The organism is Streptomyces sp. NPDC005752 (assembly GCF_040630715.1).
Lineage (GTDB): Bacteria > Actinomycetota > Actinomycetes > Streptomycetales > Streptomycetaceae > Streptomyces.
In genome coordinates this window covers 113,553-225,361 of the sequence record NZ_JBEXYB010000007.1, presented here as the reverse complement: position 1 = coordinate 225,361, position 111,809 = coordinate 113,553, and the positions used below count along the sequence as shown (strand labels likewise).

Below are 111,809 nucleotides of genomic sequence, written 5' to 3'. Positions count from 1 at the left end.
GCACCACGGAATCCAACAAATCAGTATCCGGAAAAGCCGCTGAGCCTTTACTGGTACGGGCGCTCTAGCGGAATTCCTCTTTTGGAGTATCTTGCCTACTATCAGGTTCTGGAATATTTCTTCCCTAGCTTTAGTCACCGGGATACGCTGGAGAAGCTGCGTAACGAACTCCTGGACCCCCGCTTTCGACCCGACGACGACAGTAACCTAGTGAGGATAATTGGATTGGCTTCGGGTGCAGGGAAAGGGTACGGGAGTGAGCGAGAGCAGCTACGTTCCACGATATCGGGATGCGTGACTGAAGAGCACGTCCGAGACTTCATAGAAAGCAGCGACATTCTTCAAGAGCACTTCTCTGGAAAACAAAAGATTAAAGATGTTGCTCATCTTAATCTAGGTGACACGAAGAATGATTTTCTTACCGCGGTCGCGAATCGCGTCTACGACATTCGGTGCCGTATTGTACACACAAAGGAGGATGGGGGTAAGTCGGCAACTAATCTCTTGCTGCCATTCTCCAAAGAAGCTGAGCAGCTCGGTCCCGATATTGAGTTGGTGAAGTACCTGGCTCAAAAAGTGCTGATAACCGGCGCCTCTCGCTTGCATCTCTAGTAGGTGCCACTTTGATCTATCAATCAGCGGAACGTTTGAGGGGTATGTCGTCAACTGTTTCGGCGGTAATGCAAACTAGCGTTCTTATCCCACGCTCGTTACACATAAATAGTTCCTGATGGGTCGGGCGGCGATAGCCTCTGCCACGACTCACCCGGCTCCCATCCCGTCCGCCTTCGGCCCACACGTCGTGGAGCGGGCGTGGTTCAGGGCGTCAAGGTGGAGCGCGCCACTGTACGAACGACCTTGACGCCCTGGGCCGCGGCTGCTCGGCTTTGCCTGGGTCGAAGGTGGTCGGGATGGGAGCCCACAACGCTCACCACGCTCCGGCCGGCACTCGCGAACGGCGCCCCATCCATCCCGGAGTCTGAGCGCCCCCGCCGGAGGCATGTCTTGAAGCTGCGGGTGAACTTCTCGCTTCCGCCCGCTGCACGTAGCGCGCCGCCTGGCGCGGCCAGCCGGGGCGAAGACAGAGGCAGGCCGCGCCGCTGAGGCGGCGCGCGCCCGCGCCGTGCGCGGGCCTTGATGAAGTAGAGAAACTCTTACCGCACTGCGTGAGTCAGTGTGTGTCCGGTCCCGGGAAGTAGCGAGCGGGGACACGTAGGCTGCGGACAGTGACCTACGACATCATGTTCCTGCGGGTGCTCCCGGGACGCACTTTCGGCGAGACCCTGGAGGAGATCAACTCCGCCTACGACCCGGATGCCGACCTCAAGCCCATGAACCTTACTGGTGAGGATCGTGCCGGTTGGGACAGGCTCATGCAGCGGATATTGCGGGAGGTCGGCCCGGTCGCCACCGAGGAGTTTCCGTACAGCCTGACTCTGTGGCGTGACGGGCCTGCTGGTCATCTGCAACTGGACTACGACGGAGACTCGGCCAACATCGAGATCCCCTACCGCTACCCAGGAAGCGAAGCGTTGCCGATCACGGCCGAGGCGTATCGAATCGGACGGATGGTTGAGGAGGAGTGCGGTCTCGAAGGCTACGACTACGAAGTCGAGCAGCCTGTCCGAACCGGCGATATCGAGGTGGCGGCAGCCAGGCTCGGTGGCATTGCCCGCTGGGCGCAGGAGACTCTCACCTGACCCGCACTTAAGCATGACGTCACTGCGTCTGGTTCAGCCGGCGGCCGTCGTGGCTCCGCACGTGGGGACCGGCTCCGTCCAGGGCGTCAAGCAGGCGGATCGCGTAGACCTCGGACATCCGCTCGGTGATCTGCTCCGGTGTGAGCCAGTCAACCGCGGTGGACTCGGATGACGTGCGCTCGGTGCCCCCGGAGGGCTTGCACCGGAAAACCATGGCGACGATGCCTCTGGTGGTGTTCTTGTAGACCCCGGTGAGCTCGTCGACCTCGACGTGAATGCCGGTCTCTTCCCAGACCTCGCGGCTGACCCCCTGCTCCGGGGACTCTTCCAGCTCCAGTACTCCGCCGGGCAGCTCCCATGTCCCGTTGTCCGCGCGGCGGATCGCCAGGAGCCGGCCGTCCTCGCGCACGACTGCCCCCGCCACGGACACACTGTGCTTCGGCGTTGACGTGGCTTCCTGGGCGCTGTTACTCATGTACAGGAGCATAGGAGAGTGAGTAGGTCGATGGGAACAGCAGTAGGAGGTGGCAGGGCCGTACCCCGGTACGTTCAGATCGCCGACGAGATCGTTCAGCAGATTAGGGCAGGTGTCCTGAAGCCTGGCGACATGGTGCCGAGTGAGTCGGAGTTGGTCGACCGCTACGGCGTATCCGGCGGCACTATCCGCAAGGCCATGGTGGAGGTACGCGCGAGCGGCTTGGTGGAGACCCGGCAGGGCAAGGGCTCCTTGGTGAAGGCCCGGCCTCCAGTGCGTCATCGGTCTTCGGACCGCTTCCGGCGTTCGCATCGCAAGGGTGGCAAGGCCGCGTACCTTGCGGAGTCGGAGCAGGCCGGTGCGACTGCCAAGGTGAGCGTGCTGTTCATCGGCCCGGCCGACGCACCCGACGACATCGCGGATCGCCTCGACGTCGAACCCGGAACCAAGGTGCTGGCCCGCCGCCGCCTCTACTTCCGCAACGGCACACCGGTCGAGACTGCTACGTCATACCTGCCGTGGGACGTTGTGAAGGACATCCCGGAGCTGTTCTCCGAGAACCCCGGCCCCGGTGGGATCTATGCCCGACTCGAAGACGACGGCCATGTCTTCGCGGAGTTCGTCGAGACTCTCCAGGCGCGGCCGGCCTCGAAGGCGGAATCCTCTGAACTCGCGCTGAGTCCCGGCTCCCCAGTCGTTCACCTCATCCGTGATGCCGTGACCGAAGAGGGTCGTGTGGTCGAGGTCTGCGACACCCTCATGGCCGCTGACCAGTTCGTCTTTAGCTACCGGATCCCCGCTACCGACTGACGCCCACTCAACTCGCCACAGCCCGCTGCGATTTCTTCTTCGCGGCGGGTTGACTCATGTACAGGAGTGATGCACTCTTCTTCATGTCACTCATGTACATGAGTGATGGAGTTGAGCACCTACAGAGGAGTGATCTGCTGTGCGTCAGATTCCCGTCGACACCACGAACGCGACCGTGATGGTCGCCAAGGCCCCGCAGCCGAAGGTCAAGGACCGCCGTACCGGTGAGATCGCCCTCGACAAGGACGGCGTGACGCTGATGACGGTGGAGGTCATGTTCTCCACGCCGGAGGAGGTGGAGATCCTCAAGCTCACCGTTCCCCAGCCGGGTGTCTCCGAGGACCTGGCCATGGGCACCCCGGTCGCGCTGACGGGGCTGGTTGCCTCGGCGTGGGAGAACGAGTTCAACGGGCAGAAGCGGCACGGGATCGCGTTCCGGGCGGTCGCTGTCACCTCGCTCGCCGCCGCTGCGTCGCAGCCCAAGGCGGCCTGACCATGACCGGCTTCACGGTCCCCCTGGTGCTGGTTGTCGCTGCCGCAGTGGTCCTGCGGTGGCGGCGCCCGGCCTGGTACTGGCTGGTCTTTGGTGCGGCCCTCGCCGCTGTGCGGGTTCTGGTCCGCTACGTCTCCGTGATGGACGCGTGCGGGCTGACCGTCCCGCCCTCCCGCTGGCGCCTGGCGTTAGCCCGGATGACCAACCGGCCTGTGCCGGAGTCCCGCGCCCCGCGCATCCTGCGCGTCCACCCCACACGCACCGGCCTGGTGCTCCGCCTCAAGCTCCGCCCCGGACAGGACGCTTTCGACGTCTCCGCCGCCACAGACAGGCTTCGGCACTCCTTCGGTATGTACGGGGTGACCTCCCGTGAACTGCGATCCGGCGTCGTCGAGGTGCGGATGACCGGCTACGACGTTCTCAAGCGGGTGCAGATGCCTGCGAAGACCGACCTGGCACCGATGCGGGTCCCGGTCGCTCTGCGGGAGGACGGTGCAGTTCACTACCGCGACTACCGTGCTGTTCCGCACGGGCTCACCCTCGGTGCCACCGAGTCAGGGAAGTCCGTCTACCAGCGCAACCTGGTGGCCGGCCTCGCCCCCATGAACGTGGCGCTGGTCGGTATCGACTGTAAGCAGGGCGTCGAACTCTTCCCGCTGGCACGCCGGTTCTCCGCACTCGCCGACAACCCAGACACCGCCCTGGAGCTCCTCGATGCGCTCGTCACGCACATGGAGGACGTCTACCAAGTGATCCGGGCCGAGCAGCGGATCACGGTGAACGTGGCGGACGCGGAGATAGCCGCTGACATCTGGGACCTGCCCGACCACCTGCGGCCGGTCCCGGTCGTGGTCCTGGTGGACGAGGTCGCCGAACTTGCCCTCTTCGCCTCGAAGGACGAGGAGAAGCGCCGGGACCGGATCATCACCGCTCTGGTCCGCCTCGCCCAACTCGGCCGTGCTGCCGGGATCTACCTGGAGATCTGCGGACAGCGCTTCGGCTCCGAACTCGGCAAGGGCATCACCATGCTCCGCGCCCAGCTCACCGGCCGCACGGCCCACCGCGTCAACGACGAAGCCTCCGCCAACATGGCCTTCGGCGACATCGCCCCCGACGCCGTCCTGGCCGCGATCCAGATCCCCACCGAGACTCCCGGCATCGCCGTCACCGGAGATGCCTCCGGCGGATGGGCCCGCATCCGTGCCCCGCACACCTCGCTGCGCCAGGCCGTGAACGTCTGCAACCGGCACGCCGACCGAACCCCGGACCTGCCTGGCCTCGCAGCCTTCCGGCCCGTCGTCGGCTCCCTGGCCCCGGCCTCCGAGCCGCTCGCCAAGCCTGCCTCCGTCACCGCCTGATCCCTCCCGTACCCCCGGGTGGCGCGACCGCATCGCGCCGGGTCCCTACCCGCTCCATGCCTGAAGGAAGGGAGACCGACTCCCATGTGTGAGCGCATCGAAGACTTCCACCGCACCGTCCTGATGCTCGGCGCCCTGGCCCTGTACGCCAACACCCCTGGTGCCGACGACGCGTTCATCGACACCATCGGCCCGTCCCTGGCCGCGTCGCTTCCGGAGCCTCCGCCGGGCATGTTCCCGCCCGGCTACGACCCCGCCGACGGTCCCGACTACCCCGGCGGCTCGTGATGGCCCGCCCCGCGTTCCGCGTGGACGCCGTCCTGGTCCAGGCCGTCATCGCCGGTGCCCTGTCCTTCGCCCACCTCCACGACCTCGCCGCCGCCGCCGGGCAGGACGGCTGGAAAGCATGGGCCTACCCCATCTCGGTGGACCTGCTCCTGGTCGCCGCCTGGCGACGCCTGCGCAGTGAAGGCCCCTCCCGGCTGGCCTGGTGCTGGTTCCTGATCGCCCTGGTGGCCTCGCTGGGTGCCAACGTCGCCACAGCCGGATTCCTCGACCTCGCCCACCCGCCGGCCTGGCTGCGCTTCGGCATCGCGGGCTGGCCCGCACTCGCCTTCCTCGGCGGCACCCTCCTCGCCCACTCGCACTCCACCGAGGATCCGCAGCCAGTCCCGCCGGCACCCGCTACCCCGGACCCCATGACAGAAGTCGAGCGGGAACCAGTCCCCCATCCGCGACCGGAGCACGCGCCCATCGCCGCGGCTGCCGAGGACACCCCGGCACTCGCCCCCGCCGCTCCCGTCGTTTCGGTCGGTCCGCCGGTCCCGGCCGCGCTGGTCGACCACGCCCGCAAGCTCGCCGACGACCACCACGCCCGCACCGGCACCCGGATCGACACCGACACCCTGCGCGCCCGACTCGGTGTCCCCCCGCAGCTCGCCGAGACCATCGCCGCCCAACTTGCCTGACCAGAAGGGAGAACCACCGCCATGCCCGCTCGTGACCACTTCCACTCCGTGATGCGGATCGGCCCGGTGCAGATCGGCACCCACCGCGACCGCCACGGCCACACCAAGCACGCCGCCGTCTGCAGCTCGGACCGCTGCGGCTGGTCCGCCGACTACTCCAGCCAGAGCGCCGCCCAGCTTGCCGCCCGCACCCACCGCTGCACCGCCCGATAGGAGACCGGCCCCGTGGATGTCCCGCTCTGGTTCGCCCTGATCATCGTCGGCTGGCTCGGTATCAAGCTCATCCGCCCGCCGCTCTGGCTCGTCGTGGTCCTCCTGCTCGGCGGCTACCTCCTCGCCGACAGCCTCCTTTCCCCCGCCATCGACACCGCCATCAAGTAGCAGCTCGCGAAGGGAGATCCACCATGTTCAAGCCCAAGGTTCCGACCATGCCCCAGCCCACCGGCCTCATCACTCCGCCAGCCGTCGTCGAGCCGACCGCCGTGGTCCAGCAGAGCCCTACCCCGCTGGTTGCTCCGACCGCTGCGGCCAGGCCGACCGTCCAGCTCACGCCTGGTGCCGTCGTCGCACTCGTGGGCGGTGGGACGGCCGTCGTCCTGGTCGTCGGCGCGGTCCTGGTCTCGATGCTCCTCGCGGTCGCCATCACCGGCTCATCCGTCGCCATCTGCGCCCTGGTCATCCGCTCGCTCATCGCCTCCGCAGACCAGCACCGCTGACCGGCCTCCGGGCGGTGCCACAAGCCGCCAAGCATCGCCACCGCCCGGACGGCCCACGCAACCCCTTCCAACCGCATCGAAGGAGAACCGTGGACACCCAAGCGCTCGCCCTCGCCTTACCGCTCATCGGCTGGGCCTCACACACCGCCCTGCTCACCCACCGGCTCGCCACCGCCCGCCGGGACCCGCTCACCGGCCTTCGCACCCGAGCCGGATGGACCGCCCTCGCCGAACGCGTCATCCGCCGGCACTCGGATGCCGTGGTCCTGCTGCTCGACCTCGACGACTTCAAGAACCTCAACGACTCTCACGGCCATGCCGCCGGGGACTTCGCCCTGGCCGTCACCGCCGAACGCCTCGCTAACTGGTGCGGCCGTCATCACGGAATCGCCGGGCGCTTGGGCGGAGATGAGTTCGTCGCCATCGCCCGCCAGGCCCCGGACTTGGAGAGCCTTCAGCGCGCCCTGAACCAGCCCGTGGCCCACGCCGGGCGTCGGCTCCCGGTCTCCGTATCCGTCGGCTCCTGCCACGTGAAGGACCTGCCGGTCCGCAACCTCTCCGACGCACTCGCCACCGCCGACTGCGCGATGTACGCGGCCAAGGGAACGGCCGGCCGACGCGGCACCCGCACGCTCCACCGCTGACCGGCCTCCGGACGGCGCACAAGCCGCCAAGCATCGCCGCCGCCCGGACGGTCCGGCCCCTTCCAACCGCAATCGAAAGGACCACCATCATGGCCCAGCACAGCCCCGCCCCAACGCGTATCTGCCCGTCCTGCGACGGCTTCCCCGCCGTCGCCATCGACACCGGGACCCTCCTCGACGACGGCACCCGCGCCACCCTCCTGATCACCTGCCGCCCCTGCCAGGGCACCGGCTCGACCCGCACCACCGCGGCTTCGGCTCCGGTCGTCCAGCGGGAGCACGCGTGACGGACACGATCCTCACGGGTCTGGACCCGGCCACCCTCGGCGACATGCTGCGGGTGGCCGGGTCCACCGGCTTCGACCGCTGGCAGGACCAGATCCGCCGCACCGGCGGCTGCTCCAACCCCATCCACCTCTCCGGCTGGACCCTCACCAAAGACAGGACCACCGGCCAGACCCTGCACCGCTACTCCACCGACACCGAGCCCGGCGGACGGCTCCGCGTCGCCTGCGGCAATCGCCGCGCCTCCCGCTGCCCGGCCTGCGCCTGGACCTACTCCGCCGACACCTACCACCTGATCCGCGCCGGACTCGCGGGCGACCAGGACAAGGACCTCCCCGCCACCGTCCGCGACCATCCCCGCGTCTTCGCCACGCTCACCGCCCCGTCCTTCGGCCCTGTCCACAACCGCCCCGACACCGGCCGCTGCCGCTGCGGAGTCCAGCACGCACCCGACGACGCCGCCCTCGGCACGCCGCTCGACCCCGACACGTACGACTACGCGGGTGCGGTCCTCTTCAACAACCACGCAGGGGATCTGTGGCAGCGCTTCACCAACCGGCTCCGCCGCGAGATCGCTGCCCGCGCCGGCCTCACCCAACGCGAACTCAAGGAAACAGCACGGGTCTCGTACGGCAAGGTCGCCGAGTTCCAAAAGCGCGGAGCCGTCCACTTCCACGCGGTCATCCGCCTCGACGGTCCGGACGGACCTGACAGCCCTCCGCCCTCGTGGGCCTCCGTGCAGCTGCTCGACGACTCCATCCGTGCGGCCGCCGCGCACGCGTACACGACCATCACCGTCCCGGCCGCCGCCGGCCACCCCGCCCGTCCGTTGTGCTGGGGCACCCAGCTCGACATCCGCCCCATCCGCGCCTTCGACGCCGGGACCGACATCACCGAACAGGCCGTCGCCTCCTACGTCGCCAAGTACGCCACCAAAGCCGCCGAGACGACCGGCACCATCGACCGCCGCGTCGGCAACCGCGAAGCCCTGGTCCTCCTCGACGTACCCGACCACCCGCGCCGACTCATCGAAGCCTGCTTCGACCTCGACCCGCTCTACCCGGACCGGCGCCTACGCGCCTGGGCCCACATGCTCGGCTTCCGCGGCCACTTCTCCTCCAAGTCCCGCCGCTACTCCACGACCCTCGGCGAACTCCGCAAGGTCCGCGCCGACTACCGCGCCGCCCAGCAGCGCGAAGAACTAGGCCTGCCCGACCCGGATCAGGACCCGACCGTCCTCGTCCTCACCGACTGGCAGTACGCCGGACAGGGCCACAGCCCCGGCGAATCCGTCCTCGCCGCCTCAATCGCCAGGAACCTGCAACACAACCGCGAAACCGCCCGCGACGCCCTCGCCGACCTGGAAGGAGAACGGTCGTGACTGACCCCCTGCTCACCGTCGACCAAGCCGCCGAACGCCTCGGAACCACCGCACGCTTCCCGCGCCGCCTCATCGCCGAACGCCGCATCGCATTCGTCAAGGTCGGCAGCCACGTCCGCATCAAGGGGAGCGTCCTGGAGGCGTACATCGAGGGCAACACCGTGCAGCCCATACGCCGTCGTCGGTCCCGCTACGGGAGGGCGGCCTGATGGGGAACGCGAAGGGAAGCCGCCGGCGCTTCGGTGCCGTGCGTCAGTACCGGTCCGGCCGCTGGACCGCGAGCTACCTGGGGCCGGACGGGCAGGAGTTCCGTGCGCCCGAGACCTTCGACACCAGGAGGGCTGCCGAGGTCTGGCTCTCCCAGGTCGAGGCCGATCTCACGCGCGGGGACTGGCAGGACCCGGACGTCGGAGCGGTGAACTTCAAGGAGTACGCGCTTCAGTGGGTGGACGAGCGTGGTCTCTCCGCCACCACTGAAGAGCTGTACCGGCGGCTCCTGCGGCTCCATCTGCTGCCGACCTTCGAGGGCCTGGACCTCGACGAGATCACCGCACCCCGCGTCCGTACCTGGCGGACCGAACGGCTGACGTCCACCGGGGCCGCCACGACCGTCGCCAAGGCTTACCGGCTCCTCAAGGCCGTCATGGAAACCGCGGTTGATGACGAGCTGATCCGCCGCAATCCCTGCCGCATCAGGGGCGCCGGAAAGGAGTCGTCCGCCGAACGCCAGATCGCCACGGTCGGCCAGGTCGACGCGCTCGCAGACGCCCTCGGGCCTCGCTGGCGGCTGATGGTCTACCTCGGTGCCTACGGTCCGATGCGGCCGGAGGAACAAGCGGAGCTGCGGCGCAAGGACGTCGACCTGGACGAGATGAACATCCGCGTGCGTATGGCCGCGCCCGAGCTGACTACCGGTCGGCGTGCTCCCGGCGACACCAAGTCGGAAGCAGGGAAGCGGGTCGTGGTCCTGCCGGCCTTTCTCCGGACCGATCTCCGGCGTCATCTCGACTGGTACGCGGAGGAAGGGGCGGACGGACTTCTGTTCGTGGGGGAGAAGGGCAAGCCGTTCCGGCGTTCCACCTTCGGGCGGAAATGGCGCAGGGCTCGCGCGCTCGTCGGTATGCCGGAGGGCTTTCGCTTCTACGACCTTCGTCACACGGGGCACACCCTGGCCACCCGGTCCGGGGCCACTCTCAAGGACACGATGGTCCGCGCCGGCCAGTCGTCGGAGAAAGCCGCGCTGATCTACCAGCACTCGGATCTTGAGCGACAGCAGGAAGTCGCGAGCGGTCTGGATGACCTCGTGCGGTCCGCCCGCAAGAAGGCCGAGGAGAACCCTTCTGGTGCGGATCTGGTGCGAGGTCCTTGAACTGGTCCAGACAACAAAGAAGCCCCCGGCCGCTGGCCTGGGGCTTTTTCATGGAGCGGGTGACGAGAATCGAACTCGCGCTCTGAGCTTGGGAAGCTCATGTTCTACCATTAAACTACACCCGCGAAGCGCACCGATGATCAGCAGCGCATCGCCCACACTGTACCCCATCGCAGCCCCCCGGCGTGTCCGTCGTGGGGTCCGTGTGCCGTTCCGGAGTGTGGATGCGGCTGCGGGTGAGGGGAGTTGAGGGCGTAGCGTGAGCGGGCGGAGTGCCGCCTGGAGTGGCGTCCTGTTCATCCCCTAATGTGGCGGTCTCGTCCATGGTTTGTTGGGGAAGGGACTTGATGGAGTCGATGGAGCGCACCGTCGTCCGCTGTGCCGAAGGGCACGTTTTCGCTACCTCGTCGTTCCCGATGCAGCAGCTCGGGTCCGAGCGGATCGGCCCCGGGCGGCTCATCCGCTGTCCGCGTTGTGCGCGGTTGCGGCAGGCCGTGCCCGTGGCGTTCGAGGAGCGCTAGAGGGGTGCCAGGGGTGTGAGGCAGGCGCGCGGGGTGGTCCGGTTGGGGTCGGCTCGCGCGTTCTGCGTATCCTCGGTGCGTGCTTCTCTCAGATAAGGACCTCCGGGCCGAGATCGACGCCGGGCGGGTTCGCATTGACCCGTTCGACGCTTCGATGGTGCAGCCCTCGAGCATCGATGTGCGGCTCGACCGCTACTTCCGGGTGTTCGAGAACCACCGCTATCCACATATCGATCCCGCCGTCGAACAGGTGGACCTGACCCGTCAGGTCGAGCCGGACGGTGACGAGGCGTTCATCCTCCACCCCGGGGAGTTCGTCCTGGCCTCGACGTACGAGGTCATCTCGCTCCCCGACGACCTGGCGTCGCGGCTGGAGGGGAAGAGCTCGCTCGGGCGGCTCGGACTGGTGACGCATTCCACCGCAGGCTTCATCGACCCCGGTTTCTCGGGGCACGTCACTCTGGAGCTGTCCAATCTGGCGACGTTGCCGATAAAGCTCTGGCCGGGGATGAAGATCGGGCAGCTGTGCATGTTCCGGCTGACCTCGTCCTCCGAATTCCCCTACGGATCCGATCGCTACGGATCGCGTTATCAGGGCCAGCGAGGGCCTACCGCCTCGCGTTCCTACATGAATTTCCATCGGACTCAGGTGTGATACGGCATGGCTGGTGAAGCGCGGGAGAACCTGACGTACGAGGCCTTCGGGCATGCCGTGCGTGAGCTGGCACAGGCGGTGGCCGACGACGGCTTCGAGCCGGATGTCGTGCTGAGCATCGCGCGCGGCGGGGTGTTCGTCGCGGGCGGTCTGGCCTACGCCCTGGACTGCAAGAACATTCATCTGGTGAACGTCGAGTTCTACACCGGAGTCGGCACCACGCTGGAAATGCCGGTCATGCTGGCGCCCGTCCCGAATGCCATCGACTTCACGCAGAAGAAGGTCCTGATCGCCGATGACGTCGCCGACACCGGCAAGACGCTGAAGCTGGTCCGCGACTTCTGCATCGATACCGTGGCCGAGGTGCGCAGCGCGGTCATCTACGAGAAGCCGCAGTCGCTCGTGAAGTGCGAGTACGTGTGGAAGAAGACCGATCGGTGGATCAACTTCCCGTGGAGCGTGGAGAAGCCGGTCGTGCGCCGGGACGGACAGGTTCTCGACTCGTGAGTATGTGCGGGAGGGCCTAGCACCCGCGCGAGAAAGGGCTCCCGGTGCCTGGCACCGGGAGCCCTTTCTCATTTCGTACGGTCGTCAGATCGTGCCGAGCTTGATGATCGAGAGCAGTGCGATCAGCTGGATCGCCGAGGCGCCCAGGGCCTTGGGCCACGGCAGGTCGTGCGACTTGCTCACCATCGCGGTGAACAGCGCGCCGGCGGCCAGCCAGGTGATCCAGCCGAGGATCTGCACCAGGGAGTTCTCGCCGCCGAGGAACAGGGCGAAGACCAGGCGGGGCGCGTCCGTGATCGACATGATGAGCATCGACAGGCCCACGGTCGGCTGCCAGGAACCCGTACCGCCCAGCTGGCGGGCCAGGGTGTGGGTGACCGCGCCGAGGACCAGTCCGCCGATGACGAAGCCGACGCCGGTGAAGATGACGTACGGGGCGGCCGTGGAGACCTCCGCGTGGATCGCCTCGTCGCGCGCCTGGTCGAAGCCGAAGAGCGCGAGCAGACCGTAGACGAACGTCACGACGAGAGCGGGGCCCCAGACGGGGTAGTCGCGCATCTGCCAGAACGTCGGCCCCGGCCGCATCACGATGCCGCCCAGCAGCTGTTTCCAGTCCAGTCTGGGGCCCGCGGGCTGCGCGGGGGCCTGCCCGCCCCGGTAGGTGTTGCCGTCGCCGTAGGGGTCCTCGTTGATGCTGAACGCCTGGGTGTGCCCTGGGGCGTTGGCATACGGGTCCTGCTGCGACGGCTGGTGGTGCGGTTCGCCGAAGTACTCCGGTTCGCCGTGTCCGCCTGCCTGCCCGTTCCCACCCCCGTGTCCGTTGCCGCCGTGCCCGCCGCCGTACGGGGCGCCCTGGGGGCCTGCGTACGGTGCGCCGCCGCCTCCCGTGGGGGGCCACGACTGCCGGCCGTAGGGCGGCGATGGTGCCTGCGCGCCGTACGGCTGTTGCTGCTGCGGGTGTTGTTGCGGTGTGCGGTTGTCCCGGCCGCGTCCGATCCTGAATCCAGCCACACGTCGAACGTACCTGGTCCGTGCTGGTGCGGGGTGTGGGCCGGGGGAACAGGGGCGCCTTTGCGGCCTAGCTGTGACATCCCCTAGGGGGACCCTGGGGGGCCTGCGGTACCCCGGGGTCCTCCCCACAGCCACCCCGTACACGCACGGAAGCGGCCGGTCCTGCCCCCGAGGCAGGTCCGGCCGCTTCCGTGGTGGGAGACAGCTACTGGACGGGTTCCGGTTCCGGCTGGTCGGCCGACTCCTCGTCGCCCGCCGGGTCGGCAGGTGTCTTCACCGACTCCAGGAGCAGCTGGGAGACGTCGACGACCTGGACCGACTCCTTCGCCTTGCCGTCGTTCTTCTTGCCGTTGACCGAGTCGGTCAGCATGACGAGGCAGAAGGGGCACGCGGTGGAGACGATGTCCGGGTTGAGCGAGAGGGCTTCGTCGACGCGCTCGTTGTTGATGCGCTTGCCGATCCGCTCCTCCATCCACATCCGGGCACCGCCGGCACCGCAGCAGAAGCCGCGCTCCTTGTGGCGGTGCATCTCCTCGTTCCGCAGACCCGGGACCTTGGCGATGATCTCGCGCGGGGGTGTGTAGATCTTGTTGTGCCGGCCCAGGTAGCAGGGGTCGTGGTACGTGATCAGACCCTCGACCGGGGTCACCGGGACGAGCTTGCCCTCGTCCACCAGGTGCTGGAGCAGCTGCGTGTGGTGGATGACCTCGTACTCGCCGCCGAGCTGCGGGTACTCGTTCGCGATGGTGTTGAAGCAGTGCGGGCAGGTGGCGACGATCTTCTTCGTCGCCTTCGCCTTCTTGGTCGAGTCGTCCTCGTCGTCCTCACCGAACGCCATGTTCAGCATGGCGACGTTCTCCTGGCCGAGCTGCTGGAACAGCGGCTCGTTGCCGAGGCGGCGGGCGGAGTCACCGGTGCACTTCTCGTCGCCGCCCATGATCGCGAACTTGACGCCCGCGATGTGGAGGAGCTCCGCGAAGGCCTTGGTGGTCTTCTTGGCGCGGTCCTCGAGGGCTCCCGCGCAGCCCACCCAGTACAGGTAGTCGATCTCGCTGAGGTCCTCGACGTCCTTGCCGACGATCGGGACCTCGAAGTCGACCTCCTTGGTCCACTCGACGCGCTGCTTCTTGGCGAGCCCCCAGGGGTTGCCCTTCTTCTCCAGGTTCTTGAGCATCGTGCCCGCCTCCGACGGGAACGCGGACTCGATCATCACCTGGTAGCGGCGCATGTCGACGATGTGGTCGATGTGCTCGATGTCGACCGGGCACTGCTCGACGCACGCCCCGCAGGTGGTGCAGGACCACAGCACGTCGGGGTCGATGACCCCGTTCTCCTCGAGGGTGCCGATCAGGGGGCGCTCGGCCTCCGCGAGGGCGGCCGCCGGGACGTCCTTCAGCTGCTCCTCGGTGGCCTTCTCGTTGCCCTCCATGTCCTTGCCGCCGCCGGCCAGCAGGTACGGGGCCTTGGCGTGCGCGTGGTCGCGCAGGGACATGATCAGGAGCTTCGGGGAGAGCGGCTTGCCGGTGTTCCAGGCGGGGCACTGCGACTGGCAGCGACCGCACTCGGTGCACGTGGAGAAGTCGAGGATGCCCTTCCAGGAGAACTGCTCGACCTGGGAGACACCGAAGGTGTCGTCCTCGCCCGGGTCCTCCCAGTCGATCTCCTTGCCGCCCGTGGTCATCGGCTGGAGCGCGCCGAGTGCGACCGCACCGTCGGCGTTGCGCTTGAACCAGATGTTCGGGAAGCCGAGGAACCGGTGCCAGGCGACACCCATGTTCGTGTTGAGCGAGACCGTGATCATCCAGATCAGCGAGACGCCGATCTTGACCATCGCGGTGAAGTAGATGAGGTTCTGGAGCGTGCCGAGCGCGATGCCCTTGAAAGCGAGCACCAGCGGATACGAGACGAAGTACGCGGCCTCGTAACCCTCGACGTGGTGGATCGCGCCCTCGAGTCCGCGCAGGGTCAGGATCGCGAGGCCGATGACGAGGATGACGTACTCGACGAAGTACGCCTGCCATGCCTTGGAGCCGGCGAAGCGGGACTTGCGGCCCGCGCGGGAGGGCAGGTTCAGCAGCCGGATCGCCATCAGCGTGACGATGCCGAGCACGGTCATGATGCCGATGAACTCGATGTACATCTCGAACGGCAGCCATCCGCCGACGATCGGCAGGACCCAGTCGGCCTGGAAGAGCTGTCCGTACGCCTGGAGCAGCGTCGGCGGCAGGGTCAGGAAGCCGATGGCGACGAACCAGTGCGCGAAGCCCACGATCCCCCACCGGTTCATCCGGGTGTGGCCGAGGAACTCCTTGACCAGGGTGATCGTGCGCTGCTTGGGGTCGTCGGTGCGGCTGCCTGCCGGCACCGGTTGTCCGAGACGGACGAACCGGTAGATCTGCGCGACGGCTCGGGCGATGAGCGCAACGCCGACGACGGTCAGCACCAGCGACACGATGATCGCGGCGAGTTGCATGTGGGGGCTCCTCGGGCCTGCGAGGGTGGGATCCAGCGCGTACAAGCAATTACTAAGCAGTAACTTAATCAGTCTGTGCTGACACTATCCACTTAATCCGCCACGCTGTAGCCGGGCAGGCGGTGATCTGTGTCGCTCAGGTGAGCCTTTCCCGGGTACCGCGGTCCGTGCGCCGCCGCACGGAGGTGGATGCGTGCGGACTGCGCCAGGATCACCAGGTCCAGCCCCGTCCCATGATGCTCTGCGTAGTACGCGTCCAGGAGGGCGGGTTCGTCCCAGGGCATTCCTGAGCGGGCGCGGACCTGGGCCAGGCCGGTCAGGCCCGGTCGGACGCTCTGCCGCCAGTGCCCGGCGGTGCGTCCCAGGAGGGCGGCCTCGTCCGGGGTGAGAGGTGCCGGGCCGACCAGTGAGAGCTCTCCCCGTACGACGTGGGGCAGCCGGGACAGCAGGTCGAGCCGGAACCGCCGGGTGCGCAGCGAACGCAACTCGAAGCGGCGGCCGCCGAGGCCGATCCGGGTCTCCCGGCGCAAAACGCGTGCCGGCCCGCGAGGCGGGTGCAGGGTGAGGGCCAAGGCGGCGAGGGCGAGGGCGGGGGCCGTCAGGGCCAGGAGCACCGAGCCCAGCACCAGGTCCAGGGTCCGCTTGGCGGTCGTGGCTGCCAGGGCTCCTGTGATGCGCTCGGCCGTCGCGGTCGCCAGAGCCGTGGCGCTCCGGGGCCGCCAGCTCTGCGGCCTCCAGTTGCGGGATCTCCAGCTCCGGGGAGTCCCGGCCCGTGGCGCACCGGTGGCGCGGCCGGCCGGCCCCGGCGTACGGGAGGGTCGTTTCCTTCGTGCCGCCGTCTGCTTCGCGTTCCGCATTGCACCTGCCCGGAGTCGATAACGGGACGGTATGACCGTCTCGATGCAGTTTGTGACAGAACGATCCCACGGTGCCATGGTGGGTGGGGTGTGTGTGGCGCCCAGGGCAGGGCAGGTGTCGCGGGCCGAGGGCGGTCCGGCGGGTTTCGTCAGTCGTCCGAACGTGGAAACGCCCTGCTCAGGGATCGTGTGAGCACATAAATTGAGCGTAAGTGGCTCAGGTCCTTTGACTCCGGGGTGGGTGTCATGCATCCTTGAGTCAGATCCACTCAAGTAGTCAGTTGGAGGAATTGAAATGGCACGTGCGGTCGGCATCGACCTGGGCACGACTAACTCCGTCGTCAGCGTTCTCGAAGGCGGCGAGCCCACCGTCATCACCAACGCCGAAGGCGCCAGGACCACGCCGTCCGTCGTCGCCTTCGCCAAGAACGGCGAGGTGCTCGTCGGCGAGGTCGCCAAGCGCCAGGCGGTCACCAACGTCGACAGGACGATCCGTTCGGTCAAGCGCCACATGGGCACTGACTGGAAGATCGAGATCGACGGCAAGAACTTCAACCCGCAGCAGATGAGCGCCTTCATCCTGCAGAAGCTGAAGCGCGACGCCGAGTCCTACCTGGGCGAGAAGGTCGCCGACGCGGTGATCACCGTCCCCGCGTACTTCAACGACTCCGAGCGTCAGGCGACGAAGGAGGCCGGTGAGATCGCGGGCCTGAACGTCCTGCGCATCGTCAACGAGCCGACCGCCGCCGCCCTGGCGTACGGCCTCGACAAGGACGACCAGACGATCCTCGTCTTCGACCTCGGTGGCGGCACCTTCGACGTGTCCCTCCTGGAGATCGGCGACGGCGTCGTCGAGGTGAAGGCCACCAACGGTGACAACCACCTCGGTGGTGACGACTGGGACCAGCGGGTCGTCGACTACCTGGTGAAGCAGTTCGCCAACGGGCACGGCGTGGACCTGTCCAAGGACAAGATGGCTCTCCAGCGTCTCCGCGAGGCCGCGGAGAAGGCGAAGATCGAGCTCTCGTCCTCGACCGAGACCACGATCAACCTCCCCTACATCACGGCGTCCGCCGAGGGCCCGCTGCACCTGGACGAGAAGCTCACGCGCTCGCAGTTCCAGCAGCTGACCGCGGACCTCCTGGACCGCTGCAAGAACCCGTTCCACAACGTCATCAAGGACGCGGGCATCCAGCTCTCCGAGATCGACCACGTCGTTCTCGTCGGTGGTTCGACCCGCATGCCGGCCGTCGCCGAGCTCGTCAAGGAGCTCACGGGCGGCCAGGACGCGAACAAGGGTGTGAACCCGGACGAGGTCGTCGCCATCGGCGCCTCGCTCCAGGCCGGTGTCCTCAAGGGCGAGGTCAAGGACGTTCTGCTCCTCGACGTGACCCCGCTGTCCCTCGGCATCGAGACCAAGGGAGGGATCATGACCAAGCTCATCGAGCGCAACACCACGATCCCGACCAAGCGTTCCGAGATCTTCACGACGGCCGAGGACAACCAGCCGTCCGTGCAGATCCAGGTCTACCAGGGCGAGCGCGAGATCGCGGCGTACAACAAGAAGCTCGGGATGTTCGAGCTCACCGGTCTGCCGCCGGCCCCGCGCGGTGTGCCGCAGATCGAGGTCGCCTTCGACATCGACGCCAACGGCATCATGCACGTCGCTGCCAAGGACCTCGGCACCGGCAAGGAGCAGAAGATGACCGTCACCGGTGGCTCCTCGCTGCCGAAGGACGAGGTCAACCGGATGCGCGAAGAGGCCGAGCAGTACGCCGACGAGGACCACCGTCGTCGCGAGGCCGCCGAATCGCGCAACCAGGGCGAGCAGCTCGTCTACCAGACGGAGAAGTTCCTCAAGGACAACGAGGACAAGGTCCCCGGCGACGTGAAGACGGAGGTGGAGACCGCGCTCACCGAGCTGAAGGAGAAGCTCAAGGGCGAGGACACCGCCGAGATCCGCACCGCCACCGAGAAGGTCGCGGCCGTCTCCCAGAAGCTGGGCCAGGCGATGTACGCCAACACCCAGGCCGAGGGTGCGGCCCCGGGTGCCGAGGCGCCGGGCGACGCCCAGGGCAAGGCCGACGACGACGTCGTCGACGCCGAGATCGTCGACGACGAGAAGGACACGAAGGGCGGTGCGGCGTGACCGAGGAGACTCCGGGCTTCGACGAGAAGCCTGACGTCCCCTCCGGTGCCAACACCGACGACGCCGAGCCGGAGGCCGCCACCCCTTCCGAGGAGGAGGTGGCGTCCCCGGCCGGGGACGTACAGCAGACAGCGGCACTGACTGCTCAGCTGGACCAGGTCCGTACCGCGCTCAACGAGCGCACGGCCGACCTCCAGCGGCTCCAGGCCGAGTACCAGAACTACCGTCGCCGCGTCGAGCGTGACCGGGTGCAGGTCAAGGAGGTCGCGGCAGCGAACCTCCTGAGCGAGCTCCTGCCCGTGCTCGACGACATCGGCCGGGCGCGGGAGCACGGCGAGCTCGTCGGCGGCTTCAAGGCGGTGGCCGAATCGGTGGAGACGGTCGTCGCGAAGCTGGGCCTCCAGCAGTTCGGCAAGGAGGGCGAGCCCTTCGACCCGACGATCCACGAGGCCCTGATGCACTCGTACGCGCCGGACGTCACCGAGACGACCTGCGTGGCGATCCTGCAGCCCGGGTACCGCATCGGGGAGCGCACCATCCGCCCCGCGCGGGTGGCCGTGGCCGAGCCGCAGCCGGGCGCCACGCCCGCGGCGGCGAAGGAAGAGAAGGCAGACGACGAGGAGAGCGGTGGCACCGAAGAGGTCTGACATTCCGTCCGACCACTGCGGTGAACACCGACGGGGCGTGCGGCCGGCCACGGGGCCGGCCGCACGGCCGATCGTCCGGAAGGAGGGACGTCGATGAGCACGAAGGACTTCGTCGAGAAGGACTACTACAAGGTTCTCGGCGTCCCCAAGGACGCCACCGACGCCGAGGTCAAGAAGGCGTACCGGAAGCTCGCCCGCGAGTACCACCCGGACGCCAACAAGGGTGACGCCAAGGCGGAGGAGCGCTTCAAGGAGATCTCCGAGGCGAACGACGTCCTCGGCGACCCCAAGAAGCGCAAGGAGTACGACGAGGCGCGCGCCCTCTTCGGCAACGGAGGCTTCCGGGCGGGTCCCGGCGGTGCGGGCGGAAACTTCAACTTCGACCTGGGCGACCTCTTCGGAGGCGCCCCGGGCGGCGGCCAGGGCGCCGGCGCCGGCGGGTTCGGCGGTGGCGGCGGTGGCGGCGGTGGCGGTCTGGGCGACGTCTTCGGCGGGCTGTTCAACCGCGGCGGTGCGGGCACCCGCGTCCAGCCGCGCCGTGGCCAGGACATCGAGTCCGAGGTGACGCTCAGCTTCACCGAGGCGGTCGACGGAGCCACGGTCCCGCTGCGGATGTCCAGCCAGGCTCCCTGCAAGGCGTGCTCGGGCACCGGCGACAAGAACGGCACTCCGAGGGTCTGCCCGACGTGCGTCGGCACCGGTCAGGTCTCGCGCGGTACCGGCGGCGGGTTCTCGCTGACCGATCCCTGCGTGGACTGCAAGGGCCGGGGCCTCATCGCCCAGGACCCCTGCGACGTCTGCAAGGGCAGCGGCCGGGCGAAGTCCGCCCGCACGATGCAGGTCAGGATCCCCGCGGGGGTCTCGGACGGCCAGCGGATCCGGCTGCGCGGCAAGGGCAGCCCGGGTGAGCGGGGCGGCCCGGCCGGCGACCTGTACGTCGTCGTCCACGTCGACGCCCACCCGGTCTTCGGCCGCAAGGGCGACAACCTCACGGTCACCGTGCCCGTCACCTTCCCGGAGGCGGCGCTCGGAGGCGAGGTGAAGGTGCCCACGCTCGGCGGGCCTCCGGTCACCCTGAAACTCCCGGCGGGCACGCCCAACGGACGTACGATGCGGGCCCGGGGCAAGGGAGCCGTACGCAAGGACGGCACTCGCGGCGACCTCCTGGTCACCGTCGAGGTCGCGGTGCCCACGGACCTCGGTACGGAGGCGCAGGAAGCGCTGGAGGCGTACCGGAAGGCGACCGCGGGGGAGGACCCGCGGGCGGAGCTGTTCCAGGCTGCGAAGGGAGCTTGAGATGGACGGCCGTCGACGTAATCCGTACCAGCTGACCGACGAATCACCGGTGTACGTGATCTCGATCGCGGCCCAGCTCTCGGGCCTGCACCCGCAGACGCTGCGCCAGTACGACCGCCTCGGCCTGGTCTCGCCCGACCGCACGGCCGGGCGTGGCCGGCGCTACTCGGCCCGTGACATCGAACTGCTGCGCACGGTGCAGCAGTTGTCGCAGGACGAGGGCATCAACCTCGCGGGCATCAAGCGCATCATCGAGCTGGAGAACCAGGTCGCCGCGCTCCAGCAGCGCGTCGCCGAGCTCTCCGCGGCGGTGGACGGCGCGGCCGTGGCCATGCAGCAGCGCGAGGCCCAGGTGCATGCCTCCTACCGGCGTGACCTGGTGCCGTACCAGGACGTGCAGCAGGCCGGCGCGCTGGTGGTCTGGCGGCCGAAGAGGCAGAGGGACTGAGCCGGCAGGGAGAAGGGCCCGTTCCCGAGTCTCATGACTCGGGGGCGGGCCCTTTCCGCGTGGACGTGCCGTCCACGATGCCGGACTGCGCGATGAGGACTCCGAGGTGGGTGCGGCTGGTGGCGCCCAGGGCCTGCATGAGCTTGGCGATGTGGGAGCGGCAGGTGCGGACGCTGATTCCCAGCTTGCGCGCCACCACGTCGTCCACGTGACCCTCGCCGAGCAGCCGGGCGATGCTCTGCTGGACGGCCGTGAACCGGGCGCCGGGCGTGGCCGTGGGCAGTGGCTGCGCGAAGGGCGTGGCTTGGGCCCAGAGCACCTCGTAGACCTGGATCAGATAGGCCACGAGGGCGGGGTGCCGTATGCGCAGAGCCATCCGCCGGTCGGGTGTCGCGGGGATGAACGCGACGGTGCGGTCGAAGATGATCAGCCGCTCCACGGTCTGCTCGGTGGTGCGGACCTGGAGGTCCTCGGGGGAGATCTGGTCCAGGTAGTCCCGGATCGTCGTGCTGTAGCGCGCCGGGTGCTGGTAGATGTGCCGTAGCCGGGCTCCTCGTCCGATCGCCGTCATGGCGTTGTCGACTCCCCGCGCCATCCCGTTCTGGGGGCGGTCGCTGCCCGGCTGGGCTGTCAGGACCTGATGGCTGACGACGGCCGACTCCTCGAGCAGGGCCGCCTCGATCGCCGACTTCCCCTCCAGCACCGTGATCGCCAGATCGGGGTCGGCGCTGGCGACCGAGGCCAGGGGGGTGAGTGAGCGGCTGAGCGCGGCCGCGAGCCGTATGCGTTCGTCCAGTTCGCGGGTGAGCGGCTGCAGCAGGTGCGCCAGTGCGGCGGACGGGTGGACGGGGCGCATCCAGTCGGCGTCGCCCGGTTCGGGTCGGACGAGGCCCATGTCGATCAGGCAGGGGGCGTCCGCGAGGACCGCGCGGGGGACCCGCCCCACGACCACTGCCTCCTCGTAGAGTCGCAGGCCGGTGGCGCAGAGCTCTCTCGGGCCGTGCGAATGCACCTGCTTTGCGTCTTCGATGGCGATTTGACGACCCCTCATTTCATGCAGTGCAACAAGATGACCGTGGCGCACACCTGGCCGCGGGGGGAGTGTGGAGTTGTCGGGAGGGCGGCGTGCCCACCCGGTGCTTCCCGGGCGTGACCGCACCCTCTCCAAGGCCATGCGGTCGCGCCCGGTGCCCCGAGTTGGGACGTTCGGGGTCTCGCGCGGTCAGGAGTCCTGGTCCAGGATTCCCGACCGCGCGATCAGGAAGCCGAGCTGTGCGCGGCTCGTGCTGCCGAGGGTGGCGGACAGCTTCGCGACGTGCGCCCGGCAGGTGCGGACGTTCATGCCGAGGCGGCGGGCGATCGAGTCGTCCACATGACCTTCGACGAGGAGTTGGGCGATGGAGCGCTGAACACCGCTGATGCCCTTGGTCGGTGGGTCGTAGCCGACCTCCCCGAGCAGGGGGGAAGCGCGGCTCCACAGCTGCTCGAAGACCTTCACCAGGTAGTTGACGAGACCGGGGTGGCGGAGTTCGAGTGCGACCTGGTCGTCCTTCTGGGCGGGTATGAAGGCGACGGTCCGGTCGAAGACGATGAGGCGCTCGATGAGCTCCTCCAGGGTGCGGATCTCGACCTTGTCGTTGGCCAGGCGCGCCGCGTACGCGAGAGTCCCCTGGCTGTGGCGGACGGTGTGCTGGTACAGCGTGCGCATGCTGACGCCCCGGCCGACGACCGACAGGGCGCGTTCCAGCCCTTCGCTGAGGCGGTCCTCGCCGCGGTCTCCGCCCGGCTGGACGGTGAGCACCTCCGTGCGGCACTCGGCGGTGGCGAGGTCGAGCGCCGCGTTGATCCTGTTGCCGCCCTCCAGCACCGTGATGGCGTGGGTGGTCGGCGGGTCCTGGGCGCTGATGTCCATGAACGGCTCGAAGGACTCCGCCAGCTCGACGGAGCGCCGCCGGCGTTCCTTGATCTCCCGCTCCAGGGGGTGCAGGCGCTGGGCCAGCGCGGCGGACGGAGGGACGGGCCTGAGCCACGTCGTGTCGTCCGGGTCGGGGTGCAGGAGGGCGAAGTCCATCAGGCAGGGTGCGGGGCCGACCTCCGTGCGGGAAATCCGGCCGGAACGCAGGGCGCTGGCGTAGAGGCGTTTTCCCTCCTCGCACAGGTCGGTGACCCCGTGAGCATGTGTCCCCATTGTGCTACTTGTAGGCATATCTCCACCCCCCATGTTCCTGAACATGCAGGAACATGATGCATCGTCCCAGTGGCGTTGTGGGGCCTCGGTGAGACATCGTCGTGGATGCGGGGGAGAGGAATCCACAAGTGAGGACGAAGCCGACTATGGATATGCGAAAGCTTCGCTTGGTGCTTGCTAGCGCTTTCGCCGCGGCCCTGGCCTTTGGCGTGGCGGGCGGCGTGGCCGGCAGCGCATCCGGGCCCGGTGAGATCAGCTGGTCGGAGCAGGCGGCGGGGGCGGGTGAGATCAGCTGGTCCGTGCGAGCGGCGGTTTCGCCCGGTGAGATCAGCTGGGGCATGCCTGCGGCGGCCTCGGACGAGATCAGCTGGAGTGCGCCGACGGGCGCGGCAGGCGCATGACCACCCCACCGGACGACCGCACCTTCCGGCGGGAGATGGCCACGGCCTACCGCTCAGGGTGGCATTTCATCGATCTGCTCACGGCGCTCACCCGCCAGGGCGATTCGTTGATGGTCACCCTGTTCGGAGAGCCGATCGTCGTCGTCATGGAGACGGATGACGACATCCGGGCCTATCGCTGTCTTCGCCGGCCCCGCGGGGCGCCGCAGCCGGTCCGCTGTGCCGTGAGGTACGGCATGATTTTCGTGAATCTCGATCAGCGTGACCACGAGCTGTTCGAACAAGAAGCCATTTCCGCCACCCCCCGCAGTGCCTGAACGATTCCCCCGTCGTTCCATGTCGTTCGGGCACTTCCCCCACACAACGGCGCCATCGTGACCTGAACACGATGGCGCCGTTGTGCTGTCCGGGAATCGCTCGAATTCCCGGGCTGTAATTCACGGCTGAAATCCCCGGCAGGAATATCCAGCGCAATTCTGCGCTCGACCTGCCCCCGGCCAAATCGATCAGGCATTCCCGAGAGTCCGGTCGACGGCGATCTCGATGACGACGCGCTCCGGATTCTCCCTCGGGGTGCGCTCGTAGCGCTCCGCGTAGCGGCGCACCGCGTCCTGGACCTCGCCGGGCTCCGTACGGATCACCGCCCGGCCCTCCAGGGTCGCCCACCGGCGCCCCTGCATCTGGCAGACCGCGACCCGTGCCCCCTCCGGGCCCGCCGCCAGGACGTTGGCGACCTTCCTCGTCCCCCCGCCGGTGATGACGCGGGCGAGCCGCGTCTCCGGGTCGTACGTCACGCCGACGGGCACCACGTGCGGTGTGCCGTCCGGGCGGAGCGTGGTCAGGGTGCACACGTGGCGCTCCCGCCAGAAGGCGAGGTACTCGGGGCCGGGGCTGCGTACGTCAGGCATGGGGTCAGCCTAGAGACAGAGGGAATCCTGGGCGCGTGGGGGCGCCACGACGGCCTTGAGTGGAATAGACTCAACTTTGTACCCGTTGTTCGAGTCATATTCCGTGAAGTGCCAGCACGAGGAGGAGACAGCGCCCGTGGACGCCGAGCTGACCAACAAGAGCCGGGACGCCCTCAACGCGGCCACCAGCAGGGCCGTCAAGGACGGACATCCGGACCTGACCCCCGGGCATCTGCTGCTTGCGCTGCTCGCGGGCGAGGACAACGCGAACATCATCGACCTGCTGGCCGTCACGGAGGCCGACCAGGTGGCCGTGCGCGAGGAGGCCGAACGGCTCCTCGGCTCACTGCCCAGCGTCACCGGGTCGACCGTCGCACCACCGCAGCCGAGCCGCGACCTGCTCGCTGTCCTCGCCGACGCCGACCGGCGCGCCAAGGAACTGGGCGACGACTACCTCTCCACGGAGCACCTGCTGATCGCCGTCGCCGCGAAGGGCGGCCGTGCCGGTGAGATCCTCGACGGGCAGGGAGCCGGCGCGAAGAAGCTGCTGGACGCATTCGAGAAGAGCAGGGGAGGGCGCCGGGTGACCACTCCCGACCCCGAGGGCCAGTACAAGGCGCTGGAGAAGTTCGGCACCGACTTCACGGCCGCGGCCCGCGAGGGCAAGCTGGACCCGGTCATCGGCCGTGACCAGGAGATCCGCCGCGTCGTGCAGGTGCTGTCGCGCCGCACGAAGAACAACCCCGTGCTCATCGGCGAGCCCGGCGTCGGCAAGACGGCCGTCGTCGAGGGGCTCGCCCAGCGCATCGTCAAGGGCGACGTGCCCGAGTCCCTGCGCAACAAGAGGCTCGTCTCGCTGGACCTCGGCGCGATGGTCGCGGGTGCCAAGTACCGCGGTGAGTTCGAGGAACGTCTCAAGACCGTCCTCTCCGAGATCAAGGAGAGCGACGGGCAGATCATCACCTTCATCGACGAGCTGCACACCGTCGTCGGCGCCGGCGCCGGCGGCGACTCGGCGATGGACGCGGGCAACATGCTCAAGCCGATGCTCGCCCGCGGTGAGCTCCGCATGGTCGGAGCCACCACACTGGACGAGTACCGCGAGCGCATCGAGAAGGACCCCGCCCTGGAGCGCCGTTTCCAGCAGGTCCTGGTCGCCGAGCCGTCCGTCGAGGACACCATCGCGATCCTGCGTGGCCTCAAGGGGCGTTACGAGGCGCACCACAAGGTGCAGATCGCCGACTCCTCGCTGGTGGCCGCGGCGACGCTCTCGGACCGCTACATCACGTCCCGCTTCCTGCCGGACAAGGCCATCGACCTCGTCGACGAGGCGGCCTCGCGGCTCCGTATGGAGATCGACTCCTCACCCCTGGAGATCGACGAGCTCCAGCGTTCCGTGGACCGGCTGCACATGGAGGAGCTGGCGCTCAAGAACGAGACCGACGCGGGCTCCAAGCAGCGACTGGAGAAGATCCGCCGCGACCTCGCCGACAAGGAGGAGGAGCTGCGCGGTCTCACCGCCCGCTGGGAGAAGGAGAAGCAGGGCCTGAACCGCGTCGGTGAGCTCAAGGAGCGCCTCGACGAGCTGCGCGGTCAGGCCGAGCGCGCCCAGCGTGACGGCGACTTCGACACTGCGTCCAAGCTGCTGTACGGGGAGATCCCGGGCCTGGAGCGCGAGTTGGCGGAAGCCGACGAGGCCGAGCAGGAGGCCGCCGTCGACACCATGGTCAAGGAGGAGGTCGGCCCGGACGACATCGCCGACGTCGTCGGTGCCTGGACCGGCATCCCGGCCGGGCGCCTCCTGGAGGGCGAGACCCAGAAGCTGCTGCGGATGGAGTCCGAGCTGGGCAAGCGGCTGATCGGCCAGACCGAGGCCGTGCGGGCCGTGTCGGACGCGGTGCGCCGCACCCGAGCCGGGATCGCCGACCCCGACCGGCCCACCGGGTCCTTCCTGTTCCTCGGCCCGACCGGTGTCGGCAAGACCGAGCTGGCCAAGGCGCTCGCGGACTTCCTGTTCGACGACGAGCGGGCCATGATCCGCATCGACATGAGCGAGTACGGCGAGAAGCACAGCGTGGCGCGGCTCGTCGGCGCCCCGCCCGGCTACGTCGGCTACGAGGAGGGCGGCCAGCTCACGGAGGCGGTCCGCCGCCGCCCGTACAGCGTGGTGCTGCTCGACGAGGTCGAGAAGGCCCACCCCGAGGTCTTCGACGTCCTGCTCCAGGTACTCGACGACGGACGGCTCACCGACGGGCAGGGGCGGACGGTGGACTTCCGCAACACCATCCTGGTCCTGACGTCGAACCTCGGCAGCCAGTTCCTGGTGGACCCCCTGACCGATCCCGAGGTGAAGAAGGAGCGGGTGCTGGGCGCCGTACGGGCCGCGTTCAAGCCGGAGTTCCTGAACCGGCTCGACGATCTGGTCGTCTTCTCCGCCCTGTCCGGCGACGAGCTCGCCCATATCGCGGGGCTCCAGGTGGCCCGTCTCGCCGGCCGGCTGGCCGACCGCCGGATCCACCTCGACGTCACCCCTGACGCGCTGGCCTGGCTGGCGGAGGAGGGCAACGACCCGGCGTACGGCGCCCGGCCGCTGCGCCGTCTCATCCAGACCGCGATCGGGGACCGGCTCGCGAAGGAGATCCTCGCGGGCGAGGTCAAGGACGGTGACACGGTCCGGGTGGACCGGTCCGGTGACGGGCTCACCGTGGCGGCCGCGACGGTGACGAAGACCCTCTGAGGACTGTCCCGTGTCCCCGGCCGGCCCCAGGGTCCGGCCGGGGACACGTGTGTGCGGGGCCCCCGCCCCATTGATGGGTGCATCCAGCACGCACTGCCGGAAGGGCGGCCTGTGAAATCGAGCCGAAAATTCACATTCCGTGGCCGGATGGCGAATGGGGCAAGGTCCGGACCTTGTTTTTGTGCCGGAGCGATACATATCGGCACCCTCGGTGTGAGCCGGAATGGTGCCTGTGCGGGGTAAGCGTTTTCCGCGCAATATCAGGACACTCCGGACCCATTTCTGTGACGGCGGGGGAGGCTGTCGCGCATTCCGAAACCGGTAAGGTGCGCGCATGACGGAGCGGATACCCGGCGAGGCGAATGCGGAGCCGAAGGATTACAGAAGTGACAGTCTCATTCGTCTGAGCGAATTCCGTACGCTTTGGACGGCTTTTGCCCAGTCGGTGCTGGGTGACCAGCTGGCCCGGGTGGCGCTGTCCCTGCTGGTGTACGAACGCACCGAGTCGGCGGGCTGGACCGCCGCGACCTACGCCCTGACGACTCTGCCCGCCCTGCTGTCCGGGGTGCTCCTCTCCGGTCTAGCCGACCGTTTCCCCCGGCGCACCGTCATGATCGGATGCGACCTGGTACGCGCCGTCCTCGTCGGACTGATGGCCCTGCCCGGTACCCCCTTGCCGCTGCTGGCCGGGCTCCTGGTTCTGGCACAGCTCGCCGAAGCGCCGTTCGGGGCGTCGCAGGGCGCTCTGATGCCGGCCGTCCTGGGGGAGCGCCTGTACGAGCGGGGGCAGCGGGTCATGCTGATCACGCACCAGGCGGGACAGCTGATCGGATTCGCGGCGGGCGGGGTGCTCGTCGTGTGGCTCGGCAGCCACGTCTCCCTGGGACTGAACGCGTTGACGTTCCTGATCTCCGCGGCACTGATCAGGCTGGGTGTGAAGGCGCGGCCGGTGGACCCGAGCGCCGACGCGCGGCCGAAGCGGATGCACACCCAGGTGGGCAGGGCGTCCGCACTGATCTGGTCGGACCCCAGGCTGCGGTCGCTCGTCGCGCTCGGCTGGCTGGCGGGGTTCATCATGCTGCCGGAGGGTCTGGCGGCCCCCTTCGCCCAGGAGGCCGGCCAAAGCGCCGCGTCCGTGGGGCTCCTGCTCGCCGCGCATCCCGCCGGAATGGTCCTGGGCGCGGCTCTCCTGGGGCGTGCGGGCGTCGGCGCCGAGCGCCGACGCCGGCTGCTCGGACCGCTTGCGGTCGGCGCGAACCTTCCACTGGTCGTCTACTGGGCCGGCCCCGGCGTCGGGCCGGCACTGCTGGTGCTGCTGGTGTCGGGCCTCTGCTCCGCCTACCAGATCACCGCCGGGGCGACCTTCGTCCTGCTCACCCCGGCCGACCAGCGCGGTCAGGCGCTGGGACTCGCCAGGTCGGGGCTGACCGCCGTGCAGGGGATCGGTGTCGCCGCGGGCGGCCTGGCGGCCGAGCTGTCGGGGTCCTCCGCCCGGACGATCGGGGGCGCGGGACTCATCGGCACGCTCTGCGCCGTCCTCGTAGCGGTTTCCTGGTCGCGGGCCAGGGGAACGAGCGCGGGGACGATTCCCCTGAGCGCGTAGGACTACCGGCGGCGATCGCGGCTAGGGTCGAAGCCAGGCAACCACGTGCGATCCACAGGAGTACCCAGCGATGTCTATCGACCCGTCCTCGATCCCCAACTTCGGGGGCCAGCCCGAACCGCAGGCGACAGGACCCGAGGGCCCCGTTGTCCCCGACCAGGACCTCGTCAAGCAGCTTCTCGAGCAGATGGAGCTGAAGTTCGTCGTCGACGACGAGGGCGACCTCGCCGCGCCGTGGGAAGACTTCCGGACGTACTTCATGTTCCGCGGCGAGGAGGAGCAGCAGGTCTTCTCGGTCCGGACCTTCTACGACCGCCCCCACGCCCTGGACCAGCGCGCCGTTCTGCTCGACGCGATCGACGACTGGAACCGCCGCACCCTGTGGCCCAAGGTCTACACGCACGCCCACGAGGGCGAGGAGGGCACCTCGGCCTCCGTACGGCTGGTCGGTGAGGCGCAGATGCTCATCGGCACCGGCGTCAGCCTGGAGCACTTCGTCTCCTCGACGGTCAGCTGGGTGCGGGCCTCCATCGAGTTCGACAAGTGGCTCGTCGACCGCCTGGGTCTGGAGCCCGCCGAGAAGAAGGACGAGGGCGGCGAGCCCACGGACGCCTGATCCGCGGGACGTACGACAGGGGCCCGCTTCGGGCGCGGCCGGTCAGGCCGGCGTCCCGAAGCGGGCCCCTGTCGTGCCCGTCAGGCCGCCCGCAGGCTCTTCAGCCGGGTGACCGCCTCGGTGAGCACCTCCGTGCGCTTGCAGAACGCGAAGCGCACGAAGGGCGCGCCCTGCTCGTGGTGGTCGTAGAAGACCGCGTTCGGGACGGCGACGACCCCGCAGCGTTCGGGGAGCGCCCGGCAGAACGCGAGACCGTCCTTCTCGTCGCCGAGCGGGCGGATGTCGGTGGTGACGAAGTACGTCCCCGCGGGCTCGTAGACCTCGAAACCGGCCTCGGCGAGGCCCGCGCCGAGCAGGTCGCGCTTCGCGCGCAGGTCGGTGCGGAGCGCGTCGAAGAAGCTGTCGGGCAGCCGTAGGGCCTCGGCGACGGCGTACTGCAAGGGGCCGCCCGAGACGTACGTGAGGAACTGCTTCGCGGAGCGGACGGCGGTGACCAGTTCCGGGCTCGCGGTGATCCAGCCGACCTTCCATCCCGTGAACGAGAAGGTCTTGCCCGCACTGCTGATGGTGACCGTGCGCTCCCGCATCCCGGGGAACGACGCCAGGGGGATGTGCTCGCCCTCGAAGACGAGGTGCTCGTAGACCTCGTCGGTGACGACCAGGAGGTCCCGCTCGCACGCGAGCGCGGCCACGGCCGCCAGCTCGTCGCGGGTCAGGACGGTACCGGTCGGGTTGTGCGGGGTGTTGAGCAGGATCAGCCGGGTGCGGGGCGTGACGGCGGCGCGCAGCTCGTCGAGGTCGAGCCGGTAGGCACCCTCGTGCGGCCGGAGCGTGACGGGGACGCGGGTACCGCCCGCCATGGCGATGCAGGCGGCGTACGAGTCGTAGTACGGCTCCAGGGCGACCACCTCGTCGCCGGGCTCCAGGAGGGCCAGCAGGGAGGCGGCGATCGCCTCGGTGGCGCCCGTGGTCACCAGGACCTCGGCGTCGGGATCGTACTCCAGTCCGTAGCGGCGCCGCTGGTGCTCCGCGACCGCGGAGCGCAGCTCGGGGACGCCGGGGCCGGGTGGGTACTGGTTGCCGTGGCCGGCGCGCAGCGCGCGGACCGCGGCCTCGCGGATCTCCTCGGGGCCGTCGGTGTCGGGGAATCCCTGACCGAGGTTGATCGATCCGGTCCGTACGGCCAGCGCGGACATCTCCGCGAAGATCGTCGTGCCGAACTCGGTGAGGCGGCGGTTGAGCAGCGGTCGTCCCTGTGTCATGGGCGCCATCCTGTGCCCAAGCTCTGGAGTTGCTCAAGTCTGCTTTCGCCCGGGCGGGGCGCGGGAATCCAACGGTCAGTCGAGAAGCGGGGACCTCGCTTCGGGGGACAGAGGGATGTGAGGTCGATGGAGTTGTTCGTCTACATCGTTTTCATGGTGCTCGTGGTGGTGGGGATCGCCGCCCTCCGCTCGGGATCGGGCGGTCGCAAGAAGCCGGTCGCGGGGCGCCGCGCGCGTCGCGGTTCAGGCAGCGACGGGGGAGGCGGTGGCGGCAGTTGGTGGGCCGGCGACTCCGGCGGTGGCGCCTCCGGCGGACACTCCTGCGGGGGCGGCGGGAACTCCTGCGGAAGCAGCGGTCACTCCTGCGGGGGTGGCGGCGGCTGCGGGGGTGGCGGTGGCGGTAGCTGACACGGGTCGGCCCGTCCGCAGCGGGTGCGCCTGTGGTGTCCGGTGGGGATCAACTCCCACCGGACACCTTTTTGTTGGGTGCGCCGGGAACAGGTGAACCGTCCTGCCCCCTGAGGGATGGAAACCACGGCAAGTTGGGTAAAAACGCTGTGAGCGCGACGTGGTTCGTGCTTGCATCCGTTGTAGAGAACATTCAGCCCCCGGGCACCAGTTGGGCCGGATCGGGCTCCCTCCCCCCACGTGCGTCGCACGGGGGTACCCCCTGTCCCGGTGTCCCTGTGCGTTTAGCGGAGCCGATCCATGCTCACGACCCTCCAGACCGCCTATTCCGACACACGAGCCGCCGACCTGGCCTGGACGCTGGGCCGGGAGCCGCTGCCCGCCCTCGCCGTACTCGACCTCGAACTAGCAGGCGCGAAGGTGCAGCTGCGGCTGCTAGGCGCCTCCCATCAGGTCCTGCTGGAGGAGGAGCGCCGTGCGTGCTCCGAGACCGTCGCCTGCCTGCCGGGCAGCAGCACGCCGCTGCCGCTCGGTGTCGCCGAGAGCATCGGCGACTGGGACTACGAATTCGCGGCGCGCGTCGAGACGCTCTCCGAGGGCTCCTTCGCGGGGCGCGCGCAGGAGTTGCTCGCTCTGGTGTCCGACCATCCGCACGGGCTGGCGGGAACGTTCCCCGGCAGTCCCTACGCCTTCACCGCGATGCTCGCGCACCGGACGGAGGGCCAGGTGGGCTGGCGCACCTGGCACGCCTACCCCCAGGAGGGGCAGCTGGTGGTGACCCGGACGCGGGTGGGGGTGCGAGTCCCGGCCGCGGTGTCGTGAGGATGCGGAGCGGGCGCGTCCGGGGTGGTGCGCGGCCGGCCGGGCGCGCGTCGGGCGCGTCACTTGCACCCGTGTGGGTGACAAGTGGCGACCTTCCCGTCACGTAGCGTTCGTTTCATGATCGACCAGCAGATGCCGCTGCGAGGGGGCGCGACGAGTCTCTCCGTACGGCCGAGGACCGGCCGGTTCCTCGTGCTCACCGTGGTCTTCATCTGCGCCGCGTGCGGTCTGGTGTACGAGCTGGAGCTGGTGGCGCTGGCCTCGTACCTGATCGGGGACTCGGTCACACAGGCCTCGGTCGTGCTCTCCGTGATGGTGTTCGCGATGGGCATCGGGTCGCTGCTCGCCAAACGTCTACGCGGACGCGCCGCCGTGGGATTCGGGCTCATCGAGGCCGCACTCGCCCTTGTCGGCGGCACATCGGCACTCATCCTGTACGCGTCCTTCGCCTGGCTCGGGGAGTCACGCCACGCGCTGGTCGGCTTCTCGCTCGCCATCGGCATCCTGATCGGCGCGGAGATCCCCCTGCTGATGACGCTGATCCAGCGGGTCGACCGGCAGGACGCGGGCGGCGCGGTCGCGGACCTGTTCGCCGCCGATTACGTGGGGGCGCTGGTCGGCGGACTCGCTTTCCCGTTCCTTCTGCTGCCGATGATGGGCCAGCTGACGGGGGCGCTGTTCACCGGCGCGGTCAACGCGGCAGCGGGCGGGGCACTGGTGCTGTGGGTGTTCCGCCGCGATCTCTGCCGGCGGTCGCGCTGGCTGCTGATCGGCGTCAACGCCCTGGTGATCGCCCTGCTGGCCACGGCCTCCGTCCTGGTCGACGACTTCGAGCGGGCGGCGCGGCGTGCGGTGTACGGGGACGAGGTGCGGGTCGCCGTGCAGACGGACGTGCAGGAGGTCGTCCTCACGGGTGCGGGGCGTCGCTCGCTCGACCTCTACCTGGACGGCCGGCTCCGGGTCAGCTCCCGGGACGAGTACCGCTACCACGAGGCGCTCGTGCACCCGGCGATGAAGGGCGCCCACCGGCGGGTGCTGATCCTGGGCGGGGGCGACGGACTGGCGGCCCGTGAGGTGCTGCGTTACCCGGACGTCACGTCCGTCGTGGTGGTCGAGCTCGATCCGGCCGTCACCCGGCTGGCCCGCACGGACCCGGCGCTCTCCGGGCTGAACGGCCAGGCCTACGAGGACCCCCGCCTGACGGCGGTCGCCGAGGACGCCTTCACCTGGCTGCGGGCCACGCGCGACCACTACGACGTGGTGATCTCGGACCTCCCCGACCCGGGGATCACAGCGAGCACGAAGCTCTACGCGGCCGAGTTCTACGGGCTGATCGCCGGGGCGCTGGAGCCGGGCGGCCGGCTGGTGGTGCACGCGGGGTCGCCGGGCAGCAGACCGACGACGTTCTGGACGGTGGAGGCATCGGTGCGGGCGGGCGGACTGGTGACCCGGCCCTACCGCGTCGACGGACGTCTCACCGGATTCGAGACGGGGCCGGACCGGGCCACGGGACGGGCGGACTCACCTCGGGACTGGGGATTCGTGCTGGCCGCCGGGCAGGCGGTGGGCCGGCTCGGCATGGACCCGGGGGCGCCCGCCCTGCGGACGCTGGGTGAGGGCGACCTCCTCGCGGTCCGGCGTTCGGCGGAGCGGGTCCGGCAGCACGGGGTGCCGCCGTCGACGCTGATCCACCCGAGGTACTGGGAGGAGTGAACCGCGAGCGCGGCGGGGTGGGTGCGGTCCGCACGGTGTGCGGGGTGTGGAAGCGCTGACGGGACGGCCGGGGCTGAGTAGGCTCGGTCGGTATGGAGCATGAGGTGTTCGTTCCGGTTCCGGTCCCGTCCCTGCGGCGGACGCTGGCCGATCCCGCTCGCGTCGCGCGCTGCGTGCCGGGACTGCAGCAGGACGCCGACGTGTCGGCGGGCCCGCTGGCGGGCCGGCTGAAGTTCCGCGCCGACGGCCACACGATCACCTACCGCGGGGCGCTGACGCTGCGTCCCACCGACGGCGGTGACTCCTTCTCCGTGACCGGGGAGGGGGTGGAGGCGCGGGGCGCGGGCTCGGCGAAGCTGGCGCTGACCATCGGCCTCACCGAGACGGACGGTGGAACGACGATCGGATTCGCGGGCACGGCGAGTGGTGACGGCCGCTTCGTGGACATGGACGCGTCGGCGGCGCTCGCCGCGGCGCAGCGGTTGCTGGACCGCTTCACGCAGCAACTGGTGACGGAGTCCCTGACGGCGCGGGACGACGCGGCACCAGGGTCCGAGGGGCAGGGGCCGCCGCTCGCCGATGAGCCCGCGGAGGAGCCGTCTCCCGATGCGGAGTCCGCCGGTTCGCCGTCTCCCGACGCGGAGTCCGCCGATGGGCAGTCCACGCAGGGCAAGGAGTCCGTGTTCGACGCTCCCGTGCCGCCGCCGTCGCTCGATCCGTCCGCCGAGCTGGAGTTCACCGTGCCGGACGAGCCTCCCGCCGAGGCCGCACACGCCCGCCGCACCATGATCGGCCGCAGCACGGAGGAGGTCGACCACGCACCGCCGCGCGGCCGGTACGCCCCCGTGCCGTCGCCCGAGGCGGGTGCCGTGGGCATCACACTGCGCTGGGCAGCGCCGGCGGCCGCCCTGGCGATCGCGTCGGCCGTGGTGGTGGGCAGGGCTCTGCGGCGCAGGAGGCCGTAGGGAGCCGCCTCGCGCCAGTAGTGTCGGGGGGTGAGCAGAGTTGTGAAGAACGCCCGGCTGACCGCCGGCGACGTCGAATTGACCGTTGACCCCGTCCACGGCTGCCGGATCAGCAGCATGCGGATCGCGGGCACCGAACTGCTGCGCCAGGGTGAGCGGTACGGCTGCTTCCCGATGGTGCCGTGGTGCGGCCGTACCGAGAACGGCGTGTTCCGTAACGGCGGCGAGCCGCATCAGATGCCGCTGAACGCCCCGCCGCACGCCATCCACGGCACCGGACGGGACACCTCCTGGCAGTCGGCCCGGCAGGGCGAGTCGGAAGCGGCCTTCTTCTACGACCTGACCGACCCCTGGCCGTACGAGGGCCGGGTCACGCAGTCCTTCGAGCTGACGGAGGAATCGCTGACGCTGAGCCTCGGCATCGAGACGTACGGCGACTCCTTCCCGGCGCAGGCCGGTTGGCACCCCTGGTTCCTCCGGAACCTCGGTGGCCAGGACGTGCGGCTGGCCTTCGACGCGGAGTGGCAGGAGGAGCGGGGCGACAACCACCTGCCCACCGGCCGCCGGATCGACCCCCTGCCCGGCCCGTGGGACGACTGCTTCGGGATGCCCGCGGGCGTCGACGTGAAGCTCACCTGGCCCGAACAGCTGGAGCTGACCGTCAGGAGCCGGGACGAGTGGGTGGTGATCTACGACGAGCAGGCGGAGGCGGTCTGCGTCGAGCCGCAGTCCGGACCGCCGAACGGGCTGAACACGGCCCCCCGGCTCGTCACCCCGATCGAGCCCCTGGAGATCACGACGACCTGGAGCTGGGCACGGCTCTGACCCTCCACGGCAGCCCTTACCCTCGTTGACATGACTGACGTACGCGCTGAGCTGCTCCAGCAGATCAAGGACAAGGCCGTGGTGCACGGCAAGGTGACCCTCTCCTCGGGTCTGGAAGCCGACTGGTACATCGACCTGCGCCGGATCACGCTGGACGGCAAGGCCGCGCCGCTGGTCGGCCAGGCGATGCTCGACGCCACCGCCGAGCTGGACTACGACTGCGTCGGCGGCCTGACGCTGGGCGCCGACCCGGTGGCCACCTCGATGCTGCACGCCTCGGCGGCGCGCGGGAAGAGCCTGGACGCGTTCGTCGTCCGCAAGGCGCAGAAGGCCCACGGGATGCAGCGTCGTATCGAGGGCACGGACGTCAAGGGCCGTCGCTGCCTCGTCGTCGAGGACACCTCGACGACCGGTGGCTCCCCGCTGACCGCGGTGGAAGCGGTGCGCGAGGCCGGCGGCGAGGTCGTGGCCGTCGCCGTGATCGTGGAGCGCGGTGCCGCTCCGGCGATCGCCGAAGCTGGTCTGCCGTACGTCCAGGTCTACTCCGCGGCCGACCTCGACCTGGCCTGACCTGCGGCTTCCTTGGAGTGCCTCCCGTTTCACGTGAAACGGGAGGCACTACGCGACGGTCAGCGTGGAGCCGAAGCGAGAGTCTGGGAAGATGAGGGCGACGATGACGTCGCCCCCAGGTCAGGGACCAAGCCTGAACACCCGCACATCCCAAGGAGCGGACAGATGCCCATCGCAACCCCCGAGGTCTACGCCGAGATGCTCGACCGGGCGAAGGCAGGCAAGTTCGCCTACCCGGCCATCAATGTGACGTCGACCCAGACCCTGCACGCTGCACTGCGCGGCTTCGCGGAGGCGGAGAGCGACGGCATCGTCCAGATCTCCACCGGTGGTGCCGAATTCCTGGGCGGCCAGTACAACAAGGACATGGTGACGGGCGCCGTAGCCCTCGCCGAGTTCGCGCACATCGTCGCCGCCAAGTACGACATCACGGTCGCGCTGCACACCGACCACTGCCCCAAGGACAAGCTGGACGGTTACGTACGTCCGCTGCTCGACGTCTCCGCGGAGCGCGTCGCCAAGGGCCTGAACCCGCTGTTCCAGTCGCACATGTGGGACGGTTCCGCGGAGACCCTCGCCGACAACCTGGCCATCGGCCAGGAGCTGCTGGCCAAGGCCGCCGCCGCCAAGATCATCCTTGAGGTCGAGATCACTCCGACCGGTGGCGAGGAGGACGGCGTCACGCACGAGATCAACGACGAGCTGTACACCACCGTCGACGACGCGCTGCGTACGGCCGAGGCGCTCGGCCTGGGCGAGAAGGGCCGCTACCTGCTGGCAGCGTCCTTCGGCAACGTCCACGGGGTCTACAAGCCGGGCAACGTCGTCCTGCGCCCGGAGCTCCTCAAGGACCTGCAGGAGGGTGTCTCCTCCAAGTACGGCAAGCCGGCCGGCAGCCAGCCGTTCGACTTCGTCTTCCACGGAGGGTCGGGCTCCACGGCCGAGGAGATCGCCACCGCGCTGGAGAACGGCGTCGTGAAGATGAACCTCGACACCGACACCCAGTACGCCTTCACCCGCCCGATCGTGGACCACGTGTTCCGCAACTACGACGGCGTGCTGAAGGTCGACGGCGAGGTCGGCAACAAGAAGGTCTACGACCCCCGCAGCTGGGGCAAGTCCGCCGAGGGCGGCATGGCCGTGCGCGTCACGGAGGCCTGTGCCAACCTGCGCTCCGCGGGCACCAGGCTGAAGTAGGCACGTACGCCACACTGATGTACGAGCGGGCCCGGTCTCCCTTCTGGGGGCCGGGCCCGTTCCATGTCCGAGAGAGTGGGGATCCGCGTGAGTGAGCCCGCGCAGTACGACTTCGACACCGTCATCGACCGCAGGGGCACCTGGTGCGTCCAGTGGGACGACGTCGCCGAGCGGTTCGGGGTGGACGGGCTGCTGCCCTTCACCATCTCCGACATGGACTTCGCGACCGCACCCGAGGTGCTGGCCGCGCTGCGGACCCGCATCGACCACGGGGTCCTCGGCTACACCACCTGGCAGCAGGACGACTTCCTGTCGGCCGTCGGGCACTGGTACGAGACCCGGTACGGCACCACGATCGACACCGCCGCCCTGGTCTACGGCCCGTCCGTGCTCAGCCAGCTGTCGCAGTTGTTGCAGATGTGGACGGCCGAGGGCGAGGGTGTGGTCGTCCACACCCCGACGTACGACGGCTTCCGCAAGGCGATCCTCGGGCTCGGACGGGAGCTGCGGGGTGTGCCGGTGGGCGACACGGCCGCCCTGGAACGGGAGCTGGCGCGGACCGACGCGAAGGTCCTGGTGCTGTGCTCGCCGCACAACCCGACGGGGCGGGTGTGGACGGAGGCCGAGCTCCGGGAGACGGCCGCGCTGGCGCGGCGGTACGGGGTGGCCGTGATCAGCGACGAGATCCACGCGGACTTCGTCCATGACGGGTACACACACATTCCGTACGCACGGGTCGCGGGGGAGGGGGGCTCTTCCGCCGGGGGGCGCTGGGCGGTCATCACGTCCGCGTCGAAGTCCTTCAACTTTCCGGCGCTGACCGGTTCGTACGGGCTCGTCGGAAACCCGGAGGACCGGACGGAGTACCTGCGCAGGATGGAGACGGCCGAGGGGCTCGCCTCGCCCGCGGTGCTGTCGCTGACCGCGCACATCACGGCGTACCGGGAGGGCGCGGCATGGCTGGACGCCGTTCGCGCCTACACCGCCGGAAACCTGGCGATGGTCGGGGAGCGGCTGGACGCGGAGTTCCCCGAGCTGGCGTGGAAGCCGCCGATGGCCGGCTATCTGGCCTGGATCGACCTGCGTCCACTGGGTGTGGACGAGGAGGCTCTGCAGCGGGTGCTGATCGAGCGGGAGAGGGTCGCGATCATGCCGGGCTCGGTGTACGGCGCGCCGGGCTTCCTGAGGCTGAACGTGGGATGTGCGCGGAGCAAGGTGGAGGCGGGGGTCTCGGCGCTGGTGCGGGGGCTGAGAGCGGTGGTGTAGGCGGGTCCTACGGGGCGTGGGAGGGCTGTGGCGGGGGTTCGGCGGCGGTGGGCCACTGCCCCGGGCCCGGCAGCTGTCTCCTGCCTCGCCCGGTGAGGCGGGCCTCGCTTCGTCCCGGCAGGGGCAGGAAGATGCGCACGACCGGCCGGCGTGCGTGAATGGCCGGCCGGTCCGGCAGCGGTGATGCTGCCTGTATGACTGACGCGGACGGTGCGGACGGTGCGGACGGTGCGGACGGTGCGGACGGTGCGGACGGGGCTGGGATCCGGGTTGCCTCGCCCGTGGGGCGATGGGTCGTCCTGACGACTGTGCTCGGGTCGGGCATGGCCCTGCTCGACTCCACGGTGATCAACGTGGCCCTCCCCCGCATCGGCCAGGACCTCGGCACCGATCTGGCCGCCCTGCAGTGGACCGTCAATGCCTACATGCTCACCCTGGCGGGGCTGATCCTGCTCGGGGGTGCGCTCGGGGACCGGTTCGGGCGACGGAGGGTCTTCCTCGTCGGGGTGGTCTGGTTCGCCGTGGCCTCGCTGCTGTGCGGGATCGCGCCGAGCGCCGAGGTGCTGGTCGCCGCACGGGCGTTGCAGGGGATCGGTGGCGCGCTGCTCACCCCCGGTTCGCTGGCGATCATCCAGGCCAGCTTCCACCCCGACGACCGGGCCCGTGCCGTGGGGCTCTGGTCAGGGTTCGGCGGGGTCGGGGCGGCCGTCGGGCCGTTCCTGGGCGGGTGGCTGGTGGACGGGCCGGGGTGGCGGTGGGTGTTCCTGCTCAACCTGCCGCTCGCCGCGGTCTGCGTGCCCGTGGCCCTGCGCCATGTGCCGGAGTCCCGCGATCCCGACGCCCACGGCCGGTTCGACGTGCTCGGCGCGGCCCTCGCGGCGCTCGCACTCGCCCTGGTCACCTACGCGCTGATCGAGGTCCCGGAACAGGGCGCGTCCGCAATGGTGATCGGTGCGGCATTCGGCGGTGTGGCTCTCGGAGCGGCCTTCGTGCGGGTGGAGCGGCACCGGGCCGATCCCATGGTCCCGCCGTCGATCTTCTCCTCGCGGCAGTTCACGGCCGTCAACCTCGTCACGTTCTGCGTGTACGCGGCGCTCGGCGGGTTCTTCTTCCTGTCCGCGATCCAGCTCCAGGTGGTCGCCGGCTACTCGGCGCTCGGCGCGGGCACCGCGCTTCTGCCCACGACGGTCCTCATGCTGCTGTTCTCCGCGTCGGCCGGCGACCTCGGGCGGCGTATCGGCCCGCGCATCCCGCTCACCGTGGGCCCGCTGCTGGCGGCGGCCGGGATGCTCCTGATGCTGCGGGTCGGCCCCGGCGCCTCCTACCCGCTGGACGTCCTGCCCGCCGTGCTGGTACTGGGACTCGGCATGGTCACTCTCGTGGCCCCCCTCACCGCGACCGTCCTGGCCGCTGTGGAAACCGGCCGGGCGGGCCTCGCCAGTGGCATCAACAACGCGGCGGCGCGGGCCGCCGGGCTGCTCGCGGTCGCCGCGCTCCCGCTGCTGGCCGGGATGGGACCCGAGGCGTACCGGGACGCGGGGGAGTTCGCCTCGACGTTCCGGCGGGCCATGCCGATGTGCGCCGGTCTGCTGGTGGCGGGTTCGGTGATCGCCTGGTGGGCCGTTCGGGCGACTCCGGCAGCCCGGCCCGAGCCCCGGCCGGCGTGCTCGACGCACTGCGGTGTCACCGCCCCGCCCTTGGAGCCGGAACCCGGGTCCGGGCACACTTGAGCCATGTCCATCCACGAGAACCTGCTCGGCGGCCCTGCCCCGACCCACCTGCCCGACGACCCGGAGCCGCGCGAGCTGCTCGCAGCCGGCACGGCTCCCGCCGATGTCGCGGCGAAGTACCCCATGTCCTCGCTGGCCTGGGCGCAGCTCGCCGACGAGGCGTACGAGGGCGGCCGGGTCGTCGAGTCGTACGCGTACGCGCGCACCGGCTACCACCGCGGCCTCGACGCCCTGCGCCGCGCGGGCTGGAAGGGCCACGGCCCCGTCCCGTTCGAGCACGAGCCGAACCGCGGCTTCCTGCGGGCCCTGCACGCCCTCGCGCGCGCCGCGCAGGCGATCGGTGAGCAGGCGGAGTACGAGCGCTGCTCGACGTTCCTGCGCGACTCCTCGCAGACCGCCGCCGACATCCTGGGCTGAGGCAGGCCCCGCTTTCCGGGCCCCGCGGGCAGCAGCCCGCGGGGCCCGACGCGTTCCGCGGAAGGCCGTTAGGATGCCGAGCAGGGGACCGGAGCTCCACCACCTCAGAGGAAGGGGCGGACCGCTACCCGGAAGCTCGTGTCGAGGAGACAGAAATGTCGACCATCAACCCCGACCCCGAAGCCACCGGTGCGGACACCCCGCACCTGGACTTCGCGGGAACGACCCCGTACGAGGACTACGTCCAGGCGGACGTCCTGACCCACCTCCAGCACCTTCGCTCGGACGATCCCGGCGAGATGGTCTTCCTGGTCACCACCCAGGTCATGGAGCTGTGGTTCACGGTCATCGTCCATGAGTGGGAGACGGCGGCGCACGCCCTGCGCGAGGACCGCATACCGGTCGCCCGCGACGCCCTGAAGCGTTCCCTGCGGGAGCTGGAGGCTCTGAACGCCTCCTGGAAGCCGCTGGCCGGCCTCACCCCCGCCCAGTTCAACTCCTACCGGGGCTCCCTCGGCGAAGGATCCGGTTTCCAGTCGGCGATGTACCGCCGGATGGAGTTCCTGCTGGGCGACAAGTCCGCCTCCATGCTCGTGCCGCACCGCGGTGCTCCCCGGGTCCACGCCGAGCTCGAGAAGGCGCTCCACGAGCCCGGGCTGTACGACGAGACGCTCGCCCTGCTGGCCCGCCGTGGATACGCGGTGCCCCGGTCGGTGCTCGAGAGGGACCTGTCGCAGAAGTACGAGCCGTCCCCCGCGGTCGAGGCCGTCTGGGCGGAGATCTACGCCGACACGGACCAGAACGCCGAGCTCGTACGGCTCGGCGAGGTGCTGACCGATGTCGGCGAGCTGGTGTGGCGCTGGCGCAACGACCACCTGACGGCCACCCGGCGGGCGATGGGTTCGAAGACCGGCACCGGCGGATCGGCCGGTGTCGCCTGGCTGGAGAAGCGGGCCACCAAGAGCGTGTTCCCCGAGCTGTGGACGGCCCGCAGCCATGTCTGACCTCCAGGAGCGCGCCGAGGCGCTCGACGCGGCCGACACACTGGCCGGGCTGCGCGAGCTGTTCACCCTCGACGACACCGTCTACCTCGACGGCAACTCGCTGGGCGCTCTGCCCCGCCACGTCCCCGCGCGGATGCAGGACGTCATCACCCGGGAGTGGGGCGCGCTGCGCATCCGCTCCTGGGACGAGAGCGGCTGGTGGACCGCGCCCGAGCGGATCGGTGACCGGATCGGCCCGCTGGTCGGGGCGGGCGCCGGACAGATCGTCGTGGGTGACTCCACCAGCGTGAACGTCTTCAAGGCGGTCGTCGCGGCGGCCCGCCTCGCGGGCGAGGGGCGCGACGAGATCCTCGTCGACGCGACGACGTTCCCCACCGACGGGTACATCGCCGGTTCGGCGGCCCGGATGACGGGCCACCGTGTCCTCCCGGTCGCCCCGGCCGACGTGCCGGCCGCGCTCGGGCCCCGCACGGCGGCCGTCCTGCTGAATCACGTCGACTACCGCACGGGCAGGCTCCACGACCTGCCCGGTCTCACCGCGGCCGTCCATGATGCGGGCGCGCTCTCCGTCTGGGACCTGTGCCACAGCGCCGGCGCCCTGCCGGTGGGCCTCGACGCGCACGGCGTCGACCTGGCCGTCGGCTGCACGTACAAGTACCTGAACGGCGGGCCGGGTTCGCCGGCCTACCTGTACGTCGCCGAACGCCATCAGGCCGCCTTCGACTCCCCGCTGCCCGGATGGACGTCGCACGCCGATCCGTTCGGGATGACCTCCGGATACGTGCCCGCGGACGGTTCCGTACGGGGCCGGGTCGGCACCCCGGACATCCTGTCCATGCTGGCGCTGGAAGCGTCGCTGGACGTGTGGGAGGGCGTGGCGGTGGAGGCCGTGCGCGCCAAGTCCCTGGCGCTGACGGACTTCTTCCTGGAGTGCGTCGCCGCGTACGTCCCCGGCGGCCGGGTCACCCCGGTCACCCCGGCCGCCCACGCGGAGCGCGGCAGCCAGGTCTCGCTGCGGTGCGAGAACGCGGACGAGACGGAAGCGGTGATGAACGCGCTCGTCGAGCGCGGTGTGGTCGGCGATCTGCGCCGCCCGGACGTCCTGCGCTTCGGTTTCACCCCGCTGTACGTCGGCTTCGCCGACGCCGAGCGGGCGGCGCGGATCCTCGCCGAGGTGCTGGCCGTCTGAGCGTCCGCCGCCGTACCGGCCCATGATCCGGGCCGGTACGGCGGCGGTGTCCCGTACTGGTACCGTCCCCGCAGGTCAGTCCAGTTGGGCACATTCCCAGGACGGTTGGAGCAGCATGTCGGATTCTGCCGGGCGTGACCGCGACGCCGCCGAGACCGAGTCGGCGTTCGCGCATCCGGTGGTCGCCCCCGACGGGTCCGCGGCCTACGGGAGCCACCCCGACCAGGTGATCGACTTCTTCGCCCCGCGGGACGGCCGGACCGGGACTCCGCTCGTCGTGCTCCTGCACGGCGGGGCCTGGCGGGCGCCGTACGACCGGAAGCACGTCTCTCCCTTCGCGGACTTCCTCGCTCGGCGCGGGTTCGCCGTGGCCAGCGTCGAGTACCGGCGCGGTGGTGAGATCCCGCAGCAGGGCCCGGCGGGCCCGCTCGCGGGGCGCTGGCCCGAGACCTTCGACGACGTGGCGGCGGCGATGGACGCCCTGCCGACGCTCGCGGCAAGGGAGCTCCCGGGGGCGGATACGCGCAAGACCGTGGTCACCGGCCACTCGGCGGGCGGACAGCTCGCCCTGTGGGCGGCAGCCCGGCACGTGCTGCCGGAGGGTTCGCCGTGGCGGCTGCCCGCCGCGCCGCCTCTGCGCGGGGTGGTCGCCCTGGCGCCGATCGGGGACTTCGCGAGCGCGGTGGAGCTGGACGTCTGCTCGGGCGCGCTGCACCAGCTCCTGGGCGCGGACGATTTCGAGGCCCGGAGCGCGCACGTCGATCCGGCTCTGCTGTTGCCGACCGGGATCGCGACGGCCGTCGTCCAGGGCGTGGAGGACACCACGGTCCCGCAGGCGGTCACGGAGGCGTTCGTGGACGCCGCGGCGAAGGCCGGCGAGATGGTGGGGCTGACGCTGCTGGACGGGGTCGGCCATTTCCCGCTGATCGATCCGGCGGCGGACGCCTGCGCGGTGGTGGCCGAGGAGATCGCCCAGCTGGCCTGGTAGTACTTGCGACGGACGCCGAAGGATCCGCTTCACTGCTGACGACCGGGGCGGACGGGGCCCCTACCGTGGAAGCGTGACCGAGACCAAGACCCAGAGCCCGGAGCGCCGGGCAGCCGCGGCGGCGATAGACAGCCTTCGGCAGGACCTGTTCCACAACGTCTTCGACTACCGCCCGCTGGACCCGCTGGGCACGGGCGGGCCGGTCGTCCGACGCCTCCCGAAGCCCCTCCGCAAGGGTGTCGTCTGGTTTCCGCACGTGGTGGTGGGCCTGGTCGCGCTGGTCTCGCTGCTGGAGGGCATCTTCGCGGCGAACACCTACTCCCCGTTCGGCATCGCGACCCTCATCACCGCGTTCCTCCCGGCCTGCACGCTGCTGATGACGCTGGTCCGTCCCGTCCTCGCGTTCTGGGTGTCGATCGTGTCGACGCCGGTGGTGGCGATCGTGGGCAGCGGCGACTGGCCCTGGCAGCCGAGCGCGTTCGCCTGCCACCTGGGCGTGCTGATCGTCGTGGCGGCGAGGACACGGCCGCGTACCGCCGCCTGGATGTGGCTGATCACCCTGCTCGTCGGGAGCTTCCTGGGGAACATGGGCCCCGGATTCTCCAACACCGCCCCGATGGCGGTCACTTCCGCCTTCGGGCTGCTCCTCGTCGCCATGGTGCAGGTCCGTCGTGAGGCGCAGCACGAGGTCACCGTGCAGCGCACCGTCACCGCCGTGGAGCGCGACCGGCGGACGCTGCTGGAGGAGCGCACCACCATCGCGCGTGAGCTGCACGACGTCGTCGCGCACCACATGTCGGTCGTCGCGATCCAGGCGGAGGCGGCCCCGTACCGGGTGGAGAACCCGCCGCCCGAGCTGGAACAGGCCTTCGTCACCATCCGGGAGAACGCCGTGGCCGCTCTCACCGAGCTGCGCCGGGTCCTCGGCGTCGTACGGGCGGAGGACTACGAGGCACCGGACGCCCCGCAGCCCACCCTCGCCGAGATCGACCGGCTGCTGGACAACGTCCGGGAGACCGGACTGGAGACGGAGAAGACCGTCACCGGTGCGGTGCGGGTGCTGCCGCAGGGAGTCGAGCTGTCGGCGTACCGGATCGTCCAGGAGGCGCTGAGCAACACGCTCCGGCACGCACCGGGCGCCACTGCCAAGGTGGAGATCGGCTATGTGCTGGGCGGGCTCGGAGTGCGGGTCGTCAACGGCCCCGCGCGGGGGCTGGTCAAGCCGTCGCCGGGCGCCGGACACGGAATCACGGGGATGCGGGAGCGGGTCGCGATGCTGAACGGCGAGATGACGGCCGGAGCCACCGGGGACGGCGGCTACGAGGTCGCCGTGTTCCTCCCGGTGCCCGCGGAGCAGGAGCGGGCCGAGGCCGGTGAGGGAGCGTGAGCGAAGCGTCCATCCGGGTCCTGATCGTCGACGACCAGGCGATGGTCCGTGAGGGTTTCTCGGTGCTGCTCAACGCGATGCCGGGCATCGAGGTCGTCGGTGAGGCCGTCGACGGCCGGCAGGCCGTCTCCCAGGTCGCGGCCCTGCGGCCCGACGTGGTGCTGATGGACATCCGCATGCCGGAGCTCAACGGCATCGAGGCGACCCGTGAGATCGTCGCCGCCGACGCGGACGCCAAGGTGCTCGTCCTGACCACGTTCGATCTCGACGAGTACGTGTACCAGGCGCTGCGGGCCGGGGCTTCGGGCTTCCTGCTGAAGGACGCCTCGGCCCGTCAGCTCGCCGACGGTGTCCGCGTGGTGGCGTCGGGCGAGGCGCTGCTCGCCCCGACGGTGACCCGGCGGCTGATCACCGAGTTCTCGAAGATCGCCGAGGCTCCGAGGCCGCCCGCCATGGCCAGGATCGGCGATCTCACCGAGCGGGAGACGGAGGTGCTCGTACTGATCGCCCAGGGGCTGTCGAACCTGGAGATCGCCTCGCACCTGGTGGTCGCCGAGTCGACGATCAAGACGCACGTCAGCCGCATCCTGGTGAAGCTGGGACTGCGGGACCGCACCCAGGCGGCCGTGTTCGCCTACGAGGCGCGGCTGGTCACGCCCGGGTAGCGTCTGCCCATGCACGTGTCCTTCGACCCCTGGTCCCCGGCGTTCGTCGCCGATCCGTACCCCGCCTACGCCGCGCTCCGCGCCACCGGCAGGGCGCACTACTTCGAGCCGACCCGGCAGTGGCTGATCCCGCACTACTCCGACGTGTCCGGGCTGCTGCGCGACCGGCGGCTGGGGCGGACCTACCTGCACCGCTTCAGCCACGACGAGTTCGGCGTCACCGCCCCGCCCGCCGCCCACGAGCCGTTCCACACGCTCAACGGGCACGGGATCCTGGATCTGGAGGCCCCCGACCACACACGGATCCGGCGGCTGGTCGCGAAGGCGTTCACACCCCGCAGGGTCGAGGCGCTCGCCCCGACCGTGGAGCGGCTGGCCGCCGGCCTCGTCGACGACTTCGTCGAGGCCGGCGGCGGTGATCTGCTGAGCGCGGTCGCCGAGCCCCTGCCGGTGGCCGTCATCGCGGAGATGCTCGGTGTCCCGGAGGCCGACCGGGCGCTCCTGCGGCCGTGGTCGGCCGCGATCTGCGGGATGTTCGAGCTGAACCCGCCCGAGGAGACCGCCCGGGCCGCCGTGCAGGCGTCGGTCGAGTTCTCCGGCTACCTGCGCGAACTGATCGAAGCGCGGCGCGCCGACCCGGGGGCGGATCTGATCTCGGGGCTCATCGCCGCCCATGACGACGAGGACCGGCTGACCGAGCAGGAGATCATCTCCACCTGCGTACTCCTGCTCAACGCCGGTCACGAGGCCACCGTCAACGCCACGGTCAACAGTTGGTGGATGCTGTTCCGGCACCCTGAGCAGCTGGCCTCCCTGCGTGGTGACCACGGTCTGCTCCTGACCGCGGTGGAGGAACTGCTGCGCTACGACACCCCGGTACCCATGTTCGCGCGCTGGGTCCTGGACGACATCGAGATCGACGGCACCGTCATTCCGCGCGGCTCGCAGGTCGCGCTGCTCTTCGCCTCGGCCAACCGCGATCCGGAGCGCTTCGCCGACGCGGAGACGCTGGACCTGTCCCGGCAGGACAACCCGCACATCTCCTTCGGGGCGGGCATCCACTACTGCCTGGGAGCGCCCCTGGCCCGCATCGAACTCGCCGCCTCGTTCGGTGAGTTGTTGCGCAAGGCGCCGGGGATGCGGCTGACGGCGGAGCCGCAGTGGAACCCGGGGTACGTGATCCGCGGACTCCGGGAGCTGCGGGTCGAGATCTGAGGCAAGGCGCCCGAGGGTCCCTGCCGTGCCCATCGAAGCGTCCCGGCGCCGTCGGGACCGAGGAAACCGTGGACCTCGCCCTCCTCGACGGCGAGGTCGAGGCCGTCCGGCGCGCGCGTCCGCCCGGACGACTTGTGCAGTCCGGCCACGGTGATTTCCTGCGTCGTGTTTCCCGGAAGTACGCGAGTCTCACAAAGTTATGAAATTAAGGAAGCCTGTAAAGTCGGCTCGTGATCGGAGCGGAGGAGGCGGCGGAAGACATGACCGGCTTGACCGATGGACCCGGGGCGACGGGGGAGGGCGGGCGCGACGAGGACGCGGTATCCCGCTTCGTCGAGCGCTTCGCGGCCGAGATGACGGAGGCCGGGATGCAGCGGATGGCCGCGAGAGTCTTCGCGTCGCTCCTCGCCGCCGACGACGGCTCCATGACCTCGGCGGACCTCGGCAGGCAACTCCGGATCAGCCCGGCCGCCGTGTCAGGGGCGATCAACCACCTCAGCCAGGTCAGCATGGTCGGCCGTGAACGGGACCCCGGTTCACGCCGTGACCGCTACCGCCTGCACGACGAGATCTGGTACGCCGCCTTCGCCAACCGCGACCAGGTGCTGACCCGCTGGGAGCGCACGCTGCGGGACGGCGCACGCTCCCTCGGTGAGGACACCCCGGCGGGTGCGCGGCTCGTGGAGACGGCGGAGTTCTTCGAGTTCATGCAGGCCGAAATGGTCGGCGTCCTGGGCCGGTGGCGGGAGAGCCGCAGGACGTCGGGGTGAGGGCGTGAGGTCCGGGATCAGACGTGCGCCGCAGGAAGCACCAGCCCCCACGCACCCGCCCGTACGGTCCACGTGCGGGTCCTGACGGGACCCGCGACCTGTATGTCGGCGCGGTAGCGGAAGTCCGGGCCGGAGATCGTGACCGCCTTGGCCTCCGCCGTGTGCGTCTCGCCCGCCGCCGTGTGGATCACCACGTCGGCCAGGCCGCCGTCGCCCTGGGCCGTCACCGCGACGCCCTCGACCGGCCGGTCCAGGTCGTTCAGCAGGACGCCGTCCGCCTCGACCCGCAGCCGGTGGGGCCGGGAGGGGCCCGCGGGCGATGGCGGCGCGGGGCGGACCAGCGAGGCCACCAGGGTGCGGCAGGTGTCCCAGACCGTGTGCGGCGGTCCGGGGGACGGCCTGGCCGCCGGGATGCGCAGCTCGCCGAGGACCACCCCGTCGCTGTCGTCGACCAGCAGATCCATCCGGCGGACGGTCCCGTCCAGCACCGTGCGAGCCGCGGCGACCGCTCCCCGGGGCACGCCGAGCGCGTAGCTGAGTTCCAGTGAGTGGTCCGCGCCGACCGGGATCAGGGACAGCGCGCTGTCGGAGAGCTCGCGTTCCCGGTGCAGCTGGGACACCGCGCGCAGCAGCGCGTGGTCGTCGCCGACGACGACCGGACGTCTGGAGCCGCGCCGGGACAGGGCCCTGGCGAACTCGTCGGGGCCGTCCGCGAAGCAGATCTTGGCGTGCGCGCCGGCGCTCAGGACGTCCTTCGCGATGCGCACGGACTCGCCGTCGTAGCGGCGGGCAAGGGGGTCGATGAGCACGAGTAGCTGGTGGTCGCCGTCGCCGGGGGGCTCTGCAGCCGACACCTCGGTCCTTCCTCGGGTAGCATCTTGGTGCAAGAGCCCCTTGCGCTATTGCGCCAGGGGCTTCGTCTATTCCGGGGCACCCGGTTCGACGGCTCAGGCTTTGCCGTACATCGTCGTACGGCAGGTACGACCTTTACGTACGCCCCCTGACCTTGGACATGCCCCGCCCGGAAGGGGTGTACGCCTGTGCCCGCACTTGTGCTGCTCGGTGCTCAGTGGGGTGACGAGGGCAAGGGGAAGGCCACCGACCTCCTCGGTGGATCCGTTGACTATGTGGTGCGTTACCAGGGCGGCAACAATGCCGGCCACACGGTCGTCGTAGGCGACCAGAAGTACGCACTGCATCTCCTCCCCTCCGGAATCCTGTCGCCGGGGTGTACCCCGGTCATCGGTAACGGTGTCGTCGTCGACCCGGCGGTCCTGCTCTCCGAGCTGAGCGGTCTGAACGAGCGGGGCGTCGATACGTCCAAGCTCCTGATCAGCGGCAACGCTCATTTGATCACTCCGTACAACGTCACCGTCGACAAGGTGACGGAACGCTTCCTCGGTAAGCGGAAGATCGGTACGACCGGCCGGGGCATCGGCCCGACCTACGCCGACAAGATCAACCGGGTGGGCATCCGCGTCCAGGACCTCTACGACGAGTCGATCCTGGAGCAGAAGGTCGAGGCGGCGCTGGAGCAGAAGAACCAGCTCCTCGCCAAGGTCTTCAACCGGCGCGCGATCGAGGCCGGCAAGATCGTGGAGGAGATGCTCCAGTACGCGGAGCAGATCAAGCCGTACGTCGCCGACACGACGCTGATCCTGAACGACGCCATCGACGAGGGCAAGGTCGTCCTCTTCGAGGGTGGCCAGGGCACTCTGCTGGACGTCGACCACGGCACCTACCCCTTCGTCACCTCGTCGAACCCGACCGCGGGCGGCGCCTGCACCGGATCCGGCGTGGGCCCGACGAAGATCAGCCGGGTCATCGGCATCCTCAAGGCCTACACCACGCGCGTCGGTGCCGGACCCTTCCCGACGGAACTTCTCGACGAGGACGGCGAGGCGCTGCGCCGGATCGGCGGCGAGCGCGGTGTCACCACCGGCCGTGACCGCCGCTGCGGCTGGTTCGACGCCCCGATCGCGCGGTACGCGACCCGGGTCAACGGCCTCACCGACTTCTTCCTCACCAAGCTGGACGTGCTGACCGGCTGGGAGCGGATCCCGGTGTGCGTGGCGTACGAGATCGACGGCAAGCGCGTCGAGGAGCTGCCCTACAGCCAGACCGACTTCCACCACGCGAAGCCGGTCTACGAGATGCTGCCGGGCTGGTCCGAGGACATCACGAAGGCCAAGACCTTCGGTGACCTGCCGAAGAACGCGCAGGCGTACGTGAAGGCGCTGGAGGAGATGTCCGGCGCCCCGATCTCCGCGATCGGTGTCGGCCCCGGCCGCACCGAGACGATCGAGATCAACTCCTTCCTGTAGGAGTCACCGCGGCGGCGGCCGGCCTGCCCGAGGCAGTGCCGGCCGCCGCCGCGCCCACGCGCGGGTGCGTCCCGGGTCAGCCGGCCCGCCGGTAGGTGGCCGGCGCGTCCTCCTCGTCGGAGTCCGTCCAGGCGAGCGACAGACCGTCGGCGCCCTTCATCTGCACCGTGCTGGTCCCGTCGCCCTCGCACTCGTCCTCGGGCTCGGCCGCCGTCACGGCCTGCGGGCCCAGGCGCAGCTCCTTGCTGTTCGCGTAGACGAGGACGCTCTCCTTCTCGCAGTGGTACGAGGGCCCGTCGCTGGTGTACTTGGCGACGACCTCTCCGTACGCGCCCTGACTCAGCTCCAGTGTCGAGCTGTCGGGGGACGGCGAGCCGCCCGTCTCCACGTACTCCCACTTCCCGAGGAACTCGCCGGGGACGGGAGTGGCGTTCTCGACGCTCCTGCTGAGGACCGCGGTCTCACCGTCGTCGTCCGTCCAGATGAGCGTGCCGTCGCCCGCTGCGCGGACCGTCTGCCGGCCGCCGTCGGAGCAGGCTTCCTCGGGGATGCTGCTGAGCGCCCTGGACTCCAGCACCATCAGGTTGTCGAAGGAGACCAGCTTGGCGGCGCCGTTGCACAGCGCGTCGTCGAACGAGTTGAACGTCGTGGCGACATCGGCGCCCACGCCGCCCTGGGTGATGGTGATCCGGCGGAAGGAGTACGGCCGCTGCTCGCTGTCCTTGCCCGCGCCCTCCCAGGTGCCCAGGTACTCCTTGCCGATCACGCCCTCGACGGCGGCGGACGGGTCCGAGGAGGCTCCCGAGGGCGCGGCGTCGTCCGCGGCCGGTTCTGCGGACGACTTTCCGTCCCGCTTCGTCGGGTCCGGTGAGGCCGCGGACTCCTTGCCGTCCGTGTCGTCGGAACTGCCGCTCATGGCCGCGTAGGTGATCCCGCCCGCGATCAGGGCGACGGCGGCGACCGTCGCTGTGACGATCAGCGCGGTACGCCGCGGCCGGCCGGCGGCAGGCCGCGGGCCGTCGGGCCGGGTGCCCGCCTGCGGCCCCGAGCCCGCGGGGGCGGCCAGGGGAGCGCCGAACACGCCCAGCTGCGCGGGTGCGGACGGCGGGGACGGCGTCGGCTCGGGGCCGGGAAGCGGCACGGTGGGCGGGGTGGGAGTCGCAGCCGCGGCCGGCTCCGCCTGCGCCGGAGGGGTCTGCCGAGGCGGTGCGGAGGGCGGCGGGGTCGGCGGACCTGCCGGGAGCGGAGGCGTGATCCCGGTCGGGCGGGGCGCCGTGGCCGGCGGCGGGGGCGTCGCGCCCGGGGGCGGCCCGGTGGGCCGCGCGGGAACGCGCTGTCCGGGGCCCTCCGAGTCCAGCAGTTCGGCGGCCTTACGGCCGAGCTCGGCGATCAGCCCGCCCGGCAGCCACGGCTCCGTGTCCTGGGACACCTCCTCCGTACGTGCCACGACCTCCGCCGGAGTCGGGCGGTCGGCCGGGGCCTTCGCCAGGCAGGCGCCGACCAGTTCGGTCAGGCCGGCCGGGAGGCCGGTCAGGTCGGGCTGCTCCTGGGCGATCCGGTACATCACCGCGTGCATACCGCTCTCGGAGGCCCCGAACGGATGCCGGCGCGTACCGGCGAACGCCAGCACCGATCCCAGGGAGAAGACGTCGCTGACCGGCGTGAGCGCCTCGCCGCGCACCTGCTCCGGGGACATGTAGCCGGGTGACCCGATCACCGCGCCGGTCCGGGTCAGTTTGCCGTCGGCGGTCACCGCGTCCAGGGCCCTGGCGATCCCGAAGTCGATGACGCGCGGCCCGTCGATGGTCACCAGGACGTTGGCGGGTTTGAGGTCGCGGTGGATCAGCCCGGCGGTGTGGACCGCGGTCAGTGCCTGGGCGAGCCGGTGGGCGAGGATGCGCACCGAGCGTTCCGGCAGCGGCTCGGCCCGTCCGGCGAGCACCGCGTGCAGGGACGGTCCGGGGACGTACGCGGTGGCGACCCAGGGCGCCGGGGCGTCGGTGTCCGCGTCCAGCACGGCCGCGGTCCACAGACCGCCGACCCGGCGGGCCGCCGCGATCTCCTGGGCGAAGCGCCGGCGGAACTCGGGTTCCGTGGCGAGTTCGGAGCGTACGAGCTTCACGGCGACGGTCCGCCCGCCTGCCGAACGCGCCAGGTACACCTCACCCATGCCCCCTGCGCCCAGGCGGGCGAGGAGACGGTAGGGACCGATGTGTGACGGGGCGTCATGTGTCAGCTGATCCACCATCGGATCCTCGCACAGAGGACTGTGCCCGGGGCGGGGGCAGCACGCTGTGGTGCAGTTCCGTTACGCGACGGCGGACGTGACCGCGACGGGCGCACGGGCACGGTGTCCCGCCGAGGCTCCGCGCCCTGCCGCGGGTTCAGTCCCCCGGCGAATGGGTCACGGCGATCCCGCGGACCGTCCGCCCCGTGAACTCCGCAGTCAAGCCCTGGAGTTCACCTCGCGCCGTGTAGTCCTCGTCGCCGATCGACTGCGATCCGTCGTTCTCGATGCGCAACAGGACGAGGGTGGCGTCGGCCATGTCCGGGGTCTCGTCGAAGAGTCCGAGCCGCACGTTGGCCCGGCCCTGGCTGACCTCGCTGCCGATGGGGGTGTCCATCTGCACGCGGTAGCCGATGCGCTTGCGACGCGGGACCCGGCGTTCGTACCAGAGCGCGCCTGCCGAGGTGAGGACGCCCAGGCCGGCGGTGAGGACGGCGACGACGTTCTCCGGACTGAACCACTCCATGTTCCTCGCGCTCCCCCGTGGTGAGTGTGCCGGACGGCGTCACCGTACGGCCGGGGGGAGTGAGGTGGGAGAGCGTGCGGATTGCTTCCGGCGAAGTTCGCCCTGCGTTCAACAAGCCTGTGCGGAAGGGGAATTGAAAGGATCCTCGAGGGGTCGAGTTCTGGTCTAGACCTTGACAGGTCCAGACCATCGACGCTTGAGTGGTCGTAACCCCCCATGGCGGCGCACGCTCGGCGCGGGCGTCGCGACGAAGGAGTGATCACGTGGCCAAACGTGTCATGAGCCTGATCGCCGCGCTGGGCGCGGTCATCGCGATGTTCGTCGTCCTTCCCGCCTCCACGGCATCGGCCGCCGCCTGTGCCCCGGCGTGGAACGCCTCCTCCGTCTACGTGGGCGGAGGATCGGCCTCGTACAACGGGCACAACTGGTCCGCGAAGTGGTGGACCCAGAACGAGCGGCCGGGCACGGCCGACGTCTGGGCCGACCGGGGCAGCTGCGGGTCCGGCGGTACGGAGGAGCCGAACCCCACGGGCTTCGTCGTGAGCGAGTCCCAGTTCAACCAGATGTTCCCGAGCCGGAACTCCTTCTACACGTACAGCGGCCTCACCGCGGCGTTGAGCGCCTACCCCGGGTTCGCCAACACCGGCAGTGACACGGTCAAGAAGCAGGAGGCGGCGGCGTTCCTCGCCAACGTCAGCCACGAGACCGGCGGTCTGGTGCACATCGTCGAGCAGAACACGGCGAACTACCCGCACTACTGCGACACCAGCCAGTCGTACGGCTGCCCGGCCGGACAGGCCGCCTACTACGGCCGCGGACCGATCCAGCTCAGCTGGAACTTCAACTACAAGGCGGCCGGTGACGCGCTCGGCATCGACCTGCTCGGCAACCCCTGGCAGGTCGAGCAGAACGCGTCCGTGGCCTGGAAGACCGGCCTCTGGTACTGGAACACCCAGTCCGGTCCCGGCACCATGACGCCCCACAACGCCATCGTGAACGGCGCCGGATTCGGCGAGACCATCCGGTCCATCAACGGCAGCATCGAATGCAACGGCGGCAACCCCGGCCAGGTGCAGAGCCGCATCGCCAAGTACCAGGCGTTCGTCCAGATCCTCGGCACCACACCCGGCTCGAACCTGAGCTGCTGAACCCGGCCCCACCCCGGGGAGAGGGGGCGCCACGGCAAGTGCCGGGGCGCCCCCGATTCGCTTTCCTGGACGTGCGGTCGGCAGGATCACGCACCATGGAAACGAACAGCGACGGCACCCCGGCCACGACCACCGCGGACCGTCTCGCGCGGATCGACAGCGCCCTCACCCTGCCCTTCCCCGCGGGGCAGGAGAGCGAGGACGGCGGTGGGCGCAGCAGCGGGCCAGGACACCATCTGCTGATCCTGCGGGCGAGCCAGGACTTCTGGGACGACCGTTCCCCCGAGCTCGTCGAACCCGCCGAGCAGGAGATCGAGGACGAGTTCAGCCGCCTGGCGACCGCGTTGAGCGAGCGGTGGGGCGAGCCGGAGACCGTCGACCTCTGGCCCTTTCTGGAGCGGGACGACGCGGGAGCGGGCACCGTCCCGGAGCCGATGGGCCAGCTCTGCAACCTGGCGGGCAGCATGCAGGTCTGGCGTGTGCCCGGGGGCACGCGGTGGCTCGGTCTCGCCGTCGGGCAGGCCGACCCGGAGTTCCCCATCTGGCTGCTCGCCGCGGTCGGGGAGACTGCGGTGCTCCCGGAGTGAGGCGTCCACCCGCGGCCTGAGGCACCCGCCGACGAGGTCAGAGCAGCGACGGCTTCACCGACATCAGCAGGTGCTGGTGCGTGGCCGCCCCCGTGTCCTCCCCGCCGGTGATCATGGCGCGCTGCCCGGGTCCCATCAGCTTCAGCCGGACCGCCCTGTCCTCGAAGGAGGACAGGGCGTCCATCAGGTACGCGGGGTTGAAGGCCACCGTCATCTCCGTGGTGCCGTCGAAGACCGCCGGCAGCCGTTGGGAGGCCACGTCGTCCTCGAATCCGGCCTGCAGCAGCACCGAGCCGTCGGGCCCGGCAGAGAACGTCATCTGCAGTGGACTGCCGCCGTCCGCGACCACGGAGACCCGTTTGACGGCCTCCACCAGGAGGGCCCGGTCCACCACCGCGGCCGCGGGATCCGCCATGGCGAACAGCTTGTCGTGGCGCGGCAGCCTGCCGTCAAGCAGACGGACCGTCGTGCGCGTACCGGCGTGCTCGAATCCGACGGATCCCCCGTCCACGGCGACGTCGACCTGCCCGCCCCTCCCCAACGACCGCGCGATCTCGGTCAGCCGGCGGGCGGACACCACGACATCGGCCGTCACGTCCGGTTCCGTCGCCTTGAACGGCAGGGTGCGCACCGCGAAGCGGTACCGGTCCGTGGCCGCCAGCGTCATCGTCGAGCCGTCGAGTCCGAGACGGATGCCGGTGAGCGTCGGCAGGGTGTCGTCCCGCCCCGCGGCCACCGTCACCTGCGCCACCGCCGAGGCGAACTCCCCGGCGTCCACCGCCCCGCGTACCTCCGGCAGCGGCGGCAGCGCGGGGTAGTCGTCGAGGGGCAGGACCGAGAGACCGAAGCGGGCCCCGTCCCCCGTGACCGTCAGGCGCGAGCCCTCCACCGCGCATTCCACAAGGCCCTCGGGCAGCACCTTGCAGATGTCGAGCAGCCGCCGCCCCATGACCAGCGCCTTTCCCGGCCGGACGGTGTGCGCCTCCGCCTCCACGCGCGCGGAGGCCTCGAAGTCCAGTCCGGAGACTCTGAGCCGGCCGGTGTCCGCGTCGAGGAGGAGTCCGCCGAGGACGGGAACGGGCGAGCGCGCGGGCAGCACCCGGGCGGCCCGGGAGACGGCATCGGTCAGTGCGCCACGTTCCATGCGGAATTCCACGGCAGGGCCTCTCGTCCGGCGTGCGACCAGGTCGGGAACCACGCTAGGCGGTGCCACTGACAGCGCCGCGGACCGACGACAGCGACCACCCCCGTGAGCCGCTGCCGCCGTGCCGCCAGGGTGCCCCCCCATGCCCTCCGGCCCCCGGATCCGGGACGTCCCGGCGTCCCCCGACGCCTCCCGGACGTCCCGGAACACGCTGGGGACTCTAGAGGGGCGGGGTGGCGTGCGGGAGATTCAACTCGCACAGTGGGGCGCGCGACGGGTATCGAACCGCACAGCCTGACCGGTACTCTGCACTCCGGTTCCGGGAGGGAGCGGAGGACACGTGCGTGCGCGGGAACGGGCCGACGACCTGCTTCTGATGTACCGGCTGGCACGTACCGGCGGGTCGCCCGAACTGCTGCGCAGGCTGGCCCGGCGGGCGGAGGGCTGGGCCGGGATCCTGGACCGGGAAGGCACCGTGCTCCAGTCGGTGGCCGGGAACGCACGGTGGCCGGCGCACGGAGCCGCGGGGCTCGCCGCCGCGGGGGCGCGGGAACTGACGGCCCGTGGTGCCGGCTCGTACTCCCTCGACGCCGCGGAGTGCGCCGCTCTGCTGCTTCCCCTCGACCGGGGGCCGGTGCTCGCGCTCGTGGCGCCGAGGCCGGTGCCCGACGGGCTGAGCACCCTGATGGCCGACGCGGTGATGCCGCTGTCCCTGGCCTGGGCGTCGGAGAGCGTCGAGCGCAGACGGCGGCGGGTGGACCTCGCGGAGTCGAGGGGGCGGGAGGCGGTGCTGCACCTGCTGATGACCGGTCAGCTCTCCATCGCCCACCAGGTGGCGGGCGCGCTGAGGCCGAAGCTCCCCGACCCCGTGCGCGTCTGTGTCGTCGAGTGCTCCGGCGGGCAGCGGGACGAGGTGGCCCGGATCTGCACGGAAGCCTCCGGCGGCCGGACCTGGATCGTGCGCTGCCCGGTCTACGCCCGTCATCTGATCCTGATCACCCCGGCGGACGACGACGGGACGGAGGGCTACTCGCGCGGCCACACGCTCGGGCCCGCCGTCGCCGCTCTCGTGGCCGACTGTGTCGTGGGCGTCAGCGAGCAAGTGCGGCTGCCCGACACGGCGACCGCCTACCAGCAGGCCTTCCACGCCCTGGCCGTCGCCCGCGGGCTCCCCGGGCGCCATGCGGGATTCGGCGCCACCCCGGAGCCCGCGCTGGTCGTCGGCGCCGCCGGCGTGCGGTGGGCCGACGAACTGCTCGCGCCCCTGATCGGCCATCGGCCGCGCCGTTCGCAGGACCCGGGCAGCCAGGAGCTCTCGGCGACCGTCGCGTCCTGGCTGGCGTTCTCCTCCCACGCCACCCGCCACCTGAAGATCCACCGCAACACCCTGGCCGCCCGTCTGAAGCTCGTCGGGGAGCTCCTCGGCCTGGACCTGAACCGGGTCTCGGACCAGGCGGCCGTCGACCTGGCGCTCCGGATCAGGGCCGCTCCGGCGCCGCACCGCCCCCGCCCCGGGGAACCCGCGGCGGGGTCCGGAGACCTCGAGACCGTTCTGCGCGCCCCCGGTGTCCAGGACTGGGCCGCCCAGCAGCTGCGGCTCCTCGGTCGGGCCGGTCCCATGGGTGAGGAGACCCTGCGGACCTGGCTTCGCTGCGAGGCGCAACTGAGCCCGGCCGCAGCGGAACTGGGCATTTCCGTCCCCGGTGCGCGCAAGCGGCTCACCCGGCTGGAGGCCCTGTTGAGCCGGTCGCTGCTCCAGACGCCGAGCGCACGGTACGACCTGTGGCTCGCGTTCCGGGCGGTGGACCTCACGGCGTGAGCCGCTCAGCCCGACTTCGTGTACGTCAGGCTCTTCCCGGTGGCCGTGATCTCGCGTTGCAGGGTTCCGTCGGGCAGCAGCGTGAGGACGGTGGGCTCTCCGGGAGTGCACGACGACATCGGTTCGCCTTCGGCGACCCGCGAGGGCCCGATGCGGACGGATCCGCCGGAGGCGGGTTCGCTCTCCAGGTCCGCCCGGAACACGCAGCGGTACGAACCGCCCGCGTCGAGTGGGCCCTCGGCGGTGAGCGACAGTACGGCCTCGCCCACCTCGCCCTGCCGGACGACGAGCCGGCGGGTGGAGGCTCCCGCGCCGCCGTCGACGCTCCCGGACCACTCGCCCAGGAATCCGGAAGGGACGGCGCCGTCGGAGCCCGTGCCGTCCTGGTGCGCTCCGGAGGGGGAGGTGTTGCCCGCCGCGGAGCCACCGGGGCCGCCCTCCCCGTTCCGCATGAAGGAGTAGACCGCCCAGCAGGCCCCCACCGCGACGATCAGCGCGACGGCGACCAGCAGCACGGTGAAGACGGCTCCGCGGCGGGGCCCGGGTGGCGGCGGGGCGAAGCCGGCCCGCGGGCCGTGCGGGGGCGTCGGCCCGTAGCCGTATCCGTAGGTGGGGGCGGGCCGTTGGGGGTAGCCGTACGACGGTGGTGGCGGGGTCCGCCGCGCCGTCGGCGGGGTGGGGCGCACCGGCGTGGGGTGCCCGTGCGTGGCGGCGGGCCGCGACGCCGCGGGGGGAGCGGCTCGTGCGGATGCGGGCGGCACGGGCGGTGCCGCCCGGGGAGCCTCCTCCGGGCCGCCCTCCTCCGGGCCGCCCTCCTCCGGGTCCTCGGAATCAAGCAGCTCCACCGCGTGCCTGCCGAGCTGGGCGATCAGAGCGGCCGGCAGCCACGGCTCCGCCGTGTCCGTGTCGCCCAGCCGCTCCAGGAGGGTGTCCGTGGAGGGCCGCGCGGCCGGGTCCTTCGCCAGACAGTCCCGGATCAGCTCGACCAGGTCGGCGGGCACGCCGGTGAGGTCCGGGTCCTCCTGTGCGATCCGGAACATCAGGGCGTGCATCCCGCTGTCCGCCGCGCCGAACGGCAGCCGGCCGGTCGCCGCGTACGCCAGCACCGAGCCGAGGCAGAACACGTCGCACGCGGTCGTCACGCGGTCGCCCCTCACCTGCTCCGGAGACATGAAGCCGGGGGAGCCGATCACGGCGCCGGTGCGGGTGAGGCCGCCGTCGGTGGCGGTCTCCAGGGCCCGCGCGATGCCGAAGTCGATGACCCGTGGCCCGTCGATGGTCACGAGGACGTTGGACGGTTTCAGGTCACGGTGGATCAGTCCGGCGCGGTGGATGTCCTGGAGCGCCCCGGCGAGCCCGGCTCCCAGACCGCGCACGGAGCGTTCCGGGAGCGGACCGTGCGCCCCCGAGTCCTCCGCCGGAGCGCCCGGACGGCCCGAGACGATGCGGTCGAGCGAGGGGCCGGCGACGTAACCGGTGGCCACCCACGGCACCGGGGCGTCCACTCCCGCGTCGAGCACCGGCGCGGTCCAGGCACCGCCGACCTTCCGGGCGGCCTGCACCTCCGCCCGGAAACGGTCGCGGAAATGCTGCTGAGCGGCGAGCTCGGGGCGGACCAGCTTGATGGCGACGGTGCGGCCCCGGTCCGAGCGGGCCAGGAACACCTGGCCCATCCCGCCGGCGCCCAGACGCCCCAACAGGCGGTAGCTGCCGATGCGTTGCGGATCGCCGGAGCCCAGCTTCTCCATGGTGCGCTTCCTCCCCCTTGCGGCCCTGGCGGGACCGTGGGTCGAGGATAGCGGCGGGCGTGCCGGGGAGGCCGACCTCAGCCCCCGGAGGACCCCGGTGGCGCTCCGGCCGGGGACGCCAGGGTGTCCATGGCGGCCGAGAGCCGCTCCAGCACCTGTACGGTCCGCGCGAACTCCTCATCGCCCAGCACGCCGGCCAGCCGCGCCGCGAACTCCGCGTGGGCGGGGTCGATCCGGCTCACCGCGGCACGGCCGTCCGCGGTGGGGCGGAGCAGTTTGGCACGCCGGTGGGCCGGATTCGCGACGTACTCGGCCAGGCCCCCGTCCACCAGGAGATCGGCGATCCGCTGCACGCTCTGCCGGGTGATCCCCATCGCGCGGGCGACCCCCGACACGGGAAGCGGCTCGGTCAGCACCGCGCCGAGGACCTGCCACCGGGCTGCGGTGAGGCCGGCGGGGCCGGCCAGCTCCTCGGCGACGGACAGGAACTGGCCGTTGAGCCGGAACACCCCCAGCGCGGTGCGGCTGAAGCGGGCGGGGTCCGCCTCGTGCGCGGGGTTCGTGGCACTCATCCTTCGAGCACCTCGTAGGCGCTCGCGTCCGAATCGTGGAAGAGCCGGTACCAGGCGTCCAGCTTCTCCGGCCCGAACACCCCGAGGAGCCCGAAGATCTCGCGTGCGAAGGCGACCGGCTCGGTCGGCCCCGCCGTGACGAGAGCGCCGCGAGGGGTGTGCGTACCGCTGTCCGTCATCGCGTCGGCCCGCGTGCCGGCGTCCGTCACCGCGTCGGCGTCCTCGTAGTGTGCGCCGCCCGCGTAACCCGTGGCCGCGAGATAGAACGACACGGCGCTCGTGTGGCGGCGGTCGTCGAGGAGCCCTTCGCGGGCCAGCCCGGCGGTCGCCCCGCAGATCGCCGCCACGGGGACACCGGCGTCCAGGAACGTCCGCGCCGCGCGGGCGAAGGGGGCGAGGGCGTCGCCGCTGTCCCAGAGGGAGGCGCCGGTGAGGATCAGCAGTCCGCTGTCCTCGGGGCGCAGTTCGGCCAGTGCGAGGTCGGGCCGGATGGTCGATCCGCCCATGGTGGTGACGGGCGCGGCGGTGAGGCCGACGGTCCGCACGGTGTGGCCGTGCCGGGTGAGCTGGGCGGTGGCGTAGCCCGGTTCCCAGTCGGCGAAGGTGTCGTAGACGGCCAGGTGGACGGTCGTGCCGGTCATGATGACCTCCGGTCGGAGCACGGTACCTTATGACAGAAGACTGTCATTTCGACAGCGTGCTGTCAATGGGTCGGTGCGGTTCCGACGGGAACCCGACACCTTGCCGAGCCGCGCGGCCCATGGCGTACAGAGTGGCCATGGAGGACGGCCCCGACGCCGCATACGCTCGCCGCATGAGCCCCGATGCCCCTCGCACCCCGTACGCCGACCCCGCAGCGGGCGCGGCCGTGAAGGCCGCCGACCGCGCGCACGTGTTCCACTCCTGGTCCGCCCAGGGCCTGATCGACCCGCTCGCCGTCGCCGGCGCCGAGGGGGCGTACTTCTGGGACTACGACGGCAACCGCTATCTGGACTTCACCAGCGGTCTCGTCTTCACCAACATCGGCTACCAGCACCCCGTCGTCGTCGCCGCGATCCAGGAACAGGCCGGGAAACTCGCCACGTTCGCCCCGGCGTTCGCCGTCGAGGCGCGTTCCGAGGCAGCCCGGCTGATCGCCGAGCGCACCCCCGGCGACCTGGACAAGATCTTCTTCACCAACGGTGGCGCCGAGGCCGTCGAGAACGCCGTCCGCATGGCCCGGCTGCACACCGGACGCCACAAGGTGCTCTCCGCCTACCGCTCGTACCACGGAGGCACCGCCACCGCGATCAACCTCACCGGCGACCCGCGCCGCTGGGCTTCCGACACCGGCTCGGCGGGCGTCGTCCGCTTCTGGGCGCCGTTCCTCTACCGCTCCCCGTTCCACGCGGGATCCGAGGCCGAGGAGTGCGCCCGCGCACTCCAGCACCTCGAGGACACACTGGCCTTCGAGGGCCCCGCGACCGTCGCGGCCGTGGTCCTGGAGACGATCCCGGGCACGGCGGGGATCATGACGCCGCCGCCCGGCTACCTCGCAGGGGTGCGCGAGATCTGCGACCGGTACGGGATCGTCTTCGTGCTGGACGAGGTGATGGCCGGGTTCGGGCGTACCGGGAAGTGGTTCGCCGCCGACCAACACGACGTCGTGCCCGACCTGATGACGTTCGCGAAGGGCGTCAACTCCGGTTACGTCCCGCTCGGCGGTGTCGCCATCAGCGCCGAGATCGCAGCGACCTTCGAGACCCGCCCCTACCCCGGCGGGCTCACCTACTCCGGGCACCCGCTGGCCTGTGCCGCGGCAGTCGCCACGATCAGGGTCATGGAGGAGGAGAAGACCGTCGAGAGCGCCGCACACCTCGGCGAGCACGTGCTCGGCCCCGGTCTGCGGGAACTCGCCGGCCGCCACCCCTCGGTCGGCGAGGTGCGGGGGCTCGGCGCGTTCTGGGCGCTGGAGCTGGTGCGTGACAGGGAGACGCGCGAGCCGCTCGTCCCGTACAACGCGACCGGCGAGGCCAACGCCCCGATGGCGGCCTTCGGTGCCGCCTGCAAGAAGAACGGCCTCTGGCCCTTCATCAACATGAACCGCACCCATGTCGTCCCCGCCTGCAACATCACCGAGGCCGAGGCGAAGGAAGGTCTCGCGGCCCTCGACACGGCCCTCTCGGTCGCCGACGAGTACACCGTCTAGGCGGTACCGGACACGACGCCCTCCCCCGTGCCCGGAACCGGTCACTTGCCCTGGCTTATGGTGACCCAAGCCGAGAACGGGAGGGGGCGTCATGGGTGCGGGCGGAGGCGTGACCCGCAGTACGCTGCGGCAGCAGATCGCCGACGCACTGCGTGACGAGGTCCTTGCGGGGCGTATGCAGCCACGGGTGGAGTTCACCGTCAAGCAGATCGCCGAGCAGTACGGGGTGTCCGCGACGCCCGTGCGTGAAGCGCTCTTCGACCTCTCCGCGCAGGGGCTGCTCGAGTCCGACCAGCACCGCGGCTTCCGGGTCCGCGAGTTCACCGTCGCCGACTACCGGTCGATGGTGCAGGCGCGCGCCCTGGTCATAGACGGGGTGTTCCGCGGGATCTTCGACGGGACCGGCTCCGCGCCTGCCGTGCTCGCCGCCCACCGGCCCGCGCTCGTCTCCGTGCGCCGCAGGGCCGAGGAGGCCACCCGGGCCGCGCGCAGCGGCGACCTCGACATCCTCATCGGCTACGACCTGCGGTTCTGGCGGGAGCTCGGCGCGGTCATCGGCAACACCTACATCAGTGACTTCCTGCAGCGGCTCCGGATGCAGGCGTGGGTCTTCGCCGTCCCCTACCTCCGGGGGGACTCCGACGTGTGCGACTGGCTGTGGAACGGCCACCGGGACCTGGTGGAGGCGATCACGGCCGCCGACGGACCCGCCGTGCGCGCGGTGCTGGACGCCTACTACGCGCACGGGCTGAGCTGGGCGGACCGGCTGGCCGCCGGCGACCCCCCGCACCCGGGCCACGGCTGAGCGCGTACCGGCCCGAGGACACCCCGCGCCCCTGTGCGAGGGGCTCCGGCCGCATTACGCTGTCCCGACCATCAGGAACCCGTTGGAGAGCGAGACTTCGTGGCCTGTGACCTGTGGCTGGTCCCCCTCGTCGATGTGCTGTGCCACAGCCCCGACAACCCCTTCGCCGAAGAGATCGCCGTCTACGACAAGGCGCTGACCGAGGCGGGGCTGCCGCCCGTGCCCGTATACGCCTACATGCCAGGACTCACCGGGGACGTCGCCCCGGTCGCGGGCTTCGACTACGACGCACTGCACTTCCTGCGCCGCGCCTACCTGCTCCAGCTGAGCGGGCTTGCCGTCACGCCCGTCGACGAACTGGGCGGGGACTACGAGCAGTTGCTGGAGATGTTCGAGCAGAGCGCGCAGGAGTCGCACCTGGTCTGGCACTACGACCACGCCGGGGCGTACGTCCCGGTGGACTTCCCCCATCCGCTCTCCGACGACCAGCTCCTGGCGGGCGGCGGCCCGCTGGGTTCCGCCCACGGCCTGCTGCGGGAGCTGGAGTTCGTCGCCCCGTCCATCGGTATCGACCCGGCCAACCCGCCGGCCACCCCGGTCCCGCCGGCCGGCCCGACCTCCCTGGAGGAACCGGCCGCCCCCGCCCCGTACGACGAGAGCCCCTTCGCCCGGGAGCGGCACGTCTGGCTGGGCCTGCACGCGGCGGCCACCCGCAGCCTCGCGCAGGGATCGATGATCATCTTCAGCTGACCGGCGGCACCGGCCGCCGGCGCCGATCCGCTCTCCGGCTTCAGCGGGGCGGCTCCGGCGGCCGCTGGCGCGGCATGTTGGGCCGGGCCACGGGCATGGTGAGCCGGCCGGGCGCGGCCCCCGGCTCGGGGCGGCCCCCGGGCCCGCCCGACACCAGCGACTGCATCCCCATGGGCGCGGGCCCGGCCCGGAACTCCACCATCCAGTCGGCAGTCTCCATGCGGACGAGTTCCGTGACGTCCTCCGAGAACCGGCGCAGCACCCCCAGGCACCGCTCCGCGGCCTCGCTGGCGGTGCCCTCCGTCGGCCCGAGCACCTCACGGACGCACTCGGAGGACCAGTCGAACTGCAGCACCTGCAGGCGCCGCTGCACGGCCTGTGCCGTCGCGAGGTTCCTTATCCAGCCGGAGGTGAGCCCGAAGTACCGGTCGCACGCCATGCAGGCGGCGCCCAGCAGCAGCGACAGGTAGCCCCAGCCGGCGGACCCGTGCAGTTCCCCGGTCACATCGAGCAGGGGCAGGGCCGCGCCCGAGACCACTCCCGCCGCCGTGCCGAGCCGGAGCAGTCTTGCGGTGCGCCGCTTGCGGACCCGGTCGCGCAGATACCAGTCGGCGGTCTCCATGGCGCCCGCCTCGACCCAGCGGTAGAGCTCGTCGAGCCGTTCCGCGGGTTCACCCCAGTCGCCGAGGGGGAAGGCGCGGCCGGTCAGGTCCCGGGGGCCCGTACCGTAGCGCGAACCGGACTGGTCAGTTCCGGTGCCTGCACCGGATCCCGCGCCGGACTCCTTGCGGGGCGGCCCTTCGGGCTGCATCTCCGGCTGACTCACCGGGGCACTCCTCTGCACTCTGCGTCCGGCGCGTGTCTGCGCGGACCGGCGTGGTTCCTGATCTGGAAGGCGGGAATCCGGCATATGACCGGGGCTCCACCGGGTAACTCTGCGTTACCTTCGCTCTGCGTACAGGTACGGCGACGCATGCTCTTCCTACCGCCGAATGGTGGGCCGCGGGGTCGAAATCGCGGTATTCCCGCGTGGGTACGGCCTCTGGTCAGGTATAGGAGGCCGGCAGGTGCTTTTCAGAACTCACCCGAAAGAGTTGGTCCCCAGCGGGTGGGGCGCCGCGTCCGGCGAACACGTAGGCTCGGCATACCCGAACAATCCGTCGTCGAAGTGCCAGGAGTGACCGTGATTCCCGGTGGTGGCCAGCCCAACATGCAGCAGCTGCTCCAGCAGGCCCAGAAGATGCAGCAGGATCTTGCCGTGGCCCAGGAGGAGCTTGCCAGGACAGAGGTCGAGGGACAGGCGGGCGGTGGTCTCGTGAAGGCCACCGTCACCGGTTCCGGCGAGCTTCGTGGCCTGGTGATCGACCCGGGTGCGGTGGACCCGGAGGACACCGAGACGCTCGCCGACCTCGTGGTCGCGGCGGTCCAGGCGGCGAACGAGAACGCGCAGGCGCTCCAGCAGGAGAAGCTCGGCCCGCTGGCTCAGGGTCTGGGCGGCATGCCCGGTCTCCCGTTCTGACCCCTGTGGCTACCCGGGCGTACCGGATACGGTGCGAGCAGGAAGAAGGAGAGGCGTTCCGTTGTACGAAGGCGTGGTTCAGGAGCTGATCGACGAGCTGGGCAGGCTGCCGGGCGTCGGTCCCAAGAGCGCGCAGCGGATCGCCTTCCACATCCTGCAGGCCGAGCCCACCGACGTACGCCGTCTCGCCCATGCCCTCCTGGAGGTCAAGGACAAGGTCCGCTTCTGCGAGGTCTGCGGCAACGTCGCCCAGCAGGAGCAGTGCGGCATCTGCCGTGACGCCCGCCGCGACCGCACGGTGATCTGCGTGGTCGAGGAGCCCAAGGACGTCGTCGCGATCGAGCGGACCCGTGAATTCCGGGGGCGCTACCACGTGCTCGGCGGCGCGATCAGCCCGATCGAGGGCGTCGGCCCCGACGACCTGCGCATCCGGGAGCTGCTGGCCCGGCTCGCGGACGGCTCCATCACGGAGCTGATCCTGGCGACGGACCCCAACCTCGAGGGCGAGGCCACGGCGACCTACCTCGCCCGGATGGTCAAGCCGATGGGTCTGCGGGTCACACGGCTGGCCAGCGGACTGCCCGTGGGCGGCGACCTGGAGTACGCGGACGAGGTCACCCTCGGGCGCGCGTTCGAGGGGAGGCGTCTGCTCGATGTGTGACCCGGCATCTGACTGCGGCTTTATACGGGGCGGCGTTATGTTCTACCCACCGCTCGCGACCGTGCCCACGGGAGGTCCCCTCGATGTCTGACGCCACGCTGAACTCCGTCACCCAGGATCCGGACGATTTCGCCGTCCAGATCGCGGATCAGATCAAGACGTTCATCGTCGCGGTCACCGAGGTGTCCAAGGCCGAGGAGCCCGAAGAGGCCGTCCCGGTCCTGCTGCTCCAGGTCTCCCAGCTCCTGCTGGCCGGCGGGAGACTCGGTGCCTACGAGGACATCCTCCCGGACGAGCGTTACGAGCCGGACCTGGGCGCCGAACCGGACGCCGACGGGCTGCGTGAGCGCTTCGCGGAGCTCCTGGAGCCCATCGACGTCTACTCCGAGGTCTTCGACCCGTACGAGCCCCGCAAGCCCCCCGTGCCCCACCGCATCTCCGACGACCTGGCCGACCTGGTCACGGACCTCGGCCACGGCCTCGCGCACTACGAGGCGGACCGCACGGCGGAGGCCATGTGGTGGTGGCAGTTCTCGTACTTCTCCAACTGGGGTTCCACCGCCTCGGCGGCCCTGCGCGCGCTCCAGTCGCTGATCGCCCACATCCGGCTGAACCAGCCGCTCCAGGAGCTCGACGGCCTGGACACGGACCAGGACCCCGGTGACGGGGACCTGGCCGAGGAGGCGGGGCGCGTGATGGCTGAGGAGATCGCGGGGCCGCTGGGCCTGCGGCCGGTCCTGTAGCGGGGTTCCCGCGGGGTGCGCGGGCCGTGCCCGCCGCTGCCGCTGCCTCGTCCGCTGTGTCCTGGGACACAAAAGGCGTGCCGTGAGGGGATACGGGCAGCAGTTTCGTACGAGCAGTTCGGGACGGCCTACGTACCAGGTGGTGGGCGGGACATCTCACCATCCGGTACCGACGGGTCGATTCCGGGCTGCTCGTTAAACTGAGCCGACCGCACCATTATTGAGCGAGGAGCGCACGTGGGCCTTGTCGTGCAGAAGTACGGAGGCTCCTCCGTAGCCGATGCCGAAGGCATCAAGCGTGTTGCCAAGCGAGTCGTCGACGCCAAGAAGAACGGCAACCAGGTGGTTGTCGTGGTGTCCGCGATGGGCGACACGACGGACGAGTTGATCGATCTCGCCGAGCAGGTATCCCCGATGCCGGCCGGGCGTGAGTTCGACATGCTGCTGACCGCCGGAGAGCGGATCTCCATGGCCCTGCTGGCGATGGCGATCAAGAACCTGGGTCACGAGGCCCAGTCGTTCACGGGAAGCCAGGCCGGTGTCATCACCGACTCGGTCCACAACAAAGCGCGCATCATCGATGTCACGCCCGGGCGTATCCGGACCTCGATCGACGAGGGCAACATCGCCATCGTCGCCGGGTTCCAGGGTGTGAGCCAGGAGGGCAAGAACATCACGACCCTCGGTCGTGGTGGCTCGGACACGACCGCCGTCGCACTGGCCGCCGCGCTGGACGCGGAGGTCTGTGAGATCTACACCGATGTGGACGGTGTCTTCACCGCCGACCCCCGGGTCGTGAAGAAGGCCCGGAAGATCGACTGGATCTCCTTCGAGGACATGCTGGAGCTGGCGGCGTCCGGCTCCAAGGTGCTGCTGCACCGCTGCGTCGAGTACGCACGCCGTTACAACATCCCGATCCACGTCCGCTCGTCCTTCTCCGGACTGCGCGGCACCTGGGTCAGCAACGAGCCGCAAGGGGACCAGCAGGTGGAGCACGCCATCATCTCCGGAGTCGCCCACGACGTCTCCGAGGCCAAGGTCACGGTCGTCGGCGTCCCCGACAAGCCGGGCGAGGCAGCAGCGATCTTCCGCGCCATCGCCGATGCCGAGATCAACATGGACATGGTGGTGCAGAACGTCTCAGCCGCCTCGACCGGGCTGACGGACATCACCTTCACGCTGCCCAAGGCCGAGGGCCGCAAGGCGATCGACGCCCTGGAGCGCAACCGCGCCGGCATCGGGTTCGAGTCCCTGCGCTACGACGACCAGATCGCCAAGATCTCCCTCGTCGGCGCGGGCATGAAGACCAACCCCGGGGTCACCGCCGGTTTCTTCGAGGCGCTGTCCGACGTCGGTGTGAACATCGAGCTGATCTCGACGTCCGAGATCCGCATCTCGGTGGTCACCCGTGTCGACGACGTCAACGAAGCCGTGCGCGCCGTGCACACCGCCTTCGGTCTCGACAGTGACTCCGACGAGGCAGTCGTCTACGGAGGCACCGGCCGATGACGGGACGCCGCCCTTCGCTCGCGGTCGTGGGTGCGACCGGGGTGATCGGCGGCGTCATGCTCCAGATCCTTTCGGAGCATGCGGACATCTGGGGCGAGGTCAGACTGATCGCCTCCCCGCGGGCGGCCGGCGCCAAGCTGGTCGTACGTGGTGAGGAGACGGAGGTCCTCCCGCTCTCCGAGGACGTGTTCGACGGGGTGGACGTTGCCCTGTTCCTGGCGTCGGACGAGGTGTCCGCGCAGTGGGGGCCGGTCGCCGCGGCCCGGGGCGCCGTGGTCGTGGACGACTCTGCGGCCTTCCGGCTGGACGACGACGTGCCCCTGGTCGTTCCGGAGATCAATCCCCATGCCGCGCGGGTGAGACCGCGCGGCATCGTCGCGTCCCCGAACTGCACGACACTGTCGCTGATCGTCGCGGTCGGTGCGCTGCACGCCGAATTCGGCCTTCGGGAGCTGATCGTCTCGTCCTACCAGGCCGTGAGCGGTGAGGGCCGGGACGGTGTCGCCGTACTCCGCGAGCAGCTCGCCCTGGTGGCGGGTACGGAGCTGGGCACCCGCCCCGGGGACGTACGGAGGGCGATGGGCGACGGGGACAGGAGCCCTTTCGCCGCCCCGGTGGCCCTGAACGTGGTGCCCTGGGCCGGGACCGACGCCGGGGACGGCTGGTCGTCCGAGGAACTGGCGATCCGCCGGGAGTGCCGGAAGGTCCTGGGCCTGCCGGGTCTGAAGGTGACCGCGACCTGTGTGTACGTACCCGTCGTCGCGGCGCACTCCATGTCCGTGCACGCCCGTTTCGAGAACGAGGTCTCCGTGGAGCGGGCGCACGAGGTGCTGGCGACGGCGCCCGGGGTGGTGCTCTTCGACAGCCCTGCCGCCGGAGACTTCCCCACACCGTCCGACGTCGTGGGCACCGATCCGGCCTGGGTCGGCCGGGTGCGCCAGTCGTTGGACGATCCACATGCCGTCGAGATGTTCATCTGCGCCGACAATCTCCGAAAAGGCGCGGCCCTCAATGTGGCCCAGATCGCGGAATCGGTGGCCAGGGAATTTCCTCGTACCTGATCGAACCTGTTTTGTAGGATCTGTGTACGCCCTGTGGGTAACTTGCCCGTCTGAACACCTTGAGCTGGGGCGTTGTCATATCCGACGATGATCTCCTGGCCCTCCGCAACCGCTGGGCGGATGCGACGCGTCTATGTTGTCACTTCTTGCGTGGCGGGATGTGTTTTCAGGGCATTTGGGGAAGAGCAGGTACGAATGAGGGCATGTCGCACAGCATCGAACGCGGTGCCGTTCGCGTACAACCCTGACGGGGGGAAGCGTGTCCAACTGGCGTGGCAGAGGTTCTCGACATCACAGTGGTGGGCCCGTTGCGAGGCGCTTCGGTGCGCCCGCTCCGGCGGCCCCGCGCAGCCGGCGGTATGCCGGTGATTGCGCCCATGCCCGCTGCTCGGTCCACTCGGCTGCCTTCGCAGCGCGAGGGCGCTGAGGAGGCGGTGGCGGCAGGAACGACGGTCGACCATCTCACCGAGACCTATCGAGCCCACTACCGCTCGCTGCTGGGTCTAGCGGCGCTCCTGCTGGACGACACCGCGTCCTGCGAGGACGTGGTGCAGGAGGCCTTCATCCGGGTGCACTCGGCACGGAACCGGGTGCGGGATCGGGAGAAGACGCTCGCGTACCTCCGCCAGACGGTGGTCAACCTCTCCCGATCCGCGCTGCGTCGGCGCATCCTCGGGATGAAGCTCCTCTCCAAGCCGATGCCGGACATGGCGAGCGCGGAGGAGGGCGCGTACGACCAGTTGGAGCGGGACGCGCTGATCAAGGCGATGAAGGGGCTGCAGCGCCGCCAGCGCGAGGTGCTGGTGCTCCGCTACTTCTCGGACATGACGGAGGCCCAGGTCGCGGAGACGCTGGGGATATCGCTCGGTTCGGTGAAGGCGTACGGCTCCCGGGGCATCGCGGCACTGCGCGTCGTGATGGAGGCGCAGGCATGAGCGGGCCCGAGAACAGGCACGACGATGACCGGACTGGAAAAGGAACTGTGAACCACGGGCCGGAGAACATCCCGCACGCCGATCCGGAGCGGGACGGTGAACGGAAGCAGGACCAAGGTCAGGACCTGGGCCAGGGCCTGGGTCAGGGCCAGGACCAGAGCCAGGACGCGCAGGGCGCGGTCGACGGGTCGGAGGCCGCCTCGGGTCCTGCCGCGTCGGGATCAGCGGATTCGGGAGCTGCCGCGTCGGGACCCGTTCCTGCAGGATCCGAGGCCGGGGGAGCGGACTCGGACCGTCGTCCTGAGGTGGGCGCACCTGACCAGGGTGGCCGTGACCTCGGCGGTCATGAGGTCCGGTCAGGCGGTGGCGGCACGCTGACCGAACTCTTCCGCGGTGGTGGCCGCGGAGCTTCCGGGGACGGCCCTGGTGCCTGCGGGGACGACCCCGGTGCCTCCGGCCGCGCCGGAGGCGAGAGCGAGGGCATGGACGAGGCCGCGCTGCGCCGCATGCTGCAGGGCGCTGTCGAGGGTCTCGAGCCCTCCGACGGCACCCTCAGTCATCTGCACCGAGCGGTGCCCGCCCGTCGCGCCCGGCGGAGGCAGGGCGTGGTGGGTGCCGCGGCAGCGGCACTGCTGATCGGGACGGCGGTTCCGGCCTTCGTGCATGTGGCGAGTTCGGATGGCTCGGCCACTGCCAACCCCGCGATCGCCGGCCATGGCGAGCAGGCCCAGGGAGGCAGCGGACAGGACGCGGGCTCAGAGGCCGACGGCGGGAAGACGGCAGGTCCCGCGGACCGCCGGACCGAGGGTGCCGAGGGTGATACCGGCGACTCGACGGCTCCGTCGCGGGGTTCGGGCCCGGACGCCGAGAGAAGCGGGGCCGCGGGCGTCGACGACCCTCAGGGCTCCGACCTGAGTGCCACCACGGTCTGTGACCCCGGCCAGCTCGGGGTAGCCTCCGCCGACGCGGGCGCGGCCGGCGCGGACGGCACTGTGTACGGGACCTTCAGGATCGCCAATGTCTCCGGCGCCGCCTGCTCGGTGACCAACAACGGCACAGTCGGCTTCCAGGCGGCGGGCGCCGCCGACCCGCTGAAGATCACTGTGGTGCAGCACGCCGCGGGAGACCCTGCGACCGGCCTGCCCGACCCGTCGCTGGAGCCCGGGACCGTGGTCCTGAAGCCGACGATGGCCTACGAGGTGCGCTTCGCGTGGGTGCCGTCCGACACCTGCCCGACCACCGGTGGTTCGCCGAGCCCGACGCCCACGGACGGCGACGGAGGCGGCGGCGGAGGCGAGGGGGCGGGTACCACCGCGGGGACGACGGACACCGCGGCGCAGTTCGGCAGCGCGGACGGGGGCCCTGCGGACGGCAGCATCGCCGTTACGCACACCCCGGAGGCGGGTGCGCCGACCGCGGAGACAACGATCGCCAACGCGTGTGCGGGCACGATCTACCGCACTGGCGTACTGAACGCGTCCTAGCCTGATTCGTCCTGGCCTGATTCGGATGGGCGGACGGTGGTACGGATCGGCCGGATCGGCCGTGCAGGGTCCGTCATACAGGATCCGGTAGGGCGCGATCCGGCCGCGCAGGACCGACATCCCCCGCGCCCCGTCCGGCCCAGTCCGCCCAGGCTGCCCGGATCCGCGGTCTGCTCGGGGCTCCGGCTTGCTCGGGTCCACGGTCTGCTCGAGGCTGTGGCCTGCTCGGGTCCGTGCTTGCCCTGATCTGCGAACTGCGCGGGTTCCGCAGTGCCGGTCAGTGGCCGGCCCTGCCGCTTGCTCCGTCAGTCGGCGTCGGCCGCGAGGCCGAGTTGCACATCGCGTGCGGCCTCCGCCTCGCGGCGCACCAGCCGGAACCACATGAAGAGCACGAAGCCGCCGAAGACGAACCACTCGCCGGTGTAGCCGAGGTTCTGGAAGGCCTTCAGATCGAGTCCGCTGCCCTGCGCCGCCGCCGCGGGCACGGGCTTCATGTCCCCGCCCGCCCCACCCGCCTCCGGCTCGGGCAGGGTCACCCAGGCGTCGTAGACGTCGTACGGGACGAGGTTCACCAGGGACGCCGCGCTGATCATGCCGAGCTGGCCCTCGGGGAGCCCGCCGCTGAGGTCCACGCCGCTGGTGCCGCTGTTCTCGGAGGCCTGCAGATCGCCGGTCACGGTGACCTCGCCGGTCGGTGCCGCGGGAACCTTCGTGCTGCCCGGTGAGCCGGCCAGCCAGCCCCTGACGACGGGCAGCGCCTTGCCGCCGTCGGTGCGCAGCAGGTCCAGCACGTAGAAGCCGCTACGGTCGTCCAGCTCGCGTCCGGGGACCAGGAACCGGTCGGCGTACGTACCTGTCGCCACGGCAGGGCGGCCGGACGTCTCCGTGCTCACGGGGAGCAGGTCGTCGAGCGGCTTCGGGGAGCGGGTGCCCGGATCGGGGCGCTCCTCGGCCTCCTCGTGCGACTGCACGCGGGCCTCGAAACGGCCGAGCTGCCACGTACCCATGAACACGCAGAAGGGGATGGCCAGCACGACGAAGAGGTTGATCCCCCACCACCGCGGGGTCAGCAGGAACCGGTACACCCCTCCACGGTACGGTTCCCCGCTCCGGGCCCCCGGAGCGGGGTGCACCATTTATCCGGACCTTATGCCGTCGCCCCCTGCGGCCCCGGCCCTAGGCGCGGCCTTTCTCGTCTCCCCGGGCCTGTGACCTCCCGAGGTGCCGCAGCGCGAAGTCCAGCTCCAGTCGCACCTGCTTGATCCGCTCCTCCACGACGAGTGAGCCGTGCCCCGCGTCGTAGCGGTAGACCTCGTGGACCGCGCCCCGGGCCGCGAGGCGGTCCACGTAGTTCTCCACCTGACGGATCGGGCAGCGTGGATCGTTGACGCCGGCGGAGATGTAGACCGGAGCGCGCACGGCGTCCACATAGGTCAGCGGGGAGGAGGCCTCGAAGCGCTCGGGAACCTCCTCCGGGGTCCCGCCCAGCAGTGTGCGGTCCATCGCCTTCAGCGCTTCCATCTCGTCGTGATAGGCGGTCACGTAGTCGGCGACCGGGACCGCCGCCAGTCCGAGGGCCCAGGCGTCCGGCTGCGTACCGAGCCCGAGCAGGGTCAGGTAGCCGCCCCACGAACCACCGGACAGCACCAGCCGGTCGGGGTCGGCGAGCCCTGACTTCACCGCCCACTCGCGCACGGCCGCCACGTCCTCCAGCTCGATCAGCCCGACCCGGTGCTTGAGCGCGTCCGTCCAGGCTCGCCCGTAGCCCGTCGAGCCGCGGTAGTTGACGCGCACGACGGCGAAGCCGTGGTCCACCCACGCGGCGGGCCCCGATGCGAAGGCGTCGCTGTCGTGCCAGGTGGGACCTCCGTGTATCTCGAAGACCGTGGGGAACGGCCCGTCACCCGTGGCCGGAGTCTGAACCAGGGCGTGGATACGCCCTCCCGGCCCGTCCACCCAGGCATCCCGCACCGGTACCGAGGCCGGAGCCTTCGCGCCCGGCGGGTCGAGGACGACGGAGCCCGACGTGGACCGTACGGCGGGAGGCTGCGCGGCGGACGACCACAGATACTCCACCGTGCCGTCCGGGCGGGCCGTGGCGCCCGACACCGTCCCGGAGGGGGTCTCGACCCGCACCGGTCCCGCGGCGCCCGGCTCGTAACGCCACAGCTCGCTGCGTGCCTCGAAGCTGTGCTCGATCAGCAGCGCGGATCCGTCCGGATACCATTCGGCTCCCACGTCACCGGGCAGATCGACCGGCAGGTCAGTCTGTGTCCCCGCAACCGGGTCCCAGATCATCGGCTCCCACCGCCCGCGCCGCTGATGCCCGATCAGCAGCCGGGTGTCACCGGCCACGGGGGCGAAGGCCAGCACCGACAGGCCCAGCTCCTTGGTGCCTCCCTCGGTGTCGTCCAGCTCGGCGACCGTCGAACCGTCGGGGCGCACCACCCGCAGTGCGGAGTGCATCGCGTCGCCGTGCTCCGTGTGTTCCAGTGCGATCAGGGTTCCGTCGTGGGAGAGGTCGCCGACCCCGGCGGACTCCCGGTGCCGGTAGATCTCGCTCGGCTCCGCCCCGGCGGGCACCAGGTGCACCGTGGTGCCGTCCTCGTCCGTCGAGCGTCCGACCACTGCCGTGCCGTCCCTGCCGATCGCGAGTCCGGCCGGATACGAGGCTTCCAGACCGGGCGCGGCCAGCTCGTCCGGACCCCCGCCGAAGGGCTGCCGCATCCACACGCCGAACTCGTCGCCGTCGGTGTCGGCGAACCACCAGATCGCCTCGCCGTCGGGGGTCAGCACTCCGTCGGTCGTCCCGTTCGGCCGGTCGGTCACCTGGCGCTGCCCGCCGGTCACCCGGTCCCAGGCGTACAGCTCGTAGGTGCCGGTGGCGTTGGAGACGAAGAGCGCGCGGTGGGGAGCGTCCTCGGCCCAGTCGGGCAGGGACACCCGTGCAGCGCGGAAACGCTGCTCCCACTGCGGCGGCTCCGGGTCCCGCTTTGGTACGGACGCGTCGTTCTGTGTGTCGCTCATGCCCCCATCCAACCCGATGTGGCCACTCCGCCGGGCAGCCTGTGGATAACTGTTCGCACGCGCCCCCAGCCTGTGGGTAACTTCTCGCACGTACTCACCGATCCCGACGACCGGCACGAGGCCGACCGTGCCCGCCGGGGCGAGCGCGTAGCGATTCACGCGGCCGGTGACCACTACGATCTGGACACCTTCCCGGCAGTCAAGGAGGCCTTGCGCGGGCTCGAGCGCATCACGATGATCCATTCGCTCAGGGCGTCACGGCCCGGCAGCGACTGAACGGGACGGCGCCCGCCCGATTGTCAGAGGCGGGGGCCACACTCGGGGCCATGACTGAAACGGCCGGCGGTGCGGGCAGGGTGTGGGGGACGGCAGAGGTGCGGGCGGCGGTGGAGGCCTACTGGGCCGCGGCCGGCGCCCGCGACTGGGAAGCCTTCTCGGCCACCCTCGCCGACGACGTGGTGTACGAGCTGCCGCAGAGCCGTGAGCGTGTTCTCGGCAAGGAGCGCTACGTCAGGTTCAACCGCGAGTATCCGGGCGACTGGCATGTCCGGACTGAGCGGATCGTGGCCGACGGGGAGGCCCGGCAGGCCGCCGTCCGGACGCTGGTGACGGTCGGACACGAGGAGATGCACGCCATCCACTTCTTCACGTTCGACGCGGACGGCAGGATCGCCGGAGTGACGGACTTCTGGCCGGAGCCCTACGAGCCCCCGGCAGGCCGGGAGCACCTGGTCGAGCGGTACTGAGTCCGCAGCCCCCCGGAGAGACCCGGCCGCGCTTGACGCCACCGCCCTCCGACAGGCCGGAGGACGGTGGCACGGCGAGCGACGGACGGGCCGTTCTACGCGCGTTACGCCGCGGAGCGGAAGGCCGGCAGATAGCCGTTGGACTGCCCGACGGCCTTGGGGTGGTAGGAGTTGGTGACCGGGATGGACACGCTGTGGATCCACGCGTCACCGGAGCAGAGCTCGTGCCCGGTGAACTCGTCGACCACGCTGGAGAAGGTGAATCCCGCGTTGGCCGCCCGCTTGGCGAGCACCCCGTTCAGCACGTCCGAGGCGTTGTTGATGGCCCCGCGCTCGGTCTCCGTCAGCCCGGCGATGCAGGTGCCCGACAGCTTGTAGAAGCGCGGGTATCCCAGGACCACCACATGGGCCTGCGGAGCACGCGAGCGGATCCCCGTGTACAGGGAGTCGAGACTTCCCGGCAGCGAGTTCTGCATTTGGGAGACCGCCGTGTTCACCCGGTTCACGCAGGTGGCCTCGCTCTGCAGGACACACGTCTGCATGACGTCTGCGAACCCGACGTCGTTGCCGCCGGCCGTGAGGCTGACGAGCGTGGTCGACGAGCTCAGCGCGCCCAGCTGGCCGCTCGACACGGAGGACGTGGTCGCACCCGAGCAGGCGACGAACGCGAATGACGACGGAGCGTTCGCGTTCTTCCAGAGATAGGGATACGCGTTGGTGCTGCGCTTGCAGTCGCCGCTCTCCGAGGTGTAGCTCCCTGCGCCCACTCCGGAGGAGTAGGAGTCACCGAGAGCGACGTAGTTCCCGCCTGCCGCAGATGCTGGTTGGGCGAAGCCGAGTATGGCCACGGCGGCGATCGCCAGGGTGGAGAGAGATGCCCGGAAGGTACGTACTGACATGGCTGCCAGCCCTTCGAAACGTGGGGGATGAGTGGGGAGTTCGTGGGGCGAGCACGTTTGTAGCAGCTTCCGGTACTCGGCGGTAATGGCCGCGGGGAAAGTCGTCTGATATGCCCGAAGGATCGTTCGGCAGGCGATGCTCCGCGCGTAGATAAACCTTCAACGGGACCCCGAAATGGTGAAGTTGTGGGTCTCCCCGGCACCCTTGGAGGCACCGCCCGGTCACCTCGATGGCGGCGCCCGACCCTTCGGGGGAGCGCCCGCTGCCGTCGCCGTGCCGCCTTCACAACTCCCCTCGCACCGCACATGACTGCGGCCGCCAGGAAACCTGGCGGCCGCAGTGAGGGGATGGCCGGGGCTAGAGCGTGCGCTCCAGACGGTCCGCCATCAGCTTGCTGAAGCGCGAGGGATCGCTCAGCTCGCCACCGTCCGAGAGAAGTGCCAGTCCGTGGACGAGCTCGGCCGTCTCGGCCAGTTCGGTACCGCTACCCGCTTCGCCGCTCTGCTCGGCGTACGCCTTGTTCAGCCCGCTGATCAGTCCGTGCGACGGGTTGAGTTCGAGGATGCGCTTGATCTGCGGCACCTCCTGGCCCATCGCGCGGTACATGTTCTCCAGCGCCGGGGTGACATCGTGCGTGTCCGAGACGATGCACGCCGGTGAGACGGTCAGCCGTGACGAGAGGCGTACCTCCTTCACGGTGTCACCGAGCTGCTCCGTCATCCAGGTCAGCAGGCCGGCGTACTCCTCCTGCTGCTTCTCACGCTCGGCCTCGACCTCCTTCTTCTCCTCGTCGGTGTCGAGGTCGACCTCGCCCTTGGCGATCGACTGGAGAGGCTTGCCGTCGAACTCGGGGACGGACTGGACCCAGACCTCGTCGACGGGGTCGGTCAGCAGGAGGACCTCGAAGCCCTTCGCGCGGAAGGCCTCCATGTGGGGCGAACTCTCCATGGCCGCACGCGATTCGCCGGTCATGAAGTAGATCTGCTCCTGGCCCTCCTTCATCCGCTCCACGTACGAGCGCAGAGTGGTGAGCCCCTCCTCGTCCTGGGTCGAGGCGAAGGAGGAGATCTCGAGGATCGCGTCGCGGTTCTCGAAGTCCTGGAACAGCCCTTCCTTCAGGACCCGGCCGAATTCCTTCCAGAAGGTGGCGTACTTCTCGGGGGCGCCGGACCTCAGGTCCTTCACCGTCGACAGCACCTTCTTGACAAGGCGACGCCGCATCATTTCGATCTGGCGGTCCTGCTGGAGGATCTCACGCGACACATTGAGCGAAAGGTCCTGTGCGTCGACGACACCCTTCACGAAGCGGAGATACGTCGGCATGAGAGCTTCGCAGTCATCCATGATGAATACGCGCTTCACATAGAGCTGAACACCGCGCTTGTGGTCCTGCATGAACAGGTCCTGCGGTGCGTGAGACGGCAGGAAGAGCAGGGCCTGGTATTCGAAGGTGCCCTCCGCCTGCATGCGAATGGTTTCGAGGGGTTCGGTCCAGTCGTGGCTGATGTGCTTGTACAGCTCGCTGTACTCCTCATCGGTCACGGAGTCCTTCGACCTGGCCCACAGGGCCTTCATCGAGTTGACCGTCTCGGTACCGGGTTCGGCGCCCTCCTCGCCCTCCGAAGCCATGCGGATGGGCCAGGTGATGAAGTCCGAGTAGCGCTTGACGATTTCCCTGATCTTCCAGGGCGACGTGTAGTCGAAGAGCTTGTCCTCGGTGTCCTCGGGCTTGAGTCGCAGCGTGACCGACGTGCCCTGGGGCGCGTCGTCGACGGACTCGACGGTGTAGGTGCCCTCACCGCTGGACTGCCAGCGCGTGCCCGTTTCCTCGCCCGCGCGCCGGGTCAGCAGGGTGACCTCGTCGGCGACCATGAAGCTCGAATAGAACCCGACACCGAACTGTCCGATGAGTTCCTCGGATGCGGTGGCGTCCTTGGCTTCCTTCAGTTCCTGGAGGAACTTCGCCGTACCGGAATTGGCAATCGTCCCGATCAACTGCACGACCTCGTCGTGCGACATTCCGATGCCGTTGTCGCGCACGGTCAGCGTGCGCTTATCCTGGTCGGTTTCAATGGCGATATGGAGGTCGGACGAGTCTGCCTGGAGTGCGTCGTCGCGGAGCGTTTCCAGTCGCAGCTTGTCCAGCGCGTCCGAGGAATTGGAAATGAGCTCACGCAGGAAGACATCCTTGTTCGAGTAAATCGAATGGATCATCATCTGCAGGAGCTGGCGCGCTTCTACCTGAAACTCGAACGTCTCGGCCGGCATGGGTGCGGGTTCCCTTTCCTGGGGTAAGTGATCTGAGCCGCTGTACATCGTAACCAGGCTCCGGGCCGCCCATGTGCCGGTTCGGTCACGGCCGTTGACCGCCTCGCGCACACGGGCGGTGGACTCGCGCTTCCGCTGCGGGATGCGGACCTGCCCCACCGGGCAGACTGGGGCGCATGGGCGATACGCGAGCGACTTCCGGGACCGCGGGGGGCCATGGCCTCCCTCCTGTGATCACCTGCCGGGAGCCGGGCAGCTTCGCCCGGGGCGTCATGGCCGAGCGTCATCCGGCGCTCATGGAGCAGGTGCGGGAGGCCTTCCCGTACGGGCCTCGGCAGCACCGCGCCCTGGACGACCTGCTGCACGAGATCGCCCACGGCGTCGTCGAACCGCTCGGCCCCGGGAGCTCCGACCGTGAGCTCTGGCTGGCGCGGGGACCGGAGCACTTCGGACAGCCTTGGTTCGACGCCCCGTTCCTCTGGGCCGAGAGCTACTTCTACCGCAGGCTCCTGGGAGCCGTCGGCTATCTGGACGAAGGCCCCTGGCAGGGCGTCGATCCCTTCGCCCCCTTCAAACGAGCCGAACTGGGCGGCGACCTCGTCGAGCAGGAACTCCGCTCCCTGGACGACCTCGTGGGCGCCCCCGCAGCGGAGCGGGCGACAGCTCTCCTCCAGGGGTCGCTCTGGGGTAACCGTGCCGATCTCGGCTTCCGCGCCCCGGCAGGCGATTCCACCCCGGCAGGCGAATCCGCCCCGGCCGAAGCCGTCCCCGGTCTGGTCGCCGACGACAGCGCGGCGCTCTGGGCGCTCCTGCCGCCGAAGTCCCGGGCCACCGTCGCCGTCATCGCCGACAACACGGGCCGCGAGCTCATCCCCGACCTCGTCCTGATCGACCACATGCTCGACCACGGACGCGCAGGCCGGGTGCTGCTCTATGTGAAGCCCCGCCCGTACTACGTCTCCGACGCGATGACGGCCGACGTCGTCGACTGCCTGCGCCGGCTGAGCGGCGCTCCCGGAGAAGCCGGCGCGATCGGCAGACGCGTCCGGGAGGCCATGGGGTCCGGTCGGCTCGAAGTGCGTACGCACGCGTTCTTCTGCGCCCCGTTCCCGTACGAGCGGATGCCCGGGGATCTCCGGGCGGAGCTGGGCGCCGTGACGCTGACCGTCCTCAAGGGGGACCTCAACTACCGGCGGCTGGTCGGCGACCGGCTGTGGCCGGCGACCACGTCGTTCGCCGATCTCACGGCGTACTTTCCGGGGGCCGTCGCCGCGCTGCGCACGCTGAAGTCCGACGTCGTTGTGGGCCTGGACCCGAGGACCGTCGAAGGCCTGGACCGGTCCGGCCTCGAGTGGCGCACCAGTGGCACGCATGCCCTGATCCAGGTGCGTGCGGGGCACGACGTGGCAGCCGTCAGCGTGCCACCCCGTGCCGTGTGACGAGATCGTGCCAGCCCTGCTCCAGCTGTTCGATGCGCATGCCGCGGTCGCACGTCAGGTGATGGACGAGAGTGGCGTCGACCGAACCCAGCAGAGTGTGCGCGACGAGCTCCCGTTCGCCCTCCGCGCGCGCCTCGCGCAGCAGCATGGCGATATGGCTGAGGCGCAGCCGGTACGCGGGCACGGCGTAGGCGCGCAACGGGTCGGTGCGGGAGGCCAGGATCAGCTCGTGGTGGTCCAGTTCGTGGCGCATCACCGCGGGGCCGAAGGCGTGCAGCCGCTCCGCGGCGGGGGCGCCGGGACCCATGGGGGGCGGTCCGGAGAGGAAGGCGGCCTGCAGCAGGGACTCCCGGTGGTCGAGGAGTGCGATGAGCAGACCGGCGCGGTCCTTGAAGCGCCGGAAGACGGTGCCCTTGCCGACTCCGGCGGCGGCGGCCACCGATTCCATCGTGAGGTTCGCCGCCCCGCAGTGAGCCAGGAGGCGGGATGCCGCGTCCAGCAGGAGCGCCCGGTTGCGTGCCGCGTCCGCCCGCAGTTGCGCGGGTTGGCCGACGGTGACGAGCGCTAGATCCGGACGCACCTCACGGAGGGCGGTCGGCCCGGGCAGCGGGGGAAGGGAAGCGGCCATGACGCCAGGGTAGCGCCGCGAAGGATAAGTGGACCACGGTCCGTTTAGGTGGTACAACTTTAAACGGACCGTGGTCCGCTTACTTCTTCAGTCTCCGTCTCCCGGGAGCTTCCCCCATGTCTGTACGCATCCTCGCCCTCGTCGGCAGCCTCCGCGCCGGCTCCCACAACCGGCAGCTCGCCGAGGCGGCCGTCAAGCACGCGCCCGAGGGCGTCGAAGTCGAGCTGTACGAGGGTCTCGTCGACGTCCCCTTCTACAACGAGGACATCGACGTCGAGGGTGGCGTCCCCGCTGCCGCCGCCCAGCTGCGCGCGGCGGCCGGCCGGTCCGACGCGTTCCTGCTCTTCTCGCCCGAGTACAACGGCACCATGCCGGCTGTGCTGAAGAACGCGATCGACTGGCTGTCCCGCCCGTACGGCGCCGGCGCCATGACCGCCAAGCCCGTCGCCGTGGTCGGCACCGCCTTCGGGCAGTTCGGTGGCGTGTGGGCACAGGACGAGGCCCGTAAGGCGGCCGGTCTCGCGGGCGGGGCCGTCCTGGCCGAGGCCAAGCTCTCCATCCCTGGCTCCGTGACCCGTTTCGCCGAGCTCCACCCGGCGGACGACGCCGAGGTCGTCACCTCGCTGACCGAGGTGATCCGCCAGGTCGCCGAAGGTGCCACGGCTGCCGTCTGATCCACCTCCGGCGGCGGATGTCGTCACGTCGTCCTCGTGCCGCCCGGCACGCCGTGGGCCCGGCCCCTCTCCCAGGAGAGGGCCGGGCCCACGGTGCGTTGCGGGTCGCGCTTGGGTCTCGTCTCAGTCGCCGCAATATGTCCAACAAAATTGTTGACAATTGCCTTGGTCTGGATTTAGGTTCGACATGCAATCAGTCAGGGGAGCGACGATGCCGCAACAAGCTGATCCGGCCAGTGGGGCGCGTGGTGAGCGTCAGACCAGGCCGTCGCGATCACCGAGTTCCGCAGGGCCCTGGAAGTCCTCCGCGCTGCCAAGGCGGCCGTCGCGACGAGCGGCTGGACCGGCACGCAGGGATCGGCGGGGCCATGGCCAAGGCGTCGCCGGTGGCGATCCCATGCTCCTCTCCGCCCTGAACCATGAACTGCGTTGCCCGGTAATGGAGCTCACCGGCCGGCAGGCGGCCGTCTCGCTCCTGGAGCGACCGAACGGCCAACTGGTGCGTCATAGGCTCCCTCGTCCTGAGGCCCGGACGCTTCCAGCAGTCCCTGGGTGAACACCTGGCCGTTGATCGACGCGATCAGGGCCGGGGAGCCGCAGGCGGCCCAGGCGGCCACTCGCTCCCACTTGGCGAGCGTGGTCGAGGCACCGCGCGGTGACACGCACCATCTGATTGACGCACCGCGTGCACTGCTGCGCCGTGCCGGTGGGTATGAAGCCCCGTTCCCCGTAAGGAGAGTTCAGCCATGACAACCGACACGGCCCGGATCGCGGAGCGGTCGGCATGAGCGGCGTCATCGTCACCGGTCCGCCGAGGGCGGACCCGGGGGACGTCGAGGCACTTGCCGAATACGGCGTCGCCACCGTGAGCGAGGCAATGGGACGCACCGGCTTGCTCGGCCCCGGGCTGCGCCCGATCCAGGAGGGCGTACGGATCGCGGGCAGTGCGGTGACCGTGCTCAGCTGGCCCGGCGACAACCTCATGATCCACGCGGCGGTCGAGCAGTGCGGCGAGGGCGACGTCCTCGTCGTCACCACCACTTCACCCTCCACCGACGGTATGTTCGGGGAACTGTTCGCCACCGCACTGCGTAGGCGAGGGGTGCGCGGCATCGTGATCAACGCGGGCATCCGCGACACCCAGGAACTGCGCGACATGGGCTTCGCCGGGTGGGCGAAGGCCGTCTCGGCCCAGGGCACCGTGAAGGCTACCGGCGGTTCGGTCAACGTACCGGTCGTCATCGAGGGCCAGGTGATCCGTCCCGGTGACGTCATCGTCGCCGACGACGACGGCGTGGTGGTCGTGCCCCGCGAACGCGCCCGCCGGACCGCCGAGGCGTCCGAGGCGCGGGAGGCCAAGGAGGCCGACGCGCGCGCTGACTTCCTGGAAGGCCGACTCGGCCTTGACCGGTACGGACTGCGGGAGAAGCTCGGCGCTCTCGGTGTGCGGTACACCTCGTACGAGGACCACGCGCGGGAGGCCGGGGCGTGACCGGGGGGCCGGCAGAGGTGCGCTGCCTCCTGATGCGGGGCGGCACGTCGAAAGGCGCCTACTTCCTGGCCGACGACCTGCCGCGGGATGCGGCCGCCCGTGACGGTCTGCTCCTGCGGATCATGGGCAGCCCCGACCCGCGCCAGGTCGACGGCCTGGGCGGGGCGCACCCGCTCACCAGCAAGGTCGCGATCATCTCCGTACCGGACGACCCGGACGTCGATGTGGACTATCTGTTCCTCCAGGTCGCCGTCGACGCAGCGGAGGTGTCCGACCGTCAGAACTGCGGCAACCTGCTCGCCGGGATCGGCCCCTTCGCCGTGGAACGGGCCCTGGTCACCGCCGTGGACGGGCACACTTCCGTCCGCATCAGGATGGTCAACACCGGTGACCTGGCCACGGCAACCTTTCCCACCCCCGGGGGGCGCGTCGACTACACGGGGACTGCGCGGATCTCCGGGGTCCCTGGGACCGCCGCGCCGGTGCTGATCGAGTTCGAGCAGGGCGCCAGTCCTCTGCTGCCCACCGGCCGGGCCCGCGAGGTCATCGCCGGGACGCCGGTGACCTGCGTCGACAACGGGATGCCGACCGTACTCGTCCCGGCCCACGCCCTGGACATCACGGGCTACGAGACTCCGCAGGAGCTCGAGGACGACACCGCCCTCCGCGACCGCATCGAGAGGATCCGGCTCGAAGCGGGCCCTCTCATGGGCCTCGGCGACGTCCGGGACGCGACGGTACCGAAAATCAGCCTGCTGGCCCCGCCCGCCGGTGACGGCGCGGTGACGACCCGTACCTTCATCCCGCACCGCTGCCACACCTCCATAGGCGTCCTCGGCGCGGCCGGCGTCGCCGCCGGGCTGCGCGTCCCGGGCAGCGTCGCCGAGGGCATCGCCCGCCTCCCCGCCCACGGGGACCGGCTGCGCATCGAGCACCCCACCGGGTTCCTCGACATCGAGGCCGGTATCGGGACCGGTGCGGACGGTACCCCCACGGCCGGTCGTACCGCCGTGGTGCGTACCGCACGAAAGATCTTCGACGGCATCGTCTTCCCGCGGCCCGAGCAGACAGCTCCGACAGGCGGCCCCTCCTCACGAGGAGCCGCAGGCGACTCCCCCTCCCGGTGACGTCGACCTCGTCGAACTGCTCGCCCCGCACCTGGACGGCAGCCGGGTGCGGGGCCTCTCCCGCGAGTGCTTCGGCGACGCCCCGATCGTCTCCGCCCCGGCCCGCCCTGGCCTGGCTGCTCCGCGGCCGGCCTCCGGCTCCCGAATGCCCCCGGAAACCACTCAGGGGCTGATCCACTAAGTGGATCAGCCCCTGACCTGGTGTTTCAGCTGTCGGGGTGGCGGGATTTGAACCCACGACCTCTTCGTCCCGAACGAAGCGCGCTGCCAAGCTGCGCTACACCCCGATGTCCACCGAGTGTCCCGGCGACATCGATTACTTTAGCCCACTGGCGCCCGGAGGCGAAATCCGGTTTTTTGTGCCCGGGTGGACGCCTCAGTCGCGGGGCGTCAGCGTCAGCAGGGTCGCCTCGGGCGGGCAGGCGAAGCGGACCGGGGTGTAGCGGTTCGTGCCGCAGCCCGCCGAGACGTGGAGGTAGGCGCGCCGCTCGCCGACCGTGTGGTCGGAGAGGCCCTTCACTCGGTCCGTGTCCAGGTCGCAGTTGGTGACGAGAGCGCCGTAGAAGGGGATGCAGAGCTGCCCGCCGTGGGTGTGACCGGCCAGGATCAGGGGGTAACCGTCCGCCGTGAAGGCGTCAAGGGAGCGCAGGTACGGGGCGTGGACCACACCGATCGAGAGGTCCGCGCCCGTCTCGGGGCCACCGGCGACCTCGGCGTAACGGTCCCGCTTGATGTGGGGGTCGTCCAGGCCGGTGAAGGCGATCTCCAGTCCGTCGGCCTTGATCCGGCCCCTGGTGTTGGAGAGGTTCAGCCAGCCGGCCTCGTCGAAGGCGTCCCGCATCGGCTCCCAGGGGTTGTGGACGACATCGACCGCCGGCGCGTTTCCGTTGAGGCCGTGCTTGCCCTGAGTCTTCTCCAGGAGATAGCGGACCGGATTGCGGAGCTTCGGGCCGTAGTAGTCGTTGGAACCGAAGACGTACACCCCGGGGAACTCCATCAGCGGGCCGAGCGCGTCGAGCAACTCGGGCACCGCCTCAGGGTCGGAGAGGTTGTCGCCGGTGTTCACCACGAAGTCCGGGCGCAGACCCGCCAGCGACTGCAGCCAGGCGCGCTTCTTGCGCTGGCCGCTCACCATGTGGACGTCGGAGATCTGGAGTACGCGCAATGGGCGTGCCCCTTGCGGGAGTACGGGAATCGCGATCCGGCGGAGGCGGAAGGATCGTGCCTCGAATCCGGCCGCGTACACGAGACCGGCGGCACCGACCGCTGCGCCGACTGCCGTGACTTTCAGGGGTACTCCGTAGCGTGCGCGCATGGGCCCATCGTCGCAGAAACGATGCGGTGGGACGAAAACAGGCGGGCGGCGGGTGCCCCGTACCTGTCACAATCGCCGCATGACCACGCTCAAGTCCAAGCTCAAGGAAGACCTCACCACGGCCATGAAGGCGCGTGACGAGCTCACCTCGTCCACCCTCCGGCTCACCCTGACCGCGATCACCAAGGAGGAGGTCAGCGGCAAGACGTCGCGCGAGCTCTCCGACGACGAGGTGCAGAAGGTGATCGCCAAGGAGGCGAAGAAGCGCCGCGAGGCGGCCGAGGCCTTCGCGCAGGGCGGTCGGACGGAGCAGGCCGAGCGGGAGAGGGCCGAGGGCGAGTTGCTCGACGCGTACCTGCCCAAGCAGCTCTCCGACGACGAGCTGAACGCGATCGTCGTGCAGGCCGTCCAGGAGGCGAAGGCCGCCGGCGCCGAGGGACCGCGTGCGATGGGCGCCGTCATGAAGATCGTCAACCCGAAGGTGGCAGGGCTCGCCGAGGGCGGCCGGGTCGCCGCCACGGTGAAGAAGCTGCTCGCGGGCTGAGAGGCCGGTGCATGAAGGAGGGGAGCCCCCGGCCGGGGGCTCCCCTCCTTCACTTCATGACGTCATCGGGTGACCCGGCGGTCAGCGACCGTTCCCGCCACCGCGCCCGCCGTCGTTCCCGCCGATGAAGCCGGGCGGCAGGGTGATACCGCCGATGGGGTCGCCGCCGGGCTTGTTCCCGCCGCCCGTGTTCCCGCCGCGGCCCTTGTCCTTGTCCTTCCCCTTCTCCTTGGCGCGCGGCACCGAGACCGGGTTGAAGGACGGGGTCTCCGAGGCGTTCAGCGCACCGGTCATCGCTGTCTTCCAGATGGGACCGGGAAGGCAGCCACCACAGACCTTGTCGTAGTACTGGCCGCCGATGGTGATGTTGTACATCGGCACCTTCTTGCCCACGTCCGCACCCACCCACACGGCCGTGGACAGATTCGGCGTGTAGCCGACGAACCAGGCGTCCACGCGGTCGTTGGTGGTACCTGTCTTGCCCGCGTTGTCGCGGTCCGTCAAGCCGGCCTGGGTGCCGGTTCCGTCCTCGACGACACCCTTGAGCATCTGGTTGATCGTGTCGGCCGTCTTCTCGCTCATCGCCCGCGAGCACGAGGACTCGGGTACGGCGATCTTCTTGCCGTTCGAGTCCGTGATGGCCTCGATGGCGATCGGCGTGCAGAACGTGCCGCGGTTGGCGAACGCCGCGTACGCGGCGGCCATGCCGAGCGGGGTGCTCTCGGTGCCGCCCAGGGTGATCGACGGGTTGTTGTCCGAGACGGGCTTGCCGTCACCCCGCTCGTAACCGAGCTTCTTCGCCATGGTGACCGTCTCGCACAGTCCGGCCTGCTGCTCCAGTTTGGCGAAGTAGGTGTTGATCGACTTGCCGAGCGCGCTCGTCATGTCGAAGGCGCCCTTCTCGGACTCCATCTCGTTCTGGAGGTCCCAGTTCCCGCTTCCGACAGGCGATCCCGCACAGTTCCGGTAGGAGTTCATCGGCACCGAGATCTTCCAGTCGGAGCTGTAACTCTGCGCCGGGTTGATGCCCTTCTCCAGTGCCGCGGCGGCGGTGATCGGCTTGAAGGTCGAGCCGACCTGGAAGCCGTAGGTGCTGCCGCCCATCTTGTTGCTGGCGGCGAGGTTCAGGACCGTCTCGTTCTTCTTCTGGTCGAGGCCGTAGGGCCTGGACTGGCCCATCGAAAGGATCTTCCCGGTACCGGGCTCGACCTGCACCACCGAGGCGGCGACCTTGTCGTCCTTGTTGACCTTCGAGGTCGCGGCCTCGTCGGCAGCCTTCTGCGCGCGCGGCGAGAGAGTGGTCTTGACGGTCAGGCCGCCGAGGGCCCAGAGCTTCGAGCGCTCCTCCGGGGTCTTTCCGAAGGTCGGGTCGGTCAGGACGGTCTTGCGCACGTAGTCGCAGAAGAATCCGGCGCCGCTGACGGCCGTGATGCAACCGCTGTTCGGCTTACTGACCTTCAGCTGGAGGGGGGCCGCGACGGCCTTGTCGGCCTCGTCCTGCGAGATGGTGCCGACGGCCGCCATGCGCTGCAGCACGATGTTGCGGCGCTTGGTCGCCTCCTCCGCGTCGTTGACCGGGTCGTAGCGGGTCGGCGACTGGACGAGGCCGGCCAGCATGGCCGCCTCCTCCAGCTTCAGGTCCTTGGCGTGCTTGGAGAAGTAGCGCTGCGAGGCGGCTTCGACGCCGTAGGCCTGCTGCCCGAAGAACGTGATGTTGAGGTAGTTCTCCAGGATCTTCTTCTTGCCGAGCTCTTCCTCGACCTGGATCGCGTACTTCAGCTCGCGGACCTTGCGGCCCAGGGTCTGCTGGGTGGCCTCGGCGACCTTCTCCGGGTCGTCGCCCGCCTCCTCCACGAAGACGTTCTTCACGTACTGCTGAGTGAGTGTGGAGGCGCCCTGGGAGGCGCCGCCCTCCTGCACGTTGCGGTTCATCGCGCGCAGGATGCCCTTGAGGTCCACCGCACCGTGTTCGTAGAAGCGTGAGTCCTCGATCGCGACGATCGCGTCCTGCATGTACGGCGAGATGTTCTTGAGCGGGACGACGGTCCGGTCGCGCGAGTAGTCCGTCGCGATCAGCCCGCCCTCGTTGTCGAGGATCTTGATCCGCTGGCTCAGCGGCGGGGTCTTGAGGTTCGAGGGGATCTCGTCGAACCCCTCTACCGTTCCCTTGGCTGCGAGCCCCAGTGCGCCGGCGGCCGGCAGTGCGATGCCGGCCAGCACAGCTCCGGAGAGTGCGGCGACACCGAGGAACTTGGCGGCCTGCTGGGTCGTCGTGAGACCCCCGCCTGAGCGCTTCTTTGGCATGGGGGCAGCCTACGTTCTCATTCGCCGGACATGCGTACAGGCGTTGGCCTAAGCTGCTCCCAACTGTCACAGCAGTCCGAATGTGCAACAACCCCCCTGCACGGTCCTCAACGGAATTCGGCCACCTGCCGAGGCGCTCCCGAATTCGCCTCGTGTGTAGCTGAATGTCCGTTGCGACTTGCGGTTTCTGTCCCGATTCCGTCGGGATGGTCACGCATGTCCTCCCGTCACTCCTCTGGGTGATCTGCCGCATACGCATAGTCCGTTCGGGCCATCCAAGATTGGGCCCGAAGGGGGTGTTGTGCTGTCGCCACCTTCCGTAACGTCCTCAACTGGCAACGGTGAATATGCCGCTGTCGCCGTGGGGGAGCCTCGATTCGGGAGAGGACGGCGCCGGGATGGGCTGGGTAACCGACTGGAGTGCGCAGGCAGCCTGCCGCACTACCGATCCGGATGAATTGTTCGTACAAGGGGCAGCGCAGAACAGGGCCAAGGCGGTGTGCACCGGTTGCCCGGTGCGGACCGAATGCCTGGCCGACGCGCTGGACCATCGCGTCGAATTCGGCGTGTGGGGTGGAATGACGGAGCGGGAGCGCCGCGCACTGCTGCGCCGACGGCCCACCGTCACGTCCTGGCGTCGCCTGCTGGAGACCGCACGCAGTGAGTACGAGCGGTCCACAGGCATGCTGCCGGCAGCAGTGGGTCTGGACGACGACGGACTGCACGACGAGGAACTGCACGAGACGTTCGCCGCCGTGGGGTAGGCGGACGGGCTGCCCATGGGCGCCGGGAGGGTCGCTACGAAGCTCCGGCCGGGGGGGAAGCGGAACCGGTCGCGAGCAGTTCCCCCACGGCCCTGAGGCCCGCCAGGTCGTGCACGTCACCGGGAAGCGCGGCCACCTCGGTCACCAGGACCTCGGGGTGGAGCGTGGTGAAGCTGTCGCGGGTGTGCTGCTCGCGTGCGACCACCTGCATCCGCTCGGCGTGCAGTCGCAGCAGGCCTGCGGTCAACTGCTCGACGGACACCTCGACGGACACCTCGACGGACATGGCGTCCGTGGCGGTCGTGCCGTGCCTGTCTGCTTCCGTGTGCATGGGTGGCCCGGACGGGTCAGGGGACTTTCGGCCACGACCGTGAGGTGCTTGTGTGCCTGAGGTCCGGTCATGCTCGTGCGGATCGTGCTGCGTCGGCTCGTGCGTGGAGGGTTCGTTGCTGTGCTCGGGAGGGAGCGGCGACTCCGGGGCTTCGGGAGAGGTGGCGGCCACCGGGTCCGCCGGGTCACCAAGGCCAGCCTTCCCTGCCGTCTGATCCACAATGCCGACGCTTTCAAGATTTTCTGCGGCTGCCAGCGCCCGCTCCTCGGAGAGCCGTGCGGCCTCGCTGCCGTGCACCCGGTTGAGGACCAGGCCGGCCAGCGGCATCTCCTCCGCGGCCAGCCGTTCCACGAAGTACGCGGCCTCCCGCAGCGCGTCCCGCTCCGGCGTCGCCACCACGAGGAACGCCGTGCCGGGCGCCTGGAGCAGTTTGTACGTCGCGTCGGCCCGGGTACGGAATCCGCCGAACATCGAGTCCATCGCCGCGACGAAGGTCTGTACGTCACGCAGGAACTGTCCGCCGAGCAGTTTGCCGAGCGTCCCCGTCATCATCGACATGCCGACGTTGAGGAATTTCATCCCGGCCCGTCCGCCGATCTTCGCCGGTGCGATCAGCAGCCGGATGAACTTCCCGTCCAGGAAGGAGCCGAGACGTTTCGGCGCGTCCAGGAAGTCCAGTGCGGAGCGGGACGGTGGGGTGTCGACGATGATCAGATCCCACTCCTCGCGGGCCCGCAGCTGTCCGAGTTTCTCCATCGCCATGTATTCCTGCGTGCCCGCGAACCCGGCCGAGAGCGACTGGTAGAAGGGGTTCTCCAGGATCGCGCGCGCCCGCTCGGCATCCGTGTGCGCCTCGACGGTCTCGTCGAAGGTGCGCTTCATGTCGAGCATCATGGCGTGCAGTTCGCCCTCGCCCGCGATGTCCTCGACCCGCCGCGGGATGTTGTCCAGCCGGTCGATGCCCATGGACTGGGCGAGCCGGCGGGCCGGGTCGATGGTGAGGACGACGACCTTGCGGCCTCGCTCGGCCGCCCGCACCCCGAGCGCCGCCGCGGTCGTGGTCTTGCCCACGCCACCGGATCCGCAGCACACGACGATACGGATCTCCGGGTCGTCCAGCAGCGCGTCGGTCTCCAGCCCCGGTGCGCCGTCCGTGCTCGGCGTCATGACACCACCCCTCGTCCGGAGCCGCGTCGCTTCCCGCCCCGGGGCGCCCGCCCCGCCGCGTCCGCGGTCTCGTCGCCGACTCCCTGTTTACGGAACTCCTCCGCCAGCTCGTACAGCGCGGACGGGCTCACGCCCTCGCCCATCAGCGGGAGCTCGGCCATGGGCAGCCCCAGGCCGGCCAGCACCGCGCGCTGCTCGCGCTCCAGGCCGACCCGCTGGGCGTGCTCGGCGGCCTGCGCGACCAGCGGCCGGACCAGCCCGGCGGAACCTGTCACGCCGGCCCGGGTGAGGGCCTTCGCGATCTCCTTGCGGCGGCCTCCCGACGCCGTACGCAGGGCGTCCTCGTCCAGGAGGTGGGGCCGGACCATGTTGACCACGACCCGGCCCACGGGCAGTTCGGCGGCCCGCAGCTCGGCGATGCCGTCCGCGGTCTCCTGGACCGGCATCTCCTCCAGCAGCGTCACCAGGTGGACAGCGGTCTCGGGCGACTTCAGGACCCGCATCACGGCCTGTGCCTGATTGTGTATCGGGCCGATGCGAGCCAGCCCCGCCACCTCGTCGTTGACGTTGAGGAAGCGGGTGATGCGACCGGTGGGGGGCGCGTCCATGATCACGTAGTCGTAGACGAACGCGCCCTGCTTGTCCTTGCGCCGTACGGCCTCGCAGGCCTTGCCGGTCAGCAGGACGTCCCGGACGCCCGGGGCGATGGTGGTGGCGAAGTCGATGGCGCCGAGCTTCTTCAGCGCCCGGCCCGCACTGCCCAGCTTGTAGAACATCTGGAGGTAGTCCAGGAGCGCGCGCTCGGCGTCGATCGCCAGGGCGTGTACCTCGCCGCCGCCGGGCGCCACCGCGATCCTGCGTTCCTCGTAGGGGAGGGCATCGGACTCGAAGAGCTGGGCGATGCCCTGTCTGCCCTCGACCTCCACGAGGAGAGTGCGCCTGCCCTCGGTCGCGAGGGCGAGCGCGAGTGCGGCGGCGACCGTGGTCTTACCGGTCCCGCCCTTGCCGCTGACGACCTGGAACCTGCTCACGTCTTCGAGCCTAACCAGTCAGCAGGCAGGCTACGCACGGGACCGTGTGTGCCAGGCATTACAGTCGGCTCATGACCAAGTGGGAATACGCGACTGTGCCCCTTCTCGTGCACGCGACCAAGCAGATTCTGGACACCTGGGGCGAGGACGGCTGGGAGCTGGTCCAGGTCGTTCCGGGCCCGAACAACCCCGAGCAGCTGGTGGCCTACCTGAAGCGGGAGAAGCCGTAGTGGCGGGCGCCGTCGAGGCGAGGCTCACCGAACTCGGCCTGGTGCTCCCGGACGTCGTACCGCCGCTGGCCTCCTACCAGCCGGCGGTGCGGTCCGGGGTGTACGTCTACACCTCTGGCCAGCTCCCGATGGTGGACGGCAAGCTCGCGGTGACCGGCAAGGTCGGCGCCGAGGTGACGCCGGACGAGGCCAAGGAGCTGGCCAAGACCTGCGCGCTGAACGCCCTGGCTGCGGTGAAGTCGGTCGCCGGCGACCTGGACCGGATCGCACGGGTCGTGAAGGTCGTGGGCTTCGTCGCCTCGGCCTCCGATTTCACCGGGCAGCCCGGAGTGATCAACGGTGCGAGCGAGCTGCTGGGCGCGGTCCTGGGCGACAAGGGCGTGCACGCCCGCAGCGCCGTGGGCGTCGCGGTGCTGCCGCTGGACGCACCGGTCGAGGTGGAGGTCCAGGTCGAGCTCGTCGACGCCTGACCCGCGCACCCCGTCGATCCCGCCCGGTCCCAGGACCGGGCGGGATCGTGCGTTCGGGACGATCGCGTCGCGTCATGTGTGTAAGGGGCGGACACTGATGTCCGAGCCCCTCGAACATCGGCGCGGTTCCGGATAGCCTCCGGCCATGTCGAACGGTCAGTGGTACCCACCGGAATGGCCCGCCCGGATCCGGGCCCTCGCCAGCGGCGAGCTGACAGCCGTGACCCCCAGGCGGGCGGCCACGGTGATGCTCCTCCGGGACGCCGTGCCGGGGGAGGGCGCCGCCGGTCCCGCCGTCCACATGCTCCGCCGACGCACCTCCATGGCATTTGCGGGCGGCGCGTACGCCTATCCGGGTGGCGGGGTCGACCCGCGGGACGACGACCACCTCGTGGGCTGGTCGGGACCGTCCCTGGACACCTGGGCCGGCCGTCTGGGCGTGGACACGGCCGCCGAGGCGCAGGCCGTCGTCTGCGCCGCGGTCCGTGAGACGTACGAGGAGGCGGGCGTCCTGCTGGCCGGTCCGACCGCCGACACCGTCGTGAGCGACACCACGGGTGCCGACTGGGAGGCCGACCGCGAGGCGCTCGTGGCCCGGGACCTCTCTTTTGCTGCGTTCCTGGACCGCCGGGGCCTGGTGCTGCGCTCCGACCTGCTGGCCGCGTGGGCACGCTGGATCACCCCGGCCTTCGAGCCGCGACGCTACGACACCTGGTTCTTCGTGGCCGCGCTCCCCGAGGGCCAGCGCACCCGGAACGCCTCCACCGAGGCCGACAGGACGGTGTGGATCCGGCCCGGTGAGGCCGCGGACGGCTACGACAAGGGCGAACTCCTGATGATGCCGCCCACCGTGGCCACTCTGCGGGCGCTGAGGCCGCACGGGACGGCCGCGGAGGCGTTGAGGGCAGCGGAATCCCAGGACCTGGCCCCTGTGCTGGCAGAGGCCCGTATGGAGGGTGACGAGCTGGTGCTGAGCTGGCCGGGGCATGACGAGTTCACCAAGCACATTCCCACGGCCGCGTCCCCTTCCGCGGACGACGGCAGGGACGGGAGCCTCTCGTGAGCGACGCGGCAGCACTGCCCGGACAGCCCCGCGGCGGTGTCCTCTCCGGACCCGCCACCACCCGCACGTTCAACGTGCTGGCGCCCAACGCCTCGGCGATGACCCTGGACGGCACGAACACCTGGATCGTGGCGGAACCGGACTCCGACCTCGCGGTCGTGATCGATCCGGGGCCCCTCGACGACGTACATCTGCGGGCCGTCGTCGAGACGGTGGCGAGGACGGGCAGGCGTGTCGGTCTCACCCTCCTCACGCACGGACACCCGGACCACGCGGAGGGCGCCGCCCGGTTCGCGGAACTCACCCGGACGAAGGTGCTCGCCCTGGATGCGGCGCTGTGCCTGGGCGACGAGGGGCTCACGGCGGGCGACGTGATCACCACAGGAGGGCTCGAGCTCCGTGTCGTCCCCACCCCGGGGCACACGGCGGACTCGCTGTCCTTCCACCTGCCCGCAGACCGGGCCGTACTGACGGGCGACACGATCCTCGGGCGTGGCACCACCCTCGTCGCCCACCCGGACGGCAGGCTCGGCGACTACCTCGACACCCTGCGGCGACTGCGCTCGCTGACGGTCGACGACGGGGTGCACACGGTGCTCCCCGGGCACGGGCCGGTGCTCGAGGACGCGCAGGGCGCCGTCGAGTTCTACCTGGCCCATCGTGCCCACCGCCTGGCCCAGGTCGAGACGGCGGTGGAGGCGGGACACCGGACACCTGCCGGTGTGGTGGCGGCGGTGTACGCGGACGTGGACCGCTCCCTCTGGCCGGCCGCGGAGCTGTCGGTGCGGGCCCAGCTGGAGTATCTGACCGAGCACGGCCTGATCTGATCGGGGCCGCCCTTGCGTACGTACGGAAAAGGCCCCACCGGAGGGTGGGGCCTTTTCCGCTGCCGCGTACGCGGCTGAGGCGTCAGCGGGACCGCTTGGCCAGCCGCTCCACGTCCAGCAGGATCACGGCGCGCGCCTCGAGGCGCAGCCAGCCGCGGCCCGCGAAGTCCGCGAGTGCCTTGTTGACCGTCTCGCGGGAGGCGCCGACCAGCTGGGCCAGCTCTTCCTGCGTCAGGTCGTGCACCACGTGGATGCCCTCCTCCGACTGCACACCGAAGCGGCGCGACAGGTCGAGGAGTGCCCGGGCGACACGGCCCGGCACATCGGAGAAGACCAGGTCGGACATCTGGTCGTTGGTCTTGCGCAGGCGGCGGGCGACGGCGCGCAGCAGCGCGGTGGCCACCTCGGGGCGCGCGTTCAGCCAGGGCTGCAGGTCTCCGTGCCCGAGACCGAGGAGCTTGACCTCGGTGAGCGCGCTCGCGGTCGCGGTGCGCGGTCCCGGGTCGAAGAGCGACAGCTCCCCGATCAGCTCGCCGGGGCCGAGGACGGCCAGCATGTTCTCCCGCCCGTCGGGCGAGGTGCGGTGGAGCTTCACCTTGCCCTCGGTGACCACGTACAGGCGGTCGCCCGGGTCGCCCTCGTGGAACAGCGCGTCGCCGCGTGCGAGGGTCACCTCACTCATCGAGGCGCGGAGCTCCGCGGCCTGCTCGTCATCGAGCGCCGCGAAAAGCGGGGCGCGCCGCAGAACGTCGTCCACGAGTTCTCTCCTTGTCGGCCTGTTCAGGGAAGCGTGGTTTCCATGATGCCGGACGGTAAAACCGTGCGATCGATCACAAACCAGTTTGACGCACGGGCGTGCCGGACCCTACGGCAGGGGGCCGATCGGGCGTGGATGCGCGGTGACCGGGGCGGATGTCAGTCCGTGGCTCTAGGCTGGGCGAGTGTCCGGAACGCCGGTGAGAGCGCAGGCCGAGGGGGCTGATGGGGTGTTGGGAGACAGGAATTCCGCTGTGGGCGAACAGGCCGCACGAAGTAGGAAAAAAGCCGCCAATGGTCCGACGAGGGCAGTGCCGGTCAAGCCCGCGAAGCCGGAATCGCATCTCGCCATGGTCCGCCGGGCCCGCCGGATGAACCGCGAGCTCGCCGAGGTCTATCCGTATGCCCACCCCGAGCTGGATTTCCGTAATCCCTTCGAACTCCTGGTGGCCACGGTCCTCTCGGCCCAGACCACCGACCTGAGGGTCAATCAGACCACTCCGGCGCTGTTCGCCGCATACCCGACGCCGGAGGACATGGCCGCCGCCGTCCCCGAGAGGCTGGAGGAGATCATCCGGCCGACCGGCTTCTTCCGGGCCAAGGCACGGTCCCTGATGGGGCTGTCCGCCGCCCTGAGGGACGACTTCGGCGGTGAGGTCCCCGGCCGGCTCGCGGATCTCGTGAAACTGCCCGGAGTCGGACGCAAGACGGCCAACGTCGTCCTCGGCAACGCGTTCGGTGTTCCCGGCATCACGGTGGACACCCACTTCGGGCGGCTGGTCCGCCGCTGGAAGTGGACGGAACAGGAGGATCCGGAGAAGGTCGAGGCGGAGATCGCCGGGATCTTCCCGAAGAACGAGTGGACGATGCTCTCGCACCGCGTGGTCTTCCACGGCCGCCGCATCTGTCATTCCCGCAAGCCCGCCTGCGGCGCCTGCCCGATCGCTTCCCTCTGTCCCGCCTACGGGGAGGGCGAGACGGATCCTGAGAAGGCGAAGAAACTCCTGAAGTACGAGATGGGCGGCTACCCCGGCCAGCGTCTGAGCCCGCCCCCGGACTATCCGGGCAGCCCCGCCCCGCCGCTCGGAGCCGGGTGAGCGGCCGGCGTGCGGCGTCGTTCACCGCGCCGGGGGCCGTGACGTCGCCGGTGCCCGGCGTGGCCGAGCGGCGAGCGGTACCGCCCCTGCCCGTGGGCCGGGCCCGGGCGGAACGAAATGGGCGACGACAGGCGTTGGAACGACGGGGGTGCCCATGACGCACGCACAGAGCACACGGGCCGCGGCCGACGCGGCCGACACCGGGACGGGCGCAACCCACGACAGCGCGCTCACCGTCTCCGCCGACGGCCTGCCCGCCTGGCTCGAGCCCGTGGACCGAGCGGCGCGGACCGTGCAGGCCAGGCAGCTCAGCCGCTTCCTGCCGCCGGAGAACGGTGCGGGGCGGCAGTCCGCCGTCCTGGTGCTCTTCGGGGAGGGCGAGCGCGGCCCCGAGCTGCTCCTGATGGAGCGCTCAGGCTCCCTGCGTTCCCACCCGGGGCAGCCGTCGTTCCCCGGGGGCTCCCTCGATCCCGAGGACGGCGACCACACGACCGTCGGGCCGCTGAGGGCCGCGCTGCGGGAGGCCGAGGAGGAGACCGGTCTCGATCCGGCCGGCGTCCAGCTCTTCGGAGTGCTGCCCCGGCTCTACATCCCGGTGAGCGGTTTCGTCGTCACGCCCGTGCTGGGCTGGTGGAGGAGGCCGAGCCCGGTGGGTGTCGTCGATCCGGCCGAGACCGCCAGGGTCTTCACCGCCCCCGTGGCGGATCTCACGGATCCCGCCAACCGCGCGACAGCCGTCCACCCGAGCGGCCACCGAGGACCCGCATTTCTGGTCGAATCCGCACTGGTCTGGGGATTCACCGCCGGTGTGATCGACAGGATCGTGCACTACGCGGGGTGGGAACGTCCCTGGGACAGGACCAGGCAGGTGCCGCTCGACTGGCGCGCATGACAGGGTGACTCCGTGCTGCGCTGTTCCGGGCCTCGCCCGGACCCCGTCGAACCGGACGGGCCAGGTGACGAATCTGCGAGGCTATAGACGGTGAACATGCTGGACATCCTGCTGCTCGTCGGCGCCGTGTGGTTCGCGGTGATCGGTTACCGCCAGGGTTTCGTCGTCGGCATCCTGTCCGTGATCGGCTTCCTGGGCGGCGGCCTCGTGGCCGTCTACCTGCTGCCGACCATCTGGGACCGGGCGACCGACGGATCGGAAGTCTCCTCCACCGCCGCCATCGTCGCGGTCGTGATCGTGATCGTGTGCGCCTCCGTGGGGCAGGCGTTCACCACCCACCTCGGCAACGGACTCCGCCGCTACATCACGTGGTCACCCGCACGTGCTCTGGACGCCACCGGCGGTTCCCTGGTCAACGTGGTGGCCATGCTCCTGGTCGCCTGGCTGATCGGGTCCGCGCTGGCCGGTACGTCACTTCCGACGCTGGGCAAGGAGGTCCGCAGCTCCTCGGTCCTGCTCGGGGTCTCCCGGGTGATGCCCGATCAGGCCTCCAACTGGTTCACGGACTTCTCCTCCGTGCTCGCGCAGAACGGCTTCCCGCAGGTCTTCAGCCCCTTCGCCAACGAGCCCATCACCGAGGTCGAACCTCCGGACCCCGCGCTGGCCGGAAGCCCCGTAGCCACCCGTGCCAAGAAGTCCATCGTCAAGGTCGTCGGCATGGCACCCGGTTGCGGCAAGGTCCTCGAAGGGACGGGATTCGTCTTCTCCGACCGCCGCGTGATGACCAACGCCCACGTGGTCGGCGGCGTCGACGAACCGACGGTCCAGATCGGGGGCGAGGGGCGGCTCTACGACGCCAAGGTCGTCCTCTACGACTGGCAGCGCGACATCGCCGTACTGGACGTCCCTGACCTGGACGCCCGGCCGCTGCGCTTCATGGACGCCGACCAGGACGCGAGGAGCGGTGACGGTGCCATCGTCGCCGGCTTCCCGGAGAACGGCGCCTATGACGTACGCCCCGCCCGCATCCGGGGCCGGATCGACGCCAACGGCCCGGACATCTACCACCGGGGCACCGTGCGCCGCGACGTGTACTCGCTGTTCGCGACCGTCCGCCAGGGCAACTCCGGTGGCCCGCTGCTCACTCCGGACGGCAAGGTGTACGGAGTGGTGTTCGCCAAGTCGCTCGACGACCCGGACACGGGTTACGCGCTGACGGCCGACGAGATCCGCGAGGACATCGAGCTCGGCAAGTCCACGGCCCAGGAGGTCGACAGCGAGGGCTGCGCGCTCTGAGATCCCGCGCCCGGCTCGGTGGCCGGGCGCGGCGCGGGCCCGCGAATACAGGTTGCCGCCCTACGGCGCCCTGTGCGGGCCCTGGGGCTCAACAGCCCCGGGAGACCCGGCGCGTGGCATGTTGTCCGGCGCTCTCCGGGTCATCCACGGGGATGGCGCAGGCGCGCCGAGACCCAGCGGGCCCGGCGGTGGAGGATGCGCGGAATGCCCAGTCGAAGATCATGGAAATCGCTCACCTCGCGCACCCGGCTCCGTGAGCCGCCCCCCTCGTGACTGCCCGGACCGGCGGGAGCGGTCGAGCGGCGGTTGCGTGCTGTGTCATTGCGTGCTGCGTCATTGAAGTCGCGCGTCCAGCCCATACCCCGACGTCTGCCCCTGACCCAAGGTCGGTAATCGTGCGCGAGTCAGCCAATTGGCTTATGCGGCAGGCAATTGGCTGTTCGTCGGACACCTGTGCCCGCCGACTACCGGTCAGGCTCGGGGTCCTTGAGCCAGTTGATGAGTTCGGCCGAGAAGCCGACCGGATCCTCCTCGTGGGGGAAGTGTCCCAGACCGTCGAAAAGTCGCCACCTGTACGGCGCCTCGACGTACTCGCCCGACCCTGCTGAACTACGGGTGCGGATCGCCGGGTCGAGTGAGCCGTGAAGGTGCAGCGTCGGCACGCGCACCGGGCGCTTCATCCGCCGGTTGAACTGGACGCCGTCCGGACGGGCCAGGGAACGCACCATCCAGCGGTACGGCTCGATCGAGCAGTGCGCCGTCGACGGGATGCACATCGCGCGCCGGTAGACGTCCATGGTCCGGTCGTCGGGGAAGTCGGGTGTGCGCGGGCCCGACCAGTCGCGGATCAGACGGCCCACCAGGGCCGCGTCGTCCGCCACGAGCTGACGCTCGGGAACCCACGGCCGCTGGAAGCCCCAGATGTGCGAGCCGGCCCGGGACTGCGCGAGGTCCGAGAGCATCGAGGAGCGCCAGCGACGCGGATGCGGCATCGACGACACCACGAGCCGCCGGACCAGCTTGGGCCGCATCACCGCAGCGGTCCAGGCGAGATAGCCACCCATGTCATGCCCCACGAGAGCCGCGTCGGACTCGCCGAGCGAGCGGATGACCCCGGTGACGTCGAGCGCCAGGTTCGCGGGGTCGTAGCCCCGCGGCGTACGGTCGCTTCCGCCGACCCCGCGGAGGTCCATCGCGACCGCCCGGTACCCGGCGTCGGCCAAGGCGGTCAGCTGATGTCGCCAGGTCCACCAGAACTGCGGGAAACCGTGCAGCAACAGCACCAACGGCCCGTCGCCGAGCTCGGCGATGTGGAAACGCGCGCCGTTGGCCGCCACGTCACGGTGGGTCCACGGTCCGTCGAGGCGGACAGGGCCGCCGGAACCGGCAGCCGGCCCCAGAGGCCCCATCGGGCCGGATGTGCTGAAATCGGGGTCGGTCATGTGGACGAGCGTGTCACAGAGACCGCCTTGTCCTGGACAGGGCGGTTCTCGACGGCCTCGTCCGCGAGCGTGCTGCCCTGTGCCTGCTCGATCGCACGCGCGCCGGTGGTGGGGCGGGGATGCGGCTTGACGCCCTGCAGGACCGCCGCGGTCTGCTTGGCCGAGGCGATGGACTTCTCCGGCGGCTTGACCTTCTTGAACTTGGCGAGCCCGAAGAGGGCGAGCAGGATCCCCAGCAGGATGAACGCACCGCCGACGATCAGGAACGACCAGGCGAGACCGAGCCCGAGATTGTGGATCCCGTAGGCCGCGGCGAAGCTCAGGACCGGGATCGCGAACAGGATCAGTACGCCCGTGACGATGAACGCCACGCTCCCGATCGTGCCGCGCTTGACGTCCTGACGCACCTCGGCCTTGGCCAGGGCGATCTCGTCGTGCACCAGCGCGGACATCTCGGCGGTGGCCGAAGCGAACAGCTGGCCGAGACTACGGTCGGTGCTGCCCGCATAGTTGCCGGGGTCGCTCATCCCTGACTCCCTCTTCTCTTCCGTACATCCGATGTCAGATCATGCCGGACTGTCCGGCTTGCTGCTCGCTGCCCCCGCCCGTTCGGCAAGGCGGCGGTGCTCGGCAGCCCTTCTCTCGTAGATCGCGGCCATACGCAGGTGGTACTCGGGGTCGTCCTGCTCGTAGACGTCGGGGATGCCCGATGCGTCCGCGTCGAGTTCCTCGGCCTCGTACAGCGTCCTGTATCTGCGTACCCGCAGTTTGAGCAGTACACCGGAGAGTACGGCGGCAATCAGGGAACCGACGAGGACCGCCGCCTTGACCTCGTTGATCATGTCCTCGTCGCCGGCGAAGGCGAGTTCCCCGATGAGCAGCGAGACGGTGAAGCCGATACCGGCAAGCGTGGCCACGGCGAAGACGTCGGCCCAGGCCAGATCCTTGTTCAGCTCGGCCTTGGTGAAACGGGCCACGAGCCAGGTGCCGCCGAAGACGCCGACGGTCTTTCCGGCCACCAGACCGAGTACCACCCCGAGCGCTTCGGGGCGGGTGAAGACGCCGGCCAGGGCGTCGCCCTTGAGAGTGACACCGGCCGAGAACAGCGCGAACAGCGGAACTGCGATGCCGGCGGACAGGGGGCGCACCAGGTGCTCGATGTGCTCGCCCGGCGAATGCGTCTCACCCTCACGGCGGGTGCAGCGCAGCATGAGGCCCATGGCGACGCCGGCGATCGTCGCGTGGATGCCGCTGTTGTACATCAGACCCCAGATGACCAGGGCGAGCGGAAGGTAGAAATACCAGCCCCGCACTCCCGTGCGCAGCAGCACGTAGAAGACGGCCAGACCGGCGAAGGCGCCGCCGAGTGCCAGGAAGTCGATGTTCTCGGTGAAGAAGACCGCGATGATGAGGATGGCGAAGAGGTCGTCGACGACCGCGAGCGTCAGCAGGAAGGCCCGAAGAGCTGCAGGCAGCGACGTGCCGATGACCGCGAGGACTGCGAGCGCGAACGCGATGTCGGTGGCGGTGGGGACCGCCCAGCCGGCGAGGGACCCTCCACGGAACACGGCGGTCAGCGCGTAGACGAGCGCGGGCACGGCCATGCCGCAGAGCGCGGCGGCGACGGGCAGAGCCGCGGCCCGGGGATCACGGAGTTCGCCGGCGACCAGTTCACGCTTGAGTTCGACGCCGGCGACGAAGAAGAAGACGGCGAGCAGACCGTCCGCAGCCCAGTGGGACACCGAAAGGTGGAGTCCCAGGGCATCGGAGCCGAAGTGGAAATCACTCACGGAGGCATAGGCCGAGCCGAAGGTATTGGCCCAGATCAGAGCTGCAACGGCCGCGGCCAGAAGCAGGACTCCGCCGACCGTCTCGGTGCGCAGGGCCTCGGCGACGTAGTTGCGCTCGGGGAGTGCGAGGCGGCCGAGCACGGTACGGCGGCCGGAAGGGGGGAACGGCGGGGTCACGGGGGAGACCTTCGGGTCGGTTTACGGCAGTGGTGGCATGGCGGATACACATGCCGACCAGACTTCCCGGCGCCCCTGTGGAGATTTCTATGCACTTGTGTTCGGTACTCGTGCCGGCGCATCGGCGTGCACATGAGTGCGCTGACCCGTCCGCTGACGCGATCACCACTCTACCTGGGCTGTCGCAAACGTATCCGGATCCGGTGGTCGCCGCCCGGTGGTGTGCGCCGGTATTCGTCCGTATCTGCCCCGCGCGGAGTGCCGCTCCGGCTGACCCGTCGGCCGGCGGCGCGGCGTTCGGGAGGCAGGCGGAGCCGTGACCGAGGCAACAGAAGGCCGGTGCGGGCTTCCGCACACCTCCGTTGTCGGTCCCCTCCGTTACGGTCGCGACATGACCGACTTCGTACTCACAGCAGGCGCCTGGCTCGGTTCGTGGGCCTGGGCCGACGTTGTCCAGGAGCTGCGGGCGGGCGGGCACGGCGCACACGCGCTGACACTGTCCGGACTCGCGGAACGGCAGGGCGAGTCCGCAGGGCAGCAGGATCACGTGCAGGACGTCGTGGACGAGGTGGAACGGCTGGGGCTGCGTGAAGTCGTCCTCGTCGGACACAGTTACGCCGGCATCCCTGTCGGACAGGCGGCCGAGCGGATCGGTGACCGGCTGAAGCGGGTCGTCCTGGTCGACTCCGAGGTGCCGACGCACGGGGCGTCGATGTCCTCCGCCTGGTGGCAGGGGCAGTCGGTCTTCGAGGCTGCGCTCGCCGGGAACGGAGGGTTCTGGGCCCCGCTGACCGCCCCTGACTACGAGGGACAGGGGCTCACCGACGACCAGGTCGCCCGCATCGTCGCCGGCTGCACGCCGCACCCCGGCCGGACGCTCACCGAGCCGGCCGTCCTGGCGCGGCCTCTCGGTGAGCTCCCCGCGACGTACATCAAGTGTTTGCTCGACGGCGCCGAGCCCAACGACACCGTCACGGAACTGCTGAAGAGCGAGCACTGGAGGCTGGTCCAGATGGACACCGGGCACTGGCCGATGTTCTCGCGGCCGCGTGAACTCGCCCGGATTCTGGCTCAGGTCCGCTGACGCGGGACCCTCGGAGTGGCCCGGTTGCGTGTGGCCGTGCGACGGGCTGCCGGGCAGTGAGCGCCAGGCATCATCGCCGGGGGACGTGTCCATCCCGTGCACGAGGGGGAGAGGGCCGGCACGTAGCTGGGCGCAGGCGGGCGAGCAAGGGGTGGGCAGGAGGGCCGGGAGGGTGTGGCCCCGACGCGTTGTCGGCGCCCCCTGCCCGGCCCTGTCTGCATCACTTGTTCAGATCGTCCATAATGCGCCGCACGCTGTCCGCATCCGTGAGCGTGGTGACATCGCCCAGCTCGCGGTTCTCTGCGACGTCGCGCAGGAGGCGGCGCATGATCTTGCCGGACCGGGTCTTCGGCAGCTCGGACACCGGCAGGACACGCTTGGGCTTCGCGATCGGCCCGAGCGTGGTGCCGACGTGGTTGCGCAGTTCGGCGACCAGTTCCTCGGAGGAGGTGGCCGTTCCACGCAGGATCACGAAGGCGACGATGGCCTGACCGGTCGTCTCGTCGTTGGCACCTACCACTGCGGCCTCGGCCACCGAGGGATGAGACACGAGAGCCGACTCGACCTCGGTGGTCGAGATGTTGTGCCCGGACACGAGCATGACGTCGTCGACGCGACCGAGCAGCCAGACGTCGCCGTCCTCGTCCTTCTTGGCCCCGTCGCCCGCGAAGTACTTGCCCTCGAAGCGCGACCAGTAGGTGTCGATGAAGCGCTGGTCGTCGCCCCAGATGGTCCGGAGCATCGACGGCCACGGCTCGGTGAGGACGAGATAGCCGCCCCCGCCGTTCGGTACCTCGTTCGCCTCGTCGTCCACCACGGTGGCGTTGATGCCGGGCAGGGCCCGCTGCGCCGACCCGGGCTTGGTCGCCGTGACCCCGGGAAGCGGCGAGATCATCATGGCGCCGGTCTCGGTCTGCCACCAGGTGTCCACGATCGGGCAGGCGTCGGCGCCGATGTGCTTCCGGTACCACATCCAGGCCTCAGGGTTGATCGGCTCACCGACCGAACCGAGGACACGCAACGACGAGAGATCGAACCCGGCGGGGATGTCCTCTCCCCACTTCATGAACGTGCGGATCGCGGTCGGCGCGGTGTAGAGGATCGTGACCCCGTACTTCTGGACGATCTCCCAGAAGCGCCCCTGATGGGGGCTGTCGGGTGTGCCCTCGTACATGACCTGGGTCGCACCGTTGGCCAGCGGGCCGTAGACGATGTACGAGTGTCCGGTCACCCAGCCGATGTCGGCGGTGCACCAGTACACGTCCGTCTCGGGCTTGAGGTCGAAGACCGCGTTGTGGGTGTACGCCGTCTGGGTCAGGTAGCCCCCGGAGGTGTGCAGGATGCCCTTGGGCTTACCCGTGGTTCCCGAGGTGTAGAGAATGAAGAGCGGGTGCTCCGCGTCGAAGGCCTCAGGGGTGTGCTCGGCCGACTGCCGACCGGTGATCTCGTGCCACCAGACGTCCCGGCCCTCTGACCATGCGGTGTCCTGACCGGTGCGCCGGACCACGAGTACATGCTCGACGCTGTCGATGCGGGAGACAGCGTCGTCCACCGCGGGCTTCAGCGCCGAGGGCTTGCCGCGGCGGTAGCCGCCGTCGGCGGTGATGACGACCTTGGCGTCGGCATCCCGGATGCGCGCGGCGATGGCGTCCGCGGAGAAACCGCCGAAGACCACTGAGTGCGCAGCGCCGATGCGGGCGCAGGCCAGCATCGCTACGGCAGCCTCCGGGATCATCGGCAGGTAGACGGCGACCCGGTCCCCCTTGACGACACCGAGCTCGGTGAGCGCGTTCGCCGCGCGGGAAACCTCGTCCTTCAGCTCCGCGTAGGTGATGGCTCGGCTGTCGCCGGGCTCGCCCTCGAAGTGGATCGCGACCCGGTCGCCGTTGCCCGCCTCGACATGACGGTCCACGCAGTTGTACGCGACGTTGAGCTTGCCGTCCGCGAACCACTTCGCGAAGGGCGGGTTGCTCCAGTCGAGCGTCTCGGTCGGCTCCGTGGCCCAGGTCAGGCGGCGGGCCTGCTCGGCCCAGAAGCCCAGCCTGTCCGCCTCGGCCTTCTCGTACGCCTCCACTGTCACGTTGGCGTTCGCGGCCAGATCGGCAGGCGGTGCGAACCGCCGCTCCTCCTTGAGCAGATTGGCCAGGCTTTCGTTGCTCACGACATCTCCCATTCCCAGGGTGTCCGTTGTGTCCCGGGGACAGCTCATCAGGCCGTGGGCCAGGTGACAAGTGTCTGCCGGAAATTGGTTTAGACCTGTATCTCGTGAGGAGACACAGGTCCCGCCTCCGCGAGCGGCGCTGCGCGACGCGAGGGCGGGACCACAAGGTCTCACGGACCGGAAAGGTGAGTGGTTCAGGCACCGACCGTGGTGCCGGGGGTCGTGAGCAGCGCTTCGGTGCTTGGTTCCGCACTCCATACCGCGCCGGGTGCGACTCGAGCGAAGACCTCGTCGGGCCCCGTGCCGGAACTGGCGCCCTCGGTCAGCAGATAAGCCTGCGCCTCGCCGACGTGAAAGTACATGCCGTGCAACTGCAGTGTGCCTGCCGCCAGTCGACGTGACACCGAGCCGTGGGCGCGGAGGTGCTCCAACTGCTGGACCACATTGGTCAGGCAGAGTTGTTCCACGGCGTCGGTGGGCAGTCGGCCGGCGATGCGAGCCCAGGAGTGGTCGCGGGAACGCATGCGTTCCAGGCTCGGGAGTCCGTGCCGCAGCCAGCGCCACAGAGGTGTCCGGGGCGTCTCGGGGTCGGCCCCCAGCAGAGCCTGCATCGCCCCGCATCCGGAGTGGCCGCAGATCGTGATGGACTCGACCTCCAGCACATCCACCGCGTACTCGATGGCAGCAGCCACTGAGTCGTCGTTCCCCGTTGTACCCCCCGCGTCAGGCGGCGGCACCAGATTGCCGACGTTCCGCACGGTGAAAAGGTCGCCCGGACCGCTTGCGGTGATCATGCTGGTGACCAGGCGTGAGTCGGCACAGGTCAGGAACAGCTGCGAAGGCCGCTGCCCCTCGGATGCCAGCCGGGCCAGCTCCTCCCGGACCAGCGGGGCAGTGGTGCGCTGAAAGGAACTGAGGCCGCTGAGCAGTCGATGGGCCCCGTGCCGACGGCTCGAGGGCCCTGCCGGAGCGGCTGAAGTCGCAGCCTTCGACATGACATGCGCGGCAGGGACGGCGGTGGTCGGTGTCCCTTCCTCCCCGCGGTCGTGGCAGTGATGGTTGCGCCACGGGGTCCATGGGCGGCAGCAGGAGTGGGCCGCCGAGGCAGGCTCGGCGATACGCCCGCCGGAGCGGCCCGTGAACTCGATCCGGCCTCCCATCGCGGTCTGCGCCGCATACCAGTCCTGGATCGTCTCGTACGCTGCGTGGTCCATGAAGAAGCCGTCCAACTCGACCACGGCGTCCACCCCTTGTGGAAGCTTCCCGAGCAAGCGGCTGAGCCGGGGGACGGCCAGGAAGGTCAGCTGGCCGCGGGCGGCCACCAGGTATCGGCCGTCATTCTGCTCCGTCACGGTGATGCGCGTGCGAGCCAGCCGGTGCAGGGCGACGGCCACTGCCACGACGATGCCGACCGCCACTCCTTCGAGGACTCCGGCGAGAATCACTCCGCTGATCGTCGCGCCGTACACCAGGAACTCCCGGTGTCTGTGGACCCTGCGGATGTGGGCGAAGTTGACCATCTGGATGCCGACCACCATCACCAGTGCGCCGAGCGCCGCCAGGGGAATCCACTCCAGGGCTGTGACCAGTAGGACGGCTGCCAGTAGTACCCAGACGCCATGCAGCACCGTTGAGGCCCGGCTCTCCGCGCCCGCCCGCACATTCGCGGAACTGCGCACGGCGCCCCCGGATACGGGAAGACCTCCGACCAGTCCCGACACCGCATTGGCGACACCCTGAGCCCGCAACTCACGGTCGAGGTCGGACCGTTTCACAGGCGCGGCCGGCGTCGGCCCTTCCCTGAGGCCGGCCGCTGAACGGTCGGCGGCGAGCTTGTCCACGGCGACCGAGGCGAGCAGGGATTCGAGGCTGGCAACGAGCATGACGGTGAACACCGCTGTCGCCAGCGCGGCTACCGGGCCGTGAGGCAGCTCAGGCAATGCGTGCGAGCGCCATGACGGTAGGTCCACCCTGGCGATGCCGGGGGTGGCCGCAGCGGCAACAGCCGTAGCGATGGCCACTGCGGCAAGCGCGGCGGGAATTCTGCGCAGTGCCGTCCCGAGCCTGCCGGGCAGGCGCGGCCACACGATGAGAAGAAAAATCGTCAGGGCTCCGACGAAGAGGGCGGCAGGTTCGAGCTTCGCCAGGTGGGAGGGGAGCGACAGGGCGTTTTCCAGGGCGGAACTCTGCGGAGTGTCGCCGAGCACGATGTGTAGCTGGGCGAGAGCGATGGCCACGCCGATGCCCGCGAGTGTGCCGTGGACGATGGCGGGGCTGACGGCAAGGGCGCTGCGGGCTGCTTTCAACGAACCCAGCAGAACCTGCAGGAGTCCCGCCCCGATGGTGATCGCGCACGTGGTGCGCCAACCGTAGATCTGGATCAACTCGGCGGTGACCACGGTCAGTCCGGCGGAGGGGCCGCTGACTTGTAGGGGCGTACCGCCCAGCAGTCCGGCGACGATGCCGCCGATCGCTGCGGACACCAGACCGGCGGCGAGGGGGGCGTCCATGGCGACGGCGAGACCGAGTGACATGGGGACAGCGATCAGGAAGACGGTGATCGATGCGGACAGATCCGCACCCGAGACGCGGAAACTTCCGCGGCGGGGCGGTGGTGGACCGTGTGGGCGCTTGATTCCCGAGGCGCGGGGAGGGCTTGAGCCGCGGGATGAGTGGTCGTTGCGGGTAGGGACGCAGGCAGACATGTTCCCGTCTCCTCCGGGGCAGCGCGGTCGCGGTATGTGAGTGACGGCGGCCGTGGGTCACGGCGTGCAGCGGTGGGGTAAAGCGGCGGGATTTCTCAACTCTCCGTAAATGAATAGTAATGGAGAGTAAAGAAGCGTGTCCATGCTTTCGAGCAAATAGCCTAGCGAGTCACCCTTTCAAGTGAATAAGCATCTTTTCATTCGGCTTGTCGTACTGATTCCGGCAGAGCTGCGTGTGAGGTTGACCGCGCCGTGTCGGGACTTCAACGCACGAATTCTGCAAGGAAGAGGGTGGACGGATGATGGCCGCCGCGAAGCGGATTGCCTTGGGTGCCGTGGTCACGGTGCTGATCGCCGGCCTGGCCGGCTGTTCGGGTTCCGGGACGGGGGCTGATGGCCCGGGGGCCGGAGCCGGGAAGAAGACAGCTCCGGGCGCGGATGGGAACTCTCCCGCAGCTGCGCCGAAAGGGCCGGTGAACCTCATCGGGGACGGCTCCACCGCCTTTACGGGTGTTCAGCCGAATCTCCCCGCTGCCAAGCGTCTGAAGCCAGGCCAGAAGCCACCGCAATTCGTGGTGTTCTCGTGGGACGGTGCTGGTGAGGACCGCCAGAAGCTCTTCTCGCACTTCCGCGCGGTCGCGAAGAAGTACGACGCCAGAATGACGTACTTCCTCAGCGGCGTGTACCTGTTGCCGGAGGAGAAGAAGGAGCTCTACGACCCGCCCCAGCACGCGGCCGGACGCTCCGACATCGGGTTCAACGACACCAAGGGCATTCGGCACACTCTGACGGAGCTGCGTGCCGCGTGGCTGGACGGCAACGAGATCGGCACCCACTTCAACGGGCACTTCTGTGGGCCGGACGGGGGTGTCGGCACCTGGTCGGTCGAGGAGTGGAAGAGCGAGATCAGCCAGGCGAAATCGTTCGTGAAGGGTTGGAAGACCAACGCGCCGGCGCTCAAGGGCGAAGCGCCCCTGCCCTTCGACTACGACAAAGAGCTGATCGGCGCCCGCACACCCTGCCTCGAAGGGCAGAAGAACATGGTCGAGGCGGCGCGGACCATGGGATTCCGCTATGACTCCAGCGGTGTCGGCAATCAAGTCTGGCCGGCGAAGAAGAACGGCGTCTGGGACCTCCCCCTGCAGCTCGTCCCCGTCCCGGGACGCGCATTCGAGACGCTTTCGATGGACTACAACTTCATGTTCAACCAGTCCGGTACGACCAAGGGCGACCCGGAGAAGCACGAGTACTGGGGCAACCAGATGCGTGACGGTCTGGTTCAGGCGTTCGGCCGGGCCTACAACGGGAACCGCGCGCCGCTGATCATCGGCAACCACTTCGAGTCCTGGAACGGCGGCACCTACATGCGCGCCATCGAGGAGACGATGAAGACCGTGTGCACACAGCGGGATGTGCAATGCGTTTCGTTCCGCCAGCTCGCCGACTGGCTGGACGCGCAGGACCCCGCGACGCTCGCGAAGCTCGGGACGCTGAAGGTGGGACAGAAGCCCGAACCGGGCTGGACGGCGTTCCTCGCCGGTACGGTCCCGGGCAAGCCCGCAGGCAGCCCCGTGCCCGCCAGGCCGGCGGATCAGCCGGCGGGCACGGGGGCCGACGCGGGCGCGGAGTAGCGATCGTGCACCGGCGCCGCGCTGTCCGGCTCAGGCCGGCTGGGCGGCGCCCGCCTCCGCACAGTGCTCGTGCAGGGTGAAGGAGGGGTCGACCTGGGCGGCCAGGTCGGCACCCGTCTTCTCGTTCCCCCAGCTCTCCGCGTTCTTCAGATGGAAGTGCACCATCTGGCGCGTGTAGCGCTCCCAGTCGCGTAGCTCGTAGGAGTCCTCCGCGACGTCCTGCAGGGCCTGCAGTGCCATCCGGTTGTCCGCCTCCAGCAACTCGAACGGGGCGGGCCGTCCCTTCTCCATGGCCCGGACCCATTCGGACTGGCGGATGCCGACCAGCAGGTCGTTGCCGACCTCGTCGCGCAGGAAGTCGAGATCGTCCTGGCTCTGGACCTTGTTGCCCACCACCTTCAGCGCGACACCGAAGTCCCGGGCGTATTCCTTGTACTGGCGGTAGACGGAGACGCCCTTCCGGGTCGGTTCGGCGACGAGGAAAGTCATGTCGAAACGGGTGAACAATCCCGAGGCGAACGAATCCGACCCGGCCGTCATGTCGACCACCACATACTCGTCCAGGCCGTCGATCAGGTGGTTGAGGCAGAGCTCGACCGCCCCGACCTTCGAGTGGTAACACGCGACGCCGAGATCGGACTCGGTGAACGGTCCGGTGGCCATCAGCCGGATCTCTCCGTCGTCGAGACGGACCGTGCGCGCGCATGCGTCGTAGACAGGGTTGTCCTCGCGAACGCGCAGGAGCCTGGACCCTTCTCCGGGCGGCGTGGTCTTGATCATCGTCGCGGCGGATGCGATGCGGGGGTTGCTTCCGCGCAGGTAGTCCTTGATGAGAGGTAGCTGGGAGCCCATGGCGGGCAGGCCGGCGGCCTCGTCCTCGTCCAGGCCGAGGGCGGCCCCGAGGTGCTGGTTGATATCGGCGTCCACCGCGACGACGTGAGCTTCATTGGCAGCGAGGTGGCGGATGAAGAGCGAGGACAGCGTCGTCTTGCCGCTGCCGCCCTTCCCCACGAAAGCGATCTTCATATTCACTTAGGGTAGCTGCTTGACTGCGCACTGCTGTCGCGCTTCGTGAAGAAGGCCACTCCCGGGCGGTATCCGCACATGGGGCGCGTAGCCTCCCTACTTATGAGTACGACTTCCTCGGACCCACTTGCCGCCCTAGGAGAGCTGCCGGGGGTCCCCGATGCGGTGGACTCCGTGCGCAAGGCCGTGGACCGGGTCTACGGGCACCGGGTCATGCGGCGCCGCAGTAACGAGGTCACCGCGGAGGCGGCCTTGCGCGGAGCACGCGGCTCGGCGGCGCTCTCCGGTGCCGACTGGAATCTGGAAGAGGTTCGTCGGCGCACGGACTTCAGCGGTGAGGACGAGGCTCGCACCATCGGTGCCGCCCTGAGGCTCACTGCTGAGGCTGGACAGCTGCTCTCCATCTGGAGGCAGTCACCGCTCCGCGTCCTTGCGAGGCTGCATCTTGTGGCGGCGGGCGGCGCGACTCCTGACGATGCGGTCGGCAGGCCGCGGTTGGCGGGCGAGTCCGTCGACGAACCGCTGATCGAGGCACCTGTCCCCGGCGCGGACGAGGTGTCCGGGCGGCTCGAAGGTCTCTCGCGGCTGATCATTGCCGGTGGCACGGCGTCCGCGCTGGTGACTTCCTCGGTGGTGCACGGTGAACTACTGGCCCTGCGCCCCTTCGGTTCGCACAACGGCTTGGTCGCCCGAACCGCCGAGCGGATCGTTCTGATCAACAGCGGGCTCGACCCCAAGTCGGTCTGCCCTGCCGAGGTCGGTCACGCGGAACAGGGGCGCGCGGCCTACGTGGCCGCGTTCGAGGGGTACCTGTCCGGGAGGCCTGAGGGGATGGCAGCCTGGATCGCTCACTGCGGGCGCGCGGTGGAGCTGGGTGTCAGGGAGTCCACAGCGGTATGTGAAGCGATGCAGCGCGGCGCCGCCTAGGCGGGCTGTTCCGGGAGCCGGGAGCCGCCCCGCCGGGAGCGGCTCGGGTGTCCCGGATGTTCTGGCGGATTTCCGCAAAGGTGTGCGGCGGTACCGGTTCCGGTACCGCCGCTGGCATGTCCGCCCAGTTACCAAGCGTCCTCGATGTGTGCCCATCAGGTCAGGTTCTTTGCCCGTTACCTGGTGCGGCTGGCCCGTAATCGACGGGTCGACGTCGCGTGGGTACTCGGCTTTCATACTCGGTCCGTTTGGCCATCTGTGCGTGAAAGGTGATCCTCTCGGATGTCCCTGGTCTCGCGGGCCGTTGAGTCCTTTGTACTCCTGGGCGGGGGTAAGCGGAAGGCTCGGTCGCACTTCTTTACTTTTTGGTTCAAATAGCGTCTCGCCAGACATATTGGGGTTTCGTTTCGCCTGGCGTGGGGTTGGTCGCCGTCGAGTGGGCGGGTTGCCGGGGAGTGACCCCTCCCCCGGCCGGTATCAGCAGGCGACTGTGGTGGCGCGGCGACGGTTGGCGTACCAGACCAGCCCGGCTGTCACGGCAGCCGCACCCAGAGCGGCTGCGGCGACGAGTGCCGGCCGCGGTGGCATCGAAAAGGCGGGCAGGCGCTGCTTGAGGCGAACGGGCCGGTCGAAGACCAGAATCGGCCATTCCCGCAGAGTGGCCTCGCGCCTCAGCGCCCGGTCAGGGTTGACGGCGTGGGGGTGCCCGACCGATTCCAGCATCGGCACGTCCGTGGCGGAGTCGCTGTACGCGTAGCAGCGTGAGAGGTCGTAACCTTCCGATTCGGCTAGAGCCCTGATCGCCTCGGCTTTGGTGGGTCCGTAGGCGTAGTACTCGACCTCGCCGGTGAAGCATCCGTCCTCACCCACGACCATCCGGGTTGCCACGACCCGGTCGGCGCCGAGTAGTTCACCGATCGGTTCAACGACCTCGGCGCTGGAAGTCGAGACGATGACCACGTCACGTCCAGCGGTGTGATGCTCCTCGATGAGGGTTGCGGCCTCGTCGTAGATGATCGGGTCGATCAGGTCGTGCAGGGTTTCGGCCACAAGGTCCTTGACCTGCTGGACGTTCCATCCCTTGGAGAGCGCTGAGAGGTACTCGCGCATCCGCTCCAT

At 69.9% G+C, this 111,809-nt stretch carries 107 protein-coding genes, 2 tRNA genes and 3 pseudogenes (2 of these 112 cut by a window edge); 75 read left to right on the top strand and 37 right to left on the bottom strand.

Annotation, left to right across the window (positions count from 1 at the left end):
• Together ABZ441_RS09055 and ABZ441_RS09050 are read left to right on the top strand one after the other, a co-directional pair.
• Nucleotides 1-612 carry the end of a hypothetical protein gene (locus ABZ441_RS09055; protein ID WP_358969937.1) on the top strand. The gene continues 783 nt to the left of window position 1, outside the view, so only the last 612 of its 1,395 coding nucleotides appear in the window; its start codon lies beyond the left edge, outside the window; it ends in the stop codon at nt 610-612.
• 614 nt (nt 613-1,226) lie between these two features.
• Nucleotides 1,227-1,700: a hypothetical protein gene (locus ABZ441_RS09050; RefSeq protein WP_358969936.1), complete on the top strand. Its 474-nt coding sequence runs from the start codon at nt 1,227-1,229 to the stop codon at nt 1,698-1,700.
• Between the two features lie 19 nt (nt 1,701-1,719).
• Here ABZ441_RS09050 and ABZ441_RS09045 read toward each other — a convergent pair whose 3' ends face one another.
• Nucleotides 1,720-2,187, bottom strand: a complete 468-nt coding sequence (locus tag ABZ441_RS09045) for an NUDIX domain-containing protein (protein WP_358969935.1) — start codon at nt 2,185-2,187, stop codon at nt 1,720-1,722.
• Between the two features lie 18 nt (nt 2,188-2,205).
• Between ABZ441_RS09045 and ABZ441_RS09040 the strand changes: the two genes are divergently transcribed.
• The 13 genes from ABZ441_RS09040 to ABZ441_RS08980 all read left to right on the top strand — a co-directional run bounded on the left by ABZ441_RS09040 (nt 2,206) and on the right by ABZ441_RS08980 (nt 10,199).
• On the top strand, nt 2,206-2,985 hold the full coding sequence (locus ABZ441_RS09040) for a GntR family transcriptional regulator (RefSeq protein WP_358969969.1): 780 nt from the start codon (nt 2,206-2,208) through the stop codon (nt 2,983-2,985).
• A 139-nt stretch (nt 2,986-3,124) separates the two neighbouring features.
• The gene (locus ABZ441_RS09035; RefSeq protein WP_358969934.1) at nt 3,125-3,478 is read left to right on the top strand and encodes a hypothetical protein; all 354 of its coding nucleotides are present in this window, start codon (nt 3,125-3,127) and stop codon (nt 3,476-3,478) included.
• A 2-nt stretch (nt 3,479-3,480) separates the two neighbouring features.
• Nucleotides 3,481-4,836: an FtsK/SpoIIIE domain-containing protein gene (locus tag ABZ441_RS09030; RefSeq protein WP_358969933.1), complete on the top strand. Its 1,356-nt coding sequence runs from the start codon at nt 3,481-3,483 to the stop codon at nt 4,834-4,836.
• Nucleotides 4,837-4,920: 84 nt separating this feature from the next.
• Nucleotides 4,921-5,124 carry a hypothetical protein gene (locus ABZ441_RS09025; protein WP_358969931.1) on the top strand — a complete coding sequence of 68 codons (204 nt, stop codon included), beginning with the start codon at nt 4,921-4,923 and terminating at the stop codon, nt 5,122-5,124.
• Nucleotides 5,124-5,804 carry a DUF2637 domain-containing protein gene (locus ABZ441_RS09020; protein WP_358969967.1) on the top strand — a complete coding sequence of 227 codons (681 nt, stop codon included), beginning with the start codon at nt 5,124-5,126 and terminating at the stop codon, nt 5,802-5,804. The genes ABZ441_RS09025 and ABZ441_RS09020 overlap by 1 nt, the downstream gene beginning before the upstream one ends.
• Nucleotides 5,805-5,825: 21 nt before the next feature.
• Entirely contained in the window at nt 5,826-6,017 is a 192-nt protein-coding gene (locus ABZ441_RS09015) for a mobile element transfer protein (RefSeq protein ID WP_356663266.1), read from the top strand.
• A gap of 12 nt (nt 6,018-6,029) precedes the next feature.
• Nucleotides 6,030-6,185 carry a hypothetical protein gene (locus ABZ441_RS09010; RefSeq protein WP_358969929.1) on the top strand — a complete coding sequence of 52 codons (156 nt, stop codon included), beginning with the start codon at nt 6,030-6,032 and terminating at the stop codon, nt 6,183-6,185.
• Nucleotides 6,186-6,208: 23 nt separating this feature from the next.
• A complete protein-coding gene (locus tag ABZ441_RS09005) occupies nt 6,209-6,520 on the top strand; it encodes a SpdD-like protein (RefSeq protein ID WP_358969927.1) in 312 nt (103 codons plus the stop codon).
• An 89-nt stretch (nt 6,521-6,609) separates the two neighbouring features.
• Nucleotides 6,610-7,164, top strand: a complete 555-nt coding sequence (locus ABZ441_RS09000) for a GGDEF domain-containing protein (protein ID WP_358969926.1) — start codon at nt 6,610-6,612, stop codon at nt 7,162-7,164.
• An 89-nt stretch (nt 7,165-7,253) separates the two neighbouring features.
• On the top strand, nt 7,254-7,451 hold the full coding sequence (locus tag ABZ441_RS08995) for a hypothetical protein (RefSeq protein WP_358969924.1): 198 nt from the start codon (nt 7,254-7,256) through the stop codon (nt 7,449-7,451).
• The gene (gene repSA / locus ABZ441_RS08990; RefSeq protein WP_358969922.1) at nt 7,448-8,830 is read left to right on the top strand and encodes a replication initiator protein RepSA; all 1,383 of its coding nucleotides are present in this window, start codon (nt 7,448-7,450) and stop codon (nt 8,828-8,830) included. Before ABZ441_RS08995 ends, repSA begins: the two co-directional genes overlap by 4 nt.
• Nucleotides 8,827-9,039, top strand: a complete 213-nt coding sequence (locus ABZ441_RS08985; protein WP_358969920.1) for a helix-turn-helix domain-containing protein — start codon at nt 8,827-8,829, stop codon at nt 9,037-9,039. Before repSA ends, ABZ441_RS08985 begins: the two co-directional genes overlap by 4 nt.
• Nucleotides 9,039-10,199, top strand: a complete 1,161-nt coding sequence (locus ABZ441_RS08980) for a tyrosine-type recombinase/integrase (RefSeq protein WP_358969918.1) — start codon at nt 9,039-9,041, stop codon at nt 10,197-10,199. The genes ABZ441_RS08985 and ABZ441_RS08980 overlap by 1 nt, the downstream gene beginning before the upstream one ends.
• Before the next feature lie 51 nt (nt 10,200-10,250).
• On the opposite strand, the gene ABZ441_RS08975 is transcribed toward ABZ441_RS08980, so the two are convergent.
• Nucleotides 10,251-10,324, bottom strand: a tRNA-Gly gene (locus ABZ441_RS08975).
• Nucleotides 10,325-10,799: 475 nt separating this feature from the next.
• On the opposite strand from ABZ441_RS08975, the gene dcd reads away from it, so the two are divergent.
• Together dcd and ABZ441_RS08965 are read left to right on the top strand one after the other, a co-directional pair.
• Complete coding sequence (dcd, locus tag ABZ441_RS08970; protein ID WP_205018981.1) at nt 10,800-11,375, top strand: dCTP deaminase; 576 nt, start codon at nt 10,800-10,802, stop codon at nt 11,373-11,375.
• Between the two features lie 6 nt (nt 11,376-11,381).
• On the top strand, nt 11,382-11,882 hold the full coding sequence (locus ABZ441_RS08965) for a phosphoribosyltransferase (protein ID WP_358969916.1): 501 nt from the start codon (nt 11,382-11,384) through the stop codon (nt 11,880-11,882).
• Nucleotides 11,883-11,966: 84 nt separating this feature from the next.
• Here ABZ441_RS08965 and ABZ441_RS08960 read toward each other — a convergent pair whose 3' ends face one another.
• The 3 genes from ABZ441_RS08960 to ABZ441_RS08950 all read right to left on the bottom strand — a co-directional run bounded on the left by ABZ441_RS08960 (nt 11,967) and on the right by ABZ441_RS08950 (nt 16,223).
• A complete protein-coding gene (locus ABZ441_RS08960) occupies nt 11,967-12,893 on the bottom strand; it encodes a Yip1 family protein (RefSeq protein WP_358969914.1) in 927 nt (308 codons plus the stop codon).
• A 205-nt stretch (nt 12,894-13,098) separates the two neighbouring features.
• Nucleotides 13,099-15,366: a (Fe-S)-binding protein gene (locus tag ABZ441_RS08955; RefSeq protein ID WP_358969912.1), complete on the bottom strand. Its 2,268-nt coding sequence runs from the start codon at nt 15,364-15,366 to the stop codon at nt 13,099-13,101.
• 92 nt (nt 15,367-15,458) lie between these two features.
• Entirely contained in the window at nt 15,459-16,223 is a 765-nt protein-coding gene (locus ABZ441_RS08950) for a sugar transferase (RefSeq protein ID WP_358969910.1), read from the bottom strand.
• Nucleotides 16,224-16,518: 295 nt separating this feature from the next.
• On the opposite strand from ABZ441_RS08950, the gene dnaK reads away from it, so the two are divergent.
• From dnaK to ABZ441_RS08930, 4 genes are all read left to right on the top strand, one after another.
• Nucleotides 16,519-18,372: a molecular chaperone DnaK gene (dnaK, locus tag ABZ441_RS08945; protein ID WP_014155375.1), complete on the top strand. Its 1,854-nt coding sequence runs from the start codon at nt 16,519-16,521 to the stop codon at nt 18,370-18,372.
• Nucleotides 18,369-19,019, top strand: coding sequence for a nucleotide exchange factor GrpE (gene grpE / locus ABZ441_RS08940; protein ID WP_358969908.1), 651 nt, complete (start codon nt 18,369-18,371; stop codon nt 19,017-19,019). Before dnaK ends, grpE begins: the two co-directional genes overlap by 4 nt.
• A 93-nt stretch (nt 19,020-19,112) precedes the next feature.
• Complete coding sequence (gene dnaJ, locus ABZ441_RS08935) at nt 19,113-20,315, top strand: molecular chaperone DnaJ (protein ID WP_358969906.1); 1,203 nt, start codon at nt 19,113-19,115, stop codon at nt 20,313-20,315.
• A 1-nt stretch (nt 20,316) separates the two neighbouring features.
• Nucleotides 20,317-20,763, top strand: coding sequence for a helix-turn-helix domain-containing protein (locus ABZ441_RS08930; protein ID WP_358969904.1), 447 nt, complete (start codon nt 20,317-20,319; stop codon nt 20,761-20,763).
• A gap of 31 nt (nt 20,764-20,794) precedes the next feature.
• Here ABZ441_RS08930 and ABZ441_RS08925 read toward each other — a convergent pair whose 3' ends face one another.
• Nucleotides 20,795-21,814, bottom strand: coding sequence for a LuxR C-terminal-related transcriptional regulator (locus ABZ441_RS08925; RefSeq protein WP_358969902.1), 1,020 nt, complete (start codon nt 21,812-21,814; stop codon nt 20,795-20,797).
• A gap of 171 nt (nt 21,815-21,985) precedes the next feature.
• Nucleotides 21,986-22,996: a helix-turn-helix transcriptional regulator gene (locus tag ABZ441_RS08920; protein ID WP_358969900.1), complete on the bottom strand. Its 1,011-nt coding sequence runs from the start codon at nt 22,994-22,996 to the stop codon at nt 21,986-21,988.
• Between the two features lie 125 nt (nt 22,997-23,121).
• Here ABZ441_RS08920 and ABZ441_RS08915 point away from each other — a divergent pair, with 125 nt between their 5' ends.
• Both ABZ441_RS08915 and ABZ441_RS08910 read left to right on the top strand, forming a co-directional pair.
• Nucleotides 23,122-23,352 carry a hypothetical protein gene (locus ABZ441_RS08915; protein WP_358969898.1) on the top strand — a complete coding sequence of 77 codons (231 nt, stop codon included), beginning with the start codon at nt 23,122-23,124 and terminating at the stop codon, nt 23,350-23,352.
• The gene (locus ABZ441_RS08910; RefSeq protein WP_033296620.1) at nt 23,349-23,669 is read left to right on the top strand and encodes a (2Fe-2S)-binding protein; all 321 of its coding nucleotides are present in this window, start codon (nt 23,349-23,351) and stop codon (nt 23,667-23,669) included. Before ABZ441_RS08915 ends, ABZ441_RS08910 begins: the two co-directional genes overlap by 4 nt.
• Nucleotides 23,670-23,858: 189 nt before the next feature.
• On the opposite strand, the gene ABZ441_RS08905 is transcribed toward ABZ441_RS08910, so the two are convergent.
• Nucleotides 23,859-24,260: a TIGR03618 family F420-dependent PPOX class oxidoreductase gene (locus ABZ441_RS08905; RefSeq protein ID WP_358969895.1), complete on the bottom strand. Its 402-nt coding sequence runs from the start codon at nt 24,258-24,260 to the stop codon at nt 23,859-23,861.
• Between the two features lie 136 nt (nt 24,261-24,396).
• Between ABZ441_RS08905 and clpB the strand changes: the two genes are divergently transcribed.
• From clpB to ABZ441_RS08890, 3 genes are all read left to right on the top strand, one after another.
• Nucleotides 24,397-26,997, top strand: coding sequence for an ATP-dependent chaperone ClpB (gene clpB, locus ABZ441_RS08900; RefSeq protein ID WP_358969965.1), 2,601 nt, complete (start codon nt 24,397-24,399; stop codon nt 26,995-26,997).
• A gap of 334 nt (nt 26,998-27,331) precedes the next feature.
• Entirely contained in the window at nt 27,332-28,600 is a 1,269-nt protein-coding gene (locus ABZ441_RS08895; protein ID WP_358969894.1) for an MFS transporter, read from the top strand.
• A 70-nt stretch (nt 28,601-28,670) separates the two neighbouring features.
• Nucleotides 28,671-29,216, top strand: a complete 546-nt coding sequence (locus tag ABZ441_RS08890) for a YbjN domain-containing protein (RefSeq protein ID WP_358969891.1) — start codon at nt 28,671-28,673, stop codon at nt 29,214-29,216.
• A gap of 80 nt (nt 29,217-29,296) precedes the next feature.
• Here the strand turns inward: ABZ441_RS08890 and ABZ441_RS08885 are convergent, their stop codons facing one another.
• Complete coding sequence (locus ABZ441_RS08885; protein WP_358969890.1) at nt 29,297-30,478, bottom strand: pyridoxal phosphate-dependent aminotransferase; 1,182 nt, start codon at nt 30,476-30,478, stop codon at nt 29,297-29,299.
• A gap of 708 nt (nt 30,479-31,186) precedes the next feature.
• On the opposite strand from ABZ441_RS08885, the gene ABZ441_RS08880 reads away from it, so the two are divergent.
• The 15 genes from ABZ441_RS08880 (at nt 31,187) to ABZ441_RS08810 (ending at nt 46,839) form a co-directional block, all read left to right on the top strand.
• Nucleotides 31,187-31,708: a DUF2617 family protein gene (locus ABZ441_RS08880; RefSeq protein ID WP_358969889.1), complete on the top strand. Its 522-nt coding sequence runs from the start codon at nt 31,187-31,189 to the stop codon at nt 31,706-31,708.
• A 117-nt stretch (nt 31,709-31,825) separates the two neighbouring features.
• The gene (locus tag ABZ441_RS08875) at nt 31,826-33,421 is read left to right on the top strand and encodes a polyamine aminopropyltransferase (RefSeq protein WP_358969887.1); all 1,596 of its coding nucleotides are present in this window, start codon (nt 31,826-31,828) and stop codon (nt 33,419-33,421) included.
• A 92-nt stretch (nt 33,422-33,513) separates the two neighbouring features.
• The gene (locus ABZ441_RS08870; RefSeq protein ID WP_358969885.1) at nt 33,514-34,386 is read left to right on the top strand and encodes an SRPBCC domain-containing protein; all 873 of its coding nucleotides are present in this window, start codon (nt 33,514-33,516) and stop codon (nt 34,384-34,386) included.
• A 30-nt stretch (nt 34,387-34,416) separates the two neighbouring features.
• A complete protein-coding gene (locus ABZ441_RS08865) occupies nt 34,417-35,211 on the top strand; it encodes an aldose 1-epimerase (RefSeq protein WP_358969883.1) in 795 nt (264 codons plus the stop codon).
• Nucleotides 35,212-35,241: 30 nt separating this feature from the next.
• Nucleotides 35,242-35,781, top strand: a complete 540-nt coding sequence (gene pyrE / locus ABZ441_RS08860; protein ID WP_358969881.1) for an orotate phosphoribosyltransferase — start codon at nt 35,242-35,244, stop codon at nt 35,779-35,781.
• A 165-nt stretch (nt 35,782-35,946) separates the two neighbouring features.
• Nucleotides 35,947-36,978: a class II fructose-bisphosphate aldolase gene (gene fbaA / locus ABZ441_RS08855; protein WP_205018960.1), complete on the top strand. Its 1,032-nt coding sequence runs from the start codon at nt 35,947-35,949 to the stop codon at nt 36,976-36,978.
• An 87-nt stretch (nt 36,979-37,065) separates the two neighbouring features.
• Entirely contained in the window at nt 37,066-38,244 is a 1,179-nt protein-coding gene (locus ABZ441_RS08850) for a MalY/PatB family protein (protein WP_358969880.1), read from the top strand.
• Nucleotides 38,245-38,438: 194 nt separating this feature from the next.
• On the top strand, nt 38,439-39,974 hold the full coding sequence (locus tag ABZ441_RS08845) for a DHA2 family efflux MFS transporter permease subunit (protein WP_358969878.1): 1,536 nt from the start codon (nt 38,439-38,441) through the stop codon (nt 39,972-39,974).
• A gap of 3 nt (nt 39,975-39,977) precedes the next feature.
• Nucleotides 39,978-40,391, top strand: coding sequence for a DUF3151 domain-containing protein (locus tag ABZ441_RS08840; RefSeq protein WP_358969876.1), 414 nt, complete (start codon nt 39,978-39,980; stop codon nt 40,389-40,391).
• Between the two features lie 155 nt (nt 40,392-40,546).
• Nucleotides 40,547-41,395: a tryptophan 2,3-dioxygenase family protein gene (locus tag ABZ441_RS08835; protein WP_358969874.1), complete on the top strand. Its 849-nt coding sequence runs from the start codon at nt 40,547-40,549 to the stop codon at nt 41,393-41,395.
• Nucleotides 41,388-42,584 carry a kynureninase gene (gene kynU / locus ABZ441_RS08830; protein WP_358969872.1) on the top strand — a complete coding sequence of 399 codons (1,197 nt, stop codon included), beginning with the start codon at nt 41,388-41,390 and terminating at the stop codon, nt 42,582-42,584. Before ABZ441_RS08835 ends, kynU begins: the two co-directional genes overlap by 8 nt.
• Before the next feature lie 115 nt (nt 42,585-42,699).
• Nucleotides 42,700-43,572 (top strand): alpha/beta hydrolase, encoded by an 873-nt coding sequence (locus ABZ441_RS08825; RefSeq protein WP_358969870.1) that lies wholly within the window; start codon nt 42,700-42,702, stop codon nt 43,570-43,572.
• Nucleotides 43,573-43,645: 73 nt separating this feature from the next.
• Complete coding sequence (locus ABZ441_RS08820) at nt 43,646-44,959, top strand: histidine kinase (RefSeq protein ID WP_358969868.1); 1,314 nt, start codon at nt 43,646-43,648, stop codon at nt 44,957-44,959.
• Nucleotides 44,956-45,624 (top strand): response regulator transcription factor, encoded by a 669-nt coding sequence (locus tag ABZ441_RS08815; protein ID WP_358969866.1) that lies wholly within the window; start codon nt 44,956-44,958, stop codon nt 45,622-45,624. The genes ABZ441_RS08820 and ABZ441_RS08815 overlap by 4 nt, the downstream gene beginning before the upstream one ends.
• Before the next feature lie 9 nt (nt 45,625-45,633).
• Entirely contained in the window at nt 45,634-46,839 is a 1,206-nt protein-coding gene (locus ABZ441_RS08810) for a cytochrome P450 (protein ID WP_358969865.1), read from the top strand.
• A gap of 32 nt (nt 46,840-46,871) precedes the next feature.
• Here ABZ441_RS08810 and ABZ441_RS08805 read toward each other — a convergent pair.
• Nucleotides 46,872-46,994, bottom strand: a pseudogene (locus tag ABZ441_RS08805) (ABC transporter ATP-binding protein); the annotation flags it as partial.
• 105 nt (nt 46,995-47,099) lie between these two features.
• On the opposite strand from ABZ441_RS08805, the gene ABZ441_RS08800 reads away from it, so the two are divergent.
• On the top strand, nt 47,100-47,609 hold the full coding sequence (locus ABZ441_RS08800) for a MarR family transcriptional regulator (protein ID WP_358969863.1): 510 nt from the start codon (nt 47,100-47,102) through the stop codon (nt 47,607-47,609).
• A 17-nt stretch (nt 47,610-47,626) separates the two neighbouring features.
• Here the strand turns inward: ABZ441_RS08800 and ABZ441_RS08795 are convergent, their stop codons facing one another.
• On the bottom strand, nt 47,627-48,463 hold the full coding sequence (locus ABZ441_RS08795; protein WP_358969861.1) for a diacylglycerol kinase: 837 nt from the start codon (nt 48,461-48,463) through the stop codon (nt 47,627-47,629).
• Nucleotides 48,464-48,649: 186 nt separating this feature from the next.
• Here ABZ441_RS08795 and ABZ441_RS08790 point away from each other — a divergent pair, with 186 nt between their 5' ends.
• Entirely contained in the window at nt 48,650-49,933 is a 1,284-nt protein-coding gene (locus ABZ441_RS08790; protein WP_205018949.1) for an adenylosuccinate synthase, read from the top strand.
• Between the two features lie 76 nt (nt 49,934-50,009).
• On the opposite strand, the gene ABZ441_RS08785 is transcribed toward ABZ441_RS08790, so the two are convergent.
• Complete coding sequence (locus ABZ441_RS08785) at nt 50,010-52,181, bottom strand: serine/threonine-protein kinase (RefSeq protein ID WP_358969859.1); 2,172 nt, start codon at nt 52,179-52,181, stop codon at nt 50,010-50,012.
• A 154-nt stretch (nt 52,182-52,335) separates the two neighbouring features.
• A pseudogene (locus ABZ441_RS08780) lies at nt 52,336-52,686 on the bottom strand (phosphate ABC transporter substrate-binding protein); the annotation flags it as partial.
• 263 nt (nt 52,687-52,949) lie between these two features.
• Between ABZ441_RS08780 and ABZ441_RS08775 the strand changes: the two are divergent.
• Nucleotides 52,950-53,834, top strand: coding sequence for a glycoside hydrolase family 19 protein (locus ABZ441_RS08775; RefSeq protein ID WP_358969857.1), 885 nt, complete (start codon nt 52,950-52,952; stop codon nt 53,832-53,834).
• Between the two features lie 95 nt (nt 53,835-53,929).
• The gene (locus ABZ441_RS08770) at nt 53,930-54,421 is read left to right on the top strand and encodes a hypothetical protein (protein ID WP_358969855.1); all 492 of its coding nucleotides are present in this window, start codon (nt 53,930-53,932) and stop codon (nt 54,419-54,421) included.
• 37 nt (nt 54,422-54,458) lie between these two features.
• On the opposite strand, the gene dnaN is transcribed toward ABZ441_RS08770, so the two are convergent.
• Nucleotides 54,459-55,577, bottom strand: a complete 1,119-nt coding sequence (dnaN, locus tag ABZ441_RS08765; protein ID WP_358969853.1) for a DNA polymerase III subunit beta — start codon at nt 55,575-55,577, stop codon at nt 54,459-54,461.
• 364 nt (nt 55,578-55,941) lie between these two features.
• On the opposite strand from dnaN, the gene ABZ441_RS08760 reads away from it, so the two are divergent.
• Complete coding sequence (locus ABZ441_RS08760) at nt 55,942-57,384, top strand: helix-turn-helix domain-containing protein (RefSeq protein ID WP_358969963.1); 1,443 nt, start codon at nt 55,942-55,944, stop codon at nt 57,382-57,384.
• Nucleotides 57,385-57,389: 5 nt separating this feature from the next.
• Here the strand turns inward: ABZ441_RS08760 and ABZ441_RS08755 are convergent, their stop codons facing one another.
• The 3 genes from ABZ441_RS08755 to ABZ441_RS08745 all read right to left on the bottom strand — a co-directional run bounded on the left by ABZ441_RS08755 (nt 57,390) and on the right by ABZ441_RS08745 (nt 60,345).
• Complete coding sequence (locus ABZ441_RS08755; RefSeq protein WP_358969851.1) at nt 57,390-59,132, bottom strand: serine/threonine-protein kinase; 1,743 nt, start codon at nt 59,130-59,132, stop codon at nt 57,390-57,392.
• Between the two features lie 77 nt (nt 59,133-59,209).
• Nucleotides 59,210-59,704: a MarR family winged helix-turn-helix transcriptional regulator gene (locus ABZ441_RS08750; protein WP_358969849.1), complete on the bottom strand. Its 495-nt coding sequence runs from the start codon at nt 59,702-59,704 to the stop codon at nt 59,210-59,212.
• A complete protein-coding gene (locus ABZ441_RS08745) occupies nt 59,701-60,345 on the bottom strand; it encodes a DJ-1/PfpI family protein (RefSeq protein ID WP_358969847.1) in 645 nt (214 codons plus the stop codon). Before ABZ441_RS08745 ends, ABZ441_RS08750 begins: the two co-directional genes overlap by 4 nt.
• A gap of 173 nt (nt 60,346-60,518) precedes the next feature.
• Between ABZ441_RS08745 and ABZ441_RS08740 the strand changes: the two genes are divergently transcribed.
• The 3 genes from ABZ441_RS08740 (at nt 60,519) to ABZ441_RS08730 (ending at nt 63,447) form a co-directional block, all read left to right on the top strand.
• The gene (locus tag ABZ441_RS08740; protein ID WP_358969845.1) at nt 60,519-61,892 is read left to right on the top strand and encodes an aspartate aminotransferase family protein; all 1,374 of its coding nucleotides are present in this window, start codon (nt 60,519-60,521) and stop codon (nt 61,890-61,892) included.
• A 91-nt stretch (nt 61,893-61,983) separates the two neighbouring features.
• Nucleotides 61,984-62,697: a GntR family transcriptional regulator gene (locus ABZ441_RS08735; protein WP_358969843.1), complete on the top strand. Its 714-nt coding sequence runs from the start codon at nt 61,984-61,986 to the stop codon at nt 62,695-62,697.
• 99 nt (nt 62,698-62,796) lie between these two features.
• Entirely contained in the window at nt 62,797-63,447 is a 651-nt protein-coding gene (locus ABZ441_RS08730; RefSeq protein WP_358969841.1) for a hypothetical protein, read from the top strand.
• 40 nt (nt 63,448-63,487) lie between these two features.
• Here the strand turns inward: ABZ441_RS08730 and ABZ441_RS08725 are convergent, their stop codons facing one another.
• Nucleotides 63,488-64,273 (bottom strand): SLATT domain-containing protein, encoded by a 786-nt coding sequence (locus ABZ441_RS08725; RefSeq protein WP_358969839.1) that lies wholly within the window; start codon nt 64,271-64,273, stop codon nt 63,488-63,490.
• A gap of 357 nt (nt 64,274-64,630) precedes the next feature.
• Here ABZ441_RS08725 and ABZ441_RS08720 point away from each other — a divergent pair, with 357 nt between their 5' ends.
• The 7 genes from ABZ441_RS08720 to ABZ441_RS08690 all read left to right on the top strand — a co-directional run bounded on the left by ABZ441_RS08720 (nt 64,631) and on the right by ABZ441_RS08690 (nt 71,359).
• Nucleotides 64,631-64,966, top strand: coding sequence for a YbaB/EbfC family nucleoid-associated protein (locus ABZ441_RS08720; RefSeq protein WP_205019322.1), 336 nt, complete (start codon nt 64,631-64,633; stop codon nt 64,964-64,966).
• 61 nt (nt 64,967-65,027) lie between these two features.
• Nucleotides 65,028-65,627, top strand: a complete 600-nt coding sequence (gene recR, locus ABZ441_RS08715; protein ID WP_358969837.1) for a recombination mediator RecR — start codon at nt 65,028-65,030, stop codon at nt 65,625-65,627.
• 83 nt (nt 65,628-65,710) lie between these two features.
• Nucleotides 65,711-66,370 carry a DUF5063 domain-containing protein gene (locus ABZ441_RS08710; RefSeq protein WP_358969835.1) on the top strand — a complete coding sequence of 220 codons (660 nt, stop codon included), beginning with the start codon at nt 65,711-65,713 and terminating at the stop codon, nt 66,368-66,370.
• Nucleotides 66,371-66,607: 237 nt separating this feature from the next.
• The gene (locus ABZ441_RS08705; RefSeq protein WP_307126276.1) at nt 66,608-67,879 is read left to right on the top strand and encodes an aspartate kinase; all 1,272 of its coding nucleotides are present in this window, start codon (nt 66,608-66,610) and stop codon (nt 67,877-67,879) included.
• Nucleotides 67,876-68,940, top strand: a complete 1,065-nt coding sequence (locus ABZ441_RS08700; protein WP_358969832.1) for an aspartate-semialdehyde dehydrogenase — start codon at nt 67,876-67,878, stop codon at nt 68,938-68,940. The genes ABZ441_RS08705 and ABZ441_RS08700 overlap by 4 nt, the downstream gene beginning before the upstream one ends.
• 359 nt (nt 68,941-69,299) lie before the next feature.
• Entirely contained in the window at nt 69,300-69,875 is a 576-nt protein-coding gene (locus tag ABZ441_RS08695; protein ID WP_205018934.1) for a SigE family RNA polymerase sigma factor, read from the top strand.
• Nucleotides 69,872-71,359, top strand: a complete 1,488-nt coding sequence (locus ABZ441_RS08690) for a hypothetical protein (RefSeq protein ID WP_358969829.1) — start codon at nt 69,872-69,874, stop codon at nt 71,357-71,359. The genes ABZ441_RS08695 and ABZ441_RS08690 overlap by 4 nt, the downstream gene beginning before the upstream one ends.
• A 305-nt stretch (nt 71,360-71,664) precedes the next feature.
• Here ABZ441_RS08690 and ABZ441_RS08685 read toward each other — a convergent pair whose 3' ends face one another.
• A complete protein-coding gene (locus tag ABZ441_RS08685; protein WP_358969827.1) occupies nt 71,665-72,444 on the bottom strand; it encodes an SURF1 family protein in 780 nt (259 codons plus the stop codon).
• 91 nt (nt 72,445-72,535) lie between these two features.
• The gene (locus ABZ441_RS08680) at nt 72,536-74,386 is read right to left on the bottom strand and encodes a prolyl oligopeptidase family serine peptidase (protein WP_358969825.1); all 1,851 of its coding nucleotides are present in this window, start codon (nt 74,384-74,386) and stop codon (nt 72,536-72,538) included.
• Between the two features lie 18 nt (nt 74,387-74,404).
• On the opposite strand from ABZ441_RS08680, the gene ABZ441_RS08675 reads away from it, so the two are divergent.
• Both ABZ441_RS08675 and ABZ441_RS08670 read left to right on the top strand, forming a co-directional pair.
• A complete protein-coding gene (locus ABZ441_RS08675; protein WP_358969970.1) occupies nt 74,405-74,662 on the top strand; it encodes a hypothetical protein in 258 nt (85 codons plus the stop codon).
• A gap of 50 nt (nt 74,663-74,712) precedes the next feature.
• Nucleotides 74,713-75,132, top strand: coding sequence for a nuclear transport factor 2 family protein (locus ABZ441_RS08670; protein WP_358969823.1), 420 nt, complete (start codon nt 74,713-74,715; stop codon nt 75,130-75,132).
• A gap of 104 nt (nt 75,133-75,236) precedes the next feature.
• On the opposite strand, the gene ABZ441_RS08665 is transcribed toward ABZ441_RS08670, so the two are convergent.
• Nucleotides 75,237-76,031, bottom strand: a complete 795-nt coding sequence (locus ABZ441_RS08665; protein WP_358969821.1) for an SGNH/GDSL hydrolase family protein — start codon at nt 76,029-76,031, stop codon at nt 75,237-75,239.
• 358 nt (nt 76,032-76,389) lie between these two features.
• On the bottom strand, nt 76,390-78,300 hold the full coding sequence (gene htpG / locus ABZ441_RS08660; protein WP_358969819.1) for a molecular chaperone HtpG: 1,911 nt from the start codon (nt 78,298-78,300) through the stop codon (nt 76,390-76,392).
• A 272-nt stretch (nt 78,301-78,572) separates the two neighbouring features.
• Between htpG and ABZ441_RS08655 the strand changes: the two genes are divergently transcribed.
• Complete coding sequence (locus ABZ441_RS08655) at nt 78,573-79,739, top strand: damage-control phosphatase ARMT1 family protein (RefSeq protein ID WP_358969961.1); 1,167 nt, start codon at nt 78,573-78,575, stop codon at nt 79,737-79,739.
• Here the strand turns inward: ABZ441_RS08655 and ABZ441_RS08650 are convergent.
• Nucleotides 79,714-80,367, bottom strand: coding sequence for a helix-turn-helix domain-containing protein (locus tag ABZ441_RS08650; protein WP_358969817.1), 654 nt, complete (start codon nt 80,365-80,367; stop codon nt 79,714-79,716). The genes ABZ441_RS08655 and ABZ441_RS08650 overlap by 26 nt on opposite strands.
• A 116-nt stretch (nt 80,368-80,483) precedes the next feature.
• Between ABZ441_RS08650 and ABZ441_RS08645 the strand changes: the two genes are divergently transcribed.
• From ABZ441_RS08645 to ABZ441_RS08630, 4 genes and pseudogenes are all read left to right on the top strand, one after another.
• Nucleotides 80,484-81,041: an NAD(P)H-dependent oxidoreductase gene (locus ABZ441_RS08645; protein WP_358969815.1), complete on the top strand. Its 558-nt coding sequence runs from the start codon at nt 80,484-80,486 to the stop codon at nt 81,039-81,041.
• Between the two features lie 242 nt (nt 81,042-81,283).
• Nucleotides 81,284-81,695: pseudogene (locus tag ABZ441_RS08640) on the top strand (FCD domain-containing protein); the annotation flags it as partial.
• A gap of 130 nt (nt 81,696-81,825) precedes the next feature.
• Complete coding sequence (locus ABZ441_RS08635; RefSeq protein WP_358969813.1) at nt 81,826-82,533, top strand: 4-carboxy-4-hydroxy-2-oxoadipate aldolase/oxaloacetate decarboxylase; 708 nt, start codon at nt 81,826-81,828, stop codon at nt 82,531-82,533.
• The gene (locus ABZ441_RS08630; RefSeq protein ID WP_358969811.1) at nt 82,530-83,660 is read left to right on the top strand and encodes a 4-oxalomesaconate tautomerase; all 1,131 of its coding nucleotides are present in this window, start codon (nt 82,530-82,532) and stop codon (nt 83,658-83,660) included. Before ABZ441_RS08635 ends, ABZ441_RS08630 begins: the two co-directional genes overlap by 4 nt.
• Nucleotides 83,661-83,873: 213 nt before the next feature.
• Here the strand turns inward: ABZ441_RS08630 and ABZ441_RS08625 are convergent.
• Together ABZ441_RS08625 and ABZ441_RS08620 are read right to left on the bottom strand one after the other, a co-directional pair.
• Nucleotides 83,874-83,947: transfer RNA gene (locus ABZ441_RS08625), tRNA-Pro, on the bottom strand.
• An 89-nt stretch (nt 83,948-84,036) separates the two neighbouring features.
• Nucleotides 84,037-84,975: a metallophosphoesterase gene (locus ABZ441_RS08620; RefSeq protein ID WP_358969810.1), complete on the bottom strand. Its 939-nt coding sequence runs from the start codon at nt 84,973-84,975 to the stop codon at nt 84,037-84,039.
• Between the two features lie 79 nt (nt 84,976-85,054).
• Between ABZ441_RS08620 and ABZ441_RS08615 the strand changes: the two genes are divergently transcribed.
• Nucleotides 85,055-85,519, top strand: a complete 465-nt coding sequence (locus tag ABZ441_RS08615; protein WP_358969809.1) for a GatB/YqeY domain-containing protein — start codon at nt 85,055-85,057, stop codon at nt 85,517-85,519.
• Between the two features lie 81 nt (nt 85,520-85,600).
• Here the strand turns inward: ABZ441_RS08615 and ABZ441_RS08610 are convergent, their stop codons facing one another.
• On the bottom strand, nt 85,601-87,823 hold the full coding sequence (locus ABZ441_RS08610) for a transglycosylase domain-containing protein (protein ID WP_358969807.1): 2,223 nt from the start codon (nt 87,821-87,823) through the stop codon (nt 85,601-85,603).
• 398 nt (nt 87,824-88,221) lie between these two features.
• Between ABZ441_RS08610 and ABZ441_RS08605 the strand changes: the two genes are divergently transcribed.
• Complete coding sequence (locus tag ABZ441_RS08605) at nt 88,222-88,587, top strand: WhiB family transcriptional regulator (protein WP_358969805.1); 366 nt, start codon at nt 88,222-88,224, stop codon at nt 88,585-88,587.
• A 34-nt stretch (nt 88,588-88,621) separates the two neighbouring features.
• Here ABZ441_RS08605 and ABZ441_RS08600 read toward each other — a convergent pair whose 3' ends face one another.
• Together ABZ441_RS08600 and ABZ441_RS08595 are read right to left on the bottom strand one after the other, a co-directional pair.
• The gene (locus tag ABZ441_RS08600) at nt 88,622-90,085 is read right to left on the bottom strand and encodes an ArsA family ATPase (RefSeq protein WP_358969803.1); all 1,464 of its coding nucleotides are present in this window, start codon (nt 90,083-90,085) and stop codon (nt 88,622-88,624) included.
• Nucleotides 90,082-91,116, bottom strand: a complete 1,035-nt coding sequence (locus tag ABZ441_RS08595) for an ArsA-related P-loop ATPase (RefSeq protein ID WP_358969801.1) — start codon at nt 91,114-91,116, stop codon at nt 90,082-90,084. The genes ABZ441_RS08600 and ABZ441_RS08595 overlap by 4 nt, the downstream gene beginning before the upstream one ends.
• A 71-nt stretch (nt 91,117-91,187) precedes the next feature.
• Here ABZ441_RS08595 and ABZ441_RS08590 point away from each other — a divergent pair, with 71 nt between their 5' ends.
• From ABZ441_RS08590 to ABZ441_RS08575, 4 genes are all read left to right on the top strand, one after another.
• The gene (locus tag ABZ441_RS08590; protein ID WP_019992579.1) at nt 91,188-91,346 is read left to right on the top strand and encodes a DUF4177 domain-containing protein; all 159 of its coding nucleotides are present in this window, start codon (nt 91,188-91,190) and stop codon (nt 91,344-91,346) included.
• A complete protein-coding gene (locus ABZ441_RS08585; RefSeq protein WP_358969798.1) occupies nt 91,346-91,816 on the top strand; it encodes a RidA family protein in 471 nt (156 codons plus the stop codon). The genes ABZ441_RS08590 and ABZ441_RS08585 overlap by 1 nt, the downstream gene beginning before the upstream one ends.
• Nucleotides 91,817-91,961: 145 nt before the next feature.
• Nucleotides 91,962-92,879 (top strand): NUDIX hydrolase, encoded by a 918-nt coding sequence (locus ABZ441_RS08580; protein ID WP_358969796.1) that lies wholly within the window; start codon nt 91,962-91,964, stop codon nt 92,877-92,879.
• The gene (locus tag ABZ441_RS08575; RefSeq protein ID WP_358969794.1) at nt 92,876-93,706 is read left to right on the top strand and encodes an MBL fold metallo-hydrolase; all 831 of its coding nucleotides are present in this window, start codon (nt 92,876-92,878) and stop codon (nt 93,704-93,706) included. The genes ABZ441_RS08580 and ABZ441_RS08575 overlap by 4 nt, the downstream gene beginning before the upstream one ends.
• An 82-nt stretch (nt 93,707-93,788) precedes the next feature.
• Here ABZ441_RS08575 and ABZ441_RS08570 read toward each other — a convergent pair whose 3' ends face one another.
• Nucleotides 93,789-94,463, bottom strand: a complete 675-nt coding sequence (locus ABZ441_RS08570; RefSeq protein ID WP_031090867.1) for a Crp/Fnr family transcriptional regulator — start codon at nt 94,461-94,463, stop codon at nt 93,789-93,791.
• Between the two features lie 349 nt (nt 94,464-94,812).
• Between ABZ441_RS08570 and nth the strand changes: the two genes are divergently transcribed.
• The 3 genes from nth to ABZ441_RS08555 all read left to right on the top strand — a co-directional run bounded on the left by nth (nt 94,813) and on the right by ABZ441_RS08555 (nt 97,747).
• Nucleotides 94,813-95,559: an endonuclease III gene (gene nth, locus ABZ441_RS08565; RefSeq protein WP_358969959.1), complete on the top strand. Its 747-nt coding sequence runs from the start codon at nt 94,813-94,815 to the stop codon at nt 95,557-95,559.
• Between the two features lie 154 nt (nt 95,560-95,713).
• Nucleotides 95,714-96,451, top strand: coding sequence for a CoA pyrophosphatase (locus ABZ441_RS08560; protein WP_358969793.1), 738 nt, complete (start codon nt 95,714-95,716; stop codon nt 96,449-96,451).
• A 90-nt stretch (nt 96,452-96,541) separates the two neighbouring features.
• Nucleotides 96,542-97,747 carry a MarP family serine protease gene (locus ABZ441_RS08555; protein ID WP_358969791.1) on the top strand — a complete coding sequence of 402 codons (1,206 nt, stop codon included), beginning with the start codon at nt 96,542-96,544 and terminating at the stop codon, nt 97,745-97,747.
• 140 nt (nt 97,748-97,887) lie between these two features.
• On the opposite strand, the gene ABZ441_RS08550 is transcribed toward ABZ441_RS08555, so the two are convergent.
• From ABZ441_RS08550 to nhaA, 4 genes are all read right to left on the bottom strand, one after another.
• On the bottom strand, nt 97,888-98,106 hold the full coding sequence (locus ABZ441_RS08550) for a hypothetical protein (protein ID WP_358969788.1): 219 nt from the start codon (nt 98,104-98,106) through the stop codon (nt 97,888-97,890).
• Between the two features lie 105 nt (nt 98,107-98,211).
• Nucleotides 98,212-99,189, bottom strand: a complete 978-nt coding sequence (locus ABZ441_RS08545) for an alpha/beta hydrolase (protein WP_358969786.1) — start codon at nt 99,187-99,189, stop codon at nt 98,212-98,214.
• A complete protein-coding gene (locus ABZ441_RS08540; RefSeq protein ID WP_358969784.1) occupies nt 99,186-99,716 on the bottom strand; it encodes a phage holin family protein in 531 nt (176 codons plus the stop codon). Before ABZ441_RS08540 ends, ABZ441_RS08545 begins: the two co-directional genes overlap by 4 nt.
• 39 nt (nt 99,717-99,755) lie before the next feature.
• Nucleotides 99,756-101,156: a Na+/H+ antiporter NhaA gene (nhaA, locus tag ABZ441_RS08535; RefSeq protein ID WP_358969782.1), complete on the bottom strand. Its 1,401-nt coding sequence runs from the start codon at nt 101,154-101,156 to the stop codon at nt 99,756-99,758.
• A 391-nt stretch (nt 101,157-101,547) separates the two neighbouring features.
• On the opposite strand from nhaA, the gene ABZ441_RS08530 reads away from it, so the two are divergent.
• Nucleotides 101,548-102,240 (top strand): alpha/beta hydrolase, encoded by a 693-nt coding sequence (locus tag ABZ441_RS08530; RefSeq protein ID WP_358969780.1) that lies wholly within the window; start codon nt 101,548-101,550, stop codon nt 102,238-102,240.
• A gap of 220 nt (nt 102,241-102,460) precedes the next feature.
• On the opposite strand, the gene acs is transcribed toward ABZ441_RS08530, so the two are convergent.
• Entirely contained in the window at nt 102,461-104,413 is a 1,953-nt protein-coding gene (gene acs, locus ABZ441_RS08525; protein ID WP_358969778.1) for an acetate--CoA ligase, read from the bottom strand.
• Nucleotides 104,414-104,595: 182 nt separating this feature from the next.
• Complete coding sequence (locus tag ABZ441_RS08520; protein ID WP_358969776.1) at nt 104,596-107,106, bottom strand: SulP family inorganic anion transporter; 2,511 nt, start codon at nt 107,104-107,106, stop codon at nt 104,596-104,598.
• Between the two features lie 299 nt (nt 107,107-107,405).
• Here ABZ441_RS08520 and ABZ441_RS08515 point away from each other — a divergent pair, with 299 nt between their 5' ends.
• Nucleotides 107,406-108,737: a hypothetical protein gene (locus ABZ441_RS08515; RefSeq protein WP_358969774.1), complete on the top strand. Its 1,332-nt coding sequence runs from the start codon at nt 107,406-107,408 to the stop codon at nt 108,735-108,737.
• Between the two features lie 30 nt (nt 108,738-108,767).
• On the opposite strand, the gene ABZ441_RS08510 is transcribed toward ABZ441_RS08515, so the two are convergent.
• Nucleotides 108,768-109,763, bottom strand: a complete 996-nt coding sequence (locus tag ABZ441_RS08510) for an ATP-binding protein (protein WP_358969772.1) — start codon at nt 109,761-109,763, stop codon at nt 108,768-108,770.
• Nucleotides 109,764-109,865: 102 nt separating this feature from the next.
• Here ABZ441_RS08510 and ABZ441_RS08505 point away from each other — a divergent pair, with 102 nt between their 5' ends.
• Nucleotides 109,866-110,690, top strand: a complete 825-nt coding sequence (locus ABZ441_RS08505) for an oxidoreductase (RefSeq protein ID WP_358969770.1) — start codon at nt 109,866-109,868, stop codon at nt 110,688-110,690.
• Nucleotides 110,691-111,167: 477 nt separating this feature from the next.
• Here ABZ441_RS08505 and ABZ441_RS08500 read toward each other — a convergent pair whose 3' ends face one another.
• Nucleotides 111,168-111,809, bottom strand: the 3' portion of a protein-coding gene (locus ABZ441_RS08500; RefSeq protein ID WP_358969768.1) for an HAD-IB family hydrolase. Its footprint extends 198 nt past the window's final position; only the last 642 of its 840 coding nucleotides appear in the window; its start codon lies beyond the right edge, outside the window; its stop codon occupies nt 111,168-111,170.

Excerpts from the sequence above, each read along its gene's own strand:
- ABZ441_RS09045 (WP_358969935.1), bottom strand. The coding sequence starts at position 2,187 with ATGCTCCTGTACATGAGTAACAGCGCCCAGGAAGCCACGTCAACGCCG.
- ABZ441_RS09040 (WP_358969969.1), top strand. The coding sequence starts at position 2,206 with ATGGGAACAGCAGTAGGAGGTGGCAGGGCCGTACCCCGGTACGTTCAG.
- ABZ441_RS09030 (WP_358969933.1), top strand. The coding sequence starts at position 3,481 with ATGACCGGCTTCACGGTCCCCCTGGTGCTGGTTGTCGCTGCCGCAGTG.
- ABZ441_RS09025 (WP_358969931.1), top strand. The coding sequence starts at position 4,921 with ATGTGTGAGCGCATCGAAGACTTCCACCGCACCGTCCTGATGCTCGGC.
- ABZ441_RS09020 (WP_358969967.1), top strand. The coding sequence starts at position 5,124 with ATGGCCCGCCCCGCGTTCCGCGTGGACGCCGTCCTGGTCCAGGCCGTC.
- ABZ441_RS09015 (WP_356663266.1), top strand. The coding sequence starts at position 5,826 with ATGCCCGCTCGTGACCACTTCCACTCCGTGATGCGGATCGGCCCGGTG.
- ABZ441_RS09005 (WP_358969927.1), top strand. The coding sequence starts at position 6,209 with ATGTTCAAGCCCAAGGTTCCGACCATGCCCCAGCCCACCGGCCTCATC.
- ABZ441_RS08995 (WP_358969924.1), top strand. The coding sequence starts at position 7,254 with ATGGCCCAGCACAGCCCCGCCCCAACGCGTATCTGCCCGTCCTGCGAC.
- ABZ441_RS08980 (WP_358969918.1), top strand. The coding sequence starts at position 9,039 with ATGGGGAACGCGAAGGGAAGCCGCCGGCGCTTCGGTGCCGTGCGTCAG.
- ABZ441_RS08965 (WP_358969916.1), top strand. The coding sequence starts at position 11,382 with ATGGCTGGTGAAGCGCGGGAGAACCTGACGTACGAGGCCTTCGGGCAT.
- ABZ441_RS08955 (WP_358969912.1), bottom strand. The coding sequence starts at position 15,366 with ATGCAACTCGCCGCGATCATCGTGTCGCTGGTGCTGACCGTCGTCGGC.
- ABZ441_RS08950 (WP_358969910.1), bottom strand. The coding sequence starts at position 16,223 with ATGCGGAACGCGAAGCAGACGGCGGCACGAAGGAAACGACCCTCCCGT.
- dnaK (WP_014155375.1), top strand. The coding sequence starts at position 16,519 with ATGGCACGTGCGGTCGGCATCGACCTGGGCACGACTAACTCCGTCGTC.
- dnaJ (WP_358969906.1), top strand. The coding sequence starts at position 19,113 with ATGAGCACGAAGGACTTCGTCGAGAAGGACTACTACAAGGTTCTCGGC.
- ABZ441_RS08930 (WP_358969904.1), top strand. The coding sequence starts at position 20,317 with ATGGACGGCCGTCGACGTAATCCGTACCAGCTGACCGACGAATCACCG.
- ABZ441_RS08925 (WP_358969902.1), bottom strand. The coding sequence starts at position 21,814 with ATGAGGGGTCGTCAAATCGCCATCGAAGACGCAAAGCAGGTGCATTCG.
- ABZ441_RS08920 (WP_358969900.1), bottom strand. The coding sequence starts at position 22,996 with ATGTTCAGGAACATGGGGGGTGGAGATATGCCTACAAGTAGCACAATG.
- ABZ441_RS08910 (WP_033296620.1), top strand. The coding sequence starts at position 23,349 with ATGACCACCCCACCGGACGACCGCACCTTCCGGCGGGAGATGGCCACG.
- ABZ441_RS08905 (WP_358969895.1), bottom strand. The coding sequence starts at position 24,260 with ATGCCTGACGTACGCAGCCCCGGCCCCGAGTACCTCGCCTTCTGGCGG.
- ABZ441_RS08895 (WP_358969894.1), top strand. The coding sequence starts at position 27,332 with ATGACGGAGCGGATACCCGGCGAGGCGAATGCGGAGCCGAAGGATTAC.
- ABZ441_RS08890 (WP_358969891.1), top strand. The coding sequence starts at position 28,671 with ATGTCTATCGACCCGTCCTCGATCCCCAACTTCGGGGGCCAGCCCGAA.
- ABZ441_RS08885 (WP_358969890.1), bottom strand. The coding sequence starts at position 30,478 with ATGACACAGGGACGACCGCTGCTCAACCGCCGCCTCACCGAGTTCGGC.
- ABZ441_RS08880 (WP_358969889.1), top strand. The coding sequence starts at position 31,187 with ATGCTCACGACCCTCCAGACCGCCTATTCCGACACACGAGCCGCCGAC.
- ABZ441_RS08875 (WP_358969887.1), top strand. The coding sequence starts at position 31,826 with ATGATCGACCAGCAGATGCCGCTGCGAGGGGGCGCGACGAGTCTCTCC.
- ABZ441_RS08870 (WP_358969885.1), top strand. The coding sequence starts at position 33,514 with ATGGAGCATGAGGTGTTCGTTCCGGTTCCGGTCCCGTCCCTGCGGCGG.
- pyrE (WP_358969881.1), top strand. The coding sequence starts at position 35,242 with ATGACTGACGTACGCGCTGAGCTGCTCCAGCAGATCAAGGACAAGGCC.
- fbaA (WP_205018960.1), top strand. The coding sequence starts at position 35,947 with ATGCCCATCGCAACCCCCGAGGTCTACGCCGAGATGCTCGACCGGGCG.
- ABZ441_RS08845 (WP_358969878.1), top strand. The coding sequence starts at position 38,439 with ATGACTGACGCGGACGGTGCGGACGGTGCGGACGGTGCGGACGGTGCG.
- ABZ441_RS08840 (WP_358969876.1), top strand. The coding sequence starts at position 39,978 with ATGTCCATCCACGAGAACCTGCTCGGCGGCCCTGCCCCGACCCACCTG.
- ABZ441_RS08835 (WP_358969874.1), top strand. The coding sequence starts at position 40,547 with ATGTCGACCATCAACCCCGACCCCGAAGCCACCGGTGCGGACACCCCG.
- kynU (WP_358969872.1), top strand. The coding sequence starts at position 41,388 with ATGTCTGACCTCCAGGAGCGCGCCGAGGCGCTCGACGCGGCCGACACA.
- ABZ441_RS08825 (WP_358969870.1), top strand. The coding sequence starts at position 42,700 with ATGTCGGATTCTGCCGGGCGTGACCGCGACGCCGCCGAGACCGAGTCG.
- ABZ441_RS08810 (WP_358969865.1), top strand. The coding sequence starts at position 45,634 with ATGCACGTGTCCTTCGACCCCTGGTCCCCGGCGTTCGTCGCCGATCCG.
- ABZ441_RS08800 (WP_358969863.1), top strand. The coding sequence starts at position 47,100 with ATGACCGGCTTGACCGATGGACCCGGGGCGACGGGGGAGGGCGGGCGC.
- ABZ441_RS08785 (WP_358969859.1), bottom strand. The coding sequence starts at position 52,181 with ATGGTGGATCAGCTGACACATGACGCCCCGTCACACATCGGTCCCTAC.
- ABZ441_RS08770 (WP_358969855.1), top strand. The coding sequence starts at position 53,930 with ATGGAAACGAACAGCGACGGCACCCCGGCCACGACCACCGCGGACCGT.
- ABZ441_RS08760 (WP_358969963.1), top strand. The coding sequence starts at position 55,942 with ATGTACCGGCTGGCACGTACCGGCGGGTCGCCCGAACTGCTGCGCAGG.
- ABZ441_RS08755 (WP_358969851.1), bottom strand. The coding sequence starts at position 59,132 with ATGGAGAAGCTGGGCTCCGGCGATCCGCAACGCATCGGCAGCTACCGC.
- ABZ441_RS08750 (WP_358969849.1), bottom strand. The coding sequence starts at position 59,704 with ATGAGTGCCACGAACCCCGCGCACGAGGCGGACCCCGCCCGCTTCAGC.
- ABZ441_RS08745 (WP_358969847.1), bottom strand. The coding sequence starts at position 60,345 with ATGACCGGCACGACCGTCCACCTGGCCGTCTACGACACCTTCGCCGAC.
- ABZ441_RS08740 (WP_358969845.1), top strand. The coding sequence starts at position 60,519 with ATGAGCCCCGATGCCCCTCGCACCCCGTACGCCGACCCCGCAGCGGGC.
- ABZ441_RS08735 (WP_358969843.1), top strand. The coding sequence starts at position 61,984 with ATGGGTGCGGGCGGAGGCGTGACCCGCAGTACGCTGCGGCAGCAGATC.
- ABZ441_RS08710 (WP_358969835.1), top strand. The coding sequence starts at position 65,711 with ATGTCTGACGCCACGCTGAACTCCGTCACCCAGGATCCGGACGATTTC.
- ABZ441_RS08700 (WP_358969832.1), top strand. The coding sequence starts at position 67,876 with ATGACGGGACGCCGCCCTTCGCTCGCGGTCGTGGGTGCGACCGGGGTG.
- ABZ441_RS08695 (WP_205018934.1), top strand. The coding sequence starts at position 69,300 with ATGCCGGTGATTGCGCCCATGCCCGCTGCTCGGTCCACTCGGCTGCCT.
- ABZ441_RS08690 (WP_358969829.1), top strand. The coding sequence starts at position 69,872 with ATGAGCGGGCCCGAGAACAGGCACGACGATGACCGGACTGGAAAAGGA.
- ABZ441_RS08680 (WP_358969825.1), bottom strand. The coding sequence starts at position 74,386 with ATGAGCGACACACAGAACGACGCGTCCGTACCAAAGCGGGACCCGGAG.
- ABZ441_RS08670 (WP_358969823.1), top strand. The coding sequence starts at position 74,713 with ATGACTGAAACGGCCGGCGGTGCGGGCAGGGTGTGGGGGACGGCAGAG.
- ABZ441_RS08665 (WP_358969821.1), bottom strand. The coding sequence starts at position 76,031 with ATGTCAGTACGTACCTTCCGGGCATCTCTCTCCACCCTGGCGATCGCC.
- htpG (WP_358969819.1), bottom strand. The coding sequence starts at position 78,300 with ATGCCGGCCGAGACGTTCGAGTTTCAGGTAGAAGCGCGCCAGCTCCTG.
- ABZ441_RS08655 (WP_358969961.1), top strand. The coding sequence starts at position 78,573 with ATGGCCGAGCGTCATCCGGCGCTCATGGAGCAGGTGCGGGAGGCCTTC.
- ABZ441_RS08650 (WP_358969817.1), bottom strand. The coding sequence starts at position 80,367 with ATGGCCGCTTCCCTTCCCCCGCTGCCCGGGCCGACCGCCCTCCGTGAG.
- ABZ441_RS08645 (WP_358969815.1), top strand. The coding sequence starts at position 80,484 with ATGTCTGTACGCATCCTCGCCCTCGTCGGCAGCCTCCGCGCCGGCTCC.
- ABZ441_RS08635 (WP_358969813.1), top strand. The coding sequence starts at position 81,826 with ATGAGCGGCGTCATCGTCACCGGTCCGCCGAGGGCGGACCCGGGGGAC.
- ABZ441_RS08620 (WP_358969810.1), bottom strand. The coding sequence starts at position 84,975 with ATGCGCGCACGCTACGGAGTACCCCTGAAAGTCACGGCAGTCGGCGCA.
- ABZ441_RS08615 (WP_358969809.1), top strand. The coding sequence starts at position 85,055 with ATGACCACGCTCAAGTCCAAGCTCAAGGAAGACCTCACCACGGCCATG.
- ABZ441_RS08610 (WP_358969807.1), bottom strand. The coding sequence starts at position 87,823 with ATGCCAAAGAAGCGCTCAGGCGGGGGTCTCACGACGACCCAGCAGGCC.
- ABZ441_RS08605 (WP_358969805.1), top strand. The coding sequence starts at position 88,222 with ATGGGCTGGGTAACCGACTGGAGTGCGCAGGCAGCCTGCCGCACTACC.
- ABZ441_RS08600 (WP_358969803.1), bottom strand. The coding sequence starts at position 90,085 with ATGACGCCGAGCACGGACGGCGCACCGGGGCTGGAGACCGACGCGCTG.
- ABZ441_RS08590 (WP_019992579.1), top strand. The coding sequence starts at position 91,188 with ATGACCAAGTGGGAATACGCGACTGTGCCCCTTCTCGTGCACGCGACC.
- ABZ441_RS08580 (WP_358969796.1), top strand. The coding sequence starts at position 91,962 with ATGTCGAACGGTCAGTGGTACCCACCGGAATGGCCCGCCCGGATCCGG.
- nth (WP_358969959.1), top strand. The coding sequence starts at position 94,813 with ATGGTCCGCCGGGCCCGCCGGATGAACCGCGAGCTCGCCGAGGTCTAT.
- ABZ441_RS08560 (WP_358969793.1), top strand. The coding sequence starts at position 95,714 with ATGACGCACGCACAGAGCACACGGGCCGCGGCCGACGCGGCCGACACC.
- ABZ441_RS08550 (WP_358969788.1), bottom strand. The coding sequence starts at position 98,106 with ATGGGCTGGACGCGCGACTTCAATGACGCAGCACGCAATGACACAGCA.
- ABZ441_RS08545 (WP_358969786.1), bottom strand. The coding sequence starts at position 99,189 with ATGACCGACCCCGATTTCAGCACATCCGGCCCGATGGGGCCTCTGGGG.
- ABZ441_RS08540 (WP_358969784.1), bottom strand. The coding sequence starts at position 99,716 with ATGAGCGACCCCGGCAACTATGCGGGCAGCACCGACCGTAGTCTCGGC.
- ABZ441_RS08530 (WP_358969780.1), top strand. The coding sequence starts at position 101,548 with ATGACCGACTTCGTACTCACAGCAGGCGCCTGGCTCGGTTCGTGGGCC.
- acs (WP_358969778.1), bottom strand. The coding sequence starts at position 104,413 with ATGGGAGATGTCGTGAGCAACGAAAGCCTGGCCAATCTGCTCAAGGAG.
- ABZ441_RS08520 (WP_358969776.1), bottom strand. The coding sequence starts at position 107,106 with ATGTCTGCCTGCGTCCCTACCCGCAACGACCACTCATCCCGCGGCTCA.
- ABZ441_RS08515 (WP_358969774.1), top strand. The coding sequence starts at position 107,406 with ATGATGGCCGCCGCGAAGCGGATTGCCTTGGGTGCCGTGGTCACGGTG.
- ABZ441_RS08510 (WP_358969772.1), bottom strand. The coding sequence starts at position 109,763 with ATGAAGATCGCTTTCGTGGGGAAGGGCGGCAGCGGCAAGACGACGCTG.
- ABZ441_RS08505 (WP_358969770.1), top strand. The coding sequence starts at position 109,866 with ATGAGTACGACTTCCTCGGACCCACTTGCCGCCCTAGGAGAGCTGCCG.